Origin of the sequence: Nonomuraea sp. NPDC049624 (assembly GCF_040675255.1) — a bacterium.
In the GTDB taxonomy this organism is placed as follows: domain Bacteria; phylum Actinomycetota; class Actinomycetes; order Streptosporangiales; family Streptosporangiaceae; genus Nonomuraea.
Genome location: NZ_JBFAOR010000016.1, coordinates 1 through 112,857 on the forward strand (window position 1 = coordinate 1; position 112,857 = coordinate 112,857).

Annotated in this window: 107 protein-coding genes, 2 tRNA genes and 5 pseudogenes (1 of these 114 only partly in view); 58 read left to right on the forward strand and 56 right to left on the reverse strand. The window is 67.5% G+C overall.

Annotated elements, in window-relative coordinates; translation table 11 throughout:
- Both AB0J76_RS43410 and AB0J76_RS43415 read right to left on the reverse strand, forming a co-directional pair.
- A partial coding sequence (locus AB0J76_RS43410; protein WP_352320117.1) for a metalloregulator ArsR/SmtB family transcription factor occupies window positions 1–302 on the reverse strand: 302 nt, incomplete at its 3' end.
- Between the two features lie 175 nt (window positions 303–477).
- Window positions 478–1,047, reverse strand: coding sequence for a TetR/AcrR family transcriptional regulator (locus tag AB0J76_RS43415; protein ID WP_352320119.1), 570 nt, complete (start codon window positions 1,045–1,047; stop codon window positions 478–480).
- Between the two features lie 79 nt (window positions 1,048–1,126).
- On the opposite strand from AB0J76_RS43415, the gene AB0J76_RS43420 reads away from it, so the two are divergent.
- The 4 genes from AB0J76_RS43420 to AB0J76_RS43435 are packed head-to-tail and all read left to right on the forward strand — an operon-like array spanning window position 1,127 to window position 5,625.
- Window positions 1,127–2,326 carry an MFS transporter gene (locus AB0J76_RS43420; protein WP_352320121.1) on the forward strand — a complete coding sequence of 400 codons (1,200 nt, stop codon included), beginning with the start codon at window positions 1,127–1,129 and terminating at the stop codon, window positions 2,324–2,326.
- A gap of 58 nt (window positions 2,327–2,384) precedes the next feature.
- Window positions 2,385–2,759 (forward strand): nuclear transport factor 2 family protein, encoded by a 375-nt coding sequence (locus AB0J76_RS43425; protein ID WP_352320123.1) that lies wholly within the window; start codon window positions 2,385–2,387, stop codon window positions 2,757–2,759.
- Between the two features lie 44 nt (window positions 2,760–2,803).
- Window positions 2,804–3,700 carry an SDR family NAD(P)-dependent oxidoreductase gene (locus tag AB0J76_RS43430; RefSeq protein ID WP_352320125.1) on the forward strand — a complete coding sequence of 299 codons (897 nt, stop codon included), beginning with the start codon at window positions 2,804–2,806 and terminating at the stop codon, window positions 3,698–3,700.
- Window positions 3,701–3,723: 23 nt separating this feature from the next.
- A complete protein-coding gene (locus AB0J76_RS43435) occupies window positions 3,724–5,625 on the forward strand; it encodes a hypothetical protein (protein ID WP_352320126.1) in 1,902 nt (633 codons plus the stop codon).
- Between the two features lie 113 nt (window positions 5,626–5,738).
- On the opposite strand, the gene AB0J76_RS43440 is transcribed toward AB0J76_RS43435, so the two are convergent.
- Window positions 5,739–6,707, reverse strand: a complete 969-nt coding sequence (locus AB0J76_RS43440) for an NmrA/HSCARG family protein (RefSeq protein WP_352320128.1) — start codon at window positions 6,705–6,707, stop codon at window positions 5,739–5,741.
- A 94-nt stretch (window positions 6,708–6,801) separates the two neighbouring features.
- On the opposite strand from AB0J76_RS43440, the gene AB0J76_RS43445 reads away from it, so the two are divergent.
- Window positions 6,802–7,275, forward strand: a complete 474-nt coding sequence (locus AB0J76_RS43445; RefSeq protein WP_352320130.1) for a MarR family transcriptional regulator — start codon at window positions 6,802–6,804, stop codon at window positions 7,273–7,275.
- 23 nt (window positions 7,276–7,298) lie between these two features.
- Here the strand turns inward: AB0J76_RS43445 and AB0J76_RS43450 are convergent, their stop codons facing one another.
- From AB0J76_RS43450 to AB0J76_RS43460, 3 genes are all read right to left on the reverse strand, one after another.
- Window positions 7,299–11,129 (reverse strand): endonuclease/exonuclease/phosphatase family protein, encoded by a 3,831-nt coding sequence (locus AB0J76_RS43450; RefSeq protein ID WP_352320132.1) that lies wholly within the window; start codon window positions 11,127–11,129, stop codon window positions 7,299–7,301.
- An 80-nt stretch (window positions 11,130–11,209) separates the two neighbouring features.
- A complete protein-coding gene (locus tag AB0J76_RS43455; RefSeq protein ID WP_352320133.1) occupies window positions 11,210–12,307 on the reverse strand; it encodes a hypothetical protein in 1,098 nt (365 codons plus the stop codon).
- 160 nt (window positions 12,308–12,467) lie between these two features.
- The gene (locus tag AB0J76_RS43460) at window positions 12,468–15,239 is read right to left on the reverse strand and encodes an AAA family ATPase (protein WP_352320135.1); all 2,772 of its coding nucleotides are present in this window, start codon (window positions 15,237–15,239) and stop codon (window positions 12,468–12,470) included.
- A 243-nt stretch (window positions 15,240–15,482) separates the two neighbouring features.
- Here AB0J76_RS43460 and AB0J76_RS43465 point away from each other — a divergent pair, with 243 nt between their 5' ends.
- The 12 genes from AB0J76_RS43465 to AB0J76_RS43520 all read left to right on the forward strand — a co-directional run bounded on the left by AB0J76_RS43465 (window position 15,483) and on the right by AB0J76_RS43520 (window position 24,949).
- On the forward strand, window positions 15,483–16,142 hold the full coding sequence (locus AB0J76_RS43465) for a sigma-70 family RNA polymerase sigma factor (RefSeq protein ID WP_352320218.1): 660 nt from the start codon (window positions 15,483–15,485) through the stop codon (window positions 16,140–16,142).
- An 87-nt stretch (window positions 16,143–16,229) separates the two neighbouring features.
- Window positions 16,230–17,420, forward strand: coding sequence for a low temperature requirement protein A (locus AB0J76_RS43470; RefSeq protein ID WP_352320136.1), 1,191 nt, complete (start codon window positions 16,230–16,232; stop codon window positions 17,418–17,420).
- A gap of 9 nt (window positions 17,421–17,429) precedes the next feature.
- Window positions 17,430–19,160, forward strand: a complete 1,731-nt coding sequence (locus AB0J76_RS43475) for an FAD-dependent oxidoreductase (protein WP_352320138.1) — start codon at window positions 17,430–17,432, stop codon at window positions 19,158–19,160.
- Window positions 19,161–19,270: 110 nt separating this feature from the next.
- Window positions 19,271–19,501, forward strand: coding sequence for a hypothetical protein (locus AB0J76_RS43480; protein WP_352320140.1), 231 nt, complete (start codon window positions 19,271–19,273; stop codon window positions 19,499–19,501).
- On the forward strand, window positions 19,485–19,622 hold the full coding sequence (locus AB0J76_RS43485) for a hypothetical protein (RefSeq protein WP_364393280.1): 138 nt from the start codon (window positions 19,485–19,487) through the stop codon (window positions 19,620–19,622). The genes AB0J76_RS43480 and AB0J76_RS43485 overlap by 17 nt, the downstream gene beginning before the upstream one ends.
- A gap of 42 nt (window positions 19,623–19,664) precedes the next feature.
- On the forward strand, window positions 19,665–20,579 hold the full coding sequence (locus AB0J76_RS43490) for an RNA polymerase sigma-70 factor (protein ID WP_352320143.1): 915 nt from the start codon (window positions 19,665–19,667) through the stop codon (window positions 20,577–20,579).
- A 46-nt stretch (window positions 20,580–20,625) separates the two neighbouring features.
- Entirely contained in the window at window positions 20,626–21,303 is a 678-nt protein-coding gene (locus AB0J76_RS43495) for a hypothetical protein (protein ID WP_352320145.1), read from the forward strand.
- 118 nt (window positions 21,304–21,421) lie between these two features.
- Window positions 21,422–22,174: an SDR family oxidoreductase gene (locus AB0J76_RS43500; protein ID WP_352320147.1), complete on the forward strand. Its 753-nt coding sequence runs from the start codon at window positions 21,422–21,424 to the stop codon at window positions 22,172–22,174.
- Window positions 22,175–22,182: 8 nt separating this feature from the next.
- Window positions 22,183–22,593, forward strand: a complete 411-nt coding sequence (locus AB0J76_RS43505) for a cupin domain-containing protein (protein WP_352320148.1) — start codon at window positions 22,183–22,185, stop codon at window positions 22,591–22,593.
- 133 nt (window positions 22,594–22,726) lie between these two features.
- Window positions 22,727–23,773 (forward strand): ferritin-like protein, encoded by a 1,047-nt coding sequence (locus tag AB0J76_RS43510; protein ID WP_352320150.1) that lies wholly within the window; start codon window positions 22,727–22,729, stop codon window positions 23,771–23,773.
- Window positions 23,770–24,729 (forward strand): alpha/beta hydrolase, encoded by a 960-nt coding sequence (locus AB0J76_RS43515; protein WP_352320152.1) that lies wholly within the window; start codon window positions 23,770–23,772, stop codon window positions 24,727–24,729. The genes AB0J76_RS43510 and AB0J76_RS43515 overlap by 4 nt, the downstream gene beginning before the upstream one ends.
- A gap of 19 nt (window positions 24,730–24,748) precedes the next feature.
- Entirely contained in the window at window positions 24,749–24,949 is a 201-nt protein-coding gene (locus AB0J76_RS43520) for a hypothetical protein (protein ID WP_352320154.1), read from the forward strand.
- 62 nt (window positions 24,950–25,011) lie between these two features.
- Here AB0J76_RS43520 and AB0J76_RS43525 read toward each other — a convergent pair whose 3' ends face one another.
- From AB0J76_RS43525 to AB0J76_RS43580, 12 genes are all read right to left on the reverse strand, one after another.
- A complete protein-coding gene (locus AB0J76_RS43525) occupies window positions 25,012–25,458 on the reverse strand; it encodes an ACT domain-containing protein (RefSeq protein WP_352320156.1) in 447 nt (148 codons plus the stop codon).
- Between the two features lie 377 nt (window positions 25,459–25,835).
- Window positions 25,836–26,966, reverse strand: coding sequence for a GNAT family N-acetyltransferase (locus AB0J76_RS43530; RefSeq protein WP_352320158.1), 1,131 nt, complete (start codon window positions 26,964–26,966; stop codon window positions 25,836–25,838).
- 9 nt (window positions 26,967–26,975) lie between these two features.
- Window positions 26,976–27,311, reverse strand: a complete 336-nt coding sequence (locus tag AB0J76_RS43535; protein ID WP_352320160.1) for a metalloregulator ArsR/SmtB family transcription factor — start codon at window positions 27,309–27,311, stop codon at window positions 26,976–26,978.
- Between the two features lie 113 nt (window positions 27,312–27,424).
- The gene (locus AB0J76_RS43540) at window positions 27,425–27,679 is read right to left on the reverse strand and encodes a hypothetical protein (RefSeq protein WP_352320162.1); all 255 of its coding nucleotides are present in this window, start codon (window positions 27,677–27,679) and stop codon (window positions 27,425–27,427) included.
- Between the two features lie 569 nt (window positions 27,680–28,248).
- A complete protein-coding gene (locus tag AB0J76_RS43545; protein ID WP_352320164.1) occupies window positions 28,249–28,497 on the reverse strand; it encodes a hypothetical protein in 249 nt (82 codons plus the stop codon).
- 278 nt (window positions 28,498–28,775) lie between these two features.
- On the reverse strand, window positions 28,776–29,918 hold the full coding sequence (locus AB0J76_RS43550) for a hypothetical protein (protein WP_352320166.1): 1,143 nt from the start codon (window positions 29,916–29,918) through the stop codon (window positions 28,776–28,778).
- 121 nt (window positions 29,919–30,039) lie between these two features.
- Window positions 30,040–30,429: a hypothetical protein gene (locus AB0J76_RS43555; RefSeq protein ID WP_352320168.1), complete on the reverse strand. Its 390-nt coding sequence runs from the start codon at window positions 30,427–30,429 to the stop codon at window positions 30,040–30,042.
- Between the two features lie 1,085 nt (window positions 30,430–31,514).
- The gene (locus AB0J76_RS43560; RefSeq protein WP_352320170.1) at window positions 31,515–32,327 is read right to left on the reverse strand and encodes an urease accessory protein UreD; all 813 of its coding nucleotides are present in this window, start codon (window positions 32,325–32,327) and stop codon (window positions 31,515–31,517) included.
- Window positions 32,324–32,926, reverse strand: a complete 603-nt coding sequence (gene ureG, locus AB0J76_RS43565) for an urease accessory protein UreG (protein WP_352320220.1) — start codon at window positions 32,924–32,926, stop codon at window positions 32,324–32,326. Before ureG ends, AB0J76_RS43560 begins: the two co-directional genes overlap by 4 nt.
- A 117-nt stretch (window positions 32,927–33,043) precedes the next feature.
- Window positions 33,044–33,718: an urease accessory UreF family protein gene (locus AB0J76_RS43570; protein ID WP_352320172.1), complete on the reverse strand. Its 675-nt coding sequence runs from the start codon at window positions 33,716–33,718 to the stop codon at window positions 33,044–33,046.
- 39 nt (window positions 33,719–33,757) lie between these two features.
- Window positions 33,758–35,545: an urease subunit alpha gene (locus AB0J76_RS43575; RefSeq protein ID WP_352320222.1), complete on the reverse strand. Its 1,788-nt coding sequence runs from the start codon at window positions 35,543–35,545 to the stop codon at window positions 33,758–33,760.
- 118 nt (window positions 35,546–35,663) lie between these two features.
- A complete protein-coding gene (locus AB0J76_RS43580; protein ID WP_352320174.1) occupies window positions 35,664–36,386 on the reverse strand; it encodes an urease subunit gamma in 723 nt (240 codons plus the stop codon).
- A gap of 380 nt (window positions 36,387–36,766) precedes the next feature.
- Here AB0J76_RS43580 and AB0J76_RS43585 point away from each other — a divergent pair, with 380 nt between their 5' ends.
- On the forward strand, window positions 36,767–37,672 hold the full coding sequence (locus AB0J76_RS43585) for an IS5 family transposase (RefSeq protein ID WP_352320224.1): 906 nt from the start codon (window positions 36,767–36,769) through the stop codon (window positions 37,670–37,672).
- On the opposite strand, the gene AB0J76_RS43590 is transcribed toward AB0J76_RS43585, so the two are convergent.
- Complete coding sequence (locus AB0J76_RS43590; RefSeq protein ID WP_352320176.1) at window positions 37,616–37,954, reverse strand: PASTA domain-containing protein; 339 nt, start codon at window positions 37,952–37,954, stop codon at window positions 37,616–37,618. The genes AB0J76_RS43585 and AB0J76_RS43590 overlap by 57 nt on opposite strands.
- 552 nt (window positions 37,955–38,506) lie before the next feature.
- Window positions 38,507–38,980 carry a DUF2399 domain-containing protein gene (locus tag AB0J76_RS43595; protein WP_352320178.1) on the reverse strand — a complete coding sequence of 158 codons (474 nt, stop codon included), beginning with the start codon at window positions 38,978–38,980 and terminating at the stop codon, window positions 38,507–38,509.
- Here AB0J76_RS43595 and AB0J76_RS43600 point away from each other — a divergent pair.
- A complete protein-coding gene (locus tag AB0J76_RS43600) occupies window positions 38,944–39,180 on the forward strand; it encodes a hypothetical protein (protein ID WP_352320228.1) in 237 nt (78 codons plus the stop codon). The genes AB0J76_RS43595 and AB0J76_RS43600 overlap by 37 nt on opposite strands.
- A gap of 77 nt (window positions 39,181–39,257) precedes the next feature.
- On the opposite strand, the gene AB0J76_RS43605 is transcribed toward AB0J76_RS43600, so the two are convergent.
- The 7 genes and pseudogenes from AB0J76_RS43605 to AB0J76_RS43635 all read right to left on the reverse strand — a co-directional run.
- Window positions 39,258–39,776, reverse strand: coding sequence for a hypothetical protein (locus AB0J76_RS43605; protein ID WP_352320180.1), 519 nt, complete (start codon window positions 39,774–39,776; stop codon window positions 39,258–39,260).
- Window positions 39,777–41,351: 1,575 nt separating this feature from the next.
- Window positions 41,352–41,669, reverse strand: a complete 318-nt coding sequence (locus AB0J76_RS43610; RefSeq protein WP_352320182.1) for a hypothetical protein — start codon at window positions 41,667–41,669, stop codon at window positions 41,352–41,354.
- A gap of 109 nt (window positions 41,670–41,778) precedes the next feature.
- On the reverse strand, window positions 41,779–43,719 hold the full coding sequence (locus tag AB0J76_RS43615; RefSeq protein WP_352320184.1) for a hypothetical protein: 1,941 nt from the start codon (window positions 43,717–43,719) through the stop codon (window positions 41,779–41,781).
- Window positions 43,719–44,027: a hypothetical protein gene (locus AB0J76_RS43620; RefSeq protein WP_352320186.1), complete on the reverse strand. Its 309-nt coding sequence runs from the start codon at window positions 44,025–44,027 to the stop codon at window positions 43,719–43,721. The genes AB0J76_RS43615 and AB0J76_RS43620 overlap by 1 nt, the downstream gene beginning before the upstream one ends.
- Window positions 43,985–44,290: a hypothetical protein gene (locus tag AB0J76_RS43625; RefSeq protein WP_352320188.1), complete on the reverse strand. Its 306-nt coding sequence runs from the start codon at window positions 44,288–44,290 to the stop codon at window positions 43,985–43,987. The genes AB0J76_RS43620 and AB0J76_RS43625 overlap by 43 nt, the downstream gene beginning before the upstream one ends.
- Before the next feature lie 286 nt (window positions 44,291–44,576).
- Window positions 44,577–44,687, reverse strand: a complete 111-nt coding sequence (locus tag AB0J76_RS43630) for an HAD hydrolase-like protein (protein ID WP_352320226.1) — start codon at window positions 44,685–44,687, stop codon at window positions 44,577–44,579.
- 107 nt (window positions 44,688–44,794) lie between these two features.
- Window positions 44,795–45,130: pseudogene (locus tag AB0J76_RS43635) on the reverse strand (haloacid dehalogenase-like hydrolase); the annotation flags it as partial.
- 537 nt (window positions 45,131–45,667) lie between these two features.
- On the opposite strand from AB0J76_RS43635, the pseudogene AB0J76_RS43640 reads away from it, so the two are divergent.
- The 4 genes and pseudogenes from AB0J76_RS43640 to AB0J76_RS43655 form a co-directional block, all read left to right on the forward strand.
- Window positions 45,668–45,920 (forward strand): annotated as a pseudogene (locus AB0J76_RS43640) (transposase family protein); the annotation flags it as partial.
- Window positions 45,921–46,175: 255 nt separating this feature from the next.
- Window positions 46,176–47,327 (forward strand): DUF262 domain-containing protein, encoded by a 1,152-nt coding sequence (locus AB0J76_RS43645; protein WP_352320189.1) that lies wholly within the window; start codon window positions 46,176–46,178, stop codon window positions 47,325–47,327.
- Window positions 47,324–48,457, forward strand: a complete 1,134-nt coding sequence (locus AB0J76_RS43650; RefSeq protein ID WP_352320191.1) for a DUF3696 domain-containing protein — start codon at window positions 47,324–47,326, stop codon at window positions 48,455–48,457. Before AB0J76_RS43645 ends, AB0J76_RS43650 begins: the two co-directional genes overlap by 4 nt.
- Window positions 48,458–48,487: 30 nt before the next feature.
- On the forward strand, window positions 48,488–49,408 hold the full coding sequence (locus AB0J76_RS43655; RefSeq protein ID WP_352320193.1) for a hypothetical protein: 921 nt from the start codon (window positions 48,488–48,490) through the stop codon (window positions 49,406–49,408).
- A gap of 129 nt (window positions 49,409–49,537) precedes the next feature.
- On the opposite strand, the gene AB0J76_RS43660 is transcribed toward AB0J76_RS43655, so the two are convergent.
- From AB0J76_RS43660 to AB0J76_RS43670, 3 genes and pseudogenes are all read right to left on the reverse strand, one after another.
- Window positions 49,538–51,439 carry a hypothetical protein gene (locus AB0J76_RS43660; RefSeq protein ID WP_352320195.1) on the reverse strand — a complete coding sequence of 634 codons (1,902 nt, stop codon included), beginning with the start codon at window positions 51,437–51,439 and terminating at the stop codon, window positions 49,538–49,540.
- A 423-nt stretch (window positions 51,440–51,862) separates the two neighbouring features.
- Entirely contained in the window at window positions 51,863–52,198 is a 336-nt protein-coding gene (locus AB0J76_RS43665; RefSeq protein WP_352320197.1) for a transposase, read from the reverse strand.
- Between the two features lie 127 nt (window positions 52,199–52,325).
- A pseudogene (locus AB0J76_RS43670) lies at window positions 52,326–52,574 on the reverse strand (transposase); the annotation flags it as partial.
- A 391-nt stretch (window positions 52,575–52,965) separates the two neighbouring features.
- Here AB0J76_RS43670 and AB0J76_RS43675 point away from each other — a divergent pair.
- From AB0J76_RS43675 to AB0J76_RS43690, 4 genes are all read left to right on the forward strand, one after another.
- Window positions 52,966–54,711 (forward strand): class I SAM-dependent DNA methyltransferase, encoded by a 1,746-nt coding sequence (locus AB0J76_RS43675; protein ID WP_364393300.1) that lies wholly within the window; start codon window positions 52,966–52,968, stop codon window positions 54,709–54,711.
- The gene (locus tag AB0J76_RS43680; protein ID WP_352320201.1) at window positions 54,708–55,934 is read left to right on the forward strand and encodes a hypothetical protein; all 1,227 of its coding nucleotides are present in this window, start codon (window positions 54,708–54,710) and stop codon (window positions 55,932–55,934) included. The genes AB0J76_RS43675 and AB0J76_RS43680 overlap by 4 nt, the downstream gene beginning before the upstream one ends.
- The gene (locus AB0J76_RS43685) at window positions 55,934–59,086 is read left to right on the forward strand and encodes a DEAD/DEAH box helicase family protein (RefSeq protein ID WP_352320203.1); all 3,153 of its coding nucleotides are present in this window, start codon (window positions 55,934–55,936) and stop codon (window positions 59,084–59,086) included. The genes AB0J76_RS43680 and AB0J76_RS43685 overlap by 1 nt, the downstream gene beginning before the upstream one ends.
- A 1,559-nt stretch (window positions 59,087–60,645) precedes the next feature.
- Window positions 60,646–63,762 carry a type ISP restriction/modification enzyme gene (locus tag AB0J76_RS43690; RefSeq protein WP_352320205.1) on the forward strand — a complete coding sequence of 1,039 codons (3,117 nt, stop codon included), beginning with the start codon at window positions 60,646–60,648 and terminating at the stop codon, window positions 63,760–63,762.
- A gap of 455 nt (window positions 63,763–64,217) precedes the next feature.
- Here AB0J76_RS43690 and AB0J76_RS43695 read toward each other — a convergent pair whose 3' ends face one another.
- On the reverse strand, window positions 64,218–64,700 hold the full coding sequence (locus AB0J76_RS43695) for an NUDIX domain-containing protein (RefSeq protein ID WP_352320206.1): 483 nt from the start codon (window positions 64,698–64,700) through the stop codon (window positions 64,218–64,220).
- Between the two features lie 67 nt (window positions 64,701–64,767).
- Window positions 64,768–64,992 carry a winged helix-turn-helix domain-containing protein gene (locus AB0J76_RS43700; RefSeq protein ID WP_352320208.1) on the reverse strand — a complete coding sequence of 75 codons (225 nt, stop codon included), beginning with the start codon at window positions 64,990–64,992 and terminating at the stop codon, window positions 64,768–64,770.
- 717 nt (window positions 64,993–65,709) lie between these two features.
- On the opposite strand from AB0J76_RS43700, the gene AB0J76_RS43705 reads away from it, so the two are divergent.
- The gene (locus tag AB0J76_RS43705; protein WP_352320210.1) at window positions 65,710–66,924 is read left to right on the forward strand and encodes a helix-turn-helix transcriptional regulator; all 1,215 of its coding nucleotides are present in this window, start codon (window positions 65,710–65,712) and stop codon (window positions 66,922–66,924) included.
- 168 nt (window positions 66,925–67,092) lie between these two features.
- Here AB0J76_RS43705 and AB0J76_RS43710 read toward each other — a convergent pair whose 3' ends face one another.
- The gene (locus AB0J76_RS43710) at window positions 67,093–67,464 is read right to left on the reverse strand and encodes a winged helix-turn-helix domain-containing protein (RefSeq protein WP_352320212.1); all 372 of its coding nucleotides are present in this window, start codon (window positions 67,462–67,464) and stop codon (window positions 67,093–67,095) included.
- A 145-nt stretch (window positions 67,465–67,609) separates the two neighbouring features.
- Between AB0J76_RS43710 and AB0J76_RS43715 the strand changes: the two genes are divergently transcribed.
- From AB0J76_RS43715 to AB0J76_RS43760, 10 genes are all read left to right on the forward strand, one after another.
- Complete coding sequence (locus AB0J76_RS43715; protein ID WP_352320214.1) at window positions 67,610–67,942, forward strand: hypothetical protein; 333 nt, start codon at window positions 67,610–67,612, stop codon at window positions 67,940–67,942.
- Entirely contained in the window at window positions 67,935–69,281 is a 1,347-nt protein-coding gene (locus AB0J76_RS43720) for an FtsK/SpoIIIE domain-containing protein (protein ID WP_364393307.1), read from the forward strand. Before AB0J76_RS43715 ends, AB0J76_RS43720 begins: the two co-directional genes overlap by 8 nt.
- 6 nt (window positions 69,282–69,287) lie before the next feature.
- Entirely contained in the window at window positions 69,288–69,938 is a 651-nt protein-coding gene (locus AB0J76_RS43725; RefSeq protein ID WP_352330612.1) for a DUF2637 domain-containing protein, read from the forward strand.
- A gap of 10 nt (window positions 69,939–69,948) precedes the next feature.
- Complete coding sequence (locus AB0J76_RS43730) at window positions 69,949–70,272, forward strand: hypothetical protein (protein WP_352330613.1); 324 nt, start codon at window positions 69,949–69,951, stop codon at window positions 70,270–70,272.
- 11 nt (window positions 70,273–70,283) lie between these two features.
- On the forward strand, window positions 70,284–70,445 hold the full coding sequence (locus AB0J76_RS43735; protein ID WP_344578961.1) for a hypothetical protein: 162 nt from the start codon (window positions 70,284–70,286) through the stop codon (window positions 70,443–70,445).
- On the forward strand, window positions 70,442–70,567 hold the full coding sequence (locus AB0J76_RS43740; RefSeq protein ID WP_344578959.1) for a hypothetical protein: 126 nt from the start codon (window positions 70,442–70,444) through the stop codon (window positions 70,565–70,567). Before AB0J76_RS43735 ends, AB0J76_RS43740 begins: the two co-directional genes overlap by 4 nt.
- A gap of 97 nt (window positions 70,568–70,664) precedes the next feature.
- Window positions 70,665–72,023, forward strand: a complete 1,359-nt coding sequence (locus AB0J76_RS43745; RefSeq protein ID WP_352330614.1) for a replication initiator — start codon at window positions 70,665–70,667, stop codon at window positions 72,021–72,023.
- Window positions 72,020–72,211, forward strand: coding sequence for a helix-turn-helix domain-containing protein (locus tag AB0J76_RS43750; protein ID WP_352330615.1), 192 nt, complete (start codon window positions 72,020–72,022; stop codon window positions 72,209–72,211). The genes AB0J76_RS43745 and AB0J76_RS43750 overlap by 4 nt, the downstream gene beginning before the upstream one ends.
- Window positions 72,208–73,572 (forward strand): tyrosine-type recombinase/integrase, encoded by a 1,365-nt coding sequence (locus AB0J76_RS43755; protein WP_364393314.1) that lies wholly within the window; start codon window positions 72,208–72,210, stop codon window positions 73,570–73,572. The genes AB0J76_RS43750 and AB0J76_RS43755 overlap by 4 nt, the downstream gene beginning before the upstream one ends.
- Window positions 73,573–74,416: 844 nt before the next feature.
- Window positions 74,417–77,797: a hypothetical protein gene (locus AB0J76_RS43760; protein WP_352326233.1), complete on the forward strand. Its 3,381-nt coding sequence runs from the start codon at window positions 74,417–74,419 to the stop codon at window positions 77,795–77,797.
- 335 nt (window positions 77,798–78,132) lie between these two features.
- Here the strand turns inward: AB0J76_RS43760 and AB0J76_RS43765 are convergent, their stop codons facing one another.
- The 4 genes from AB0J76_RS43765 to AB0J76_RS43780 form a co-directional block, all read right to left on the reverse strand.
- Window positions 78,133–78,564: a hypothetical protein gene (locus AB0J76_RS43765; protein WP_352326232.1), complete on the reverse strand. Its 432-nt coding sequence runs from the start codon at window positions 78,562–78,564 to the stop codon at window positions 78,133–78,135.
- A 2-nt stretch (window positions 78,565–78,566) separates the two neighbouring features.
- On the reverse strand, window positions 78,567–79,712 hold the full coding sequence (locus tag AB0J76_RS43770) for a hypothetical protein (protein WP_352326230.1): 1,146 nt from the start codon (window positions 79,710–79,712) through the stop codon (window positions 78,567–78,569).
- A 3-nt stretch (window positions 79,713–79,715) separates the two neighbouring features.
- Window positions 79,716–79,955 carry a hypothetical protein gene (locus tag AB0J76_RS43775; RefSeq protein ID WP_352326229.1) on the reverse strand — a complete coding sequence of 80 codons (240 nt, stop codon included), beginning with the start codon at window positions 79,953–79,955 and terminating at the stop codon, window positions 79,716–79,718.
- Between the two features lie 348 nt (window positions 79,956–80,303).
- Window positions 80,304–80,376 (reverse strand) — tRNA-Arg (locus AB0J76_RS43780).
- 192 nt (window positions 80,377–80,568) lie between these two features.
- Between AB0J76_RS43780 and AB0J76_RS43785 the strand changes: the two genes are divergently transcribed.
- Window positions 80,569–80,994: a hypothetical protein gene (locus AB0J76_RS43785; RefSeq protein ID WP_352326228.1), complete on the forward strand. Its 426-nt coding sequence runs from the start codon at window positions 80,569–80,571 to the stop codon at window positions 80,992–80,994.
- A 1,086-nt stretch (window positions 80,995–82,080) separates the two neighbouring features.
- Entirely contained in the window at window positions 82,081–83,109 is a 1,029-nt protein-coding gene (locus tag AB0J76_RS43790) for a D-alanyl-D-alanine carboxypeptidase family protein (protein WP_352326226.1), read from the forward strand.
- On the opposite strand, the gene mscL is transcribed toward AB0J76_RS43790, so the two are convergent.
- From mscL to AB0J76_RS43805, 3 genes are read right to left on the reverse strand one after another with little or no spacing between them, the layout of a single operon-like run.
- Entirely contained in the window at window positions 83,106–83,504 is a 399-nt protein-coding gene (gene mscL / locus AB0J76_RS43795; RefSeq protein ID WP_352326225.1) for a large conductance mechanosensitive channel protein MscL, read from the reverse strand. The two genes, AB0J76_RS43790 and mscL, sit on opposite strands and share 4 nt — an antisense overlap.
- 33 nt (window positions 83,505–83,537) lie before the next feature.
- Window positions 83,538–84,119: an RcpC/CpaB family pilus assembly protein gene (locus AB0J76_RS43800; protein ID WP_352326224.1), complete on the reverse strand. Its 582-nt coding sequence runs from the start codon at window positions 84,117–84,119 to the stop codon at window positions 83,538–83,540.
- Window positions 84,116–84,925, reverse strand: coding sequence for an S-methyl-5'-thioadenosine phosphorylase (locus tag AB0J76_RS43805; protein ID WP_352326222.1), 810 nt, complete (start codon window positions 84,923–84,925; stop codon window positions 84,116–84,118). The genes AB0J76_RS43800 and AB0J76_RS43805 overlap by 4 nt, the downstream gene beginning before the upstream one ends.
- 133 nt (window positions 84,926–85,058) lie before the next feature.
- Here AB0J76_RS43805 and AB0J76_RS43810 point away from each other — a divergent pair, with 133 nt between their 5' ends.
- Complete coding sequence (locus AB0J76_RS43810; protein ID WP_352326221.1) at window positions 85,059–87,026, forward strand: MFS transporter; 1,968 nt, start codon at window positions 85,059–85,061, stop codon at window positions 87,024–87,026.
- Window positions 87,027–87,057: 31 nt separating this feature from the next.
- Here the strand turns inward: AB0J76_RS43810 and AB0J76_RS43815 are convergent, their stop codons facing one another.
- The 3 genes from AB0J76_RS43815 to AB0J76_RS43825 all read right to left on the reverse strand — a co-directional run bounded on the left by AB0J76_RS43815 (window position 87,058) and on the right by AB0J76_RS43825 (window position 89,522).
- A complete protein-coding gene (locus AB0J76_RS43815; RefSeq protein ID WP_352326220.1) occupies window positions 87,058–87,354 on the reverse strand; it encodes an FmdB family zinc ribbon protein in 297 nt (98 codons plus the stop codon).
- Between the two features lie 69 nt (window positions 87,355–87,423).
- Complete coding sequence (locus AB0J76_RS43820; protein ID WP_352326219.1) at window positions 87,424–88,929, reverse strand: potassium/proton antiporter; 1,506 nt, start codon at window positions 88,927–88,929, stop codon at window positions 87,424–87,426.
- Window positions 88,930–88,952: 23 nt separating this feature from the next.
- Window positions 88,953–89,522, reverse strand: coding sequence for a 5-formyltetrahydrofolate cyclo-ligase (locus tag AB0J76_RS43825; RefSeq protein ID WP_358301060.1), 570 nt, complete (start codon window positions 89,520–89,522; stop codon window positions 88,953–88,955).
- Between the two features lie 24 nt (window positions 89,523–89,546).
- On the opposite strand from AB0J76_RS43825, the gene galU reads away from it, so the two are divergent.
- From galU to AB0J76_RS43860, 7 genes are all read left to right on the forward strand, one after another.
- Complete coding sequence (galU, locus tag AB0J76_RS43830) at window positions 89,547–90,449, forward strand: UTP--glucose-1-phosphate uridylyltransferase GalU (protein WP_352325742.1); 903 nt, start codon at window positions 89,547–89,549, stop codon at window positions 90,447–90,449.
- Window positions 90,436–91,611 (forward strand): gephyrin-like molybdotransferase Glp, encoded by a 1,176-nt coding sequence (gene glp / locus AB0J76_RS43835; protein ID WP_352325743.1) that lies wholly within the window; start codon window positions 90,436–90,438, stop codon window positions 91,609–91,611. The genes galU and glp overlap by 14 nt, the downstream gene beginning before the upstream one ends.
- Window positions 91,608–92,084 carry a cyclic pyranopterin monophosphate synthase MoaC gene (gene moaC, locus AB0J76_RS43840; RefSeq protein WP_352325744.1) on the forward strand — a complete coding sequence of 159 codons (477 nt, stop codon included), beginning with the start codon at window positions 91,608–91,610 and terminating at the stop codon, window positions 92,082–92,084. The genes glp and moaC overlap by 4 nt, the downstream gene beginning before the upstream one ends.
- Entirely contained in the window at window positions 92,081–92,560 is a 480-nt protein-coding gene (locus AB0J76_RS43845; protein ID WP_352325746.1) for a MogA/MoaB family molybdenum cofactor biosynthesis protein, read from the forward strand. The genes moaC and AB0J76_RS43845 overlap by 4 nt, the downstream gene beginning before the upstream one ends.
- 58 nt (window positions 92,561–92,618) lie before the next feature.
- Window positions 92,619–93,272, forward strand: a complete 654-nt coding sequence (locus AB0J76_RS43850; protein WP_352325764.1) for a GNAT family protein — start codon at window positions 92,619–92,621, stop codon at window positions 93,270–93,272.
- Window positions 93,273–93,396: 124 nt separating this feature from the next.
- Window positions 93,397–93,969 (forward strand): hypothetical protein, encoded by a 573-nt coding sequence (locus AB0J76_RS43855; RefSeq protein WP_352325747.1) that lies wholly within the window; start codon window positions 93,397–93,399, stop codon window positions 93,967–93,969.
- A 49-nt stretch (window positions 93,970–94,018) separates the two neighbouring features.
- Window positions 94,019–94,092 (forward strand) — tRNA-Ala (locus tag AB0J76_RS43860).
- A 247-nt stretch (window positions 94,093–94,339) separates the two neighbouring features.
- Here AB0J76_RS43860 and AB0J76_RS43865 read toward each other — a convergent pair.
- Window positions 94,340–94,909 (reverse strand): hypothetical protein, encoded by a 570-nt coding sequence (locus AB0J76_RS43865; protein WP_352325748.1) that lies wholly within the window; start codon window positions 94,907–94,909, stop codon window positions 94,340–94,342.
- Here AB0J76_RS43865 and AB0J76_RS43870 point away from each other — a divergent pair.
- From AB0J76_RS43870 to AB0J76_RS43880, 3 genes are read left to right on the forward strand one after another with little or no spacing between them, the layout of a single operon-like run.
- On the forward strand, window positions 94,877–95,776 hold the full coding sequence (locus tag AB0J76_RS43870; RefSeq protein WP_352325749.1) for a Tn3 family transposase: 900 nt from the start codon (window positions 94,877–94,879) through the stop codon (window positions 95,774–95,776). The genes AB0J76_RS43865 and AB0J76_RS43870 overlap by 33 nt on opposite strands.
- Window positions 95,728–96,048, forward strand: a complete 321-nt coding sequence (locus tag AB0J76_RS43875) for a Tn3 family transposase (RefSeq protein WP_352325765.1) — start codon at window positions 95,728–95,730, stop codon at window positions 96,046–96,048. Before AB0J76_RS43870 ends, AB0J76_RS43875 begins: the two co-directional genes overlap by 49 nt.
- A 31-nt stretch (window positions 96,049–96,079) precedes the next feature.
- Entirely contained in the window at window positions 96,080–96,214 is a 135-nt protein-coding gene (locus tag AB0J76_RS43880; RefSeq protein ID WP_364393327.1) for a hypothetical protein, read from the forward strand.
- Window positions 96,215–96,443: 229 nt separating this feature from the next.
- Here AB0J76_RS43880 and AB0J76_RS43885 read toward each other — a convergent pair whose 3' ends face one another.
- A complete protein-coding gene (locus tag AB0J76_RS43885; protein WP_352325752.1) occupies window positions 96,444–97,631 on the reverse strand; it encodes an aminotransferase class V-fold PLP-dependent enzyme in 1,188 nt (395 codons plus the stop codon).
- 56 nt (window positions 97,632–97,687) lie between these two features.
- Here AB0J76_RS43885 and AB0J76_RS43890 point away from each other — a divergent pair, with 56 nt between their 5' ends.
- From AB0J76_RS43890 to AB0J76_RS43900, 3 genes and pseudogenes are all read left to right on the forward strand, one after another.
- A complete protein-coding gene (locus AB0J76_RS43890) occupies window positions 97,688–98,341 on the forward strand; it encodes a GntR family transcriptional regulator (protein WP_352325753.1) in 654 nt (217 codons plus the stop codon).
- A gap of 23 nt (window positions 98,342–98,364) precedes the next feature.
- Window positions 98,365–98,727 (forward strand): annotated as a pseudogene (locus AB0J76_RS43895) (SDR family NAD(P)-dependent oxidoreductase); the annotation flags it as partial.
- Between the two features lie 61 nt (window positions 98,728–98,788).
- Window positions 98,789–98,908 (forward strand): annotated as a pseudogene (locus AB0J76_RS43900) (helix-turn-helix domain-containing protein); the annotation flags it as partial.
- A gap of 463 nt (window positions 98,909–99,371) precedes the next feature.
- Here AB0J76_RS43900 and AB0J76_RS43905 read toward each other — a convergent pair.
- From AB0J76_RS43905 to AB0J76_RS43920, 4 genes are all read right to left on the reverse strand, one after another.
- A complete protein-coding gene (locus tag AB0J76_RS43905; RefSeq protein ID WP_352325766.1) occupies window positions 99,372–99,953 on the reverse strand; it encodes a recombinase family protein in 582 nt (193 codons plus the stop codon).
- A gap of 74 nt (window positions 99,954–100,027) precedes the next feature.
- Entirely contained in the window at window positions 100,028–100,465 is a 438-nt protein-coding gene (locus tag AB0J76_RS43910; RefSeq protein ID WP_352325754.1) for a DUF6640 family protein, read from the reverse strand.
- The gene (locus AB0J76_RS43915) at window positions 100,465–101,568 is read right to left on the reverse strand and encodes an FAD-dependent monooxygenase (RefSeq protein ID WP_352325755.1); all 1,104 of its coding nucleotides are present in this window, start codon (window positions 101,566–101,568) and stop codon (window positions 100,465–100,467) included. Before AB0J76_RS43915 ends, AB0J76_RS43910 begins: the two co-directional genes overlap by 1 nt.
- A gap of 19 nt (window positions 101,569–101,587) precedes the next feature.
- Window positions 101,588–102,331 carry a siderophore-interacting protein gene (locus AB0J76_RS43920; RefSeq protein ID WP_352325756.1) on the reverse strand — a complete coding sequence of 248 codons (744 nt, stop codon included), beginning with the start codon at window positions 102,329–102,331 and terminating at the stop codon, window positions 101,588–101,590.
- Between the two features lie 167 nt (window positions 102,332–102,498).
- Here AB0J76_RS43920 and AB0J76_RS43925 point away from each other — a divergent pair, with 167 nt between their 5' ends.
- Window positions 102,499–103,230 (forward strand): WHG domain-containing protein, encoded by a 732-nt coding sequence (locus AB0J76_RS43925; RefSeq protein ID WP_364393333.1) that lies wholly within the window; start codon window positions 102,499–102,501, stop codon window positions 103,228–103,230.
- A 35-nt stretch (window positions 103,231–103,265) separates the two neighbouring features.
- Here AB0J76_RS43925 and AB0J76_RS43930 read toward each other — a convergent pair whose 3' ends face one another.
- The 4 genes from AB0J76_RS43930 to AB0J76_RS43945 form a co-directional block, all read right to left on the reverse strand.
- Window positions 103,266–103,511: a hypothetical protein gene (locus AB0J76_RS43930; protein ID WP_352325758.1), complete on the reverse strand. Its 246-nt coding sequence runs from the start codon at window positions 103,509–103,511 to the stop codon at window positions 103,266–103,268.
- Between the two features lie 840 nt (window positions 103,512–104,351).
- Window positions 104,352–105,497 carry an aminotransferase class I/II-fold pyridoxal phosphate-dependent enzyme gene (locus AB0J76_RS43935; protein ID WP_352325759.1) on the reverse strand — a complete coding sequence of 382 codons (1,146 nt, stop codon included), beginning with the start codon at window positions 105,495–105,497 and terminating at the stop codon, window positions 104,352–104,354.
- A 165-nt stretch (window positions 105,498–105,662) separates the two neighbouring features.
- Window positions 105,663–106,640, reverse strand: a complete 978-nt coding sequence (locus AB0J76_RS43940; RefSeq protein WP_352325760.1) for an aldo/keto reductase — start codon at window positions 106,638–106,640, stop codon at window positions 105,663–105,665.
- A gap of 10 nt (window positions 106,641–106,650) precedes the next feature.
- Window positions 106,651–107,613 carry an alpha/beta hydrolase gene (locus tag AB0J76_RS43945; RefSeq protein WP_352325762.1) on the reverse strand — a complete coding sequence of 321 codons (963 nt, stop codon included), beginning with the start codon at window positions 107,611–107,613 and terminating at the stop codon, window positions 106,651–106,653.
- A gap of 132 nt (window positions 107,614–107,745) precedes the next feature.
- Between AB0J76_RS43945 and AB0J76_RS43950 the strand changes: the two genes are divergently transcribed.
- The gene (locus AB0J76_RS43950; RefSeq protein ID WP_364393338.1) at window positions 107,746–108,399 is read left to right on the forward strand and encodes a TetR/AcrR family transcriptional regulator; all 654 of its coding nucleotides are present in this window, start codon (window positions 107,746–107,748) and stop codon (window positions 108,397–108,399) included.
- A gap of 886 nt (window positions 108,400–109,285) precedes the next feature.
- Here AB0J76_RS43950 and AB0J76_RS43955 read toward each other — a convergent pair.
- The 3 genes from AB0J76_RS43955 to AB0J76_RS43965 form a co-directional block, all read right to left on the reverse strand.
- Entirely contained in the window at window positions 109,286–109,852 is a 567-nt protein-coding gene (locus AB0J76_RS43955; protein ID WP_352322079.1) for an SGNH/GDSL hydrolase family protein, read from the reverse strand.
- Window positions 109,853–109,930: 78 nt separating this feature from the next.
- Window positions 109,931–110,764, reverse strand: coding sequence for an NAD(P)H-binding protein (locus AB0J76_RS43960; protein WP_352322081.1), 834 nt, complete (start codon window positions 110,762–110,764; stop codon window positions 109,931–109,933).
- Window positions 110,765–110,938: 174 nt separating this feature from the next.
- Window positions 110,939–111,466: a CGNR zinc finger domain-containing protein gene (locus AB0J76_RS43965; RefSeq protein WP_352322083.1), complete on the reverse strand. Its 528-nt coding sequence runs from the start codon at window positions 111,464–111,466 to the stop codon at window positions 110,939–110,941.
- Window positions 111,467–111,492: 26 nt separating this feature from the next.
- Here AB0J76_RS43965 and AB0J76_RS43970 point away from each other — a divergent pair, with 26 nt between their 5' ends.
- Together AB0J76_RS43970 and AB0J76_RS43975 are read left to right on the forward strand one after the other, a co-directional pair.
- Window positions 111,493–111,957: a GNAT family N-acetyltransferase gene (locus AB0J76_RS43970; RefSeq protein WP_352322085.1), complete on the forward strand. Its 465-nt coding sequence runs from the start codon at window positions 111,493–111,495 to the stop codon at window positions 111,955–111,957.
- Window positions 111,954–112,857, forward strand: the 5' portion of a protein-coding gene (locus AB0J76_RS43975) for an MFS transporter (RefSeq protein WP_352322087.1). The gene runs 260 nt beyond the window's last position; only the first 904 of its 1,164 coding nucleotides appear in the window; its start codon is at window positions 111,954–111,956; its stop codon lies off the right edge, out of view. Before AB0J76_RS43970 ends, AB0J76_RS43975 begins: the two co-directional genes overlap by 4 nt.

Sequence of the window (112,857 nt, forward strand, 5' to 3'; positions counted from 1 at the left end):
TGCGGATCCTCCAGCCGGTAGTACGCCATCCGGCCCGAACGGCGGGCGGCCACGATGCGATGGGCACGCAGCAGGCGCAGCGCGTGGGAGACCGCCGACTCGCTCTGCCCGGTCACCGCCGCCAGGTCGCACACGCACAGCTCGCCGTCCAGCAGGGCGACCAGCAACTTCAGCCGGTTGGGGTCGGACAGCAGGCCGAAGATGTCCGCCGTGTCGGTCAGGTCCTCGGCAGCGGGCATCCGCTCGCACACCGCGGACACCCGGTCGGCGTCCACCACCTTGACGGCGCAGCCGTCCACCATCAACACATTCTCAGCTGAAGAACTGTTCATATGTGTATTCTGTCGCCTATGCGATGAATGTCAACAACGACAACCGCCTCGTACCGCAGCTGCGCCGGGGGCGCACTCCAAGATCCGATCGCGGGTGGCGTCGCTACGACATGACGTTCTGCGGCGGCCGAGGCCCTGGCGCGTGTCACCCGGCGTGGGCGCCCACGGCGATCACGGCGTCGGTGAGGGCGGCGGCGTAGGCGTCGGTGAGCTTGCCGGGGTCGAACAAGAGCGCGTACCACATCGGCCCGAAGACCAGATCGATGAGCAGATCGTCATCGGGGTGGGTGAGCTGCCCGCGTTCGCGCGCGCGGGTGAGGATCCGGCGGACCGCCTGGCGGCGCGCCGCGATCAGCTCGCTGCTCACGCGCTGGGCGAAGGCGGGATCCTGCAACGCCTCGGCGGCCAGGGCCTGGTTGAGTGCGCCGGCCACCCCGCGCTGTCCGGCGAAGGTGGCCTCCAGCAGGGCCAGCAGGTCCTCGCGCAGGTCGCCGGTGTCGGGGGTGGGCAGCCGGGTGCGGGCGTAGACCGTCAGCACGTCCAAGATCACCTCGCCCTTGCCCGGGTAACGGCGGTAGACCGCCTGTTTGGACACACCGCTGCGGGCGGCGATGGCCTCCATGCTCACCCCTCGGTAGCCCTGCTCGGTGATCAGGTCCAGGGCGGCCTGACGGATGGCGTCGTCGACGGCGGGGTCGCGGGGTCGTCCGGTCATGGGCCGCAGTCTATTTGACATACGCACCGGTCCGTATTTAAATGTCAATACGCAACGTACCGTATTGAAAGGAGGGGGCATGCGTCCCCGCTCCTCCACCCCCGCACTGCTGACGCTGGCGTTGGGCTACTTCGCGCTGGGGACGGCCTCCCTCGCGGTCGTCGGCCTCAGCGGCCCGATCGCCGTCGACCTGAAGGTGTCCGCCGCCACCGTCGGCACCCTGATCACCGTCTTCGCGCTGGTGTTCGCCCTGGCCGCCCCCGTCGCCGCGATCGTGCTGGGTCGCCTGGACCGCCGCACCGTGCTGCTGGTGGGCCTGGCGCTGATGGCGCTGGGCGGCGCCGCAGCCGCGATGGCGCCCAACTTCGCCGCCCTGGCCGCCGCGCGGGTGGCCGCCGGGCTGGGCGCGGCGATCTTCGGACCGGCCGCCTCGGCCACCGGCTCGATGATCGTTCCCGCCGAGCAGCGGCCCCGCGCGCTGGCGGTGGTGTTCGGCGGGATGACCGCCGCCACCGTGCTGGGCGTGCCGCTGGCCTCTGCCGCGGGCGCCGCGATCGGCTGGCGCGCCACCATGGCCGCCGTGGTCGCCCTGACCCTGGTGGCCGGCGGATTGCTGGCGGTGCTGCTGCCACCGGTGGCACCGGGCCCGCCCCCCACCGGTCGCGCCTTTGCCGCCGCGCTGCGAACCCGGGGCGCCACACTGATGATCGCCACCACGCTGCTGGTGCTGACCGCCCAATTCACCGTCTACGGCGTCGCCGGGGCCTACCTGGCCGCCCGGTTCGGCGCGGGCCCGGGGCTGGTGTCGCTGACGCTGCTGGTGTTCGGCGTGCTGGGCATGGCCGGCAACGCCGCAGGTTCCCGCGTCTATGCCCGCCTGGGCGGCGGCCGCACCATCGCCGTCGCGCTGGCCGGGCTGACCCTGGCCTTCCTGGCCCTGGCCGGTGCACCCGCCGTACCGGCGGCCGGGGTCGCGGTGTTCGCCTTCTGGGCCGTCTTCAACACCTTGTTCATGGCCCCGCAACAGGCCCGGCTGGTGGAACTGCTTCCCGAACAGCGTGGGGTCCTGCTGGCTCTCAACGCCTCGGCCCTGTACCTGGGCATGAGCCTGGGCAGCCTGCTGGGCGCCGGACTGCTGCCCGCCCTGGGCGGCCACTGGCTCCCGGCACTGGCGCTACTGCCGCTGGCCGCGGCCGTCACCGCCCACGCCGCCTCCACCCGTCCGCGCCCGACCCGCCCGGCCGCCCTGGTCTCCGCGGCCACTCCGGCCCACCGCTGACCTGATCTTCCTTTCCGACCTTCCTTTGTTCGTCACCTCAACCTCACAGGAGAACCCCATGTCCCAGCCGGCAGCCCAGCTCGTGCGCGACTACTTCGAGCAGATCTGGAACCAGGGCCGCACCCAGCTGGCCGACCGGTTCCTCGCCGCGGACCTGATCCAGCACAACCCCAACCTGCCCGATGGCCGCCGTCCGCTGACCGAGTTCATCGACGGGATGCGCGCCCAGCTCCCCGACGCCCGCTTTGAGATCCGCCGCATGGCCGTCGACGGCGACCTGGTGTTCACCCACAGCCTGTTCACCGCCCAACCCGGTCACCCCGGCATCGCGGTGGTGGACATCTTCCGCATCTCCGACGGCCTGATCACCGAACACTGGGACCTGCGCGAGGACGTCCCCGCCACCACCGTCAGCGGTCACCCGATCGTCTGACCCGACCAGCACCAGCACCGGACCGAACGTCGAGGTCGATACCCGTGACCACCTCCACCACCCGCCCACTGCACGACCAGACCATCCTGATCACCGGCGCCACCGACGGCCTGGGCCGCGCCCTGGCCCACCGCCTGGCCGCCGAGGGCGCCACCCTGATCCTGCACGGCCGCAACCCGGCCAAGGGCCGGCACCTGCTGACCGACCTACGCGACCGAACCGGCAACGACCGGCTCGCCTTCGAGCATGCCGACTTCGCTCACCTGGACCAGATCCACTCCCTGGCCGACCGCCTGGCCACCCGCGACCGGCTGGACGTGCTGGTCAACAACGCCGGCATCGGCGTGGAAACCGCCCCCCAACGCAGCGCCGACGGCCTGGAGCTGACCTTCCAGGTCGACTACCTGGCCACCTACATGCTCAGCAGCCTGCTCACCCCGCTCCTGGCCCGCACCGCCGGCACAGGCGGGGGCCCGGCGCGGATCGTCAACGTCAGCTCCGCCGGACAGGCCCCCCTGGACTTCGACAACGTGCTGCTGGAGCACCACTGGGACGGCGTGCAAGCCTACTGCCAGGCCAAACTCGCCCAGATCATGCTCACCCTCGACCACGCCGAACTCCTGCGCGACCACGGCGTCACTGTCAATGCCCTGCACCCTGCTTCCTACATGCCCACCAAGATCGTCACCCACCTGTTCACCGTGCAAAGCACCCTGGACGAAGGCGTCACCCACACCGCCCGCCTGATCACCGACCCCGCCCTGGACAACGTCACCGGCACCTATTTCAACCGCTCCCGCCCCGCCCGCGCTCACCACCAGGCATACGACACCGACGCCCGCACCCGCCTGCGGGAGATCAGCCGGCAACTCACCGGCGTACCCTTCCCCGCCGCACCTCTCCGGGCCGCCGAGAACTCCCGCCGCCAGCCGGGACGGTGACCCTGGAGGGATGGGAGGCTCGAATGGTGCGTACCTGGTTCGAGCCCGAAGAGGCCGAGGAGTTCGAGGCCGCCAAGAACCTGCTGATCCGGCGGTGTGTCACGTGGGCGGAGGAGCACGGGCATCCGGTCGATGACCTGCTGCTCTCCGCAGCCGTCGACGCGCGACACGAGAGCCGTGACGGCCGGCTGGCGTACTGGGACGGTGCGAGCATCAGGTTCTTCCTGCTGCGATACGTGCCGTGCAAGGTGACGGCCGGGCGGGAGGAGCTCGACCTCGCTCCGGAGGTGCTGTGCACGTACCTGCGCTATCTCGACGTCACCGGCCTTCGCGACCCGCGCGGCGTCACATTCGCGGATGCGCGGGAGATCATCGCCGACGCGCGGGCGGAGTACGCGGCCGCGCTTGACGATCCCACGCTGCGGGGGGTGGCGACGTTCTGGGCGCACACGGCTCTCGGCCAGGGCGTCGATCTCACCGTTCCGAGGGCGTTCGAGCGGTTCAAGCGCCCCTTCCCCCAGCTGCCTGTGTACCTGCCCCCCGCGTCCGAGCTGATGGAGGCCGCCGCGCGCAGTCGGACCGTCCAGCGTCTCATCACCCTGGCCGACTGGGTGGGCAAGGACGGCCGGGCCCTCACCGACGCGGGCAACCTCCACCTCGCCGACGCTCTTGAGGTGTCGGCTCTGCTGGGTACCGGCGAGGATCGGCTGGGCGTCCGCGGCGCCGCCGATCTGCCGCAACTCAATCTGCTGCTCGCCTGGGCCAAGAAGCTGCGCCTGATTCGCACCAGCAAGGGCCGGCTGCTCCGCGTGGCCAAGGCCGCATCCTTGCTGGGCGACCCGGAGGCGCTGTGGCGGCGCGCGTTCGAGGTGCTGCCGGAGCTGGGCCGGGTGGTCACCGTGCCCGTCGAGACATGGCGATCCCAGCCTGTCCTGGCCGAGATCTTCGACGAGATCCTGCCGGACGTGCTCGACTCCATGTACGGGCTGGACGAGATGCCGGTGGTCCGGCTCGAAGAGACGGTGTGGCTGGCCTGCCAGGAGTACTTCGATCTCGACCAGGAGGAAGAGCGCCTGCGCGATCTCTGGCGCCGCGAGTCCGCCCGGGACCTGGGGCGCATGCTGGAGGTCCTGTCCGACCTCGGGGCCGTGGAGCTCACCCGCGGCCCCGCCGACCCCCTCTACGTGAGCGACCTCGACCACGACGACCAGCCCTTGCCGCCGGACGCGGTCGAACGCCTGCGCGCCGCCCTCGCCGAGCCCGGCCTCCCGCTGGTCCGCCTCACCCCGCTCGGCGTGCGCGGCGTCCGCGACCGCCTCCTCGCCGAGGGCCGCGACGCGCCCCTCGTCGGCGAACTGGCCACCGCTCCACCTGCCGAGCTGCTCGGGGTGGTCGCCCAGCACTATCCGCCGGAGGACGCCGTCGCGGAGCTCCAGGGATGGCTGGCCCGCCCGGGGCAGGACCTCGAGATGTTGCTGCAGGCGGTGCGGGACTGCCCGTTCCGTACGCGGGTGGGGGCGATGTTGCGCGTTCTGGCCGACCTCCTTCCCGAAGGGCGGCTTTTCCATGACCTACGTCACGACCCGGTCCTCGGGCCCGCCGTGTGGACGCAGCTCATTGATGCCGGGAAGATGCAGCCCGAGGCGCTGAGTGAGCGGGAGAACCTGCTGCTGGGTGCGGAGAACTTCCTGTCAGTGCTGGAGCTCGCGGGGCCTGAGGGGCTGGTGGACCAGCTCAAGAGGATGGGAGGCGGGGACGCGTACGAGTTCGTGAAGGCGGTCCTGGCGTCGGGGCACCCCGATGTCGTGGGATTGCGGGAGCTGCGCGAGCTGGTGGCCGAGCCGCTCCGCAGGACCGCCCGCCGTCGCCTCCGCCTCGTCCCCACCCGGCCGCCGGGAGCTCGGGGCCGCCGGAGGAGGCGCTAGTCCAGCAGCCATGCCACCCCTCCGCCGGAGAGTCTGTCAGGACATGGCATGTGTTCTGACTGAACCACCGACCGAGGTTGTGGGAGTCGACGCTCACTCTGGGCGGGGGCCGGTCAGTGCGGGATGGTGTCGCGGTGGGCGGCCAGCCACGTGTCGAACGACTGCAGTCGCGGGTTGAGCTCGCGCAGCAGCTCGAAGTCGATGAGCTCGGCGATGTCGGGGGCGGCCGCGATCAGGTACTGGAGCATGTTGCCGACCTCGCCCGCGCCCGGGAACCCCGCGGCCCGGATCATGTCGGGGCTGACCGCCTGGTAGGTGACGGGCTCGCCGAGCGCCCGGCTCAGCGCGGCGGCGTACTGCGCGCCGGTGAGCACGGCCCCGGCGACGCTCACCCGCCTGCCGGCCATCCCGATCCCCTGGCGGAAGATCCCGAGCGCGGTCCTGCCGACGTCCTCCGCGGCCTGCGCGGCCACCCTCGCCTCGCCGAACCCGAGCGGCAGCACCAGCGCGCCCGTCTCGTCACGCCGGGGCGCGAACATGTCCCGGAACGCCTCGTAGTAGACGTTCGCCTGCAGGAAGGTGGTGGGCACGCCCGACTCCAGGAAGAACCGGTCGGCCTCGGCCTTGCCGTCGGCGTGCGGCACCTTGTACGTGCCCTCGAAGCTGGGCGTCCCGTCGTCCGGACGGAAGTAGGCGCGCGTGTCGGACAACGTGGACCAGACGAAATGCCGGACGCCGGCCTCCCGGCCCGCCCGCGCGGCGTTGCCGGCCTGCTCCCGCTCCTTGGCGGTCGCGGGCCGGGCCCGCTCCTCCTCGGGCGTGCGCGGCTCCCAGAAGTTGGTCACCACGAAGGCGCCGTGGGCGCCGTCGAACGCCCTGCGCAGGCTGCCCGCGTCGTCGAGGTCGGCCCCCACGACCTCGGCCCCCAGCGCGGCCAGCTCCCTGGCCCGCGCCGAACCCGGGTCCCGGGTCAGGGCCCGCGCGGCGAACCGCCCGCCGTGGTCGTCGAGGATCGCGCGGACCAGCCCGCCTCCTTGCGCTCCGGTCGCGCCCACCACGGCGATGATCTGCTGCTCGGTCACAGGAACGGTCCCCTCATGTGGTCAGGTTGATGTATCAACCCGCTCACCATACAGCGCCAGGTTGATACGTCAAGCAAGCGGTAGAGTGGGTGTCATGGGATGGGAGCAGGACCTCGGCGAGGCCGACCGGATGTGGCGCACGTACATCGAGATGGCCAAGCACCTCGGCTCACACCTGCAGCAGCACCTGCAGCGCGAGTGCGACCTGTCCGCGGCCGACTTCGAGGTCCTGGTCCGGCTCACGGAGTCGGAGCGGCGGGAGATGCCCGTCGCGGAGGTGGCCGCCGCGACCCAGTGGGAGAAGAGCCGCCTGTCCCACCAGCTCACCCGGATGGCGCAGCGCGGGCTGGTCGAGCGGGTCGACACCGACGACCGCCGCTATCCCGACGTGCGGCTCACCGACAAGGGCTCCGCGGCGATCGACAAGGCTGTCCCCGAGCACACCGAGCTGGTGCACGCCCTGTTCATCGACGTGCTGGGCCCCGAGCGGCTGGCCGGTTTCGCACAGGCATGCGCCGACGTGCTCCGCGCGCTCGACGAGCACCGGGAGCGTGACTGCTCGTTGTGATCACGCTCCCGCGCCGCCGCCGGTCAGCCTGCGACGGCCTTCCAGTTCCAGGTGAGCCCGTAGGACGCGCTCAGCGCCAGCAGACCCGGGCCGACGGTGCCGAGGCTGAGGAAGCGGCCCTGCGCGTCGTACTGGCCCACCGCCGTCGGTGGCGAGGCGTGCCTGTCGGCCGGCGGGGTGCAGAACATGTAGCCGCCGTCATTGGGACGGAATTCGTTCAGCGTGAGCAGGTTGCCGTCGCCGACCGCGGGGTTGGTGGCCGTTGAATTGACATACAGCCCCTTGTGGACCAGGTAGTAGCAGTAATAGTCCTCGGTCTTGTCGGCGTAGACGGGCATGAACTCTTCCTCGGAATCGTCGCTGTCGGGTTCGAGCGCCACCGGCGTGCCCGGCTCCGGATCGGAGTCCTGCACGGTCATGGCCGAGCCCGCGCCGGTGACGATCTCATCGACGTCCAGCGCCTCGTTCTCGGCGTCCTGGAGGAACCAGCGCTGGTCGGGATCGAATTCGTCGGTGAGGTCACGGCCCACCAGTTCTTCGCCGTCGGCGCGATCCAGGGCGGTCAACGCCTGGCCCGTGGCCTTGTTCAGCAATATCCAGGTGCCGTCTCCCATGTCGAGCAATCGCCACAGCTGGGAGTCGCCCTCGTCGGAGCCCTGGAGAATCGCCGGCGCGTCGCCGAGCCCGGATTCCTGGCCCAGATACGTACGCGTGAGGCTGTGCAGGACGCGATAGTGTCCCGGGTCGTCCCCGGCGGGCAGGAACCGGAAATCGTGCGCGCTCTGCTCGGACCGGGCGAACGTCCTGGTCTTGAGACGGCTGCTGCCGGGCCGCGTCCCCGCGCCCGAAGGGTAGGGGGAGCGGGTGCTGGAGGCGCTTCTGAGATTCTGCGTCGTCCGCGGAACGGCCTTCGCCTGCCGCGCCGGTTGGGACGTCGTGCACCGCGGGTCCTCGGTGAGATAGGAGAAGTCGTATTCGACGGGAAGGTGGTCCGACATCTCGAAGTCGGTCATCGGCGTCCCCAACCCGTACCCCCTGTAGAGCGCCGGGGTGACGCCGTTCCGGGTGACGGCGTAGTCGATCGTGCGTCCGCTGACCGGCCGGGTGGGCCCGCTGGAGGGCAGGACGTCGAACTGACGGGAGTCGTCGCCGAGTGCGGTCAACAATCCCGTCTGCCCGTAAGCCTCCATGTTGAAGTCGCCGAGGACCACCCAGGGCAGCGGTTGCCCGTTCGGGCCGGCGGTCTGCATGCGACTCCTGACGTTCCTCAGCATCGTGACGTTGTCCGTGCCGCCTGCCGCGGCCCCGTGCCAGGTGAAGTAGACGACCCCGCAATAGTTGACGCCGAGCGCGGGACGGGACTTGCCCTCGTGAACGCCGTTCCGGGTCGCTCCGGGGACGACGAATATCTCGTCCCTCCGGACACTTCTCCGCGTCCAGACCGCCAGATTGATCTTCTCGGGGTTGCCGGACCCGGTGTCGACGTTCGTGTTCAGCCAGTAGAGGTAACCTCCGCCGCGGCCTCCAGTGGTCCGGCTGAGCCAGATCTCCTCGACGGGAGGCGCGTTCGTGCTCCCGTCGCGCATCCTCTTGACGTAGTCGCTCTGCGCGATCGTGTCTTTGCCCCAAGAGTGCCGCTCGGCGGGATAGCCGGTTTCCTGCAGGGCGAGGATGTCGTTCTCCCTGGGAGGGCTCTCCCGGGTGTGCAAGGCGGGCAGCGCGGTCGCGTACCTGTCGCCCTGCTGTGGCGAGGACGCGCCGGCCATGTTCCAGGTGGCCGCCTTGATCTCGACCAGCTTCGGGTCGCGTGGAGGAAGCTCGCCGCCGGTGTCGCGGAGGAACAGCGAGTGCCGGTGTCCCACGTCGAGGGCGGCCACTCCGTTGCCCTGGTAGTTCAGGGTCTCCCGTCCGGTCCAGTCCGTGATCGCCTGCCCGTTCTGGCTCAGGGGCAGGAACGCCCGTGGGTCGGAGTCGTCCGATCCGAACTGGAAGGCGGTGCCGGCCTGGCCGCCGTACGGCCGGTACGGCTCGAACGGCCCGCCGGCGGTGGTCTGCTTGCTCAGCGTGTTGTCGTAGAAGACGTTCTGCGGCCCGGAGGAGCCGGCCCACTTGCCCGCCTTGGGCCCGGCCGCCCACCAGATCGGGTACCAGGTGCCCGCGTCGATCTCGCCGCCCTCGCCACCGCAGTTGGCGGAGCAACTGGCCGAGCGGTGCTCGTAGGGCACTCGCACCGTGTTCTGCTCGAACAGGTTGTCGTGCTCCCAGCCGCCGTGCAGGTTCAGGTCGGAGTCGAGGTCGTTGCGGAAGGCGACGTTGCCGCCCGCCGACCACTGGAAGGTGAAGTGGCGCAGGTTGCGGCTGAGGTTGTGCGCCCACAACGAGTCCCACACGCGGCTGCCACGTAGGTAGCCGTTGCCGCCCTTGCCCTTGTTCCAGGCGCCGTCGAAGCTGTTGCGCTCGATCTGCAGGTTGCGCGCCACCTCGGTGACGATCGGGTGCGAGCCGGTCATCGTGGCCCTGAGCCCGCGCGCCCAGCTGTTCGCCGCCCATTTGAACACGATGCCGTGCATGGCGTACTCGGGCGCCAGGTTGCCGTAGTTGTGCACGGCCTGTTCGGGAGTGAGCGAGTACGTCTCCTGGCCGCCGATCTTCGGCAGGCCGTTCATGTCCTGGGTGAAGGAGAAGTTCTCGAACCCGACGCCCTCGACCACCTTCAGCGGCGTGACCTTGCTGGCGTACGGGGTGCCGTTGCCGTTCAGCGGTTCGGAGCCGTCCGATTCGGAATTCACCGGCAGGTCCCACCTCAGCGGCCGGTCCAGCGTGATCGTCTTGGCCGTGGCGTCCATGCGGCTGAGCCGGAACATCTCCTGCCGCATGTGGAGCGCCTCGATCATGCTCTGCTCGGTGATGCCCTGCTGCGCGTAGAACTTCCTGCTGTTGGCCGCGCCCACCCAGACATAGCCGCCCGGCCGGAACTTGGACATGTCGGCCTTCGCGTCCAGCCGCACGACCGTGCCTCCCGCTCGTGCCGAGAAGCCCGGGTCGTCGGCCGCGGCGGCCACCTTGAAGCCGGAGACCCAGTGCTGGTTGACGCTGCCCTCGTAGAGGTCCTTGCGCATGGGCAGGTTGGAAGCCAGCTCCCAGTCGTCCTGGTACCGGGCCGCCACCTCCCGGGTCTGGACGCGGAACATGCCACGTCCGGGCCAGATCCAGCCGCCGTTGCCGATGTCGGGGGCGGTGCCGGCGATCATGCTCTCCTGGTCCCAGCGGCCGTTGATCACCTGGTCGTAGCGGGTCTGGAGGCCGGGCCTGAACACCAGCCGGGTGCCGCCGTCGCCGGAGCCCTTGCCTCGTACGATCAGAAATCCGGCATCCACGTAGATCTGCCGGGTGATGTCGATCCGGCCTGCCGGTAGCTCGATGAGCGAGAGCCGGTCGAAGTTGGCGTTCGGCGAGCAGTCGTTCTTGACGTGGTCGATCGCCTTCTGCAGCCCGGCGGTGTCGTCGGTCCCGTCGTCCGCCGTCACCTTGTAGGAGGAGGCGAGCTCTTCCGGCGAGATGCGGCAGGAGGCGTCGTCGGTCAGCTCCGTTTCGCCCTCGGGCAGCTCCTGGCCGCCTCGGTACCCGGCGCGCGACCAGTCCGGCAGTCCGGCCGGCGGGGCCGTGCGGTTGTCGTGGCTCAGGTCAGGGCCGGCCGCTGCGGGCCCGGCCCCCGGCGGGTCCTCCGCCGTGGCGGGTGCGGTCGCGGAAGCCGGGGAGGCGGACGCCCCCCACGCCGCCGAGGTGCTGCCCGGCGACGACAACGAGAGCAGCAGGACGCCCACCATGGCCGCCGCTGGTCGGACCGTTCTCACGTGATCTCTCCGAGAAGGACGCGGACGCCGGGATCCGGCGTCGGTGACGATGACGTCGTCCGGCTGAGCGTTCGCCGGCTTCACCACTGCGGGGCCGACGGCGTGGGCATCGCCGCGAAGTCGTAGACCTTCTTCCACAGCACGCCGCTCCTGCCGCCGGCCGAACCGTTGATGACGTAGAAGAGATCGGTGCCGGCCACCACGGCCAGCGGGGTTCTGCCGGGTGAGAGCGCGAAGCTGTTCTCCTCGTAGTAGCCGCTCCACCCGCCGTCGCGCGAGATCATGTAACTGCCGATGGTGTTGTCACGGTCCTCGGTGATGGTGATGACGCCGTAGCCGCTCCGGGAGAGCGCGACGGACGGGCCGTTCCTCGTGTAGCCCGGCGTGCCTGTCGCATAGACCCGGAACGGAGTCGTCCAGTTGCCGGTCCCGTAGCGCTGCCGCGACATGTACACGTAGTTGTCGGTGCCCGTGAAGGCGAGCACGACCTGGTTCCAGGGAGCGGGGTCGGCGCCGGTGCCCACCTGGGCGGCCAGCCCCGGCGCGTCCTTGCTCCGCGCGCCCGGCACGAGGCTGGGCGAGCTGTAGGCACCGGTGTCGCCGTTGTAGTACATCGTCCAGATGTCGTCGGTGGACTGGCTGTTCCAGGCGAGCATGAAGGAGTTGCCGGGGAGCGCGGCAGCCGCCACGGGCTCGGTGTCGGTGGTGCGCGTGTCGTTGGGGATCCTGGTCCAGCTGGGCAGGGTGGCGGGGAGCTGGTAGCTCGAGGTGAGCTGGACGCGGTGCTGGTAGACGTGGCCCTCGGTGCCGGTGTGGAAGATCCGGAAGTTGCCGCGGCCTCCGTCGTCGGTCCAGATCACCCGCGGCGGCGTCCAGGTCTGCGCGTCGGGCAGCGAGTACGCGGGCCCGTTGTTCAACGAGATCCAGATGGAGTCGTTGTCCGCGCCGCGCCAGGCGTGCAGGATGTTGCCGCGGTCGTCGCGCGCCTCTCCCGGAGTGGACCTGCTGGTGATCTGCCCGCCGGCGTAGGTGACCGGCTGCCAGACGGACCCCTCGCCGGGGAAGCCCCAGGAGCTGATCGAGGCGCCGCCGTCGTCGGCAGAGGCCGGCGCCGTCATTCCACCGGCAGCGGCGATCAGCGCCACGGCCGCGATGAACATCCTCTTCTTGACGAACATCTCTTCTCCCGCATCGTCTCTCGAATCGACGGCCATCGCGCCGTTGGCCCGGCGGTGACTCATGGACCGTCGTCACAGAGACAAAGTGCGGGCGGCCGCTCGTGACATGACGCTCGTCACATCACCGTCCCGCTCGCGGACGACGGCGGGCCGCGGGTCCTCAGGCCGTGAGCGCCGCGCCTTCGAGCAGCGTGGTGCGGATCTGCTTGCGTGAGGTGATGCCGAGCTTCGCGAACACCTTGCGCAGGTGCCACTCGACGGTGTGCGGGCTGATGAAGAGCTGAGCGCCGATCTCGGGGTTCGTCAGCCCGTCGCCGGCCAGGCGCGCTATCTGCGCCTCCTGGGCGGTGAGGGTCGCGCGTGCCTCGACGGTGCGCCTGCGTACCGTCTCACCGGTGGCCTGGAGCTCGCGCCGGGCGCGTTCCGCGAACGCCTCGGCTCCCATGTCGCCGAGCAGCTCGTATGCGAGGCCCAGCTGCTCGCGTGCGTCGAGGCGGCGGTTCTCCCGGCGCAGCCACTCGCCGTAGAGCAGCCGGGTGCGGGCGAGCGTCGTCCGGACCTCGGTGCGGCCGAGCCGCTCGATCGCCTCGCGGTAGAGGACGTCGGCGTCCGCTCCGTCGCTCACCTGGGCCCGTACGCACGCCGAGGTCCCGAGGGCCCAGTCGGTGCCGCTGGCTCGGGCCATCTCGTCGAGGCGCCAGGCGACCTCGGCCGCCCGGGCGGACCTCCCGCTCCGGACGGCGGCCTCGACGAGTTCGACCGTGGACCTGATGGCCGTCCCGCCGAGCTCCCGCGGGTGCTCGAAGGCTCGCTCGGCGGCGACGTACGCCTCCTCGTACCGGCCGAGGCCGTTGCAGAGCACCGCGCTCGCCCACTGGGTGGCGGTCACCACCTTGCCTTCCCCCTGGATGGCCGGGTCCCGCATGATCGCTGCGCTCACCTGACGTGTGGCGGCCTCCCGTCCTCTCCACGGCTCGAGTATCAGGGCCGCGTACTGGGCCAGGTAGCGGCTGCCCGTCACCTCGCCGATCGTCACCGCCTCGGCGACCAGCGCGTCGGCCAGGGCGAACTCACCGGCGAGGACCCTGTTCGACACGAGCATGTGGAGCGCTGAGGGCAGCACCGACAGCGCGCCCGCCTCGCGTGCCAGATCGACCAGTCTCGCGGAGAGCACCGACCAACTGTCGAAGTCCCAGACGTTGTGGGCCATCCGGGACGCGAACGGCAGCCAGCCAAGGCCCTGTTCCCTGGACACCCCTTCGGCGCGGAAGGACTCCAGGGCCCGCAGCACCATCGGCACGCCCGCGGCGGAACCCTCCGTGAGCGCCACGCCCACGCCGTTCAGGAGCAGGTCGTTGCGCTCCGGCGGCGGCCCCGGCGGTGCGGCGAGCAGCGCCTCGGCGATGTCTGCCACCTGGGCGCCGCTCGGCAGCCGGCCCGCGTTCATGGCCGCGTTCAACGTGTCGCGGTAGGTCTCGCGGGCCAGCCCGGCGTCCAGCGGCGCCAGGCGCTCACCGGCTCTGAGCAGCAGCGGGAAGGCGGAACCGGCGCTCCTGGAGGCGAACGCGATCTGGCCGCGCAGCAGGTCCGCCTGGGCGAGTTCGCGTTCGTCCAGAGTGCTGAGTTCGGCCGCGTCCAGCAGTTCGAGCGCGGCGTCGTACCCGCCGGCCTGGTACTTGGCCCGTGCGGCCGCCAGGGCCCTGGCGCCGCGGCGCGCGGGATCGGGGGTCAGCTCGGCTGCCCGCTCGTGGAACGCCGCCGCCGCGGCGACTCCGCCGCGCGCCTGCGCCCGATCGGCCGAGCGCTCCAGCTCGGCGGCCACCGTCTCGTCGGGGCCGGCCGTCGCGTTGGCGAGGTGCCACGCCCGGCGGTCGGGGTCCGCCCGGGGGTCGGTCGCGTCGGCCAGCGCGCGGTGGACGTCCTGCCGGTCCTGCGGGGACGCGACGCGGTAGGCCGCCGATCGCATGAGGGGATGGCGGAAACGCACCCGCGTACCGATGGCGATCAGCCCCGCCGCCTCGGCCGGCGACGCGGCGGACACCTCGATGCCGAGCGACTCCGCCGCGCGGGTCAGCAGGGTGACATCCCCGACCGGCTCGGCCGCCGCGATGAGCAGCAGCCGCTGTGTCTCGGCCGGCAACGACCGGACCCGCCGCAGGAAGCCCTGCTCGATCTGACTGGCCAGCGGTCGCGCGTCGGGCCGCCCGAATCCACCCGCCAGCTCCGCCGGCGCCAGCCCCCGGGGCAGTTCGAGCAGGGCCAGCGGGTTTCCCTGCGTCTCGACGACGATCCGGTCCCGGACCTGCTCGTCGAGCCGTCCCGGAGTCACGGAGTCCAGCAGGGCGCGGGCGTCGCCGTCGCTCAACCGTCCCACGTCGAGCTGGGGCAGGCCCTTCAGCTCCGGTCCGAGGTGGTGCTCGCGCACCGCGAACACCAGCCCGATCGGCTCCGCGAGCAGGCGCCGCGCGACGAAGGCGAGGGTCTGCGCGGAGACCTGGTCGAGCCACTGCGCGTCATCGACGAGGCAGACCAGCGGCCCCTTCTCGGCCACGTCGGCGAGCAGGCTGAGCACCGCGAGCCCGACCAGGAAGCGGTCCGGCGGAGTTCCCGCGCTCAGGCCGAACGCCGTCCCGAGCGCGTCGCGTTGCGGGCCCGGCAGGCGGCCCAGATGCTCCAGGAACGGGGAGCACAGCTGGTGCAGCCCGCCGAAGGCCAGCTCCATCTCGGATTCCACGCCGGTCGCCCTGATGATCCGGCAGCCGGACGCGCTGTCCCGCGCGTACTCCAGCAGCGCCGTCTTGCCGATGCCGGCCTCGCCGCGCAGCACCAGGACCGAGCTGTGGCCGTCCTGCACCGTCGCCACGAGCTGATCCAGCGTCTCGCACTCCAGTTGCCGCCCGCGAAGTTGCGACCCGGGACCTCTGCTTGTCATGGCACTGCCCCCGACGATCATCTGTTCGTTGCCCCATGGCTGCCGAACATGGGGAGAAACCGGCGCACGTCCTAGATGGACACGTAACCTACCGTTCCGCCATTGAGCCCAGCAATCCACCAGGGTGCGGGCCAGGGTGCCGACCACGGTGTTCCCAGGGCGCGATGGCGCAGCACGAGCAGCGACCGTGATCGCAGTGGCATCACCGGATGCCAGCTGTCGAACGGAGCCGCCATCGTGACCATGACCCTCCTGGAGTCGTACGAAGACCGCGCAGAGCAGACCCGTGACCGGTCGATCACCCCTGGGGACGGAGACGATCCGGCGTTCGTCAGCGCCGCGCCCCGGCTTCTCACGATCGGCCTGCGCGTCCTGCAGGACATGGGCGAAGCCGAGGACGTGGTGCAGGAGACGTGGCTGCGTTGGGCCCGTGCCGATCGGTCGGTCGTCATCAGCCCGCCGGCGTTCCTCGCGCTGACCACCACGAGGCTCGCCGTCAATGTCGCCCGGTCCGCCCGCAGGCGCCGGGAGACCTCCGCCGGCTCCTGGCTGCCCGAGACGGCGGACCTCTCCGCCGGGCCCGAGACGGCAGCCGAACGACGAGAGGCGGTCGACACCGCGATCCGGCTGCTGCTGGAGAGGCTGACACCCGCCGAACGAGCCGTCTACCTCCTGCGCACGGCCTTCGACTACCCCTACCGCGAGATCTCCGAGCTGCTCCACCTCGGCGAAGACCATGCGCGGCAACTCCTGCGACGCGCCCGCCACCGCCTCGCCGCCGAGCGACGCCACCAGGTGAGCACCGCCGCGCACCGGCGCCTCGTGCGGACGTTCGTCGCCGCCGCCCGGTCCGGCGACCTCGCCGAGCTGGAACAAGTGCTCGCCGCCGACATCGCCCGCTGAGTTCGATCGCCGTTGCGGCGATCTGTCACAGATCACGACGCCGTCCGGTCTTCCAGGTGAACCGGACGCCGAACGAGCGACAGGAGCGTGAGCGTGCCCTCAACCAGGACCACCATCCGGATCCGGGTCAGGATGAGCTCCCGCCCCGTCGACGAGCCGCATCGGGCGTCGAGCCAGCTCGAGCTGCTCTTCGATCTCACCTTCGTGGTCGCGGTCGCGGCCGTCACGGCGCAGTTCGCGCACGCCGTCGCCGAAGGTCATGGACTGACCGGGCTGGTCCCGTTCCTCCAGGTGTTCTTCGCCATCTGGTGGGCGTGGATGAACTTCACCTGGTTCGCCTCGTCCTACGACACCGACGACGTCCCCTACCGGCTGCTGACCATGGTGCAGATGGCGGGGGTGCTGGTCCTCGCCGTCGGCGTGCCCGCCGCGGCCGGCCACTCCGACTACGGGATCATCACCCTGGGCTACCTCGTCATGAGGATCGGGCTCGTCGCCCAATGGCTGAGGGCCGCGTTCGAGGACCCGGCGAGCCGCCGTACGGGGCTCCGCTACGCCGCGGGCATCGGTCTGGTCGAGCTGGGCTGGTTGCTCCGGCTCGCTCTCCTGGACGCCGGCCTCCTGCCGGCCTCGGTCCAGCTGCCGTTCTTCGCCGGCCTGGTCGTCGTGGAGCTGGCGGTGCCGTGGTGGGCGGAGCGGGGCAGGGCGACCACCTGGCACCCGCGGCACATCGCCGAGCGTTACGGCCTGTTCACGATCATTCTGCTGGGCGAGAGCGTCCTGGCCGCGAGCAGAGGGGTCGAAGGGGCGCTCGAAGCGGCTCCCCTCGTCGTCATCGCCGGATCCGGGCTCGTCCTGCTGTTCGCCCTGTGGTGGCTGTACTTCCTGGTCGAGGCAGGGGAGGGGCTCAGCGAGCGGCGTCACCGGTCGTACTGGTGGGGGTACGGCCACTTCGGCATCTTCGCCGCGCTGGCGGCTCTCGGCGCCGGGCTCGAGGTGGCGGTGGAGCAGAGCGGGCGCCAGCCGGCGGCATCGCCGATGGAGATCGGCTACGCGGTCGCCGTCCCGGTCGCGGTGTATCTCATCCTGCTCCGGGCGGTGCACGCGCTGGTCGACGCGGACTCCGTCATCCCCCGCACTGCCGTGGCGGGGTGCGTCGGCGCCGTCGTGTTGTCGCCGCTCGCGACGCCGTGGATCGGGGTGGCCGCCGTGGTCGCGCTGATCGCGGCCGCCTGCGTCGCGCTGGTCGCCGTCGCCGTCTGGGCGGCACGTAACTGAAGGAGCATCATGTACGCGTCAGAGAACAGAATCGCCACGTCCGTCCTGGTCATCGGGACGGGAGGGGCCGGACTGCGGGCGGCCGTCGAACTCGCCGAGCGCGGGGTGGACGTCCTCGCGGTCGGCAAACGGCCGAAGGCGGACGCACACACCTCGCTCGCGGCAGGCGGCATCAACGCGGCCCTCGCCACGATGGACCCCGAGGACACCTGGCAGCAGCACGCGGCCGACACTCTCAAGGAGAGTTACCTGCTGGCCGATCCCGAGACGGTGCGCATCGTCACCGAGGGGGCCGCACGTGGCATCGAGGACCTCGTGCGGTACGGCATGCCGTTCGCACGCGAGCGGGACGGGCGGATCTCCCAGCGCTTCTTCGGCGCCCACACCTTCCGGCGCACCTCCTACGCGGGGGACTACACCGGACTCGAGATCCAGCGCACGCTGATCAACCGGGCGGCCCAGCTCGACGTCCGCGTCCTCGACACGGTGTACATCACGCGGATCCTCGTGCGCGACAACGCGGTCTTCGGCGCGTACGGGTTCGACCTGACCGACGGCAGCCGCTACGTCATCCACGCCGATGCGGTGATCCTTGCCGCGGGCGGCCACACCAGGATCTGGCGGCGCACCTCCTCCCGGCGTGACGAGAACACCGGCGACTCCTTCCGCCTGGCCGTCCTGGCCGGCTGCCGCATCCGCGATCCCGAGCTGGTGCAGTTCCACCCCTCCGGGCTCATCGCGCCGGAGAACGCGGCGGGCACGCTCGTCTCCGAGGCGGCACGGGGGGAGGGCGGGGTCCTGCGCAACGGGCTCGGCGAGCGGTTCATGTCCCGGTATGACCCGGAGCGGATGGAGTTGTCCACGCGCGATCGGGTCGCCCTGGCCGCGTACACAGAGATCAAGGAAGGTCGCGGCACCCCGGACGGCGGCGTGTGGCTGGACGTGTCGCATCTGCCGCGCGAGACGATCATGACCCGGCTGCCTCGCGTCTACCGGACGCTCCTGGAACTGCAGATGCTCGACATCACCAAGGAGCCGATCGAGGTCGCGCCCACTGCGCACTACTCGATGGGCGGCGTCCGGGTACGTCCCGAGGACCACGGCACGGACGTCGACGGCCTGTACGCGATCGGGGAGGCGGCCAGCGGCCTGCACGGCGCCAACCGTCTGGGCGGCAACTCCCTCATCGAGCTCCTCGTCTTCGGCCGCATCGCCGGCCGGGCGGCGGCGGAGTATTCCGCGGGTCTCGACGCGCAGCGCCGCTCCGCCGAGGCGCTCGCCGCGGCGCGGGAGGAAGTGGACGAGCTCCTGTCCGCCGACGGCCCGGAGAACGTGCGGTCGCTGCAGCGAGCGCTCCGCGACATCATGACGGAGCACGCCGGAGTGGTACGCGACGAGGGCGGCCTGCGAAAGGGCCTCGCCGAACTGGCCGCGGTCGAGGCGCGCATCAGCGGCATGGGCGTGCACCCGGACATCGCCGGCTTCCAGGACCTGGCCCACGCCTTCGACCTGAAGTCCGCGGCGCTCGCCGCGCGCGCGACCATCGAAACCGCCATCGAGCGCCGCGAGACCCGCGGCTGCCACAACCGCTCCGACTACCCGGAACTCGACCCCGAGCTGCAGGTCAACCTCGTGTGGTCCGGCCCCGGATCGGTGGAGCGGGAGAGCATCCCGCCGATTCCCGCCGAGATCGCGGCGCTCATGCGCGAGGTCTCGACCACGGGAAAGCTCGGCGAATAGCCGGATCTTGTCACAAATGCCGAGGCTGCCCTGTCTTAGCTGGCGATCGGACCACATGGGCGCGGGAGCCGGCCGGATCGTCGGCCGACTGTACACCCCTTGGAGGAGACATGAGCACCCCGAACGGTGAGAACGAGTTCCTGTACGAGCTCCACGTCGAGATCGAGGAGGAGCTGATCATCGCCGAGGCCAGCCGCCCGGAGGAGGAGGTGGGGCAGCCGGTCACCGAGTGGCTGTACGACCCGACGGACGTCGAGCGCGAGAAGATCGCCCTGCGGGGGCTGCGCGACGCGGTCGAGGTGCTGGAGGACGGCTCGCGACCGGGTGACGACGTTGCCTGAGCCGCGGATCGGCACGCTCGGCACGCGCGAGGTCGCCGGCGTCTCCGACGCGCTCGCGGCCTCCCCGCCCGACGCCGTGACGGCGACTATCCTCGACGCCGCGGACCACGCGCGAGGCTGACGAACCCCTGCCCAGTCCGACGGGTGAATCGATGTGGGGCACATGAACACGGAATCCCTGGAACAGGCGGACGCTCTCGACCGGGCGGCGTCCGCCTTCAGCGAGCTGCGCCCGCGGCTGTTCGGCATCGCCTACCGGATGCTGGGCAGCGCGGCCGAGGCCGAGGACATCGTCCAGGAGGTGTGGCTGCGCTGGCAGGACACCGACCGGGAGACCATCGAGAACCCGCCGGCCTTCCTGGCGCTGGTCACCACCCGGCTGGCCATCAACGTGGCGAAGTCGGCGCGCGTGCGGCGGGAGTCCTACATCGGCCCCTGGCTGCCGGAACCCGTGGACACCAGTCTTGACCCCACCGTCGGCGCCGAACGCGGCGAAGCGCTGGAGCTGGCCTTTCTGCTCCTGCTGGAGAGGCTCAATCCCACCGAGCGCGCCGCCTACGTCCTGCGCGAGGCCTTCGACTACCCCTATCCGCAGATAGCGGAGATCCTGGGACTCACCCCGGTCAATGTCAGGCAGATCGTGAGCCGTGCCCGCAGGCGCGTGACCGCCGTCCGCCACGAGCCCATCGACAGGCTCCAGCATCGGCGCCTCCTGGAGACCTTCCTCGACGCCGCCCGGACCGGAAACGTCGGCGCCCTCGAGAAGCTCTTCGCCGCCGACGTCGTCAGCTCCTCCGACGGCGACGGCATCAGGGGATCGGCCAAGTTCCCCGTGCTGGGCAACGAGCGGGTGGCCAGGTTCGTGGCCGCGTTCTCGCCGCGGTTCTGGCCGGGCACCGCCGTCACGTGGGTCGAGATGAACGGGCTGCCGGGCGTGCTCGTCACCCGGGACGGCAGCGGCGTCGCCCTGCTCGCCATCGAGGCCTCCAGGGAGGGGATCCACCACCTGTTGTGGATCCTCAACCCGGCCAAGATCGAGGCCTTCGAGCGGTCTCGCAGCCGCTCTGTCACAACCTAACGGGCTGTCCGGTCTTATCTGCCGACGATGAAGGAGGCGGCGGATCATGACCGAGGCGGGCGCCGAGTCGCTGGCGGAGTTGCTCGACGAACGGCAGCACCTGCTCGAGATCGCTCTGTGCATGTTCGGCTCGGACACCACGGCCGACCACGTCGTCCAGGAGACCTATCGCCGCTGGTACGCCCTCGACGAGGAGGAGCGCGCCGCCATCGCGGTGCCGCGCGCCTGGCTGACGCGGACCGCGGGAAGCATCTGCCTGGAACTCGTCGCCGACCCCGACCCCGACCACGTGCCCCGCGGCCCGGTGACGCGGGCCCAGCCCGTGCCTTACCCCGCCTCGCACCAGGCCGGGTACGGCCCGGAGACGCTCGCCGGGCACGAGCGGGTCGCCCGCCTGTTCGCCGCGGCCTGCCAGGCGGGCGACACCGAGGCGCTGCGGGACGTCCTGGCCGCCGACGCGATCGTGGTCAGCGATGGCGGCGGCAAGGTGCGCGTCGCCGTACGGCCGACCTACGGTGCGGACGCGGTCGCGCGGGTCGTCACGGCGTTGCTGATCGACCAGCCAGGCACCGAGCCGGCCATCGGCTCGGTGAACGGCAGGACGGGGCTCGTGCTGCGGCGTGCGGGCAAGGCCGTGGCGGTGGTCAGCGTGAGCGTGGCCCGAGCCGAGGTCACGGCGGTGTGGATCATCCTGAACCCCGACAAACTCCAGCGTTGGCACTGAAGGGCATGCCGGTGCCACGTGAACCCGAGGCCGCCTGTCACAACCGAGGGGGGCTGCCTTGTCCTAGCTGACGACAGGGGCGCACCACAGCGCCCAGGAAGCCAGAAGGGTGCCAACAATGAGAATCGTGGTGATCGGCGGGACCGGGCTCATCGGGTCGAAGCTGGTGAAGAAGCTGGGCGAGCACGGCCACGAGGCCGTGGCCGCGTCGCCGAACACCGGCGTCGACACGCTGACCGGGGAGGGCCTGGCCGAGGTGCTGAAGGGCGCCGAGGTCGTGATCGACGTGTCGAACTCGCCCTCGTTCGAGCGCGAGGCCGTCATGAAGTTCTTCCAGACCTCCACCGGCAACCTGCTGGCGGCCGAGGCGGCCGCGGGCGTGGGCCATCACGTGGCGGTGTCGATCGTGGGGACCGAGCGGATGCCGGAGAACGGCTACTTCGCGGCGAAGATCGCCCAGGAGAAGCTGATCGAGAAGTCGGGCATCCCGTTCTCGCTGGTGCACTCCACCCAGTTCTTCGAGTTCGCCCGCGGCATCGCCGACGAGGGCACGGTCGACGGCAAGGTGCACATCGCGCCGGTGTTGTTCCAGCCGATCGCCGGTGACGACGTGGCCCAGGCGGTCGGCAGGACCGCGGTGGGGACGCCGCTGAACGGCCGGATCGAGATCGCCGGACCGACCCGGTACAAGATGGACGAGTTCTTCCGCAAGGCGCTGGCCGCCTGGGGCGACACCCGCGAGGTCGTCGTCGACCCGCAGGCGCGCTACTTCGGCAGCGTGCTCGGCGAGCGGTCGCTGGTGCCCGCCGACGGCGCGCAGCTCGGCACCATCACCTACCAGGACTGGCTCGACCAGTCCGACGCGAAGTAGGGCGGGCGATGGACAAGCCGCGATCGACCGCGTGGCAGACGGCGTTGACCGTGCTGCAGGAGGCGCAGCCTCCGTTCATCCCCGAGGGCGCGCACGTGATGACCGTGGTCATCGAGTACCCGCCCGGAGACCCTGGCGCGCCGCCGCATCGCCACCCGGGTCCCGCCTTCGGCGTCGTCCTCGACGGCGAGATGCTGATGGAACTGGAAGGAGAGCCGGAACGGGTGATCCGCGCCGGCGAGGCGTTCTGGGAGCCGGGTGGCGACGTCATCCACTACCAGGACGGCAACAATCGCGACGATGTCCCGCTACGGTTCACGGTCACCATGCTGTGCGAGCCGGGCAAGCCGATGTTCACGCTGGTGGAAGAGGCCGAGCTGGCCCAGCGCAAGGACCGCCGCGCGCCACGCCCGTCCTGAACCCCGGCGAAGTATCCGCAGCGTGACGGCACCGGCTGTCGTCGTCGCTGCCTGATCCCAGGATCGAGCCAGGCCGCCGGCCCACCGGCCGGCGGTCCGATCCGCCATGCCAACAACCCGAGGTATGACACGAATGAACCACGAACGACCAGTTCGGATCGGCACGCTCGGCAGCCTCCGTGAGCACCTGCAGTGGGCGATCGAGCTGGAGCACGCGACGCTGCCGCCGTACCTGACGGCGCTGTACTCGTTGGATCCGGAGCGTAATCCGGCGGCTGTGGAGGTGGTGAGCGGCGTCTTCGTGGAGGAGATGCTGCATCTGGCGCTGGCGGCGAACCTGCTCAACGCCGTCGGCGGCGCGCCGCGTCTGGACCTGCCGGGGATGCTGCCGCCGTATCCGCGCAGGTTGCCGCACGGTGATCTGGAAGTGTCGCTGGTGCCGTTCGGCGCGCAGGCGCTGGAGATGTTCCTGCGTCTGGAACGGCCCGCGCCGCCCGGCGCGCCGCCGGAGGACGACGGCTACGAGACGATCGGGCAGTTCTACGCCGCGATCGAGCAGGGGTTGCGCCACCTGTGCGAGACGCTCGGCGAGAAGGAGGTGTTCTGCGGCGACCCGGCCCGGCAGGTGAGCGGCGCACACTTCCGCCACACCGCCGGATCGCTGTTCGCCGTCGAGGATCTGGAGTCCGCGCTCGGCGCGCTGAAGGAGATCGTCGAGCAGGGAGAAGGGAACGCCCACGGCGAGGTCTGGGACGGCGACCAGGACGTCCTCCACCCCGAGCGGAAAGAGGTCGCCCACTACTACCGCTTTCAGGAGCTCAAGCTCGGCCGCCGTTACCAGCAGGGCGACACCCCGAAGACCGGCCCCACCGGGGAGCAGGTCGGCGTCGACCCGGACGGCGTGCTGCCGATGACACCCAACCCGCGGCCCGCCGAGCCGGGCAGTGCCGTACGGGCGGCGCAGGATCTGTTCGACACCACCTACAGCACCCTGCTGAACCTGCTGGAACAGGCGTTCAACGGCGACCCGAAGCGGCTCACGGACGCCACCCGCATCATGTTCACGCTCAAAGCCCAGGCGCAGGCCCTGATGGCGCTGCCCGGCGGCGCCGGTCCCACCTTCGCCTACGTGCCCCGCGAAGCACGTGACGGCTCCGCGGCGAAAGAAGGCGCGGCATGACCAGGCACATCCTCGAGCCCGCCGCCTGGGAGCTGGCGCAGGCCACCTCGAACCCGCCGTTCCTGTACGAGCTCGGCCCCGAGGGCGCCCGCAAGGTCCTCGACGACCTCCAGGCCGCCCCGATCGCCAAGCCGGACGTGGACGACAAGTGGATCGTCGTCCCCGCCGGGGTCGGCAACGTGCGGGTGCGGATCGTCAAGCCCGTCGGCTCGGCGGGCATGCTCCCCGTCATCCTGTACGTGCACGGCGGCGGCTGGGTCATCGGCGACGCGGGCACCCATGACCGGCTCGTGCGCGAGCTCGCAGTCGGCGCCGGCGCGGCCGTCGTCTTCGTCGAGTACGACCGCTCACCCGAGGCCCGCTACCCGGTGGCCATCGAGCAGGCTTATGCCACCGCCCAGTGGATCGTGAAGTGCGGCGCCGAGGAGGGGCTGGACCCCTCCCGGATGGCCGTCGCGGGCGACTCGGTCGGAGGCAACATGACAGCGGCCCTGACCATCCTGGCCAAACAGCGCGGTGACGTGCGTTTCGTGCACCAGTCCCTGTACTACCCGGTCACCGACGCCGGCCAGGACACCGACAGCTACCGGGAGTTCGCCGACGGACCGTACCTGACGGCCAAGGCGATGGCCTGGTTCTGGGACGCCTACACCACAGATCCCGCTCAGCGCGCCGAGATCACCGCGTCGCCGCTGCGCGCCTCCCTGGACGACCTCGAGGGCCTGCCGCCCGCGTTCGTCATCGTCGACGAGAACGACGTGCTGCGTGACGAGGGCGAGGCCTACGCCCGCAAGCTGATCGCGGCCGGGGTGCCCACCTCCAGCGTCCGCTACAACGGCACGCTGCACGACTTCATGATGCTCAACCCCGTCCGCGCCACCGAGGCCACCAGCGCCGCCATGGCCCAGGCCATCGACGTCCTCAGGACCGCCTTGAAGGCCGGAGAGTCTCGGTGAGAACGGCGTTGTCGATCACGTGCTGAACGTGGTCCACCTCACGATGGTCCTGCTGGCCGGGGTGGCCGCGGCCTGCCACCTGCTCGGCTGGCCGCTGTGGGGGGCGCTCCTGCTCGCGGCGGCCATCCACGACGAGGTCCTGCAGCTCTCGTCATCGTCGCCGCGCTGCTCCCGATCACCCCCATCGGGCTGCACCGCGTCGGTGGTGTCAACGCACTGACCGACAGGGTGCGGACGGCCGCCGCCGGCGTGCGCCGAGCAGGTCGGCTCCTGGCGGGGCTGTCAGGCGTCGGCATCATGGCCGGCCTGGGCTTCGTAACCCTGCTGGTCGTGGCCGGGACGTTCACCTGCTTCGCCGTCCTGGCTCTCCATCCGGTGCCCTGCTTTCTCAAGGACGGCGATGGCCTGCTGCTTCCTCGGCGCGGGAACCAGAACCAGGTCGGCATGGAAAGTCGAGGCTACGAAAACCGGGATCGCCGCCTCCGCCAGCGGCTTGACGAGCGCGGACAGCATTCCGGGAATGTCCAGGCCATGTGCTGTGGCACCTCCGTAGAAGCCGATCCACTGCTCCGCCGGGTCCACACCTCTGGCCTCACGAACCACGGTCAGCCCTTCCGGAGCGCGGACGAGCACCAGCCAATCGTCCTCGGGCAACCCTTCATGCGGCAGATGCTCGACGGCGAATGCGGGAGACATGATGCGCAGACGCTGGGCGGTGGATGCGTTCATGGGCACGTGTCTACCAGGGGTGGATGCCAAGGTGATCGCCGGACCGGCCCCGCGCCGTCCCGATCATCGCCCTGCGCACCGACGGGTACGCCCGCCTGGCCGACGCGCCGGCCGTCGGCCCGGTGCAGGTGACCGGGGCGATGCCGCTCCGGGCGGTGGTAGACCCTGGGACAGCGAAGGCCCCCGCCGACTCGGCGAGGGCCTTCAGCCATCACGTGTGCGTACCGGTGTGCGTGTCGCCTCTCGGCGAAAGGCACAACGCGGCTCCAGCCGAACGGTAGTCCGCGAAGGCGATAGGTGAGGCCCGGGGACACTGGGCACACCGGCCACGACGGATGTAACCATCGGACGGCCGCCCCTGTTCCCCGAGCGGCGATTCAGGTCCCGGACAAGGCGCTGCGGCGTTCGATCAACAGCACGTCCCGCCAGAGGCCGTGGTGACAGCCGATGCGCTCGCGGGTGCCCACGACGCGGAAGCCGAGCGCCTGGTGCAGGCTCAGGCTTGCGGCGTTCTCCGGGAAGACACCCGACTGGATCGTCCAGACGCCGGCGTCCTCGGCGGCGGCGATGAACGCCGCCAGCAGCGCCCGGCCGATGCCGTGAGCCTGGCAGCCGGGGTGGACGTAGACGCTGTGCTCGACCACCCCCGCATACACCGGACGGGACGACACCGCCGAAGCCGCCACCCAGCCGAGCACCTCGCCGGAGTCGCTGTCGGTCGCCACGTACCGCAGGTGCGGCAACCGGCTCGCGCTGAATCCCTCCCAGCTGGGCGCGGTGGTCTCGAAACTGGCCTGGCCGGTGTCCAGCCCGGCCTGGTAGATGCCCAGCACCTCGGAGGCGTCGCCCTCGTGCATCGGCCGGATCTCCAGGCCGGGCCCGATGGCGGGCTTGACGGCCTGGACGATGGCTGAGTGCACCCCGTCGCCGTGATCGGCGGTCAGCGTGATCGTGACGGCGACGAAGCCGGCCGCGGCGAGTAAATCCCGGTACTCCTGCACGGTGAGCGATCCGGCGGCGCAGCCGATGCGCTGCTCGGCCCGCTGCCGCGCCTGCTCATCCAGCGCGTGCGCGGTGAGGACGTCACTGACGCCGAACCGGCCGCCGGGCCGCAGCACCCGGAACGCCTCGCCCAGCACCGCCGCCTTGTCGGCGGACAGGTTGATCACACAGTTGGAGATGACCACGTCGACCGTGTGGCCAGGCAGCGGGATCGCTTCGATCGTGCCATGCAGGAATCGCACGTTGGCGACACCCGCCTGTTCGGCGTTGCGTTGGGCCAGTTCCACCATGGCGGGGCTGGCGTCCAGGCCGAAGACGGTGCCGTGCGGGCCGACGCGGCGGGCTGACAGCAGCACGTCGATGCCGCCGCCGGACCCGAGGTCGAGCACCGTCTCACCGGCACGCAGCTCGGCGACGGCGACGGGATCACAGCCGGCGATGCGCTGCCCGCTCAGCGCGCTGCGAGCCAGGGCGGAGCAGTGGTCGACGATCTCGTCGTGCGCCATGAGATCTCCTCAGTCACAGGCCGGCGCGGCCGGCGCCGGGTTGCCCATCACCACGTCGGCGGCGGTGGGGAAGCAGCTCACGCAGTTCTCGTTGATGCGGTACAGGCTCGACGTCCCCTGCCGCTCCACCAGCACGAACCGCACCTCGGACAGGATCTTCAGGTGGTGCGACACCGTGGACTGCCCCACTCCCGAAGCGGCCACGATCTCGCCCACGCTCATCGGCCCACGCCGCCGCGCCAGCAACGACACGATCTGGATGCGGGTCGCGTCGGCCAGCGCCTTGAACCAGCTCGCATACTCCTCGGCCTCGGCCCGGGGGATGGGTTCTTTGTTGCTGTTCATCGTTAATCGACGATAGACGATGAACTACGGAGTCGTAAACGCTCAACGCCAACTGCTGGTCGGCGCCAGAGTCTCTGCGGGCGGCGGCACGAGGCACTCCGCTGGCCTTGTGTCTACGCGCTCCTGGTTCCAGGCAACTCGATCCTCAAGCCCTCCGCATTCTTCTCCTGACTCTGCTCCGCGCCGGGCAGGATGCACTTCACCAGTTCCAAGCCCTTGTCCAAGACCTTGAGGGCGAACTGGCGCCCCTTCTCGCTGAAGGGGAGGAGTACGAAAGAGGGGGACATCAGGAGGATCACGAGCACCAGGGGAAGCGCGAATATCGCGGCCAGCGCGACGCGCTGCCAAGTGGCGTGGATGACGATCATGAGAGCTGCCTTTGCAGACTTGCTGCCGACAAGCACGAGCCCACCGCTTCACCAGCGGGGTGCAGGTTCGACAGCCTCGTAGATCAGCTGTCCGTGCCAAGGACGAGCATCCCTACGAGCTGGTCGAGAGGCGCCTCTCGCCTGGGACGGCACAATCAGATGCCGCATTTTCCCTTGTCAGAGGCCGACCGTAGCAGCAAGCCGTAAGAACCTGCTGCATCGATCACCGCTGAAGGGCGCTCCCTTGTAAGGAGTTCGTGGTCGAAGTCCTCCCGCCATGCCAACCACCATACCCCCATAAAAGGGAACCATGGCATATGGCGTGATTTATGGGCATCTACCTGGGCGTTTATTTTCGGGCGTACATAAAGCATAAATCAGATTGACAATAAGGAGGTGACCGGTAGCTACTTGCGGCTTGTCAGCGGCGGTCGCCTGGGGTCTGTTGCGCCTGGACATGCAACGAGCCCTTCGATCCGCGTCCCCGCTGGTCAAGGGCTCATTGGGTGCGCTCGGACCCGGCGCCCCCGGCACGATTCGAGCCTGCGGCACCCGCTTCAGGCGGTGTTTTATGAGGCCTTGAGCCACTGGTCGATCGCGGCGATGGCGAGTGTGGCTTCGAAGTGGACGGCGAGCTTGTCGTGGCGGGTGGCCATGCCGCGGTTCTGCTTGAGCTGGTTGATGTCGCATTCCACCGCGTGACACCAGCGGTGAAGGCCAGGGTCGAAGGCCGGCGGCCGGCCGCCCCGGATCCTGCCCAGCACAGCGACGAACTGCGAGCTGTCTCCCCGATGGCAGGCCGTCACCAGCAGAGCCAAGGGCTTACGGCCCCTGCTCACAGACCAGATGCGTCTTGTTGGTCAGCCCGCCTCGCGGGCGGCCCAGCGCGCGATCGTCCGGTTCGCTCCCCGCCCCGCCGGGCGGTCCCTCTTTGCGGATGGCCGTCCCGGCGCGTCCCCACGGCGTGCTGCTGGGCACGGCCGATCGCGGGCCACGGCGCACCCGTCCGCACCCTCCACCGGATGGCGCCGACCAACTGGCGTCTGCTCCATTTCGGCGGACGACCACGTCCCGGAGCGGGGGGTGACACCGCGGCTCAGTGGATGGCAGTGAGGTCGACGACCACGAATTTGTCGCCGCGGGCGAAGAGAGCGATATTGCTACCGGCTCGGGCGCGGTAGCGGGTTCGGGGGTCAATGCCTCGGATTTCGGCGGACGCACCTGTCTGCACGTCATGCACCAGCGCGCGATCCGGTAGTTGGGCGGACAGGAATCTGTCCAGCTGGAGAGGCTGCGGAGCGACTCCCGTCACATCCATCTCGTACCGTGCTCGCCCGTCCCGGCCCTGCACCTGCGCCACCATGGATCGGTCGGGGTGCGTGACACAGAGCGTGATCCCGCAGGCTACAGGGCTGCCTGACTGCAAGGCGGTCTGGGCGCGCTTCTCGCCGGTCTCGACGTTCATGACGGACTGGAAGGGGGCTTCGTTGCCGCCGACCGTTCCGGGTGATCCGACCCAGGGCCAGCTCAGGATGTGCTGTCCCTGCGTGCCTTCTACGCGCTGCGGTTGCCCGCCGTTGATGTCGACGGTGAAGACGCCTTCGTTGCCGGCCGACCAGGCAAGACGATCGGGGGTGATGGCGATACCGGTGACGAACCCGGCGGATGAGGCGGGCGGCAGGGGAGCAGAGGCGACGAGCTGCGGTCTGCCGCCGGTCGTCGGGACGGTCCAGATGTCGGCGGTTCGCTTGTCGTCCGTGCCGCGCGCGGTCCACCAGGCGACCCGGCCCTGGCCTGTGGTGAAGCCGTCAGGGAAGAGGATGGTGCCGGCAGGGAGGCTGATGTCGGCGAGCTTGGTCACCTCGCCGTTGTTCACGTCGTAGGTGTAGAGGCCGTTCGCCTTCTCGAAGCTGGCTTCGGCGGTCAGGAGCACCTTGGTGGTGTCCACCATCAGGCGCGGTCGGACCTGCCTGCCGTCGGGTAATTTGGCCGGCACTTCGTGCACTGCTGCGGGCCACAGCTTCTCGATGGCTTCAGGCGCCGAGGCACGCGCCGAGCTGACGGAAGCGGTTCCGCTGCCGGAAGACGAGGTTTCCGGCTTGGACAAAACGTTCGTGGTGACTGTGACGATTGCCGCGACGGCGACTCCGCTCGCGATTGCTGCGCTGAGCGCGACGCGGCGGGAACGCTTGGAACGACGGCTGGGCTGAACCTGTGCGTAGTCCGGTGTATCGGCCATTTTGCGTCCTTGAGGAGCGGCTGGGTTACGAGGGTCGGCACAGAGGGGATCTCTGCATGATGATTCGTACAAGAATGCACGACCACTGGCGCGGACGAGAGGTCGCCTGCTTCTTCCGGGGTCAAATACCGGTCGAGACCCAGCTGCTGCAGTTGAGCACTCTGATGGTGCCATTGGACAGCTTGTCGCGGTTGCACGCCTGAATTCTCTCGACGCTGGAGCTGCTCCAGTAGATGTCTTCCGAGCCGGCACCGCTGACATTGTCGTGATAGTCGACGTAGGTGCCGTAATCTTGGCGCATGCGGACACCCTGGCCGTCTGCCCTGTCATCGTAGATGGAGATGTACCAGCCGGGGGAGCTTGAGTAGGGATAGGTGTCCCAGAAATACCCGGCGCCGGTGCTGGTGGTGGTCCATGCGTACGCGAGAACCTGGGCGGACGCCGGGGCTGAGAATGGCAGGACGATGAGACTGCTCGCGAGGAGGGGAGCTAACCAGCGGCGCCTTCTCATTGCGATCCTTTCGCTGATCAGGAACGTGTCTGTGCGATGCCGGATATTCTTGACCTGCGAGAGCGCGCGGCAATAGCCAGTCGATGACTGGAAGTGCGCTGTCGTATTTGATGGCGGCCCGCGCTGGGGGACGCTACCAGCGCTTCCTATATTTTCGCTATTGAACTGAGTGGCGTGACGCGAATACGCAACGTCGCGACTGTACTCGTGGATCTTTCCCGTAGCGCGCGAGCCGGCCGATGAATTCTTGTACGTATCGCCGTGTGCGAGCCGACCTCAGGTCGGCCACAGTCGGCATGACCTCGCGCGCCACGGCGAGCCCATGGTCGAGGTCGCCGTCGGCCACGTGGCTCGTCGCCAGGATGGTGCGCACGAAGAAAAGGCTGCGGACGTAGAGGCTCTTGAACAGCTCCGCGCTCTCCAGCACCCGGTCGCGGGCTCGATGGTGCTGGCTCACTGATCAGGCAATCGGGCTCCCACGGATTTGCTCCCACGAACCGATGACCCAAGGTCCCAACTCAACAACTACCCGCACTGCCTGTGGCCGGGGCGGTGCCTCATCAGCGTCGCTCGGAAACAGTATCGATCGCGCCCTGAGCTCTCGGTTCGCCACATCCGGGGATCGGTAGTCTCATGAGTGCCTCACCCCGGTCCTTCGACGCCTCAGCCGTCGCCCGTTGGAGGGCGTCGCGATGACTGGACAGGCGACGCTGCCGCACGCGGTCGTCGCCATGGAAGCCGGCCATCGCGCAGAGGCGGCGCCGATCCTGCAGGTCGAATGGCGGCAGTGCCTGCACCGCCCCTACCCCCGGCTGAGCGGCCAGCGCCCGCAACCCCGCGGTCACGGCGTTGACGCAGACGGGATCCGCGGCCGCCAGGGTGGGCGACCGGAATGTCACGACGTACTGCCCCTCGCCCCACGACGGGAACCCGCACGTCATCGCCTCGGCCGCCCGCGCCGACGGGGACGGGCGGCATCCTGGCGAAATGGCCAGGCCGTCCCGTCGAGATCATCAAAACCGGCAGCGGAGCGGCGTCGGCTGCCCCGCGATCAGTGACAGGTAATCAAAAGAGCGCACGGGCGTTCAGGGGATGGGGTGCGCGGCATTGAGCAGGCGATGCAGGCGCAGGGTGTCCGGGGCCAGGGCGGTGACCAGAATGGCGGGTCCGGCCAGCGGCGTCAGCACGGCTTGGCCGGCTTCGGCGTTGTCGCTGATCAGCCGAGCGTCAGGTGATTGCCGGTCCAGAGCCGGGTCCACGATGAGGATCTGGCCGATGGCGCGGTGGCCGGCGGCGATGGCTGGGCCGTCCCAGGCGGGCGCACCCGGGCCGTACGTCGTGTGCTGGTCCAGCAGGGGGCGCCCGTCGCGGTGGACGGTGAGGCGGGTGGCCAGCCGGCCCGGAGACTCGCCGGCGCGGCCGAGGACGATCTGTTCGCGCAGCACGAGCCGGGCGGTCGGTGCGAGGTCGATGGTGCAGCTCTGGCGCAGGTTGCTGCGGGCGGCGGAGATGAGCGGCTGGGGCAGCCAGTGCAGGCCGGCGTCGTCGGCGACGGTCAGGTGGACGTCGTAGGTGGCGTGGCTGGTGGTGGGACCGCGCAGGGCGATGGTGGCGGCGGCGGTGGTGAGGTGCAGGTGAGCGCCGCGTTCGACGGTGGCCTCGATGCGCAGCCGGTCGCCCCCGAGCGGGGCGCTCATGGCGCCGACGATGCACACTCGTGCCTGGTCGCCGTGCGGGCGGGCGCGGCGTAGGTCGAAGGGGCCGTCGCCGGTGAGTGTGGGCAGGGCCGTGGCGTCGCCGGCACGGATGGCACGGATACGGGCGGTGGCGTGCACACCGGGCGCGTGGCGGGGCAGGCGGAGCTGGGCGGGTTCGGGTGGGGACGGGGCAGGGATCACTGGCGGCCTGCGGTCCAGTCGGCGAGCCGGCCAGTGATCCACTCGGCGACGGGAGTGATGCCGCCTGCGCTCTTGACCGTGGTCAGGACGGTGGGCAGGTCGCCGCGCTGGGCCTTGGCGTCCCGGGCCATGGCCTCCAGGTCCACGCCGACGTGGGGGGCGAGGTCGGTCTTGTTGATGAGGAGCAGGTCGGAGGTGGTGATTCCGGGGCCGCCCTTGCGGGGGATGTCGTCGCCGCCTGCGACGTCGATGACGAAGATCTGTGCGTCGACGAGGCCCTTGGAGAAGGTGGCGGTGAGGTTGTCGCCACCTGATTCCACCAGGATCAGGTCGAGGGCGCCGAGGTGGCCCTCCAGGTCCTCGACGGCTTCGAGGTTGGCGGAGATGTCGTCGCGGATGGCGGTGTGCGGGCAGGCGCCCGTCTCGACGGCCGCGATGCGGCCGGCGGGCAGGACGGCTTCGCGCAGCAGGAACTCGGCGTCCTCACGGGTGTAGATGTCGTTGGTGACGACGGCGATGGACAGCTGTTCACGCAGCGCGCGGCACAGGGCGGCGACGGTGGCGGTCTTGCCGGAGCCGACCGGCCCGCCCAGGCCGATACGGAGGGCGCGACGGCCGCCGCCGGGACGCTCGGTGGAGGAGCCGCCGGAGCCGTGCGGGAAGGCATCGTCGTGGTGCAGGTGCAAGGTTGCTCCCGAAAGGAGTTGAGGAAGTGGTCAGGAGGCGAACAGACGGGCCGGGCGGCCGGCGTGCCGTTCGGCGATGATGTCGAGCAGCGGCGCGGAGGCGGCCGGCAGCGCGGCAGGGCCGTCAGTGTGGACGCGCTGCGCGGCCTCCGCTGCGGCGCCCGCGACATGGTCGATGTCGGCGCCCAGGCGGGCCAGGACCGCTGTGGCGTCGAAGGGGTCCAGCCGGAGCAGGCGGACGGTCGCGGTGGCCGGCCCGCTGACGCTCTCGTACGCGGCCACGTAGGCGGCGTCCAGCGGGGTCAGTCCGGCGCAGCGGGCGGCCAGGCCGAGCACGACGGGCTGGTGGGCACCGCGCGGCCGGGCCGCGGCCAGGGCGTCGAGCTCGGCATGGGGCCAGGCGGTCCGTACGGCCCGCAGCAGTTGCCGGCCGAGGCGGCGCGAGGTGCGCCGGAGGGTGGGGGCGGCGGTGCGGGCGTCGGCCGCCTCCTCCAGCAGGAGCGGGTCGTAACCGGTGGCGGCAGCGGCGGCCAGCCCGGCCGCGACCAGACCGCTGGTGTGCAGCCGGCCGCGGCAGAACTCCTCCAGGCTCGCCACGTCCCGCACGCCTCCGGCCTTGACGGCCTCCTCGGCCCCGCCGGAATGGGCATGCCCGCCGGCGGGGAATCGGCCGTCGGCCAGGATCAGCAGGGCGGCACGGTTCATGGAACGTGGCTCACCTTCCGCTCGAACGGTTCACGGTGGTCAGAACAGGAAGTAGCGCTGTGCCATGGGCAGTGTGTCGGCGAACTGCTGTCCGTCGACCACCTCGTCGTCGATCTCGGCCGTGACGTCCTTGGCCGTCGCGCCGCCGATCACCACCTCGAAGGTGTCGGGGTCGATCTCGATGTCGGGGCAGGCGTTGTTCTCCCGCATGTCGGCCTTGAACACCTTGCGGGTGTCACGGATGGCCCTGAACGGCTTGCGCGCATTGACTCTGCCGGCCAGTCCGGACCGGATGGCGTGGTCGGTGACGAAGTTGACCGCGTTGGCGGCCGGCGCCCGGCCCGTCGCGCCCCACATGGGCCGGGGCAGGATCGGCTGCGGGGTGGTGATGGAGGCGTTGGCGTCGCCCACTTGGGCGTAGGCGATCTGGCCGCCCTTGATGACCCGGTGTGGCTTGACGCCGAAGAACTTCGGCTCCCACAACACCAGGTCGGCCAGCTTGCCCACCTCGACCGAGCCGACCTCGTGATCGATGCCGTGCGCAATGGCCGGGTTGATGGTGTATTTGGCGACGTAGCGGCGGGCGCGGTGGTTGTCGGCGTCACCGTCGCCCTCCAGCGGGCCGCGTCGGCCCTTCATGACGTGCGCGGTCTGCCACGTCCGGATGATCATCTCGCCGATGCGGCCCATGGCCTGGGCGTCGGACGACATGATCGAGATGGCGCCGAGGTCGTGCAGGATGTCCTCGGCGGCCATCGTGGACGGCCGGATCCGCGATTCGGCGAAGGCCAGGTCCTCCGGCACCAGCGGATTGAGGTGATGGCAGACCATCACCATGTCGATGTGCTCCTTGACCGTGTTGACGGTGAAGGGCCGGGTGGGGTTGGTGGAGGCAGGCAGCACGTTGGGCAGGCCGGCCATGGTGATCATGTCGGGGGCATGGCCACCGCCGGCGCCCTCGACGTGGAAGATGTGGATCGGATGGTCGCCGATGGCCTCGATGGTGTCGGCGACGGCGCCGGCCTCGTTCAGCGAGTCGGCGTGCAGTGCCAGCTGGACGCCGGTGGCCCGGCACACCTCCAGGCAATGGCGCAGCACGGCAGGGGTGGCCCCCCAGTCCTCATGGATCTTGAACCCGAGCACGCCCGCCTCCACCTGGTTGTACAGGGATTCGGTGGACATGGTGCTGCCCTTGCCGAGCAGCCCGACATTGACCGGAAAGGCGTCTAGAGCCTCGAACAGCCGGGCGACGTGCCAGGCGCCGGGCGTGACGGTGGTGGCGGTGCTGCCCTCGGCGGGACCGGTGCCGCCGCCGATGAGCGTCGTGACGCCGGCGGCGAGCGCCTCGTGCACCTGCTCGGGACAGATGAAGTGCACGTGCGTGTCGATGCCGCCGGCAGTGAGGATCTTGCCGTTGCCGGAGATGATCTCGGTCTCGGCGCCGATCAGGAAGTCGGTCGCGAGGGGATGCCTGTCGTGCAGGCGGCCCATGGTCTCGTCGTTGTACGCCTTGCCGAGCGCGACGATCCGGCCGTCGCGGATGCCCACGTCCGCCTTGACGACGCCCCAATGGTCGAGGATCACCACGCCGGTGATGACCGTGTCAGGTGGCTGCGGGGCGCCGAACCTCGTGCTGTCGCGTGGCGCACAGGACTGGCCCATCGATTCGCGGATCACCTTGCCGCCGCCGAAGATGACCTCGTTGCCGCTGCGCCCAGGGCCGCCGGCCCAGTCTTCGGTGATCTCGATCCGCAGGTTGGTGTCGGCCAGTCTGATGCGGTCGCCGAGCGTCGGGCCGTACCGGTCGGCGTACTGGACGCGGGTCAGCGGCTGGTCGACGGGCAGGATCTCCGGCCCTTGCGCGCAGGAGGTCGGCGACGATGTCTCTGCCACGGGCTTGACGTGAGCGTCCGCCGCCTGCTCAGCCGATGCTTCCGTCAGGGGGTCATCCATCGAGCTCTCCCCCGATCCGGCCGCGCAGGCCGGCGACGATGCGCTTGCCTTCGATGGGCACGAGCGCCACCGTCCGGGTGCATTGCGGCTCGAAGCGGATGGAACTGCCGGCAGGGATGTGCAGGCGCTTGCCGTAGGCGGCGGCGCGGTCGAAGTCGAGGCGGGGATTGGCCTCGTAGAAGTGGTAATGAGAGCCCACCTGGATGGGACGGTCATCGGTGTTGGTGACCGTCACCATGCTGACCTCTCGGCCCTCGTTGAAGGGCACCTGGCCTGCGTCCTCGGGATGATCGACCTTGCCTGGATGGACCAGCGTCGCCGCTGCGAGCTCCGGCTCGGTGGCCTGTCCCGCCTCGGTGGCCTGTCCCGCCTCGGGATCCGCTCCTGCGGCGGACTTCGGTTGAGCCTGCGGTTCTGCGAAGGGGTGGCGAATGGTGACCAGCTTGGTGCCGTCGGGGAAAGTGGCCTCGATCTGAAGGTCGGAGATCATCTCCGGGACGCCTTCCATGACGTCGTCCCTGGACAGGATCTTGGCTTCCGCTGACATGAGTTCGTGGACCGACTTGCCGTCCCGGGCTGCCTCCAGCACGTACGACGAGATCAGCGCGACCGCCTCCGGATAGTTGAGCAGGACCCCCCGCTCCTTGCGCTTGCGGGCCACGTCCGCGGCTACGTGGATCAAGAGACGTTCCTGTTCGTGCGGAGTCAGATGCATCCAACCACCTCGCCTTCGCTCTGCCCCGGAGGTGTCGTCCCTCAGGGGGGCTTGGCAACGGCGCCGAACCTCCAGCGATCGCGCCGCCGGCGGCTGGTCACCCAGCAGGTGCTCACCGTTGCCGATGATTGCCCACACCAGGGCATCACGGGACTCTGATGCTCACCATTCCGTTGCATACTGAGAGTAACTATTCAGAGACGTTACGCAATATGGCTTCGCAGTGAATCCTGGGTCACTCCCGGCACATGAATCCCCTTACCATCACTGTCGCGCTGGAGAGCGTCTGAATTGATCTACGTGCACGGTTGAATGGTTGCCGTGATGCGACGCGGCGAGTTGACCGACAGGTCGTGGCGCGGATCGAGCCGTTCCTGCCGGTGACCGGTGGGCGGGGACGCCCTTGGCGTGGTCATCGGCAGGTGATCGACGGGTTACGGACCGGGGCTCCGTGGCGGGACGTCCCTGAGCGGTACGGGCCCGGCAGACCTGTTACGAGCGGTTCACCCGCTGGCAGCAGGACGGTATGTGGCCGCGGCTGCTGGAGGAGACGCAGGTCAAGGACGACTCCCTCGGCCAGGTCGAGTTCACCGTCGGCATCGACTCCACCATCGCCCGCGCCCACCAGCACGCCGCCGGCACCCGTAGAAAGGCATGACGGCGAGACGATCGACACCAGGCAATCCCCAATCCGGCAGGCGCTCGGACGGTCCCGCGGCGGCCTGACCACCAAGCTGCACCTACTCGTCAAGGCCCGTGGCCTGCCACTGGTCTTCCACCTGACCGGCGGCAATGTCGTCGACCGCACCGCCTTCCCCGACGTCATGGCCAGGCTTCGCATCCGCCGCTCCCGCGCAGGCCGCCCCCATACCCGCCCCGACATCCTGATCGGCGACAAGGGCTACTCCAGCCGCGCAATTCGCCTCGGCATGCGCCGGCGCGGCATCAAGACGGTCATTCCAGAGCGGCGTGACCAGATCGCCAACCGCAAGCGCAAGGGCAGCCGTGGAGCCCGCCCGCACGCCTTCGACGAGCTCGCCTACAAGCACCGCAATCTGGTCGAACACTGCATCGGCAAGCTCAGGCAATGGCGCGCCATCGCCACCCGCTTCGACAAGCCGGCCAGCAGCTACCTGGCTGGCGTCACCATCTCCTCGCTCATGCTCTGGCTCCGGCAAGCTGAATCGTCAGACACCCTCCAGTGCGGTAAGCGCACAGCTTCACCGGGTTCAGTCGGTACCTGCTTCAGGACTTCGTTCGACAGTGAGCTCGCCCAGCGGGGGTAGCGGGCGACGCGGCTCCCGGTCTCCGACGTCGCCGCCGGGCAATTCCCTGCACTCGATCACCAGCGAGCCCTGACGGCGCATGCGAGAGCCGGGAGCAGGGTGCTGACCCGTGACGACCCAGACTCCTGGCCAGGTCAGCGCCCCGACCGGCGGACCGTCTGGATCGGAGGTGGCGATGACCAAGCCCGCCTGCCATGCGACCGCCCGTGCGTCTGCCACAAGCAGCCCGACCACGTCGGGCACCGTCACCTCATCCGCGCTGCTAGGACCTATCCACGCCATGTCACGCCTCCGGGATCGAGTATCTCGCCCGATCCCCGGCAGTACGACGCCTCGCCCGCTTCCTTCCTCGCGGGATCGGACTCCCGCGTGTTGGGTTTGATGTCGATCCTTCGCATGGCATGCCGACACCCTTCGGAGGCGAGACGATCACGCTGCACCTTGGAAGGCGTTGGAAAGGATCAGCCGTATACAATCGGCGACGGCCGTACGGCGCCGGACACATCAAGAAGCCCTTGACTAGGTTTGCTGCTGGTCCAGGGTATTTCCTGCTGACAGAGCCTGGCGTCCCCGGCAGGATTCGAACCTGCGGCACCCACCTTAGGAGGACTCCAGCAACTACGGGTTGGGTTTGTCTATGGATGTGGTGATATGTGGGTGCTGCTCGACACGTATTGAGCTCTTCGGCGTGGGCCTCCTGCGGCTTGCCGCACGACAGGTGTTCGAGCTGGTCAGGGCTATATGTGTAGCTGGCAGACTGTAAGACGCTCCCGCTCTCCAGATGCGGGTCTTCTTGAGGGTGCGTATCCCCTGGCGCGCCACTGCTTCTCCAATTCATGGAAGGCTCCACGCTGTCTCGTTGGCGCTCAGATCGGTGAGCAGGATCGGCATGAGCGTCTCCTCGTGGATGGCGAGGTTTTGTCGGCGCATGGCTTCCGTGAGGTTCGGTTCCCATGGGGTCGGGACTGGAGTGCCAGTGAGGGTAAGAACCGAGTCCGGTGGCAGGGTCGCTACGGCCGCCAGGTAGTCGCCGATTCGCATACGCCACGGCTCCGCGCCGACCGCGAACAGGCGTGTCGCGATTGCCACTCCCGGCCAGTCGAAATCGCCGTGATAAAGAACCCGGGCGCCGTCATCCACGAGCCGCCGCAAGGTCTGCCATCCCGCAAGGGACGGGTTGCCTGCGAGGCACAGCATGGGGACGGATACTCCCGCTCTCGCCGCCGCTTGCAGGACTTGCGGATTCTCGCAGGCGAACACCTGAGTTCCGGGTGTGGCCAGTCGTACGCCGGTCGCCCGGCGCTGCACTGTTCAAGCCACTGCGCCAGACCATCGAGTCGATCAAGCAGACCCGCAAGAGCCAGCTGGACCTGGAACGTCACGGCGGCCGCATCCACGCCGGCGTCATCATCCGCGCACTGACCCGCATCCTCGCACTCACCAGTGTGGTCCGGCACAACGACAAGACCGGCCAGCCGCTCAAGCGGTCTCTAGCCCTCGACACATAACTAACTGTCGCTTCTGACCAAGCCGTCGCCTCCAACCTGGATCGCCTGGAACTCATCCGCGCCGGCCAGACCCGCGCTTATGACCCGCCGTCCCGATGAGGCGGGTCGTAGTAGCCCGGACCTGCGATCAGAACACTGTCAAAACCTGCCTGGTCAAGGTCTGCCGGGTAGGACATCCCGACCGAAAGCTCCGGCACGACCAGGCCGCCCGCGTCATCCTCCACGTCGTAGCGGGCTGCCAGTTCCGCGATCACCTGCTCGGCAGGCGCCGAGAAGAGGTCCATTCCCATCAGAAGCACCCGCGCCGGCGATTCATCATCGAACGGGGAGATTTCGATCGTCTGCACCACGCCCGCGGATCCGCAGAACACATGGGCAATCACCCCCGAGTCCATCAGCCGCCAATCCAGCGGTTCAGCCCCCGGATATGGTGCAAACGGCTGCGGCGTTCCCCACGCCGCCAGCGCCCGCCCCGCCTCCTCGAACGACGCCCCCAGCAACACCGGGCCGGCAGCCCGCAGCGGATCCAACTCGATGACCAACGGCGACAAACCTGCCTCCAAACCCCAAAGCCCCAGGAACCACTCCAGGCGCACTGAACATCATCACCACATCAGATGAAAGCCACCACCTCCCCCCGCCAGGTCGGCTGAGAACCCGTCAGGTTCGCTGAGAACCCACACCAAGCCCGGCCCCGGATCTGCCGGGGCCATTCCGCTTCCATGCTTGCTCGCCATGCCGCGTCGTTCCCGCTGAAATCCGTCACGCTGCGCCAGCCTGCCATGCACGCGCAGCGAGAGGAGGACCATGCACACCGATCCCGACCAGCCCGCCCTGCTCCTCGGAGAGCGGCATCCGCTGCGGCGACAGCCGTCCGGCCTGCCGCTTCAGGATCGACCGGGCCCCTCAACGCGTCCGACTCCCTTGACTGGCGAACGTATTCGACCCCAGCTCCACCCGGGCGATTCCCTCTGCGATGCCCGGATCGCTTGCCCCGGTTGATGCTCATCGCCGGCCTCCTGGCCTGTGTCAGTTTCAGCATCTGGGCGAGTGCATGGGGCACTGACAACCCGTCGCCTCGGACGACGGCAACCCCGATGCCGACGCCCCGCCTGAGCTCTGCTGAACGCCCAGCCGCGCTCACCCCGCCAGCGACGCACACACCCACTCCCGATACGCCGCCGCCCTCGACGGTGCTGCGGACAGATCGTAAGCAGCTGAAGAACAAGACGAGACGGCCGCGGGAGCACCACCAATCACGGGGCTGGGCTGTGCCACGTCAGCGGTATGGAGACGTCCCCCGGACGCCGCACACGACTGCTACGCCCCTTCGTCGTCTAAGAAGGTCCAGGCCCGTAGTTCCTGAGGTCCGCGACAGCAGGAGCTCGGGTTCCTGGATCGCCGCGAAATGTGACGAGCTCTTTCCGCCATCCCGATCAGAGTTCCTCATCCGCAATCGGGCATGTCACCTTCTCTACGGATAGCGCTGTCATCCCTGAGTGGAGCTGACGAGGAGAGGCCGGAGTTCCCGGACGAACTCGATGGCGTCGGCGCGTGCCGCGGTGCACCCGTGCTCTCGGGGCGTCCGAGCGCTGGTTCGGGAGGCGCAGTCCCAAGGATGATCCGGTCAGGTTGAAGTACTTCGACGAGGCCGAGTTGGCGGCCGAGTTCGCCCACTGCTTCCTTGATCCCGGCCACCACCACCGCGCGACCGGGTGTTAGAAAATGTGGCCCTACCGAAGTCCCTGTACGTATGCGGCCTGTCCTTCGTCCGAACCATCCTCGCCACAAGCCACGTCGCCGGCGGCGACGCGGAGCAAGGCATCGCCATTCCGTGGGAGGTCGTCGCCACAGCGGCCGACCTACGATCAGCACGCACCCGCCGCCGCTACGTCCGAGAGTTCGTCAACCAACTCGCCCACTACGGCAACGACCCGCTCATACGCGACTTCCAGACCTTGGCCAAGACCAGCCTCGCCCAAGCCCACTCGAAAGCTGGCTCGGCGCCGTAATCACCGTTCGAAAGGAGATCGAGATTTGCAGAAGTGGTGGCCGCTGCGCCGAGCGCAGGTCAGGATAAAAGCACGGTCTGGCCGCGCCAACGGAGGTACGGCATGCGTGCAGTATGTTGTCTCTTAGCGATCTTCATTCTGGCTTTGGTCTCATGCTCTTCAGGGCCATCTCTTGGCGAGGCGGCGGCTGAGCTGCAGAAAGACACTCATACGCTGGAGACAGATGACGTCTTCAAGAACCCACTCAAGAAGCTGCGCATTGTCGAACGGCCGGACACCGATATTCCTTGCGGTGACGAGCGGTTCAAAAGAGTCCTCGTGGCCACGGCGGAGAACACGCGAGGCAACGAGCCGGTTGACGATTTCCTTGATCGAGCCGAGCGCCTGATGGCTGACACTCTCAGGCTGCCTCGCTTTGGCTATGACGTGACGTTCGATCCCCAGCAGGTGGACCAAACGACAGGCCGGGTCATCCACGGGTCGAAAGTAGCGCTTGGCATCACAGTAACGGTGGAGGTCCATGAACAGCCGCCGACCTGGCATTTGCGGGCGGAATCCCGCTGCCTCGCGCGATGAGTCGCAGGGGTCAGCTCCATTTATCGATCAGCTCTTTGGTCAGGGTGCTGGTTGTGGATCTTGCGGCGTCCTCCATCTTCTCGTCGAGCCTCTGATTGCCGTCCGACCAGCGTTCATAGAGCGTGAGTTTCTCTCTCAGGACCTTCTTCTCGTCGCCCCCTGCCGCTTCCCGCTTGACCTCCTTGAGAATCTCGTCGTACGTCTTGAGCTGGCCGGTCTCCTTGCTGATCAGCTCGTCAGGGGGACGGGTGGCGGGGAATCCGCCTTCGCGCAGGAGGCGCGCCATTTCGTACCTCTGCCGTTCGACGTAGTCGACATGTTTGGCGTCGAGCTTCTCCACGCGGGTCTCGAAACTCTCCGCCCATCTGTCGAGCAGTCGGCTGACGGCGTAGGTCTTGGCCACGGTCCATGTGAGGTCGATCGCCGCGCCGGCTACCGGAACGCTGTCGATCCCCAGAGCAAGGGTGTTCTTGCCCATGTCAATGACGAGTTCGTCGATGGCATCGGCCTGACCTCGCACATCGGACGCCGCCTTGAATTCGATCCCGGCGAAGTCACCGAACATCGTGGCGGCATGGTCGAAATGCTGGGTCGCCTGCTTGCCGTCGAGACCCGCTGTGGTGACCATCGTGTCGTGGTAGAACTGGGCCACGGCTGAGTCGAACTTGTCGGTGGCGCGCTCGTTGCCCATGAAGGTGCGCAGGAAGTGGAAGGTGTCGCCCGGGCTCAGGTAGAAGGCAGGGGTTACACCGGGGATGTCGGTCCACCCGGGCGGGCGGCCCATTCCCGATGATCTGTCGATGGCTTTGTCAAAACGTCCGCCTGTGATCAGTTCGCGGACGTAGGACTGTGCTATCAGCCCCATGGAGTTCTGGGCGGTGACGGGTAGTTTTTCGCCGAATGATCCCGTCATCCTGATGGCGTCGAAAGCGAAGGTGGCGGCTTCCGGGGAGTGCTTTCCCGGTGTACCGGCAGTGGCCTCGGATCCGGAGACCAGGGCGCGGCCCAAGGCGTCGGCAACTTTCTCTCCGCCGCCGAATCGTTTGGCGTAGTCGACGAAAAGCTTCATTTTCTCGGTGCGGGTGAGCTTGACCTGCGGTCCGCCCATGGCAGTGAAAGCGTCGCGTACGGCGGCGCCATCATCGGCGATGACCTCCAGCGCCATACCGACCGTGTCCGAAGGGTAGCCGTAAGCTTCGGCTTCGGAGGGCCCTGTGGGACGAAAGGTCCGCTGCGAGTTGGTCGCGAAATCATCCAGCGCCAGTGCGCGGACGGCGGCGATTCGATAGGAAGTCGGGGCGCCGGCGCCTTTCAACAGGGCTAATCGGTTCCACGCAGCGTCCTGGGTGGAAGCGTTGAGGAAGTCGTTCTTGAACCGTTCGAACGCGGGCACGCTCGCCGGTGCGCGTAACGCTGCGCCGAGAGCTTTGCTGAACGCGGCGAGGTCCTGTTTGGCGGTCTTGCTGCCAGTGGCGACCAGCAGGCTGGGCAGAGCGTTGCGTACGGTCGGCGAAAGCATGGCGAAGAAGGCCGCCGCAGCCTGCGGGTTGTCCGCCAGCTCGGCGATCTCGTCGGCGTGTTCATGGACAAGGCGTGCCTGCAGGTCGCCAGGGCCGTGCACCATGATGTCCTGGCTGTACATGGTGGCTAGCCCGCGAGCGTCGTCGAAGGCGGTGAGTTGGTCGGGGAGCATGAGGAAGGCCGCGCCGGCTCCCTTGCCCAGCTCGCGGATCGTCTGGCTGCGGTAGGCGAGCATGGAGATCTGGCTCCCACTCCACTCCGAGACGGCGAGAATCTCTTGCAGCGGTCCGGCGTTGATGCCGTTTGCGCGGAAGAGGCGATCGAATTGCTGATAGAAGTCGCTTAGGCGGTTTGTCGCTTCCTGTAAAGAGCGCGACATGCCATCCATTGCGTCTGGATCGATACCGCAAAATTCGTTGTCCGACGCCATTACGTGCGCCCTGCCATCTCGTGGCGGATCGAGTTCGCCATCGTCTCGGTGACCATGGGCTGGTGCCGGCGCAACTCCTCTTCGACGGCGCTGATCACCCGCTGGGCTATGGCGAGCAGCTGACGTTGACGTTCCTGCAAGTCGGCGAACCACTTGCGGGCAGTGGGGCCAGTCCAGACCGTTCCGGAGGTCATGGAATGGATGGCCGGAAGATACGCCTGCCGCAGCTCGCGAGCCTCATCCTCGGTCTGGTCAAGCAACTGCTTCAGCCGTACGTGGCGCGGATTGGGAACCATGGGCTCAGCCACGACGCCCTCCGATGTTGAGGCCAATCCGGTTTGCGGGCGGACTCATAAGCCGACCTCCCTAGCAGATACAGTGGCGGCCTCCCCAGCCCTAATAAGGGATCTGTCGGCTTGGCAGGATCGGGATGCGCGGACTCGACCAGTGCCAAGGCCCGGTTGAAGATGCCTCGATAGGCTGCCTCCCATGCCTGGCAGTCGTTGAGCAGTTTTTCGGCCGCCTTGCCCTTCAACGCGCGGTCTTCGAGCAGGTTGATGAGCTTGCGCACATCGTTGGCGCGCTGTTCGCGTGACTGCTCGATCGTCCGCCACGGCGGCGATCTGTTCCTGGGACGCCATCACCCTGGATCCTTTGGACCTTGAGGACGACTATCTATGGGATCAATGTGACGATAAAGGGCGGTCGTCGCGCCGTCGAGCTGAACTGCTCATATGGCATCAGCTCAACATTTATCCCGGCTGGTGCGTATCACGCATGATGGCAATCGCCTCGACTACACCCGCCACCACGTGATCGGCCCGATGCCCGTGCCCCGGCGAAATACCTCGATCGACCTAGATGCCGCGCAGACCCGCAGCATGAGCACCTGCGATGTCCGCGACGAGGTTGTCACCCACCATCCAACTGCCCTCGACGAGGCTGGCTCCGCATCGCTGGGCGGCGATGTGGAAGAGGCGAGCATCCGGCTTCCGGACACCCTCAACCCCGACACCGCGTAGCCGTCAACCACGTCAGCCAGGCCGGTTCGCCGGAGCTTGCCGAGTTGGTTGTCCGCCATGCCGTTGGTGACGATCCCCACGCGCGCCACCCGGCGGCGCTGATCAGCCAACTCGGACAGGACGCCGGGGTAACACTGCACGAGCTGCGGCATCCGCTGGCGGTAGCCGGCCCATGGCTCCTCGACCGATGCCGCCAGTGCGAAGTGCTCCCGCACCTCGTTGAAGAACACCTCTCGATGGGGGTGGAGGCCTTGATCCAGGGAGACGAGCCAGGCGACGTCTTCAGGCTTCAAGTGATGTTGCTCAGCGAACTCCTCGGCCCACCGCGTGATCGCGTCATCGAGATCAATGAGTGTCCTACCGAGGTCGAAGAGGGCAAGGCGCTGCACGATGCCGATCGTAGATACGAGGAGTTCAGCCTCGACAGGCTGGCCAGCGAATCCGTAGCTGACCTCGGGAAACGCCTTCGAGATCGTCTCCCGTATGCCTCCCGATCAAAGTCCTACGGCTGCATACGGGTACCTTCGGTGACCTATCAAGGGTCTGGAAAGCAAAAGACCTGCGGCCAAGAAACCGTAGGTCAGAAGATGAAACGCCTGGTGGAGATGAGTGCCCCCGGCAGGATTCGAACCTGCGGCACCCGCTTTAGGAGAGCGGTGGCTATCGAACTGCTACATGGTGTCTGAGCTGCGCAGACATGTCCAGCAACCTCCACACACTGAGAGATCATCCCGCATGTGTCCCGCGTCTCCACACTTCCGAGTTCTGATTCGTCTGCCATGACCCGGAAGCTGGTATGCCATCGCTGGGCGCAGACGGGAACGGGCACGGTCCCGGCGGCGACCCCCGCCTTGTCTTGAGGCCTCTTCGACCGGGGATACCAAAGGAGCCCACCGTCTGAACCGAGCCCGTTCGGGACCCATTAGGGCTACCAAGGTGCGGGCGGCACCACCCGCACGCCATTCAAGCGGCATCGCCACCATCCTTGGCTGTCATGCGGGCAGCGAGAGGCCAACCGTCCACATGGCCCGCATCCGCGCCATCGTCGAGCGCGCCGTCGCGACCTGGAAGTCCTGGAAGGTACTGACCAAGCTGCGCTGTTGCCCACCTTGCGCGGCCACGCTCGTGGAGGCGACCCTCGTGCTGCACCTCGTCGAAGAGGACCGCTACCTAGGATGAAAAGGCTCACTGTAGGTCATGAATCAGCCCACTCCGCCGTCCCGTAAGGATCTTATGGCGCTGGCCAGAGATCTCATGGTTGGCCGCACGCGGTACCTGGATACGGATGAGCAGCCGGCGGCTACTGGACGGGACAGCAAGAGGCGTCAGCCTCGTGGGTCGAAGCGCCAGTCCGGTCGGATGCCAGTAGAGAGCAACGCTTTGCAAGTAGGGTGTCCACATAACTGATTCGGTTGGTGTGCTTAGGAGCGCCACGTGAGTGAAGCCGAACTGGATCCTCCAGTCGAACTGGATTCGGAGGGCCGCAGCACCGGTGTAGAGCGGGAAGACCCGGGGGACAGGATCGAAGCGCCCTTCGACCCGGATCGGATCGACGTCCAGACTAGGACGCCGACCATTGATCTTTTGCTGTCGAGGCTACGTAGGAGGGCTCTCGACCTTGAGCCCGACTTCCAAAGAAAAGCTGGAATCTGGAGCGATCGCAACCAGAGCCGACTAATCGAGTCACTACTACTTCGAATTCCACTTCCCACGCTCTACGCCTCGGATACGGACGAGGATGTGTGGGTCGTGGTGGACGGCATCCAACGTCTGACTACAGTTGCACGATTTGTCGATCCCATAACCGTCGGCATGCCACCATTAATCTTGCGTGATTTGGAATACCTGAGACAGTACGAGGGCTGCTCCTATGCCGACCTACCGGGTCGTCTTCAAACTCGGATCAGCGAAACGGAACTAGTGGTCCACCTCATTCGGCCGGGAACTCCAGACGAGGTGAAGTTCAACATCTTCGCTCGAATCAATACTGGTGGTCGGCCTCTGACTCGCCAAGAGCTCCGGCATGCTCTTATTCCTGGTACGGCGCGAGTTCTGTTGAAGGAGCTAGCTGAAGCCCCTTCGTATCTAGCCGCCACAAATAAATCTGTCTCTCCTGACCGGATGGATGACCGTGAGATGGTTCTGCGTTTCTTGGCGTTCCGTCTCACGGAGCCCAATTCCTATACCCGCGGTGATCTAGATGAGTTCCTGCGGGAGACAATGGTCAAGCTGAACGGGATGGACACCTCAAAGCTGACCAAACTGAAGCGGGATTTCAATCGGGCAATGGATATGTCAAAAGCGATCTTCGGTGAGTACGCTTTCCGTAAGCGTATCCCTGGTAGCTCTCGTCGGCTCCCGATTAACAAGGCTATCTTCGAAGCAGTATCAGTGAACCTGGCAAGGCGCTCTGACGATGACTTCTCGCTTCTTCTTGAGAGGGCGGCACAGGTTGAGGCAAACTTCATAAAACTCATGGATGACGCGGAGTTCGAGCGGGCAATCTCCCAGGGGACCGGCGATGTGGCAAAGGTGCGGCATAGATTTAGTACCATCGACAAGATGCTGAGGTGGGTGGCCCGGTGATCGAGCAACTGATCCTTCGGAACTTTAAGGCGTTCCGGAGGCAGGATTTGGCTCTTGCCCCGTACACTTTGCTGACTGGTTTAAACTCGTCAGGGAAGAGCAGTGTCCTGCAGGCTCTGGCATTGCTGCGGCAAAGTTATGAGAGTAGAACACTTGTTCCAAGTAAGGCTCCAAGGCTGGAGTCGGGATTTCTTCTCAATGGCGACCTAGTAGAACTCGGTGCAGGAAAGGATGTCCTCCACGAAGATTATGATCGCAATCCAACCGGGAGTCCCCTGATAGAGCTAGGTATCGAGACTGGCCCGCCCCGAAGCCTTGCTTCCTGGACCGTCGAGTATCAGCCGGAAAATGATCTCCTCCCGCTACGAGGCACCTCCGGTAAAATCGAAAGGACCCTCCTCTTCGGACCTGTATTCCAGTATCTGAAGGCTGACAGGGTCGTACCTGCTGTCAGTTATCCACGGTCATATGACGCTGCAGTTAGACGACGCTTTCTCGGCGCGCGCGGCGAGCACACAGTGAATTACCTCCGGCACTACGGTGACGAACCAATCCAGGAAGAGACGCTTCAGCATCCGCTAGCTAGATCTCCCAGGCTAGCCGATCAAACCGAGGCATGGATGCAGGAGGTTTGCCCTGGAGTAAACTTGGAAGCGGTTGGGATCGAGGGGACTGACCAGGTCCGATTGAGCTTTAAATTTGGTACGGCGGGGCTATCCGCGTCTAACCGGTACCGACCAACCAATGTCGGTTTCGGACTCACGTACGTGCTGCCCATTGTTGTTGCATGTCTGACCGCGCAACCGGGGGCCCTCATCCTACTGGAGAACCCTGAAGCTCACATTCATCCCCGGGGTCAGACCGCTATGGCACGTCTCACGTGTGCAGCAGCCCGTGCTGGCGCGCAGGTAGTGGTGGAAACGCATAGCGATCACATTCTTAACGGTGTGCGGATCGTGGTAAAGGAACAGAGGCTGCGGCCGAGTCAGGTAGCCCTCCATTTCTTTAGCAGGTCGACAGGTGGAATAGAGATCCAATCGCCCGTGCTGAACTCGGATGGTATGCTTTCAGTCTGGCCAGATGGCTTTTTTGACGAATGGGATCGATCCTTGGACCAACTACTGGACTGAATATCGTACTCTTTGAGGGGAAGGGCAGCTGTGCCTATTCTGCTGTTCTTTAATGAATTATCCTGTCGTACTGAAGCTTCTCGCCCTCAAGTTGCGGCGGCAATGGAAGACTTTGTTGCCCTACTGCGTCAGGTGCGTGAGTGGCGTCGCGATCTTGCCTTGGTAAGTATCGCGAAGCTGCCCTCGTTGGAACTATCACGGGGTTACTACTTGTCCGAATGGATCGGCGATCCAGCTAATCGCGACCGATGGCGATTCATTCGTACGCTGCAGAACCGCGCACCCTTCAGTGATGTGCTCCCGCCCGGTGCAGGTGATGGCGTCGAATACCTCCATAATGGTCGCCCCGCGCAAGGCCTAGGTGCGGCTCACCTAATGGACGGAGTTGCGGTTAGTCTTTGTTTGGAATCGACCTGGAACACCTACCAAGCACAACTCGTCCGCGAAGTTCTGGGGGAGCGTCCCGATGGTAGCGTTGAGCTAATTGAAGAATTTGTGCAAATCCGCCATGCAGCATTGATCCATCATCTCGTCTTCCATGAGGAGCGCATTAAAGAAACCGGCCTTCGCGATGTGTTATCGGGTATCGACTTGTGGTCCGGTCGTCTTGAGTATTTCTCTTCTCTTCGTTTCTTGCCACGAGTGGAAGAAGATCTTGTATCCCTTCCCCCTGACTGGGTTGCCCCGGTGGCGAGCGAGCTGCTCAAATTGAATGCCGCCGTAGCCGCCTGGAATCCTGCGGTATCCCGTTTTCCTGACTGGAAATCAAAGGTCACGCCGGAGGGAGAGACTAGGAAGCGCCTCTGTGAGTTCGTCGATCTCGACGGCACGCCCCGGATCTTTGACCTCCATGCCCGTTTCACCCCGCGTGCAGGCCGGCTTCATTTCCGCCTCGACCCACACAACGCCGTTGTTGTGGTCGCGTATATTGGGCCGAAAATCGGCACCTAACAGACTGGTGTCGATAGGGTGCTCTATAATCTATGTAGTTACTTATAGTTTGGCAGACGGTGACCTTGCGTCCGCGGAACGGAGAATAATGAAATATGACGCCTCCGCAGCACTCCCGGCCGTCAATTTCTAGCTAGCTTTGCGGCGCCCATATTTCCCGCCGAGGCGTGTTGATATAATCGCGTCTTCAGCCATGAGGCCGAGAAGGCCCATCGTGAGGGCCGTTGACGACCGCATCTCATCGATGGTGGATGGATCGTATATGCTGCGGTAGTGCTCGGAGTGCGCCACCTTGGATACGGCGACCTGCCCATACACGTCAGCAATCTCCTGTGCAATGCTATCGGCAAGGTGGTCCGCGTAGGCGTTCTGCCAGGTGGCAATGACTTCGGCCAGCGCCGGGTGCTGTATATTCACTCGAACTAGTCCGGTTGGTAGCTCGCTGGATACTGGCATGTACTCCGCCAGCATTTCTGGCTCATCCATCTCATCGGCGCGAACAACCTTGTATTCAGGTAGACCTGCCCCGGCGCGCGCTGACCGTGCCGGAACCGGGCCCCCAGGCTTACCAGTTGCTGGCTCGCCGGTCCGGCCTCCGGTGCCACCCCCTCCGCTGCTAGGCTTCCTCTTCTTCTTGACAGCTGCCCGCTTGCCGGGGCGTCCGCTGCTCTGTGTGGGGGCGATCCCATGGCTCCCGTTCGTGGAGCTGATCCACTGAGGCATCCTCCATCTAGAGCCGAAGCGCTCGAGTAGTCGGTCACGCCACGCAGCATCGAGGCTTCCCGTGCCACCGGCGTTCGCGGCCGCCAGTGCATTTGCGATTTCCTCGGGGAGGTGGTCCGCAAATTCTGCTCCCCATTCAGCCATGGGCAGACTTGCGCCTGCTAGTGCACCGCCCTGCACGAGCAGCCTGGACCGCGACGAGTCTGGGTAGACGCCGGCTTTGATCACTGAATCAAATGGCTCCGGTTCTACAATGATCCAAAGCTTTGCCCTAACCTCCTTATTGCTGATGCCAAATGAACGGAAGGTCGCAACATGATCACTGCGGTCGTACAGTTCGTTGTCGTAAAGGGCGGCAATGTATCCGTTGTTAGGAAAATGTCCACTGAATAAGTTGGGGCGGTCTTCCCGCCATAGCCACCAGTGGATCTTGGCGCCGAGGCCGGCGGCGCCGGCGGAGACAGGTGAGGTGCCGTAACAGACGTCGTTAGTCTGACTTGGAACCGGTTGAACGATGGAGGCCTTCGCGCCAACCATGGTGCGCCGGTGTGCTGGCGCACCGGACCCAGAGAACGCCCCCGTTCGCTCCTGTGGCCACTCTTCCCGGTTCTGTGTGCGGAACTCAAGGATTTTCACCTCAACTCCTTGGGGGACCTCCCACAGTCGGGTGTTGAGGTAGCGGCGAAGGGAATGCGGCCTGGCTTCCTCGCGATCCAAATCTCCTAGCACAGTGTCTTGGCTTGGCTCATTGCCGAGCAAAATTAGTACGGTACCGTGCCCGGCTTCGCGAATGAAATCCGGAACAACTTCTGACCAGTCGAAGTCGTCGATGAAGGACGGTTCGACGACATGTTCGATCGTTTCGCGGCCGTTTTCGTCCTCAGCCGGTATGCGGCGCAGGCCGTACTCCCCTGTCACGGGGTCGTGCTGTAGCCAAACGAGGCTCGAATCGCCGTCCTTAAGCGAGATTACAACGAGCCCGTACTTGTTCCATGGGAGCAAGGACGTCTTGACACCGACACCGAAGTTCTGATGTACGTCCCCGATCGGCTTACCGCCGCCTCCGAAGGTGTTGAGGAACACGTCAATCTCATCTTCCGCCATCCCTCTGCCATTGTCCGCGATGGTCCGACGGTAGACGCCGAGTTGCTCGACTGCGTGCCACTCCACGCCGAACTCGATCTGAGTTGCGCCCGCCTCGAGAGCGTTGATGAGAGCTTCCCGCGCCCACTGGAAGGAATGTGACTCCCGATGGACGCGCTCGATCAGCGGGCCCGTATTCGAAGTACGCATGGGGGTGATCGACATGCACCTCTCCGATCATCTAGGAGTCGACACGCCTAGGAATACGCGCATGTCGGTAGATTCGGCAAACTGTAACGGAGCCTACATGGCGGGCGGGCTATTTGTGCTCAACTTTAGTTCTCTCGACCGAGACCACCCCGTTCCGGGTGACCACGTACGGCTGCAGGCCACGAGGATCAGGTTTTCGCAGCTCAAGCACCTGACGTGCCTGAAGCTCTCGACCGCGGTGAAGGAGGGTGGCTGGCATTCGTTTCCTTGACGGCGGCTGATGGGCACTGAAGCCTGCGATCGGCGGCCTCAGCTCTGCGGGGGGGGTCTCGAACTTGCCGCGCCGCGTCGGCCCCACATGAACCCAACCTTCTGGTCCTTAGGCCGTGTGCTATGTGGTGAGCCGGATGAACCGCTTGTAGCAGCACAGGGCAGCTGCTAGCCGGTCAGCCATGACATAGTCCGCTCGATCACCCAGCGATGCCGGCCTAATCGCTGGCTGGACTCGACTCCCTTGCGGGCGATACGAACCGCGATGCGCTTGCCGCGTGACCATCGACGCAGGTCGGTACGGTCATACGCCTTGTCCGCGTGAAGCTTGCCGGGCTTGATGTGACCGCCGTGGTGAGGGTCGCGTCTCATTTGGAGCTCGGTCACGATGGGCTTGAGACTCTCGCTGTCGTGGGTGTTGCCGGATGAGACACCGACCACGACGGGCAGTTCGGACCGGTCGGACAGGATGTGCATCTTGGAACCCGGCTTGCCCCGGTCCACGGGGCTCGGACCTGCAAGTTCGCCCCCCCTTTTTGGCCCGCACGTGGGCGGAGTCGAGCACGACGCGGGAGAGGTCGAGCAGGTCGGCCGCAGCGAGTTTGTCGAGCAAGGCCTGGTGCAGCTTGGCCCACACGCCAGCCCGCGACCAGATCAGAAAGCGGCGGTGCGCGGTGGACTTCGATATCCCGAAACATGGCGGCAGGGACCGCCACGCACACCCGCTCACCAGCACGTAGACGATGGCCGCGAACACCGCTTCATCAGGCGTGTTCTGCGTGCCACCGCCCTGTGGACGCACCCGCGCCAGCGGTAACAACGGGCGGACGATCTCCCGGAATCCGTCCGGGACGATCCACCCCCACTCGTGCCTTCCCATGCCCTCTTAATGTCCGACTCACCACATAGGGCATGGTCTTAGCATGGACGGCCATCCCGTGCAGGGATGCCCATCGACCTACAACCCGATCGTCCGCGCCGGATCTGGGCATCGGCCGAGGTGGTTCGGAGTGGCCCGAACCCTGTGATCTGTGCGAGGCGGAGTTCGCCGGGGCTGCCTGACTTCTCGTTGCTCCCGCTGTGTCGGCCCTCTCCGCTACTGTGCGGGCGGACCTGAAAGTCCGCCTGACTTCCCGCCTACGCAGGAGGCCGAGGTGCGCGAAGATGGCATCATGACGCCCCGTCAGCGGACGTGCGTCGCCTTGCGGGGCGCGACTACCCAAGTGAGCCGGCGCAGCCATGCACGTTGAGTGATTCTCGTGAGGAGCTTTGTGAGCACGCTCGGTAGTTTCATATGGTCGATCGCCGACCAGCTTCGGGGTCCCTACCGCCCCAACCAGTACGGGAACGTGATCCTCCCGTTCACGATCCTTCGGCGCCTCGACTGCATCCTGGAGCCGGACCGCCAGACCGTCCGATACCTGGCCGCGGCATACGAGAACCCGAACCGGCTCCGGATTGAGGTCAAGAAGGCCACCGGCCGGCCGTTCTACAACACCTCGAAGTACAGCTTCGCCAACCTTCTGCAGGACGCGGACGGGCTCGCAGATAACCTCGTCGACTACATCGATCGGTTCTCCGCCGATGTCGATGTGTTCGAGTACTTCGACTTCAAGAAGGAGATCATCGCCCTAGAGAAGGCCGGTCTCCTGCGCGAGGTCGTGAAGTCCTTCGGCGCCGTTGACCTGCACCCCGATGTCGTGTCCAACGCCGACATGGGGGATGCGTTCGAGTACATCATCCGCAAGTTCAACGAGGCCGCGAACGAGACCTCCGGTGACCACTACACGCCCCGCGACGCGATCCGGCTGCTGGTCGACCTGCTCTTCGCCGAGAAAGACGCCGCCCTGACCGAGGCGGGCATCGTCCGTACGCTCTACGATCCCACCGCCGGCACCGGTGGCATGCTCGCCCTGGCCGAGGAGCACCTGCTCGCGCAGAACCCGGACGCCCGATTGAGCCTGTACGGCCAGGAGTACAACCCGCAGTCGTACGCGATTTGCAAGTCTGACCTGCTCGCCAAGGGCCACGACGCGTCCAACATCGCCTTCGGTAACACGCTCACCGACGACGCCTTCAAGGGCCGCCAGTTCGACTTCTGCATGTCCAACCCGCCGTACGGCGTCGACTGGAAGCAGTACGCCAAGGCCGTCACCAAGGAGCGCGCCGAGGCAGGCCCGTACGGTCGATTCGCGCCGGGCCTGCCCGCCACCTCGGACGGGCAGATGCTGTTCCTGCTGCATCTGGCGCACAAGATGCGCGCCCCCGAAGACGGCGGCGGCCGGGCCGGGATCGTCATGAACGGCTCGCCGCTCTTCAACGGGGCTGCGGAGTCCGGTCCGTCCAACATCCGCAAGTGCCTGCTGGAGAACGACCTGGTCGAGGCGATCGTCGCGCTGCCGACCAACATGTTCTTCAACACCAGCATCGCCACCTACATCTGGATCCTCGACAACACCAAGCACCCCGACCGCAAGGGCCTGGTCCAGCTCATCGACGGCACCGCGTTCTGGACCAAGATGCGCAAGAACCTCGGCTCCAAGGGCCGCGAGATCAGCGACGCAGACCGAGCCAAGATCGTCCAGCTGTACGCCGACTTCACCGACGCCGACCCCGACTACTCCAAGGTGCTCCGCAACGACGAGTTCGGCTACTGGACCATCACTGTCGAACGGCCGCTGCTCGACGAGAACGGCAAGCCCGTCGTCGACCGCAAGGGCAACCGGAAGCCCGACCCCAAGAAGCGCGACACCGAGAATGTGCCCTTCACCTACGGCGGCTCGACCGCCGGTGCCGCGGCCAAGACCGAGGTCATCCAGGCGTACTTCGACACCGAGGTGAAGCCGCACGTACCCGACGCCTGGATCGACTGGGCCAAGATCAAGATCGGCTATGAAATCCCCTTCACCCGCCACTTCTACAAGTACGTCCCGCCCCGCCCCCTCGCCGAAATCGACGCCGACCTGGAGAAGCAGGTCGCCAAGATCCTCGATCTGCTGCGGGAGGTCGAGGGATGACCGATGCGGTCCGCCTTAAGTGGTTGCTTTCGGAATCCGACGTTCGCGCTGGAGCGGCGGCGAAGCGACTTCCGCTTCTGTCGGTCTCGATCAATTGGGGAGTACGACGTCGGGAGGCGTCCGACACCACGACAAGAGCCGCGTCCGAGGACCTGTCCAACTACAAGGTCTGTCGAGCGGGCAACCTGGTCATTAACCGGATGCGCGCATTCCAGGGTGCTCTTGGCGTCGCTGGCGAGGAGGGGATCGTCAGCCCGGACTACGCGGTGCTGGAGGTGGCTCCGCAGGTGGACGCTCGCTGGCTGAACTACTTCCTGACGAGCGAGGCAACCGTGGCGACCATGTCCAGTCTGGTTCGTGGAATCGGTGGAACCGAGGCCGGGAACGTCAGGACACCTCGACTCAACATTAGTGATCTGCTGTCAATGACCGCGCCTCTCGGGTCAGTCACACAGCAGCACGCCATCGCCGACTACCTCGACTGCGAGACCGCCCGCATCGACACGCTCATCGAGGAGCAGCAGCGTCTGATCGAGATGCTCTGCGAGCGCCGTCTGGCGGCGGTCGAGGAGGCGGTGTCCATCGTCGCTACCCGCGGGGCGCGACTGAAGCACATCATTCGATCGGTTCGGCAAGGGTGGAGCCCGCAATGTTACTCGTGGCCAGCCGATGGTGTCGAGACGTGGGCCGTTCTCAAGGCTGGAGCGGCAAACGGCGGTCGTTTCCGCCCGACCGAGAATAAGGAATTGCCGGAGGACGAGGTCCCGCGCCCGGATATTGTCGTAACTCGAGGCGACCTCATCGTATCGCGCGCCAACACCCGCGAACTGGTCGGCAGTGCGGCGGTGGTCGAGGGCGACTTCCCGCGGCTCATGCTGTGTGACAAGCTTTACGCTTTCTCGCTCGATGAGAGCCGAGCCGATTCGCGGTTTGTAGCGGCGGTGCTCGGAAGCCGCAGGTGGCGTGATCTGATCGAGTTGGAGGCAACCGGCGCGAGCCACTCGATGCTCAATATCAGCCAGTCCGACATCGTGAACCTCCCGATGCTGCTGCCTCCTGTGGATGAGCAGCGCCGCATCGTCGCGCACTTGGACGGTGAGACCGCCAAGATTGATCAGCTCATCGCGGAGACGGAACGGTTCATCGACCTCGCCCGTGAACGCCGGGCTGCGCTGATCACGGCGGCGGTGACCGGCCAGATCGACGTACAAGGAGCCGAGTGATGGCCGATCACAACGAGGTCGTCTTTGAGACCGAGATCTGCGAGCACCTCGCGGCCCACGGGTGGCTGTACTCAGCCAACGACACCGGCTATGACCGTGAGCGGGCGCTGTTTCCCGAGGATCTGTTCGCGTGGCTGGAGGCGACACAAAAGTCGGCGTACCAGAAGGCGTTGGAAGCGGCTGGGTCGCAGGGGAAGTTCCTCGACGTACTGACTACGGCGCTCGACAAGCCGCTGGGGCATGGCGGTGGGATGCTGAACATCCTGCGGAGCGGGGTCCAGTACATCGGCGGTGGCCGGTTGAAGATGGCGCAGTTCCGGCCCGAGACGACGCTGAACGAGACGACGAACGCCGAGTATGCGGCGATGCGGGTCCGGGTGATGCGGCAGGTGCACTTCTCGACGGCCGATCAGCGCAGCATCGACCTGGTGTTCTTCGTCAACGGGCTCCCGGTCGCGACAGTGGAGCTAAAGACCGACTTCACTCAATCGCTGAACGAGGCGATTCAGCAGTACCAGAAGCACCGCAACCCCCTGACCAACGGTCGGCGCGAGCCGCTGCTGTCGTTCGGGCACCGTGCGCTGGTCCACTTCGCGGTCTCCAACGACCGAGCTGCAATGACCACCCGGCTGGAGGGCGAGAAGACGCACTTCCTGCCGTTCGACACCGGCTTCGATGATGGTGCCGGGAACCCGCCTGGTGCGGACGGGCGCTCGGCGACGGCGTACCTGTGGGAGCAGGTCTGGGAGAAGCACGCCTGGCTCAACATCATCGGCCGGCTGATGATCGTGGAGACCAAGGAGGAGTGGGACGTCGCGACCGGCACATCGGTGCGCCGCACGAACATGCTGTTCCCACGGTTCCACCAGTGGGAGGCGGTCACGAACATCGTGGCCGCCGTGGCCGAGGAGGGTGTCGGCCGGCGTTACCTGATCGAGCACTCCGCCGGGTCGGGGAAGACGAACACGATCGCCTGGACGGCGCACCGCCTCGCGCGGCTCCACGTCAACGACGAGAAGGTCTTCGACTCGGTCATCGTGGTCGTCGACCGTACGGTGCTCGACGGGCAGCTTCAGGACGCGATCCGGCAGCTCGACGGCAGCGGGAAGATCGTCGCGACGATCAGTCCGGAGGATGTGCGCAAGGCCGGTGCGAAGTCGAAGTCCGGCCTGCTGGCCCAGGCGCTGAAGAACGGCGAGTTAATCATCGCGGTAACGGTGCAGACCTTCCCGTTCGCACTCGATGAGATCCGGGCCGACTCCGGCCTGAAGGGCAAGCGGTTCGCCGTCATCGCGGACGAGGCGCACTCCTCGCAATCGGGGCAGATCTCCTCGAAGCTGAAGCAGGTCCTGACCGCCGAGGAGATCAAGGAGATAGAGGACGGCGGCTCGATCGACGTCGAAGCGGTCCTGGCTGCGGAGATGGCCGAGCGGGCCGAGTCGGACAACATCTCCTACTTCGCCTTCACCGCGACGCCGAAGAACAAGACCCTGGAGCTGTTCGGCCGTAAGGGGTCGGACGGCAAGCCGCGCGAGTTCCACCTGTACTCGATGAAGCAGGCGATCGAGGAGGGCTACATCCTCGACGTGCTCAAGGGCTACCAGTCCTACGAGACCGCCTTGAAGATCGCCGGTAAGGCCGCGAGCGGCGACGACGGCGGCGAGGTCGAGGAGTCGGCTGCGCGCAAGGGACTGATGCGGTGGGTGCAGCTGCACCCGACCAACATCAGCCAGAAGGTGCAGATCATCGTCGAGCACTTCCACGCCAACGTCGCCCACCTCCTGGAGGGCAAGGCGAAGGCGATGGTCGTCACCGACTCGCGCAAGGCCGCGGTGAAGTACAAGAAGGCGATCGACGCCTACATCGCCAAGCGGGCCGCCGAGGACGCGTCGTACAACTACCGGACCCTGGTCGCGTTCTCCGGGTCGGTGTCGATGGCCGAGAACGAGAAGTGGAGCCAGGACTGGGGGCCGGCGCCGTCTAATGACGACGAGTTCACCGAGGCCAAGATGAACCCCGGCGCGGGCGCCGACCTGGCCGCGGCGTTCAAGGGCGAGACGTACAAGATCATGCTGGTCGCCAACAAGTTCCAAACCGGCTTCGACCAGCCGCTGCTCTCGGCGATGTACGTCGACAAGAAGCTCTCCGGGGTCACCGCCGTGCAGACGCTCTCCCGGCTCAACCGCACCCACCGCACCGCCGGCGGGGAGCAGAAGACCAAGACGTTCATCATCGACTTCGCCAACAAGCCCGACGACATCAAGGCCGCCTTCGAGCCGTACTTCACCAACGCCACCCTGGAGACCGAGACCGACCCGTACGTCGTCGTACACCTTGCGAACAAGCTCGCCCAGGCAGGGATCTACACCGAGGAGCAGGTCCGCCAGGTCGCCGAGCTGTGGGTCACCCGCAAGGGCAACAACGCGCTCTCGGCCGCGATCAGCCCGGCCCAGCACGACTTCCGGCGTCGCTACGCGGCAGCGATCGAGGCCGAGGACAAGGTCACGCTCAACACCCTCGATCTCTTCCGCAAGGACGTCTCCACCTACGTCCGGCTCTATGACTTCATGAGCCAGATCGTCGACTACGGCGACCCGTACATGGAGATGCTCTCGATCTTCCTCCGGCTCCTGGAGAAGGTCATCGCCGAGTCCTCCTGGAGCGCCGACGTCGACCTTTCGGACGTGGTCCTGGTAGGCGTGAAGCACAACAAGGCAATCGCGGTTGACATCTCACTGACTGGAGACGGCGAGCTGAAGGGGATCAGCGCAGCAGGCACCGGCACCAAGAAGGAGCCGAAGTACGTCGCGCTCCAGGTCGTCATCGACAAGATGAACGACCTCTTCGGTGCCGAATCGTTCGCCGAGTCCCAGATCCGGGAGTTCGTGCAGGGGCTCGTGCAGCGACTGCTCGCCGACCCGGACCTGGTCCAACAGACCCGGGTGAACTCGAAGAAGCAGTTCATGGAGTCGCAGGACTTCCAATCCGCCGTCACCGAGGCCGTCGCCGAAAACCAGGAGGCGCACAACACCATGGCTGACTACTTCTTCACCGACGGGCCTGCGATCAAAGGGATCATCGTGGCGCTTGCCGACGCGTTCTACGAGCACGCGATTGACAAGGGGGCAGGTCGGCCTGGCTCAGGATCTTGAGGTGTCCCCTCACAGTTCTTTCCGGTTGTTCGGGGTCTTGCAGATCAGACCGTTCGGGGAGCCATAGTTCCAGGTAATCACTCATGGTCCCACACCTCGGCAGTGACTGTGGGGCTGAGTGTCCGAACACTTCATTACGAGTTAGATCACGACCGTCCAGGACCGTCCACGGCTGTCATCCGGGCCTGGTCGAGCGGGGCATATGGATCCCTCGGTCCGCCGTCGTCCAGGTCCGTCCAGACCTCTTGTTAGCACTGGCGTTAGCAAGATCATCAATTGTCGGAGTTGTAGGTCTCGGGGTCGTGGACACTGTTCCAGATCGCCTCGGTCTCGGCGACCTCGCGCTGGCGCTGGCTGTTGAGGTACTCGGGGGTGCCTGGGCCGGCGGACCTGAAGCTCCTCGGCGCTCGGTTTCGCAGGATCAGGCGTGGCGGGCTGGTGCCGCTTCTGACACTTCCCCATGCCGGGCATCGTGAAGAGACCACAGCCCGATGACGAGGCGTTGTCAGACGCTTGTGGCGCATCAGTGAGCGGGTTTGAACTGCTCGGCCACCCGATCTACCTCAAGATCTCCATCGCATGGATCACGTCCGTGACGACAGAGCTAGGCTCGTGCTCCTAGCCGAGCCAGGTACCTCGATCGATCCAGATCGTACGGAGGGAGGCGGCTCGCCTTCGCCAATGTCTTTGACAGGATGATCACCGACCATCCACCCCCAGGGGCAAGAGTCACACCGCACCGATCGGCGGCGATCTCGAGCAGGCCAATATCGGGCTCACGCATTTGAGGCCAACTGAGGCAAACCGTTACACAACACCTAGCTCTATGAAACGGCTAGTACCGCGGCGTGCCGTCGGGATAATAGCCCTCAAAGAATTGGTCAATATGCTCAGGGCAGTAACCAAAGGAAGCCCCATGCTTGCTGAGCTGCCCGCAATGTCTGGTGCGCCCGGTACTGTTTCCAACGTCCCAGCAGCACCGGCCCTCATCGAAGAGCGCTTTCTCGTCTTCAGTCCATCGCTGGGGATGTGTGTAGGGAGTGATGCATTGGTACAGATAGCTCATAAGGTCCACCTCTCTTCGACGGACCTCCGATGGCCCGTCGAACATCCGAACATACTACCGAATCGTTCTGCGCGATCGGCGACACATCGGTGATAGCTCAGTCCTGCGACGCCCTGGGCGTGCAAACCGCCAGATACGGCACGCGTCGCCCTTGCAGGGCGCACATGGTGCTAAGGATGTAACCGCCCGGATATCTACAGGGGCGGGCGGTTCAGGTTAGGTGGATGCAACGACCGAGACGGTCAAACCGATAGCACAGAGACAACCGTTAACGGCTAGGACGGGTTAGTCCTGATTGGTGCTTATGTCCGCAAAGTACCCCCCTCCGTCGTTGCAGGGCAGGGCCGCGCAGGCGGTCGCACGTTTCGGCGAATCCGCTGCTGTCAAACTAAAAGGTGGTGGCCAGCAAGAGGATCAGCTTCGCGCCCCGTTAGAGAGGCTGTTCGAGGATATGGCGGCGGCTCTTGGCGTCTCCGTCACTATGATCGGAGAGATGTCGCTTGCCACCCTTGGCGTGCGGCCTGATTACGCCGTCGATGTGGCCGGCGCCCGGGTAGGCTATGTCGAGCTTAAGGCTCCCGGCCGCGGTGTGCCGACAACTTGGACTCCTAACAAGCACGAGAAGAACCAATGGGAGAAACTCCGGCTGCTGCCGAACGTTCTCTACACCGACGGTGCTTTGTGGGCACTGTACCGCGACGGGGAGTTGATCGGGCAGGTTGCGCGGCTGAACGGTGACGTTCGCAAGGCAGCCGGCAAGCTCACTCCTTTGGATGGCGAGTTCGCCCGCGTCATCTCCGACTTCCTGTTGTGGAAGCCGAACCCGCCCCGGAACCTCCGCCAGCTCGTACGTGCGGTGGCTGGCCTGTGCAAGCTGTTGCGGACAGAGATCATCGAGACGATCGGCCGTGAACAACGGGGTGAGGAGAAACAGAAGGTCTTCACTGAACTCAGCCAGGACTGGCGCAAGCTGCTGTTCCCCGGCCTGACCCACGAAGAGTTCGCCGACGCCTACGCCCAGACCGTCACCTTTGCCTTGCTGCTCGCGCGCGTGGACGGCATCACCTTCGAGGGCCGCACCCTGGGTCAGATCGCTGCCCAGCTCGGCAAGAACCACTCACTCATGGGCAAGGCCTTGGCCGTACTCACCCATGACGCGGTGGAAGGCCGCAGCGTCGTCGTAGAGACCTTGAAGCGGGTCATTGGCGCGGTGGACTGGGACAAGATCAGTGATGGCTCGGCGGACTCCTATCTTCACCTTTACGAACACTTCTTGGACATGTACGACTCCAGTCTTCGGAGAGAGAGCGGGTCGTACTACACCCCCAACGAGGTGGTCTCGTTCATGGTCCGCTTCGTTGACGATATCTTGCGGAGCAAGTTCGGCCGGGAAGGCGGCTTCGCCTCCGACGACGTGGTGGTCGTCGATCCGGCGATGGGGACGGGCACCTACCTGCTCAACATCGTCAACAACGTCGCCCGGACCGTCGAGGAAGAGGAAGGCAAGGGAGCCGTCCCCGGCCAGCTCAAGAAGCTGTTCGGCCGCCTCATCGGGATGGAACGGCAGACCGGACCGTACGCGGTGGCCGAACTCCGGTTGAATCAGGCGCTCAAGTCCGAGCATGGCGCGGAGATCGCCGAGAAGGATCAGAAGCTCTACGTCGCCGACACGCTGGACAGCCCGTTTGAGAACACGCGGCTTGACCTGGGCTCGATGTATGAGCCGATCGTACGGTCCCGCCGTGAGGCCAACCGGGTCAAGCGGGACACACCGGTTCAGGTGGTCATCGGTAACCCGCCCTACCGCGAGCGCGCCAAGGGCTTCGGTGGCTGGATCGAGCAGGGGGCGGAGAACTCGGGCCACGGCGTTCCGCTGAAGGCCTTCAAGGCCGAAGGGCTAGGGAAGTACGAATACGTCCTGTCGAACCTGTATGTGTACTTCTGGCGGTGGGCAACATGGAAGGTCTTCGACGCTCACCCCGAACAGCCCGCGGGCATCGTCGCCTTTATCACCACCTCGGGATATACACGCGGCCCAGGTTTCGCGGGGATGCGGGAATACCTGCGCCGGACGGCTGATGAGGGTTGGATCATCGACCTGTCGCCAGAAGGTCATCAGCCCGATGTACCCACTCGGGTCTTCCCCGGCGTTCAGCAGCCGCTTTGCATCGGGGTCTTCGCACGGTACGGCGAGGGCAATCGGGGAATCCCCGCGCTGATCCACCACGTCAGCCTGGCGGGCAACCGATCCAAGAAGTTCGCGGCTTTAGAGCACCTGCGCCTCGACAGCTCGGAGTGGGTCAATTGTGCGACCGGCTGGACGGATCGGCTTCAACCGCCCGGAGGGGACGACTGGCTCAGTTACCCGGCTCTCGGCGACTTGATGCCCTGGCAGACTCCGGGCGTCAAGCCCAATCGAACATGGGTCTATGCTCCCTCCTCTGATGTGCTTCGTTCCCGGTGGGAACGGCTGATCAAATCCTCCACCGACAGCAGGGCTATCCTTTTCAAGGAAACGCGAGATCGAAGCATCTCCATGCCTCCTTCGCGCCTCCCAGATGACACAGCATCCGATCTTTCTGTATCGCAAGAGAATTCCGTAGATCCGCTTATCAGACAGGTGGCCTATCGAAGCTTTGATAGGCAAAAGATCCTCTACGATCCTCGAGTAATTGACTATGCGCGCCCGCCCTTATGGCAGACAGTCAGCGAATTCCAAGTCTTCATATCTGAATTTCATGCCGAACCTATAGACCACGGGCCGGGGCTGGTCTTCTCTGCCGATGTTCCGGATATGCATTACTTCAAAGGAAGCGGCGGCGGCCGAGTGCTTCCGCTGTACCGTGACCGTGCCGCCGGGGCAGCCAACTTCGCGCCCGGCCTGGTTCGCACTCTCTCTCAACGTCTCGGCTTGGCGGTCTCCGCTTCCGACATGCTGGCCTACATCGCCGCAGTAACCGCGCATGGCTGCTACACCGCCCGCTTCACCGAGGAACTCCGCACTCCCGGCGTGCGCGTCCCGCTTACCGCCGACCTGGAACTGTGGGAGCAGGCCGTACGGCTCGGCCGACGGGTCTTGTGGCTACACACCTATGGTGAGCGCTTCGCCGACCCCTCCGAGGGGCGCCCCGCCGGACCTCCGCGCCCCTCGACTGACCGCGCCAAGGTCCAACGGGCGATCCCGGGCGATGCCGGCTCCATGCCGAACGAGATCACCTATAACCCGGACACTCTGACCCTGCACATCGGCGCGGGGCAGATATCCCCGGTGCGCCCAGAGGTGTGGGCATACGACGTCTCCGGCATGAAGATCGTCAAGAAGTGGTTCGGTTACCGGAAGCAGAAGCCGGCGGGCCGCAAGTCGTCACCGCTCGACGACATCCATACCGAGGAATGGCCTGCGGGGTTCACCACCGAACTTCTCCAACTCCTCCACGTGCTCACCCTCTGCGTGGAGCTGGAGCCCGAACAGGCCGACCTGCTGGACCGGATCTGTGACGGCCCGCTCGTCACCGTGGCGGACCTGGAACAGGAGAACGTGTTCCCCGTCCCCGTCACTGCCCGTAAGCCCCCCGCTGCCGAATCTCCCGACGCACCGACCCTGCTGTGAATGACGCTTTGGAGCGGGCTCGGGAACCTCGGTAATCTTCGGGTCACGTAGCTGAGGCGTTCACGCGTACCTTCCGTCTCCCCGACTTCTGTCGGAGGCTCGCCCTGTTATTCGATGGCAAGTGGACCCGTACCGCAGGGCCGCCAGGCCCGAGGAACGGAAGCCGCGCGGCAGCCTTACGGACAGATCATAAAGGCTGTCGGAAGCGCTCTTACTCAGGGGCTGCTGCTTGGCGACCTCCAGTGCGTGGGCGGCGGCGGTCGCGACCGGCCGAAGAGCCGCAGCGCGGCCGACGACCGCCCAACGTGCGGCGGGCCGCGAAACGGACCGCCTTTAAAAGCGTGGAGAAAGTACTCATCCAAGCGGTGATCATGCGCGTGACCTGCGGTCTTCTCTGCCGCTGATGATCAGGACTTCGTTAGTGCTTGACGCCAGGTCGGAGCCGCGGACTGTAGTCAGCCGATGTGTGGACTCTGCTTCCCGTCTGCCTGCAGGTAGTGGCCGATGCGCAGGCTCATGGAGCGATCCATCCGGTAGCTCGTGAGCTCTTCCCTCGGCACCCAGCGAACTTCGCGGGACTCCGCGCTTGGCGTCGGCTCGCCGCCAACGGCTCGGGCAGTGAGGACGATGGAGAACTCCTGTCGGACCTCGCCGTTGCTGGTGTAGAGGATGATGTGCTTTGGGTCGCTGTAGGTCCCGACGAGCCCTGTGATCTCACAGGCAATCCCGGTCTCCTCAAGCGTCTCCCGGATGCCGGCCTCGGGGATGGATTCGCCGAGATCGATCGCTCCACCAGGGAGGGCCCAGTTGTCGTTGTCGGAGCGACGGATGAGGAGCACGTCTCCGACCTCGTTCGTGACTACGACGTTGACGGACGGAACGAGACTGTTCGCGGCCGGCGCATTGGGGTCGTCGTAGTAGTCGATCCGCCGAGACATGGCTGGGAGCCTATCCGGCTCCTCGCCTCGGCGTCGGACCGTCGGGTTCTCGATCTCAGGCCTCGGACTAAGGGCTGACGATTGAACCCTTGCCAGGCTTGGTGGTGATCAGGTCCTGCGCTCTGAGAGCCTCCATGGCCTTGCGCACGGTGACCCTGGCGACGTCGAACTCCTCCTGAAGCTTCACTTCGGAGATGAGCGTAAGGGGCGGGTAGGTGCCGTCCTTGATGCGCTCCGCCACGACGTTCGCGATCTGCTCCCACTTGTAGAGCCTGGGGTCCCAATCAGTCACAAGACGACTCTAGGTATGGCTCTACGGGCGAGCATAGAACAGCAATTCCTAGGAATGGTGTAGACAGGATAGGACAGGTTGGCCTACGGTGGTCGTATGGCGTCGATGAGCGAAGAGCGTGAGCCTCTCCGGGTGGGGCTCGACACTCAGCGCCGCGACCACCGGTTGGCTGGTGGTGCTCCCGGCGGTTCGCCGTCGCACTTCGCTCATCGGCGCCGCATAGGGGTGCGTCTATGACCAAGCCCTCTTCCTTCCATGGCGTGCATCCTTCAGTCGTGGTCGCTCCAAAGTGCGCGCGGGTGACGTGGTCTGCTTCGGTCCCGCGCGCCGAGCGAGTGCGCGTCCGCTCTCACACTTGTGAGTGCCTCTCGACGGGCTACGAGCTGTGCGCGGCCGGTGGCCTGTACTTCGTGCGTCGCACAGAACGCGGACGCGTCACGCCTCGGGTGATGGAGAGCGCATGGATGGCCATGCGCGAGGCCGAAGCGCTATGGCGTCAGATCTTGAACGGTCTCGCGAGATAGGAGGGTTGGCAGTAGACACGGCGTGTCGCGCAACCCGTGCGCGCTGAGTGAAAACTTCATCACGCTCTGTTTTCGCAGGTCGACGCCGGACCTGCGTTTCCGCACGTCCGCCCACTGGCAGTTTTTCTGCCAGTGATCTGCGCCGCCCGCCTTATCGTCGAGGCAAGCGACGACGAGAAGGAGGGCGGAACACGTGGCAACCGAGCACCTCACCCAGGGCCAGCGCATCGCGCGAGCACGTCACCGCAAGGGCTGGGATCAGGCCACCCTCGCTGAGAAGATCGGCCGTTCCGTCTCCTGGTTGTCGAAGGTGGAGAACGGGCGGCTACCGCTCGACCGGATGAGCGTGGTCGGTCAGCTCGCCGAGGTACTGGGTGTGGAGGTCGCCGAACTTACCGGCCAGCCGTACCGGCACGAGACTGCGGACCTCGACTCTGGGCACGCGGCTACTCCCGCCCTACGGCTCGCACTCCAGCAAGCCACCATGCCCGGCGGGGCAGCGCTCCTCCGCGGAAGAGAACCGCGGACGCTGGACGAGCTGGAGGCGAATGTGAAGCTCGCCGAGCAGCTCCGCCAGGACGCCAAGTTCGCCGCCCTCGGTGATGTGCTGCCGGGCATCATCAACGATCTCACCCTGATCACCGCTGGTTCTGCGACGGATCGTGATCGGGCTGAGGCGCTGATGTTGCGCGCGTGCCACATGGCGCGCGTGTCGTCCAACCTCTTGGGTCATCACGACCTGGGATGGACGGCGGTCCAGCGGGAGCTCGTCGCCGCGCAACGAGTTGGTTCGCCGGATCTGGTGGCCGCGGCGAGCTGGGATCTGTGCGGCGTCTGGCTGCATGAGGCGCAGCTGGATCCGGCAAAGAGTGCGGCGCTGTCGGCGCTCGATCAGATCGAGCCGCATGTAGGGGCGGACGACAGGATCAAGGCGATGTGGGGTGCGCTGCACCTGCGGGCCGCCGTCGCCTACTCCCGGCTGTGGGATCCGAGGGAGGCCGAGAATCACCTTGAGGAGGCTCGGCGGGTCGCCGATGTCCTGCCGAGGGACGGGAACGTCTTCCAGACTCAGTTCAACCGGGTCAACACCACCATTCACGCCGTTGAAGTCAGCATGGAGCTGGGGCGGCCCCGTGAAGTGATCACGCGGGCGGAACACGTAGAGATCGCCGAGATCGCCTCGTCTGAGAGGCAGGCACATTACTGGACCTGCACAGCAGCGGGATACCACATGAATCGCAAGGACAACGAGGCGGTGGACGCGCTGCTCCGCGCGGATCGCATAGCACCTCAGCACGTCCGCAACCGTCCCATGGTCCGCAACATCGTGCGTGACCTCAGAGACAGCAGCCGGCTTCATCGCCAACGCGAGCTGCTCAACCTCGCCAAGGCGATGAGGCTGCCCTGACCAACCTACGGTGAGCCATCCCGCGCAACGGTTCCCCCATCAATCAGACACCCGGACCGAATGGGGAAGTATTCGTGGGTCTCAATGAGATCGAACGGCAGATCTTGATACGTGAGCTCGCGGAGATCGCAGCTGAGCTGGCCGACCTCCAGCGGCGCGCTGTCGAGATCACTGCTCGGGTCGAGTCCGAGCGTCTAGCTCATCCAGCCTGACCGTCAGCTTCTCCATGTGCTGGCGGATCTCCCGCAGCTGATCGGACAGGATGCGGAACTCCTCGCTGTGCTCGTCAGCGGGGGTCGGCATCTCGCCTTCGGGGGTCCGGATGACGAAGCTTCCGGCCCCCTGCCGGGTCTCGATCAATCCTTCCTCGCGTAGGACGGCGAGGGCGTTTCCGATGGTCATCATGGCGACGCCGTACCGCTCGGACAGCTCGCGAGCTACGGGGAGCTGCTCTCCCATGGCATACCGGCCGGAGGCTATGTCACGCCGGATGTCCTCGGCGATGCGCAGGTACGGCCGGCGCCGGTCGGTAGGTGCCATACCCACACAGTATCGGTTCTAGATGCCTAGGTCTCCAGGCAACTTGTTAACAAACTCGCGAGGCAACTTAGCAATGTCGGTTTACAGAGCTAGATACCTAGGTATCTTTGTAGGTAGCACAGTCACTACTCAAGGAGATCACTCCATGCGCACCGTCCCCATCCCTGTGGACACCAGCAAGCTCACCATCACCTGCGTGAAGGCCCCGCGTCCGCGGGTGCTGAACAAGGACACCGGCGAGATCAAGACCGACAAGCACGGCAACACCGTCTTCGAGGTCACCGTCTCGGTCGAGGACGAGTTCGGCCGGATCGAACTCGTCAAGATCGGCACCTCGGGGGAGCCGCCCATCACCGCCGGGCAGCAGCTCAACCCGGTCGGCCTTCTCGGCTACGTCTGGGAGATCGCAGGCCGGTGGGGCATCGCCTACCGCGCCTCGGCACTCCTGCCCGCTGCCGGGGAGGACCTTCGTGTCTGACTCGCTTCGCCTGGTGCTCGGAGTCCTGGCCGCTGCGGCGGCCGGGCTCTGGGCCTGGCGCCGCTGGCACTACCCGTCGTTCTGGCTGGTGCTCGGCTATCCGCTGATGGCACTGAGCGTCCGTGCCTCCTGGCGTAAGGTCGCCCTCGGCTGCGGGCTGACCAAGAAGCGGCAGCGCTGGTGGTTCACCACCGTCCCCGGCCTCATCTCCTCGACCGGCATCGTCCGCGTCAAGCGCCGCTTCCAGCGCGTCGCCGTCGACACCAAGCCGTTCATGTGGCTGCCCAAGCCCACCCGCTACGGCTGGTGCGTCACCATCCACACCCTTGAAGGGCAGATCCCGGGGGACTACGCCGACGCCGCCGAACGGCTCGCCCACTCCTGGGGCGTCCACGCGGTCAGGGTCTCCTCGCCACGTCCGGGCCGTGTGGTGCTGGCGGCAACGATGCGTGACCCACTGGTCAAGGTCGATCCCTTCCCGGCCTCGACCGAACTGCTCAAGGTGACCGTCGGCCGGCTGGAGACCGGCGGCCCGTGGGTCATCGACTTTCGCACCGTCCCGCACTGGATGAACGCCGGAGCCACCCAGTCCGGTAAGTCCAACCTCGCCAACGCTCTGGTGCAGGGCCTCGCCCCACAGCCGGTCGCACTCGTCGGGTTCGACCTCAAAGGGGGAGTCGAGTTCACGCCCTACTCGCCGCGGCTCTCCGCGCTCGCCACCACCCGCAGGGAGTGCGTCGTCCTGCTGGAAGACCTGGAAGAGCTGATGGCCGACCGGATGACGCTCTGCCGTACGACCGGCGCCCGCAACATCTGGCAGCTACCGGACGACCTGCGGCCCGTGCCCATCGTGGTCTTGGTCGACGAGCTGGCCGAGCTGTACCTGATGGCCGACAAGTCCGAGAAGGACGAAGTCGCCAAGACCTCCACCGCGCTCCTGCGGGTCGCCCAGCTCGGGCGGGCCTTCGGCATCTACCTCTTCTGCTGCGGCCAGCGCATCGGCTCCGACCTCGGCCCCGGCGTTACCGCGCTCCGTGCCCAGTGCTCCGGGCGCATCTGCCACCGGGTCAACGACCCGGAGACCGCGACCATGACCCTCGGCGACCTCGACCCAGCGGCGCTGGACTCCGCCCGCGCCATCCCAGCCGAGACTCCTGGTGTCGCGATCGTCGCCTCCCAGGACGGCCAGTGGTACCGCGCTCGCTCCTTTTACGTCAGCGAGCAAGCCGCCGAACACGCCGCCCACACCTACGCAGACCGCACCCCGTCATGGGCGGAGCTCACCGGCGCGGACTACTCCGAACTGCTCGGCACCATCCCTGAGCCCCGAAAGGGCTGAACCGCGATGCGACACCTCGCCGCCTGGCTCCTCGACACCGGCCCTGTCCTCGTCCTGGCACTCATCGCGGGCGCGGGTTCGTTCACCCACATTCGCGACACCGCCGCCCAGCACGGCCAGACCGGCTGGATGTCCTGGGCAGTCGCCGTCTGCATCGACCTGACCTGCGTCATGGCCGCCCGCGAACGCCAGCGCGACAAGAAGACCGGACGCCGGCGGCGCGGTCTGGTGTCTTGGCCCGTCCTCGTCCTGGCCGGCGGGATCGTCCTGTCGCTGGCCGCCAACCTGGCCCAAGCCGAACCGTCCCTGTGGGGCCGGATCACCGCCGCGACTCCCGCGGCTGCCTTCCTGATGGCCGTCTCGATGCTGGAGCGGCGGGCCTCGGAAGCCTCTCCGCAGGACGTCCCGCAGACGTCCCAGGTCACGGTGTCGGCGTCCGTTCCCGTCCCTGGCCGTCCCGAACTCGTCCCCGCCGACGAGAGCAGTAGCGAGGACGCGCCTGCGCCTGCGCCTGCCCTCCTCGACTACGCCCGGCGCGTGGCCGACGAACACCAGACCAAGCACGGCAAGCCCATCACCCTCGACGCCCTACGCGCCCGCCTGGGCGTGTCCAACCAACTCGCCTCCGACCTGCTCCGCATCCTGCAGACCGCCTGAAGGGATCACCATGCACGACCGCATCAGCCTCATCACCGGACTCCGCGCCCTGGCCGCCTTCCTGGAGAGCAACCTCGAGATTCCCGTGACCCATCCGCGGATGGTCCTACACGAGTTCCCCAAGCACGGCCCCGACACCGCGATGTGTGCCGACGTCGACAAGGTCGCCGCGCTGCTCGGCACGAAGATCGACCCCCACCACAGGCCGTATGGCCACTACTCGACCGGCCTGGACTTCGGCCCCGTCCGCTACGAGTACACCGCCATCCTGGCCACCGCCCGCGCCCGCCACGACGCCGACGACAGCTACCGCGGCTGCATCGACCCCGCCTAGGAGGAACCACCATGCGCATCCGACTCGAAGGCAACCGCGCCGAGATCGCCCTCGGCATGATCCACCTCCGCGAGACCTTCACCGTCACCGCGATGTCGCGCGCTTACCCCGACCGCGCCCGGCCGCGCAACTACCGCGTCTACGTCACGATCATCCCGCGCAAGATCCGATGACCACCGTGAACGAGCTGGCCATCCACTACCAGTGCTGCACCTGCAACGGCACCGGCCTCGACGGTGACCGTGACACCTGCCGCGACTGCCACGGCACCGGAATCGACAACCACGGCGCATAACCGCCGGACCCCCTCACCTGGCCACACAACCGCCAAGTTCCGCGCCAGGTGAGGGGCCATCCCAGCCAGACCACATCCGGATAGGACGGAACCCATCTTGCCCCACCCACATGCCATAGCCGGGATCATCACCCGGCTACACGATCCGAACTACGACCGCTGGGCCCACCAGATCAAGCGCACCGGCGGCTGCCGCCAGCCCATCCACCTGCGCGGCAAGGTCGAACACTATGACCGCGCTACCGGCCAACTCCTACACCGCTACAGCACCTGCCGCGAGCCTGACGGCGTTCTGCGGGTTTCGTGCAAGACCCGCCGGGCCTCCCGCTGCCCGGCTTGCGCTGAGACGTACCGTGCCGACACCTACCAGCTCGTCCGGGCCGGCCTCGTCGGCGGTAAGGGCGTCCCAGAAACGGTCGCCGCACACCCGGCACTCTTCGTCACGCTCACCGCTCCCTCCTTCGGAGCTGTGCACGTCCGCCGGGAGAAGAACGGCAAGGTCCTGCCCTGCCACGCCCGCCGGGACGCCGAGACCTGCCCACACGGACAGGTCATGTCCTGCACAGCCCGTCACGCATCCGATGATCAGCGCCTCGGCGAACCGCTCTGCCCTGAGTGCTACGACTACGAGAGCTCGGTGCTCTTCAACGCCGTGTCACCGGAACTGTGGCGCCGCTTCACCGAAGCCCTCCGCCGACGCTTCGCGAGGATCTGCGGGCTCACGATGCAGGAACTGCGTGAACAGCTCACCGTCTCTTTCGCCAAGGTCGCCGAATACCAGCGCCGCGGCGTCGTCCACTTCCACGCCGTGATCCGCCTCGACGGTCCCACCGGTCCGGCCTCACCGCCGCCAGCGTGGGCCACTGCTGACGTCCTGGAACAGGCCGTCCATCACGCGGCCGGCGCGGTAACGGTCGAGGTCGAGCCGCTGACCCGCGTCTTCCGCTGGGGCACCCAGCTCGACATCCGCCACATCACCATGAACGGCGATCTCACCGAGCAGGCTGTCGCCGCCTATATCGCCAAGTACGCCACCAAGGCCGCGGAGTGCGTGGGCACCCTCGACCGGCGTGTCCACACTCTCGACGAACTGGCCCTGTTCCCGCTGCGTGAGCACGCCCGCCGCCTTATCGCCGAGTGCCTGACCTTGGGCGCCCGCGACGACCTGGCCGACCTACGGCTCACCCAGTGGGCCCACATGCTCGGCTTCCGCGGCCACTTCTCCACCAAGAGTCGCCGCTACTCCACCACCCTGGGCGCCCTCCGTGCCGCCCGCGAGGAACACATGCGCGCAGAGGACATCACCACCGGGCGCCTGCCGCTCTTCGAGGAGGACACCGTCCTCGTCATCGCCCACTGGCAATACGCCGGCAAGGGCCTGTCCGCTGGAGATCAGATCATCGCCGCGGCTCTCACCGGCACGCCCCTCTCGTACGCGGGAGGTGATCCTCGATGAGCCGGCAGGACAAACTGCTGACCATTCCCGAGGTCCTTGAGGAACTGGGCGGTGTCTCCCGTCGAACCTTCTACCGCTGGCGCGAACTCGGCCGCGCGCCGGTCTGTATCCAACTCCCCAACCTCGAACTCCGCGTCTGGCGGAGCGACCTGATGGCCTGGCTCGACTCGCGACGGGAGGCAGCGTGAAGACCACATACGACGTAAAGCTCGGCGGGGTCCAGCATCGCGCGGACCGTGCGACACCGGCCTACATCGCCCGCTGGAAGGTGGCGGGCAAGGCGAAGTCCAAGAGCTTCCGGACCAAGGGCCTGGCCAACGCCTTCCTATCCGATCTACGTCAGGCCGCCAAGGCAGGGGAGGAGTTCGATGTCGCCACCGGCCTGCCGGTGTCGATGCTCGCCGACGGCTCCTCTGGGCCGTCGTTCCTGGAGTTCGCTCAGTCCTACGTCCTTCGCCGCTGGCGCACCAGGGCGGCCCGAACCCGTGAGACGGACGCGTACGCGCTCCTGTCGCTGGTTCCCGCTCTGACGGCTGAGGTGCCGGGCCGTCCCAAGCCCGAGGAACTGCGGGAAGTCCTCAAGGTTCATGTGCTCCTTCCAGATGAGCGACGGGCTAACCTGACCGCGGCTCAAGCCGTGGCCTTGAGGTGGTTGGAGAAGGCTTCGCTTCCGTTGACGGCATTGGGCGATGCGGCGGTTCTCCGCGTGGCGCTCGATGCGATCTCGGTTACCTTCGCCGGCGGGCCGGCGGGAGCGAACACGGTACGGCGTAAGCGGGCCATCCTCCATCACCTGCTGGAGCACGCGGTAGAGCAGAAAGTGTTCGGCACCAACCCGCTCAACGAGATCAAATGGACTGCGCCTAAGGCCGTCACGGTCGTGGATCCCCGTACCGTGGTCAACCCGACGCAGGCGAGGCAACTCCTCGACGCCGTGTCGATGGTGGGTCGCAAGCGAGGGCCCCGACTCAAGGCGCTGTTCGGCTGCATCTACTACGCCGCGCTTCGGCCGGAGGAGGCGGCGGATCTCCGAGCGAACAACTGCACCCTGCCCGAGTCGGGATGGGGCCTGATCGTTCTGGAGCGAGCGAGGCCCCAGGGCACCAAGCGATGGACGGACTCAGGCGAGACCCACGAGTCCCGGAACCTGAAGCACCGGGCGGACAAGGAAACGCGAGAGATCCCGATCCCGCCGGTGCTTGTCGCGATGCTTCGCGAGCACATCGCCGAGTACGGCACGGCCAAAGACGGCAGGATCTTCTGCACGGGTACGGGCGGTGCCTACTCCAGTTCGGCGTACTCCTACGTCTGGCAAGAAGCCCGAAAGCTCGCTTTGACCCCTACGCAGGTGGCGACATCGCTCGCTGCTCGGCCGTACGACCTCCGCCATGCGGCGGTGTCGCTCTGGCTTAATGCTGGTGTGTCAGCCCCCGAGGTTGCCAAGCGCGCTGGGCACGGCGTTGACGTCCTGCTTCGGGTCTACGCCAAGTGCATGGACGGCCAGCAAGAACAGATCAACGGAAAGATCAACATCGCTCTCGACGTGTAGATACGCTGCTCTGGGCCCTGGCTGTGGCCGGGGCCCACAGTTCCGCACCTTTGCAGCCGAGATTGAAAGGCGGGAGGCCGCCGAGGTCGTCGATGGCGAACGAGGTAACGGTCTTGCCCGCGTCGACTGCGGCTTGGCCGAGGGCCTCGGTGAAGTGACTCCTTCCGGTGCCGGGGGCCCCTGGATCCTCCACAAAGGTCACTTGTGCCTCGGTGCCGCAGTCCGAGCTGGTTGATGCGTTCCCGCCCATCCACCCGGCACTTGTCGTAACGCAAAGGCCGAGTCCATTGAGCCAGCGATAGATATTCAGTGCGGCTGCGGCGGCATCCAAATCTTCTGCGGATGATCAACTACGCCGGTCCGCTGGCTGTCACCGGGGGATCGTCACCGACGTTACCTGTGGCATTAACGAACGGAACCTATCGTGCCATGACTAGGCCCATTTCGAAGATCCTGCCTAAGCGCGATAATGCTCGGTATGACTGCACAACGGTGGATGGTGGCGGGAACGGCTGCGCTGGTCGCGATTTTGTCTGTGGTGTTCGCAATCTCGGGATGGGACCAAGCCGATAAGATCGCCTCAGTGGTCTCGGCCTTAGTTGGAGTGGCTGCCCTAGGGTTCGCCGTGTGGACGACCTGGCCTGCGATCTCGGGGGGGAGTGTTCACGTTTCGCACACCGGTCGAGCCACGGCTGGCGGTGGCGGCAGGGCCAACACCGGTCTGTCGGGCCGGGCAGATGCGATACCGGGCAGCGTGCGAGTGCAGCGAACAGGAGAGGCGAATGCGGACGGCGGGGACGCCAACACAGGTGTCGAACTCACCTGAGCCGCAGGAGACTCTTGAGTGAAAGCCACCGTACGAAACAGCGGTGACGCGTCCGGCGGCCCCGGCAGCTACGTCAATACCGGCGTCCACCACGGGGACGTGTACTTGTCGGGCGCGCCGATTGCGCGCTCGGCGTACCGCGAACAGGTCGAGCAGATCTTCCCCTGGCCGCTGGTAGGACGTGAGGCTGAACTGGCGGAACTCGCGGCGTTCTGCACCGGTGACCACCACGACGGCGGTTACATGTGGTGGCAGGGGGAAGCGTGGGCCGGTAAGACCGCTCTAATGGCCACGTTCGTGCTCCATCCGCCACCCAATGTCAGGGTGGTGTCATTCTTCATCACCGGACGCTACATCGCACACAGCGGCTGTCGGGTGTTCCTTGATCTGGTGATCGAGCAGTTGGCCGAACTGCTGGGACAGCCGATGCCGGCGCCGCTCAACGAGGCTACGCGACAGGGCTGGTTCGCCCGGCTGCTGAAAGAGGCAGCCGCAGCCTGCCTGCACCGTGGTGAGCGGTTGGTGCTTGTGGTGGACGGACTGGACGAGGATCGCGGCGTGATGGTCGGACCGGACGTGCAGAGCATCGCGGCGCTCCTACCCGCCATGCCCGCGGACGGCCTGCGGGTGGTGGTGACCGGTCGCCCCTATCCGCCAGTGCCGTCCGATGTCCCTGCGCGGCATCCGCTACGCGATCCGTCCATCGTTCGGATGCTGAAGCCGTCGCCCGAGGCTGAGGGGATCAGGGAGGTCGCCGAACGCGAACTCGATCGCTTGCTGTTCGGCACGGACAGTGCACGCGACCTGCTCGGATTGGTGGTTGCCGCCGGTGGCGGCCTTAGCGTCAATGACCTGGCCGAAATCGCGGGATTGGCTCCCTTCGTGGTAGACCGGCAACTCAGGGCAGTCTCCGGCCGGACGTTCACCAGCCGGGACAGCACCTGGCGGTCCCAAGGGAGCGGCAAGGTTCTCATGCTGGCGCACGAGGAACTCCATTCCACCGCGATCGACGCGCTGGGCGAGGTAGCTCTCGGCGGCTACCGCGAGCTCATCCACGCCTGGGCTGACGGTTACCGTGCCCGGGGTTGGTCAGCCGGGACGCCGGAATACCTGCTGCGCGGCTACCACCGAATGCTGCTCGCGACCGGCGATCTGCCACGCCTCGTCGCCTGCGCCACCGACCGCGACCGGCTGGACCGCATGCTCGACATGAGCGGAGGGGACGCGGCAGCGTTGGCGGAGATCGTCAACTGCCAGGACGTTGTCTGCTCGCAGGAGAACGCTGACCTACGGACGATGCTGGTCCTCGCCAGGACACGCGAGTTTCTGGCCGATCGCAATGCTCATATCCCGACCGGCCTGCCGGCGGTCTGGAGCGCGCTCGGCAATCACACCCGCGCTGAAGCGCTCGCACACTCGATCACGGACCCCTATCGGCGCGCTTTGGCGCTGTGCGAACTGGTCGACGCCCTGGTTAGGGCTGGCTTATCCGACAAGGCCGCCGAAGTAGCCAGCCAAGCCCATATATACGCCGCCACCATCGACGACCCGGATTACCGTGTCAAGGCGTTGAGCACCGTGGTGCAGGCCTTCGCCCAAACCGGACAGGTTGACCAAGCCCTGCACGCCGCGTACGAGGGCGAGGCGACGGCCGACGACATCACCATGCCGTATTACCGCAGTGTCGCACTGACCAGCTTGGCCGAGGCTCTCATTGAGATCGACCAGCGAGACTACGCCCTGAAGGTGGCTAGTCTGGCTGGCGCGTCCGCCGCTGCCATCGACCATCCAGATCCCAGAGCCGCCGCTTTAAGCGGTCTCGCGGGCGTCTTCGCTCAGGCCGTACAGCTTGATCAGGCGCTGCGCATCGCTCACCAGGCAGAGACGAACGCTCGCCAGATCGGCGACCCGCAACCTGAAGGTGCCGCGCTGAGTACGCTGGTGGGCGCTCTTGCCCAGGCAGGGCAGTTCGAACGCGCCGAGGCGCTGGCCCGCACCATCACGGAGCCCCGCTTCCTCGTCGAGGCTCTGAGCCGCCTAGCCTACGCTCATGCCAGAGCAAGCCGGTTCGAATACGCGCTGTTGCTTGCCATCGAAGCAGAGACGGCCATGCACGCCGTCGCTGACCCGTACCTGGCTTCGGCACTGAACGACCTGGTCGTTGTCTCGATCCAGGCAGGGCGGCTGGAGCATGCCGAAGTGCTCGCTCGCGCTATCTCCGACGCGGGTTCCCGGGCCGATGCCCTGAGCAGCCTGGCCGGCGCCCACGCCCACGCCGGACATCTGGAGCACGCCCTAGACTTGGCTCACCAGGCTGAGACCACTGCCCGAGACATCGTTGACCCCTATAGCCAGGCCGAGGCGCTGAGCGTACTGGGAAGCGCACTAGTCGACGCCGCGCAACTCGATCGCGCTCTTCGAATTGTGGAGCAGGCAGAAACGGCCGTTCGCGACATCGCCGAACCCGCCTCTCGAACCTGGATGCTGATCAGGTTGCTCGGGCTGCTGGCCCGCGCCGGGCAGCTTGCGCGCGCCGAGGGCCTGCTTCTGCTCATTGAAGAACCCGATATGCGAGCTAGGGCATTGGGCCAATTGGCTAGCATCCTGGCTGACGCCGGTCAGCGTGATCATGCTCGACGCATCGCACAAGAGGCCGAAACGGCCGCCTGTAAAACCTCTGACCTGAGCATTCGTGGTCAGGTGCTCCGGAATCTGATTCACGTCCATTGGTCAGTGGGAGACCCGGCCCAGGCCATCGCACTCGCTCACCGAGCCGAGACGACCGCCTGCGATATTGCAGAGCCAGATCCTCGAACTGTAGACCTGAGTGCCTTGGCAGGGGTCCTGGCCGACATTGGGCAATTTGACCTCGCTGCACGCGCCATCCAGCAAGCCGAGTCGGCCGCCCGTGAGATTGCTGACTCGGACACACGGGACGTGACGCTGGTCAACCTGGTGCGGCCGCTGGTGCGGTTGGGATATCCGAACCGAGCCGAGTCTTTGGCTAGTACCCTCGCTGAGCTGGATGTTCGCCTGAGGGCGCTGACTGATTTGGCCTGTGAGTCGGCCGACCTGGGGCTGCTTGATCTCTCTGCTGCGACAATTCACCAAGCCGAAGCGATCGCCACATCATTCACCGACATGTACCTCCGTGACATGGCGCTGAGCTTCTTGGTCGACCCGCTTGCCAGGGCCGGGCAACTTGACCGCGCCGAGTCCTTGGCTCGAGACCTCGTCGACCCTCAACTACGAGCCGATGCCATCAGCACGGTCATAGTCCATGCGGACGCCCAGAGGGCGCATAGCCTGACAGTGTGGGCGTTGACTTGTGTGAGATCCGACGCGCTCTTGGAGGTCATCGCCAAGATAGACCCCTCGGCGATAGCAGGCATCACCTAGCTGCTGTGCTCGAGCTGTCGAGGTTGAAGGCAGGAGTCACGGAGGATCGCGAGTAAGCGGTGGCGGCGGTCAAGCCGTCCAACCGGCCCTGTTGGCATTGCATCCGCTTCAGCTTTGGTCTTGGTCACCACGGCGAGTTGGTTGATGTTGTGGGGGGCCAGGTTGGCCAGGCTGCGTTTGAGCACTGACCAGATCTGCTCCACCCGGTTGAGTTCCGGGGGTAGGCGGACAGTGAAACACCGTCAGCGAGGCACTGCAGGCCTGGATGTAGGCCGCCATCGCCTTGGACGGTGCCGGCGGTCGTTGTCCCCTCCATGGCCCGATGTCTTGGGTAGCTAGTCGTCATCATCTTCGTCTTCGCCGAAGCCTGCGATCCATTCGTCGATGTACTTTGCTCCTTCCTCGGCGAGGACCACGGTCTCCCGCGGGGCAGGATCGAGGGAATCAAACACGTTGTCGGGGTCAACCGGCTTGCCGGGACTGACCAGATAGCACGACAGTCCGGTGCTCATCTGGCGCAGCATCGAGGAAACGAAAGCGTTCCGGCGGAATCTGTTGCACAGCAGGAGCAGACCTTGTCGCTCTAGCTCCCGTCTCAGCTCCATCAGTGTTTCTTCGAAGTCCACCGACGATCGGAACACCAGGGGCGGAACGTTCTCTCGGTCGAAGCGGAGCTCGCATATGTCGTCATCCTCGATGTCTCGCAAGGTCACCACGCATGGCAGGCGTGACTCGTCTGCGAGGTTGACCGCTTCGAGTCGATACATGCTCACCTCGGTACATAGTTCGGATTAGGAATCCAAGTGTCGGGCTCGTCAAACTTGCCCAGTCTCCAAGCGCCTCTGATCTGCGAAGGCTCGATTCTGGTGAACAGGATCTCGCGTTCAGGTTTCAGATGCCTGAAGCGAGGGCTGTACTTCACAGGGGTGCCGTTGCCCCAATCATCTATCTCGTAGATGAAACCCTTGTGCTTGACCGCGAAGCCGCGCGCTACGCTCTTGCTCTTCGAAGCCGCGATCCAGCCGTTTCCGCCGGCAAGGTGTTCGTCGAGGCTCATCTCGGGGTTGCGGGCGGTCATGCCGTTCTCGAATATCTTCTCCGTTCTCCGTCCATCGCCCCGGAAGAGCGGGGGTACGTCACCCTCTACGCGTCCAAGGGCCCCTTTGTCGAGTGGTGATGACTTCGCTAAGGGGTGAGCCTTTGTGCTCTTCGCGGCTTTGGCCAGGGCCCCTGTCACTCGCTTGCCGCCGGAGACTGCGCTGCTGGCCCCGCCTGACGTGAGGGCCGCAACGATGTCCGGGATGAGACGGCCGAACGCCCGCTCAGGATTAGATGCCCAGGTGTCCCAGTCCACCGCCGACTTGGCGAACCCGACCGGATCCTGAGTCCCTGCAACCACTGCCTGGGCAAGGTCGTTGATATCCCGTTCCCACCCCATGTGGTCGAAGAGCACACGGTTGGGGGTGAACTTGAGCACTGTCTCGCCCGTGCCGGCTACGCCCTCGACGGCACCCTTGATGAGTTCGGTCGTCGGGTCACCGGAGTTCAGGTTGGAGTCGAAGGTGGCTTGGAGCTGCTGCCCTATGCGGTCCCAGAAGTCCCCAGTCAGAGGAAGTGCCGCACCTGGAGCGAACAACGACTCGTTGACCACGATCGGCTTGCCGCCGCCGAACAGCTCCGGCTTGTCGAGTTCCATCCGTTCCAAGAGCAATAATCGCCGGTTGATCTCCGGGCCTTGCTGCCCCGCCCATCCGCCTACCTGGCGGATCTTGTTGGCCGAGACCGGAGACAGCCAGGCCCCACGTAGCAGCTCCCACAGCTCATCCCCGATAGAGCCCAGAGACGATTCAGCTGCGTGCAGTGCTGCCTTCAGCGCCCGGACCCCCTCAGGGACCATGCCCTCCAGTTCGCCCATGGCTCAGCCGGGACTGTCCGCGGGCGTACGGGCGAGCAGCGCTCGGAATTCGTCCACCGCCTCGGCGCATGCTCTGAGGAGGAGCTGACGCTGACCGGTCAGCTCCTGGCCAAAGCGCTGCGCGGCCGGCCCCGTCCAAACGTTCTGTGCCATCAGCGTCGTCGCCCGATCGAGACTCGTCTTCGCCTCGTCGGTCAGTTGCTCTGCTCGCCGTAACGCCTGTTCCACTTGCTCCCGGGTCATACGCGACTCCCTCAGGCGCGGTGATCCAGCACGAGATCAAATGTGTAGTCATTGAACTGTGGTGCACGGGTCGCGGCAACCCGAATCGTCGGGATTGGTCTGATATCTCACATGAGAGCGCCGCTGACTGCGGGCGGCCTCTTCTGGCGCTCGCAACTGGTGGATGCGCCCACGTTTCCGCAGGTGGAGAGGGTCGAGATGCCCCCAAGATCATCCCCTGCATGTCCCCTGATCAAGGTCCTACGGCTGCATACGAGTGCCTGCAGTGACCTATCCGGGACCTGAAAAGCAGAAGACCTGCGGTCGAAAAACCGCAGGTCAGAAGGCGAAATGCCTGGTGGAGAAGAGTGCCCCCGGCAGGATTCGAACCTGCGGCACCCGCTTTAGGAGAGCGGTGCTCTATCCCCTGAGCTACGGAGGCGGACTCTCGTAAGCCTAGCGAAAGTTGGGCAGTGCGTGGGCCGCCGGGCAGGGGTCAGTTTGGTGAGGTTGGTTATGGGTGCTCTGAGCTGCGGTAAAGGCATGGCAAGCGGTCGGATTCCTGCGCTTCGTGCGTGGCTAGCTTCTGCCTGTGACCAGGAGGCGATCCACGCAAGCTCGTAGGCGGCCCGTTGTGTTGTTCGGGGCGTTGCTGGCGCCGGCGATTCTTGCCGGCGGGCTGTTGGCGGGGGAGATGCGTGGGTTCGAGGGAGTTGGTGCGCCGGTGGGGATGGAGGAGCGGAGGGCGGTGCGGTTGGCGTTCGAGCCCGTGTGGGTGCCCGCGCCTGCGCATCCTGATCGGCGGTACGAGGGGGTGATTCCGGCGCCTGTGCGGAAGGTCTCCGAGGTGTCCGAGGCGGTGGAGGTGCGCTCTTCGGTGCCCACGCTCGCGCCGGAGCCGGATCCTGTGGTTGAGGAGGAGCCGTACGCGCCTGAGGCTTCGCGGTCCTCGCCCGGGTGTGCGGGGGAGTGGGAGGACACCTGGCTGTGGGACATGTGCCGGGAGCGGGAGCAGGAGGTGGCACAGAATGCACGCTATGGCTGGTTGTCGGGCTTGTGAAGTGGACGAGGGGGCGTTGGCTGCGGAGGGTGTGGTCATGGGGTGTGGCGGCGCCCAGACCGCTGGCGGGATAGACCAGTGTCTCTTCTCCCTGTGATGGGGTTGTCTCGGGGCACTCAGGCGGTGGAGTGGCTCGGGTGTTGGTTGCGGCCGAGATTTCCCGGTCAGAGGTCAGAGGTCAGAGGTCAGGGGGCACTGCGCTGCTGAGGCAGGGGCGCCAACTCCGGTGGCTCTTGATGGCGGACCTGCATGTGACTGCGTGGCTGGGGTGAAGGCTCTGGAGCGAAGGGCTGGGAGGAGGTCATGAGGGGCCCGGCGACGTTGCGCATCATGTAGAGACTGCAAGTCGGGTGGCGCAGCCAGATGGATGACCTCCCGTCGTGCCCGCCAGGCCGCGACAGACTCGGAGGTCTGAGGACGCTGTCGGCGTTGATCTCGGGAGGGCCTTGCCCCGAGGGAGCGGTGAACCCTGTTCCTGAGGGAGGCCGAGTCGCCGAAGCCCGGACGAAGAGGGTTCCGCAAAGGGGGCGTCGCGGGTCCTCGTAAGCGGCCGCGGGGCCTCGTGACAAGAAGACGCCGAAGGCCTCGGAGAGGTGAGAAGGGGTGCTGTAGCGGACGGGGCATCGGAGGAGAGCCGCCGCAAGGAAGCTCAGGGCGGAGTCGTGCATGGGGCCATGCAAGGCCAGGGCGGTTGCACGCCTGGGGGCATGCAGGGCGACGGGTGCATGGGGGTGCAGGGTGCATGACGGGCAGGGGACGTTGACCCGTATGGCCAGTGTGCGCACTCTCGCGGCCGTCTCCCGGCTGTGCAGCGACAGTGCCTCGCGGGCCGCCAGAACCCCGACACAGAGGTCCACGAAGGCGCACGTTCGCGGGCGAGAGGGACATAGGGCTGCGATGCCGCTGGTGGGGAGGGGGAGCCATACATAGCGCGCTTTTTGTCTCATAGCAGCTCTTCGGAGTTCGGTCCGGACACTCGGGGGGCTGTAGTAACGTGCGTGCCTGACCCGGGTAACGAGTGTGCAAACGGAGGAGTCGAACGTGCCATCCCCTCGATCAGCGGGTCTGATCGCGGTCGTCATGGCGATGGCTTCTCTCTCCGTGCCGTCAGCGGTTCAGGCGCAGGCGCGGACCCAGGTGGAGCGGCGGGATCCGAGCAATCTGGCGGAGCTGCGCAAGGAGGCCGAGAAGTCGGCCAAGGAGCTTGAGGACGCCACCAAGGCGCTGGAGAAGCGGCGTGCCACGATCGCGGCGTCCGAGAAGGAGCTCAAGACCAAGCTGAACGGGCTGCAGGACTTGGAGCGCAGGCTCGCGGTGATCCGGCAGCCGGTCTCGCAGCTTGCGGAGCTGCTCTACGAGCAGCCCGTCGGGGCGGACGGCGTGGTGCCGTTCCTGTCGGGGGACGCCGGCGTCGGCACCCTGCGGGCGCTCTCGGACTCGACCGAGATGGTCCGGGTACGGCAGCAGGCCGTGGAGCAGACCAGCACCCTGTACAAGGAGGCCGAGCGGCTGGCCGCCGAGGCTCAGGAGCTGAGGGCGGGCAACCTGCTGGCCGAGGCCCAGATGGCGGCCGAGATCGACACGCTCAGGCAGCGTTCGGACAAGATCGTCAAGTCGCTCACCGCGGCGCTGGTGAAGCTGGGCATCAAGATCGACAAGGTCGGGCGGGCGGCGCTGGGGTGCAATCCCCTCCAGGCCGCCACGGCCAACAACTACCCCAACGGCCTCATCCCGAAGAGCATGCTCTGTCCGCTGCAGCAGAAGGGGTTCAGTCTGCGGGCGGACGCCACCATCGCCTTCGTCAGCCTGAACGAGGCCTACCGGAGGCGGTTCGGCAAGGCGATCTGCGTGACGGACGCCTACCGGAGCCTGGCCGAGCAGCAGTCCGTCTACTACCGGCGGCCGGGGTTCGCGGCCGTGCCGGGGCGGAGCAACCACGGTCTCGGGCTGGCTGTGGACCTGTGCGGCGGCGTGGAGCGGTTCCGGTCCACGGAGTTCGTGTGGATGGAGAAGAACTCCAAGAGGTATGGGTGGTTCCATCCCGCCTGGGCCTACAGCAGCCCGTTCGAGCCGTGGCACTGGGAGTACGACCCGAAGATCGACTCGCAGCTCTAGGCGGGCACGACCTCGGCGCTGCAGAAGGCGCAGCGGGAGGCGGCCTTCGGGATCTCCGACAGGCATTCGGGGCAGTCGCGGGTCTTGGCCTCCACCTGGGCCGCCGCGCGCTCCTTGAAATGCGTGTACGGCTTGACGACCAGGAAGTAGATCACCGCTGCGATCATCAGGAACGAGATCACCGCGTTGACGAACTTGCCGTACATGAAGTGGGACGCGCCGACGGTGACCTTCAGCGAGGAGAAGTCGGGCAGGCCGCCGAAGGCCGAGATCAGTGGGGTCAGCAGGTCGGCGACGAACGACTGCACGATCGAGTTGAAGGCCGCCCCGATGACCACCGCGACGGCCAGGTCCAGGACGTTGCCCTGCATGAGGAACTTCTTGAATCCGTTCATGGGCCAGAATCGTAGTCGGGCAATTACTTTCAGTTAACTCTTGAAGGTGATGGAGAGGCGGCCCGATGTCTGGGCGCCCGCCAGCTGGGCCGCCTGGTACGGGGTGGCCGCCAGCACCACCAGCGCGCCGCCGGTACGCGAATCGTCGGCCGGACGCGGGATGGTGATCACGCGGACGTCGTCGGCGATGAGCCGGGCCGGCTGGCCGCCCTCCCAGGCCGCCAGGACGCCGACGGTCGAGCCGGGGGAGATGAGGGCGACGGCGTCGGGGTCGGCGATGCGCACGGGGGCGGCGACCGTGCCGGGCGGCAGCGGCACCGGATGGAGCAGGCGGGCGTCGGTCAGTGGTTCGCCCCGGCGCATGGGTCCGGCGAGGTAGCGGCCCGCCGCGTACGACCGGACGGCCCCGTCGGGCGGGTGGGCGAGCGGCGCCGGACGGAGGTCACCGGGACGCAGCGGGCCGGGGGCGAGGTCGCGGGCGGCGACGAGGACCTCGGGGCCCGCGGCGGGACGGAGAGCGACATAGGCCGCCAGGACGCCCACCGCGGCCAGCGCCGCCGCGATCGGACGACGCCGCCGGGCCCACGGCCGCAGCCAGGCCGGCTGCCTGCTCACGGCAGCTCGAAGGGCAGCTTGATGCCGTCGAGGGCCGAGCCGCAGGAGCACGTGCGGTCGGTGGGCAGCGCCTGGACGGTCTCGGCGATCAGCGTGCGCATGCGGGTGACGTTGCGGGCGAAGAACTCCAGCACCTCGTCGTGGGTCACACCCTGGCCGGCCTCGACCCCGGCGTCGTGGTCGGTCACCAGGGAGAGCGAGGTGTAACACAGGGCCAGCTCGCGGGCCAGCACGGACTCGGGGTAGCCGGTCATGCCCACGATCGACCACCCGTTGGCGGCGAACCACTGGGACTCGGCCCGGCTGGAGAAGCGGGGGCCCTCGATGACCACCAGCGTGCCGCCGTCGACGACGTCGCCCCAGCCGGTGGAGCGGGCGGTGGCCACGGCCGCGGCCCTGCCGGACGGGCAGTAGGGGTCGGCGAAGGAGACGTGGACGGCCCCCGAGACGTCGTAGTACGTCTGCGGCCGGCCCGAGGTGCGGTCGACGATCTGGTCGGGCACGACGATGGCGCCGGGGCCGTACTCGGCCTTGAGTGAACCGACGGCGCTGGGGGCGAGCACCTGGGTCACGCCGAGCGAGCGCAGCGCCCACAGATTGGCGCGGTAGGGGATGCGGTGGGGAGGGAAGCGGTGATCCCGGCCGTGCCGGGGGATGAACGCGACCGAACGCGAGCCGATGCGGCCGACGGTGACGACGTCGCTGGGCGGCCCGTAGGGGGTGGAGAGCTCGATCTCCTCCGCGTCGTCGAGGAGGGAGTAGAAGCCCGAGCCGCCGAGGACGCCGATGTCTGCGCGAGTGACCATGGCGCCGAGAGTAGCCGGACGGCCGAGGGCCGCGAGAACGCCGAACGCCGTTCTGTGGATAACCGTGCCGGCGTGCGCACGCCCGCCCGAACGCGGAGCGTACGCACACCAGTACGAAGAGTAGGATCGCCGCATGCGGCAAAAAGGGCTGGGCCTCATCATCCTCGCGCTGATGCTCGGCATGCTGCTGGCCTCGCTCGACCAGACCATAGTCTCCACGGCCCTGCCGACGATCGTGAGCGACCTGGGCGGGCTGGAGCAGCTCTCCTGGGTGGTGACGGGCTACATGCTCGCCTCGACCGTCTCCACGCCGTTGTGGGGCAAACTGGGCGACCAGTACGGCCGCAAAAAGCTCTTCATCGCCGCGATCGTCATCTTCCTCCTCGGATCGGCCCTGTGCGGGCTGAGCCGGAACATGGGGGAGCTGATCGGGTTCCGGTCGATCCAGGGGCTGGGCGGCGGTGGGCTCATGGTGCTCGCGCAGGCGATCGTGGGTGACGTGGTCTCGGCCCGCGAACGAGGGCGCTACCAGGGCTTCTTCGGCGCCGTCTTCGCCGTCAGCAGCATCGTGGGGCCGCTGCTCGGCGGGCTGTTCGTCGACCATCTGTCCTGGCACTGGGTGTTCTACGTCAACCTGCCCCTGGGCGCGATCGCCCTGGGCGTGATCGCGGCGGCGCTGCCCGGCGACGACACGCGCACCAGCCATCGCATCGACTACGCCGGGGTGGTGCTGCTCGGCGGCGCGACGTCGTGCCTGGTGCTCATCACGACCTGGGGCGGCACGACCTATCCCTGGGCGAGCCCGGTCATCGCCTGCCTGGCGCTGGGGGCGGCGGCGCTGGTCGCGGCGTGGGTGGCGGTCGAGCGACGGGCCGCCGAGCCGGTGCTGCCGCTGGGGCTGTTCCGGGTGCGGGCGTTCGCGATGTCGTCCGCGGTGGGGTTCGTGGTGGGGTTCGCGATGTTCGGGGCGCTCACGTACCTGCCGCTGTTCCTGCAGGTCGTGCATGGGGTGAGTCCCACCTTGTCCGGGGTGTACCTGCTGCCGATGATGGCCGGGATGCTCACGATGTCGATCGTCAGCGGGCTGGTGATCTCGAAGACCGGCCGATACCGCTTCCTGCCCATCGCGGGCACGGCCGTGGCGACGGCGGGGTTGTTCCTGCTGTCCGGGCTGAGCGAGCGCAGCAGCCTGCTGACGATGGGCGGCTACCTGCTGGTGCTCGGCGTCGGGCTCGGGATGACCATGCAGGTGCTGGTGATCGTCGTCCAGAACGCCGTCGACTTCAAGGACCTCGGCGTGGCCACGTCGGGGGCGACGTTCTTCCGGTCGATCGGCGGGTCCTTCGGGGTCGCCACGCTGGGGGCGGTCTTCACCGGCACGCTCGACGGCGAGCTGCGGGAGGTGCTGGCCAGGGCCCGGTTGCCGGCGGGGTTCGACCCGTCCGGAATCCAGCGCGACCCGACCGTCATCCAGCGGCTGCCTCCCGCGCTGGCCGGTCAGTTCCTCCATGTGTACGCCGACGCCATCGCCACCGTCTTCCGCGTGGCCGCGCCGGTGATGCTCGGCGCGTTCGCGCTGAGCTGGTTCATCCCGCAGACGCGGCTCAGGGAGACCACCAAGGCGGCCGACCTGGGCGAGGGGCTGGGCGCCACGTCGGCCGAGCGGTCGTCACTGGAGGAGGTCGAACGGGGGCTCATGCGGCTCGCCGACGCCGACCTGCGCAGGGGGTACTACGAAAGGCTCGGGGCGCTGGCGGGGCTGAGCGGGCTCGCGCCGCAAGGGGTGTGGGTGCTCGCCAGGCTCAACGGCAAGGGCTGGGTCGGGGCGGGCGAGCTGGCCGAGTGCGCCAAGGTGAGCAGGGCACGCGGACGGCCCCACGTCGACCGGCTGGTGGACGAGGGGCTGGTGGAGCGTTCGGCGGACGGCGAGCGGTTGCGGCTCACGCCGGAGGGGGACCGGGCGGCCCTGGGGCTCGTGCGCTGCTCACGCGAAGGGCTGAGCAGGCTCGTGGCCGACTGGGGGCCCGATCCACAACTGACGCGGCTCGTCGATCGCATCGCGCCCGAACTGCTCGGCGCGTACGCCGACCGGCCTCGATGAGGCCCCCGCCCGTGCGGGCGGGGTGACGCGCCTAGCTGGAAGCCGCGGCGGACGCCGGCGCCGGGGTGGACGACGACGAGGACGACGACTCGCTCGACTTGCTCTCGGCCGGCTTCGACGGGGTGGTCGAGGCGGTGGAGGACGTCGAGGACGAGCGGTTGTCGGTGCGGTAGAAGCCCGAACCCTTGAACACGATGCCGACGGCGGAGAACACCTTCCGCAGGTTGCCCTGACAGTTGGGGCACACCGTCAGCGCATCGTCGGTGAACTTCTGCACGACTTCGAGCTGCTCGCCGCAGTCGTTGCAGGCGTACTGGTAGGTCGGCACGCGCTCCTCCTTATACGTTCTGGCACTCGAGCGATGCGACTGCTAATGCTAACCGATTGGGCCAAACACCTATTCCAACCCCCGCTCCCCGTACCAACCGGCCAGCTTGCCGCTGCGGCTGACCGCGCGCAGGCGGCGTTCGACCTGGTCACGGCAGGCGGCCGTGGTGACCACCAGGAGCTGGTCGTCGGCCCGGACGCGGGTGCTGTTGTCCGGTACGAACGATTTGCCGTCGCGGACCACGAGCGTAACGGCGGCTCCGGCGGGCAGGCGCAGCTCGAAGACCTCCACGCCGTGCAGGCGCGACCCGACGGGCACCTTGACCTGCAGCAGGTCCGCCTTGAGCTCCTCCAGCGGCGCGGACTCCACCTCCAGGTCGTGCGCCTCGCCCGGCGCGCTCACCCCGAGCAGCCGGGCCGCGTACGGCAAAGTGGGCCCCTGCAGCAGCGTGAACACGATCACGATCACGAAGACCTGGTTGAAGATCTCCTTCGAGCCCTGCACGCCGGACGCCCACGGGATGGTCGCCAGCACGATGGGGATCGCGCCGCGCAGCCCCGCCCACGACAGGAACGCCTGGTCGCGCCAGCTCACCCGATCCAGCCGCAACACCCGGGCCACGGTCGAGCTGACCAGCACCGACAGCGGACGGGCCACCATCACCAGCACGGACCCGGCGATCACGCCCGGCACGATGGCCGACGGCAGCTCCTTGGGGGTGGCCAGCAGCCCGAGCATGACGAACAGCCCGATCTGCGCCAGCCACGCCGCGCCCTCGGCGAACCCTCTGGTCGCGGCGCGGTGCGGCAGGCGTGAATCGCCCAGGATGAGGGCCGTGAGGTAGACGGCCAGGAAGCCGGAGCCGTGCAGCAGCACCGCGCCGCCGTACGAGACGAAGGTGAGGGCGAGCACGGCGATCGGGTAGAGGCCGGAGGCGGGGAGGGCGACGCGGCGCAGCGCGTACGCGCCCGCCGGTCCGACGGCGAGGCCCACGGCCGCGCCGATGACCAGCTCGATGGCCGTCTCCAGCAGGAACGTTCCCACGGACGCCGGCCGCCGCGAGGCTCCGCTGAGCAGTACGACGGCGATGACCGTGGGGGCGTCGTTGAATCCGGACTCCGCCTCCAGGACCCCCGCCAGCCGGGTCGGGAGCGGCAGTCTGCGCAGCACCGAGAAGACGGCGGCGGCGTCCGTGGAGGCCAGCACGGCGCCGAGGGCCAGCGCCGCGGTCGGATCCATGCCGAGCAGCCCCTGGACGGCCAGCGCCACGACCACGATGCTCACCGTCACGCCGACGGTGGCCAGGATCAGGGCGAGGGGCACCGACTTGCGGACGTGCGACCAGGTCGTGGTCAGACCGCCCTCGGCCAGGATCACCGCCAGCGCGATCAGGCCGATCTGCTGGACGGCCTGCGGGCTCTCCAGCTTGGCGCCGAAGCCCGAGGCCCCCAGAACCAGGCCGAGGGCCAGGAAGAGGAGAAGACTGGGCAGACCGCTGCGATGTGCGATGCGTACGGACGCGATGGCCGCGATGACAATTCCGGCGCCGATCAGGAGCCAGACATCAAGCGTCATCCAGCCCCCTCTCGTCCCTTCGGTCACATAAGCCTAGTGAGTCCGCGCGGGGTCATCGCAAAACGGACCCGGTGGTCGTGCGGCTCGGCGGGCACGTCGTCGATCAGCTCGCCGTCGTGCAGCAGGGCCACCGTGGGGACGTTGGGCCCCACCCTGGCCAGCGCGCGGTCGTAGGAACCGCCGCCGCGTCCGAGGCGCACCCCCGTGCGGCGGTCGACCGCGAGGGCGGGCACGATCACCAGCGCGGCCGTGCGGACGGCGTCGACGCCCCGGCGCGTGTCGACCGGTTCCATGATGCCGAAGCGGCCAGGGGCGAGCGTGTCCGGGCCGTCGTAGACCGCCCAATCCAGGTCATTGTCCTCTTTCAGCACCGGAAGGATCACCGTCGCGCCGTGTTTCCACAGAGCGAACACGAGACCGTGCGTCTCGGGCTCCGACCCCGCTGACCAGTAGCAAGCCACCAGACCGGCCATCTGGACCCAGGGCTGTTCGAGCAGCGTCTCGCGGACCTTGGTGGCGTTTGCCCGCAGTTGTTCGGGGGGCAGAGCGGTACGCGCCGCGAGCAGTCGGCGACGCAGGTTCAGCTTGTCCACAGGTACCTCCACTAGGGTCTACTCATGGCTGACTTCGACCCTGTGACGAAAGCCGTCGTGCCCGCCGCGGGTCTGGGCACCCGGTTCCTCCCGGCGACCAAGGCGACACCCAAAGAGATGTTGCCCATCGTCGACAAGCCCGCGATCCAGTATGTCGTCGAGGAGGCGGCCTCCGCCGGGCTCCTCGACGTCCTCATGGTCACCGGCAAGAACAAGCGGTCCATCGAAGACCACTTCGACCGCGCGTTCGAGCTGGAAGAGGCCCTGGAGGCCAAGGGCGACGAGCAACGGTTGTCCCAGGTCCGCGAGCCCGCCTCGCTCGCCACGCTGCACTACGTGCGGCAGGGCGAGCCGAAGGGGCTGGGGCACGCGGTGTTGTGCGCCAAGCAGCACGTCGGCGACCACCCGTTCGCCTGCCTGCTCGGTGACGACCTGATCGACTACCGCGACCACCTGCTCAAGCGCATGATCGAGGTGCGCGACACGTTCGGCGGCAGCGTGGTGGCGCTGATGGAGGTGCCGAGGGAGCAGGTCTCGCTCTACGGCGTGGCCACCATCGCCGGCACCGTCGAGGACGACGTCGTGCGCGTGACCGACCTGGTGGAGAAGCCGCCGGTGGACGAGGCGCCCTCCACGTGGGCGGTCATCGGGCGATACGTGCTCGATCCCGCCGTTTTCGAGGTCCTGGAGAACACCCCGCCCGGCCGCGGCAACGAGATCCAGCTCACCGACGCGCTGCGCACGCTGGCCGGCCGCGGCTCCGAGCAGGGCGGGCCGGTGCACGGCGTGCTGTTCCGCGGGCGGCGGTACGACACCGGCGACAAGCTCGACTATCTGCGCACGGTGGTGAAGTTCGCCGCCGATCGCGAGGATCTGGCGCCGGAGTTCGTGCCGTGGCTGCGGGAGTTCCTCGATGAGATCGGTTGACGCGCATCTGGCCGAGATCCTGGCCACTGTGCGTCCGCTGGCGCCGCTGGAGCTGGAGCTGGAGCGGGCGCTAGGCACGACGCTGGCCGAGGACGTCTCCTCGCCGGTGCCGCTGCCGCCGTTCGACAACTCCGCGATGGACGGCTACGCGGTCAGGGCCGAGGACGTCCCCGGCACGCTGCCGGTGATCGACGACGTCGCCGCCGGGTCCGACGAGCTGCGGGCGGTGGGCCCCGGGCATGCCGTCCGCATCATGACCGGGGCGCCCATGCCGGCCGGGGCGGACTCCGTCGTGCCGGTGGAGTGGACGGACGGCGGCACGGTCTCCGTCCGGATAAATCGTGATGTCCCGGTTGGTAACGCGATTCGCCGGGCGGGCGAGGACGTCCAGGCGGGCGAGGTGGTGCTCAAGGCCGGCACGGTGATCGGGCCGGCCCAGCTCGGGATCATCGCCGGTGTGGGACGGCGGCGCGTGTGGGTGCGTCCGCAGCCCCGCGTCGTCGTCATCTCGACCGGCGCCGAGCTGGTCGAGCCGGGGGCGCCGCTGGGCCGCGGGCAGATCTGGGAGTCCAACAGCTTCACCCTGACGGCCGCGGTGCGCGCGGCGGGCGCCGAGGGGTTCCGCGCGGGGTCCGTCGGCGACGATCCCGCCGTGCTGCTCGACCAGCTCGACACCCATCTGGTGCGCGCCGATGCGATCATCACCAGCGGCGGGGTCTCCATGGGGGCCTACGAGCCCGTCAAGGAGGCCCTGGCGCCGCTCGGCACGGTCCGGTTCGAGAAGGTCGCGATGCAGCCCGGCATGCCGCAGGGGTTCGGCGTCCTGGGCGACGACCGGGTGCCGATCTTCGCCCTGCCGGGCAACCCGGTGTCCTCCTTCGTGTCGTTCATGCTGTTCGTCCGCCCCGCGCTCGACAAGATGCGCGGCCTGCCCACCGACACGGCCCCGGTGACCGCCTACGTCACCGCGGCGCTGCGCTCGCCGTCGGGCCGGCGCTCGTACCTGCGCGGCGTGCTGGCCTCCGACGGCACGGTCGCGCCGGTCCACGGGCAGGGCTCCCACCAGCTCGCGGCCCTGGCCTCGGCGAACGCGCTGATCGTGGTGCCGGAGGACGTGACCGAGGTGCCCGGCGGGTCCGAGGTGGAGGTGATCCGGCTGTGAGCGAGTTCACCCATCTGGACGAGACGGGCGCGGCCCGCATGGTCGACGTCTCGGCCAAGGACGTCTCCGCCCGTACCGCGACGGCGACCGGGCGGGTGTTGTTGTCGCCGGAGGTCGTGGCGCTGCTGCGGTCGGGCGAGGTGCCCAAGGGCGACGCGCTGGGGGTGGCCAGGATCGCCGGGATCATGGGGGCGAAGCGCACGCCCGACCTCGTCCCGCTCTGCCATCCGATCGCGTTGCACGGCGTCAAGGTCCTGCTCGACGTCGAGGACTGGGGGGTGGCGATCACCGCCCGGGTGCGGACGGCCGACCGCACCGGGGTGGAGATGGAGGCGCTGACCGCCGTCACCGTGGCCGCGCTGGCGCTGATCGACATGGTCAAGGCGGTCGATCCGGCCGCCGTGATCACCGACGTCCGGGTGGAGGAGAAGGTGGGCGGCAAGACCGGCCTGTGGACCAGGGAAGCCACGTGATCAGGGCGCTCGTGGTGACGGTGTCGAACCGCGCGTCCGCCGGGATTTATGCCGACAAATCAGGGCCGTTGCTGGCCGAGCTGCTGGCCTCCGACGCCGGCTGCGAGGTCTCGGGGCCGGTGGTCGTCCCCGACGGCGACGCGGTCGAGGCGGCCTTGCGGGACGGCGTCGCGCAGGGTTACGACGTGATCGTCACCACCGGTGGCACCGGGCTCACGCCCCTCGACCTGACGCCGGAGATGACCGCCCGCGTGATCACCAGGGAAATTCCCGGTATTGCGGAGGCCATTCGCCTGGCGAATCGCGACAAGGTGCCCACGTCGGTCCTGTCCCGGGGGCTGGCCGGTCAGGCGGGTGACACGTTGATCGTGAATCTGCCCGGCTCGTCCGGCGGCGTCCGGGATGGGGTGGCGGTGCTCGCGCCCGTCCTGCGGCACGCCGTCGAGCAGATGAAGGGCGGCGATCACCCCCGCTGACCAGGTTTCGGTCTGCCGATCGATGATCCGTGGCGACATCGAGCCCGATGGGGGGATGATGAGAGGCGTGGATCGACTTCGTGGCTGGCCGGCGATTCTGAACGAAGGCCCGGTAGGCCTGCGGCCGCTGCGGCTGAGCGACGTACGCGTCTGGCGCGAGACCAGGTTGCGCAACGCCGACTGGCTGCGCCCCTGGGAACCGAGCAACCCCGAGACCCCGCTGTTCAGGACGGGGCTCGGCCCGTACATCTCCATGGTCGGCACCCTGCGCCGTGAGGCCAGGCAGGGGCTGGCGCTGCCCTGGGTGGTCACCTACGGCGGCCGCTTCGCGGGGCAGCTCACCGTGGGGGCCATCGTGTGGGGATCTGCCCGTTCCGCCCAGGTCGGTTACTGGGTGGACGGCGCGTTGGCCGGGCGGGGCATCATCCCCACCGCCCTGGCCCTGGCCGTCGATCATTGCTTTTTCACCACCGGATTGCATCGGCTAGAGGCGAACATCCGTCCTGAGAACCAGGCCAGCCGTAGGGTGGTGGAGAAGCTCGGGTTCAGGGAAGAAGGCATTCGGCGTCGCCAACTCCACATCGACGGGGCCTGGCGCGACCACATCTGCTACGCGCTGACCGTCGAGGACGTCCCCGGCGGCCTGCTCGTACAGTGGCGGCGCGCCCGTGAGGCGGCCGCTCACGGCGGTTCTCCGATCGAAGAGGTTTGACGATCTCGCGACACACCGCACCGAATGCTCGTCAATCAGTGACACACGGTCTTACGGTGCGTGACGTGAGCACAATGAAGGCGCGACGAGCACAGACGCGCTTTCGTGCTGCCCGGAGGTGGTCGTGAGCAGCGCCTTCCTCTATGTCGCCATTGTGGTGATGTGGCTGTGCGTCCTGATCCCGATGTGGTTGCGCCGGGACAAGACGAACCTCCAGGAGCTGGCCGAACTCGAAGAGCACTACACCGGCGAGCACGCCCTGCCCGACCTGGACAACCTCGACGCCACCCTCGGCGACGAGGACGCGCCGGAGGTCGAGAAGGTCGATGTCCGGCAGTTCCGGCTTCGGCGTAGGGCGATCATCGTAGCGCGCCGCCGGAGGTTGTTGTTCTTCACCGCGCTGCTCGTCCTCGCCTCGGTGGTCACGGCCGGGGTCGAGATGATCCCGTGGTGGGGCGTGGCGCCGTCCGTGGTCGTCATGCTGTCGTACATGGCCTTTCTGCGGATCGCCGTACAGGTGGATCGCGAACGCCGCGAGCGGGCCCTCCAGGCGCGCTCTGAGCGGCTGCGACGGGCCCGCGAGCGGCGCCGGGCGGCGGCCGAGGTGGAGGCCGAGGTGATCGACCTGACCGCGCTGCACGCCGACGTCCTGTTCGACCAGTACGCCGAACCACCCAAACGGGCGGTGGGGGACTGAGAGGATGGCGCGAGGACCCTTGGGAGTTTGCTAATCTGGTCGAGTCCTTGGGGATGTAGCGCAGTCCGGTAGCGCACTTCGTTCGCATCGAAGGGGTCAGGGGTTCGAATCCCCTCATCTCCACCCAAGGCCGTTCTCGAAACGGCTGGACTGAAGTTGACGGGATCCCGTCTGATCATCGCGATCAGGCGGGATCTTGTCGTTTCAGGGGTTTCCGAATCGGGCTCGTCCTGGTTTGGGGACCGCGGAGCAGGTGTCCGGGAAGGCCTGGATGGTGTCAGCCCGCTGGTGGAGGACAGAGATCCGGCCGTTGGGCATGGCGAAGCCGACGGTGGGCTGGGCGCTGCGGTGGGGTGGCGGGTTTTGCGGCTTATGGGGCGGGTGGTGGTCTGCTCTGGCCTGTGGGTGGCGTGCCGTCGAAGGGCTCGACTGGAGTCTGCGGGGTGTCGGCGGGTGTGATCGGCTCGTTTTGGAGCTGGTGGGTATAGCGCCACTGGTCGAGAAAGTCGTCGTTGGCGACCGTGACGAGCAGGGCGATCAGGATGGTCTGGGCGACGCGGCCGTGGGCGAGCCGGTTCTTTGGATTGCCGAGGTCGGGGCCATGTCCCTTGAGCCGGCCGTTGATGCCTTCGGTGTTGGCGTGGACGGATTTGTAGGTCCCGATCCAGGCGGGACTCAGGTAGGCCAGGTCCTGGCGGAATTTGTCGAGGTGGCCGAGGTCGTCCTTGCGGACGGTGATGGTGTGCTGGTGGCAGATCTTCGGCAGTTCGCCGGTCTTGTGGTCGGGTGCCGGGGGCAGGACGCGGGGTTTGGCCGCAGGGTGGGCGGCTCGTTGTCGGGCATCGGTCAGGTCTACCGCGGTGGGCCGCTGGGCCCGTGCTGGTGGAGGCGGTCGTAGCGGGGGCAGGTGACCGCCGGGGAGGTGCCTGCTGCCGGGCATTGGAAGCGGATGGCGCCGTCTGCGTTCGCGCTCTGTTTGAGGCGCAGCAAGTACGGCTCTCGCGCGGCGATCAACGCGGCGAGCTCTTCCGACGGCGCGCGGATGGCGGCGTCGTCCAGGCCGGTGGTGGCGTGGGCGAGCCGGTCGGGCATCAGTGGACAGGCTGGGGGGCCGTCGATGAACAGGGTGCCGTGGACGCTGCCCTGCACTTCCCGCTGCCGGACCATGGTCATTCACGGCGGCCAGGTGCTGTCCACCTACACCCACGTCTCGGATCAGTGGTCGACGTACGGCACAACGATCATCGTGCCGACGGCGCGGAAGGCACACCATGTCCTGGACGACTTTCTGGGCAACGCGACCGACCTACCGACACACGGAGCCATGCTCATCAACTTTGTCTTGTTCGACCTGGTCGGCAAGGCGCTCACTCCGCGGTTGCGGGATCTGACCCGGGTCACCCTGGTCCGTGACGCCACCCCGACCGAGATCGCCAAGCGTTACCCGCCTGCCGGGCCGCTGCTGGGGGCGCGCTGGAATGAGGACCTCATTGCCGGCTGCTGGCCCGACCTTCTGCGGATGGCCGGGTCGCTGAAGTACGGGCAGGCCACCGCCTCGCTGATCGTCGGCACGTGGTCGGCCGCGTCCCGGCAGAACGCCTTGGCCGCCGCGCTGAAGGAGTGGGGCATGCTCAGAAGGACCGTCCACCTGGCCGAATATCTGTCGGACCCGGCCTTCAGGCGGAAGATCGCGGCAGCTGAACAAGGGAGAGCCTGCACGCGCTGTGCCGCGACCTGCTCTACGCCCAGCAGGGCACGATCACCCGGCCGCACCTGGAACAGCAGACCGAGCAGGCGTGGTGCTTGACCCTGCTGACCAACGCGGTGGCCGCCTGGACGACCGAATATTACTCCAGGGCGGTGCTGGAGTTGCGTTCCCAGGGCCGGGATGTGCCGGACGAGATCCTGTCGCACATCTCGCCCGGCCACAGCGACGACATCAACTTCTTCGGCGTCATCAACGTCGACGTTGAGGCGGACCTGGCCGAGCTCGACACCAGCGGATGGCGACCGCTGCGGCCCGCGCAACTGCGTGAGCTGGGACTGGCTCCCGGAGCAGCCATCGCGTCGTGCCGTTAAGGGAGGCACGGATGGGGTGAGAAGGGGTGAGTTGGCCCGTGCCCGACGACGGGCCACGTGCTGCCGACCGGCCGAGTCGGAGTATGCCATCGTCCGGCTGCTGGAGGCCAAGTCCGTCGATGAAACGCTGGAGCTGCTCGACCTGCTGATGGAGACCAGTTGCTGAACAAGGCGCAGGCTGTGGCGAACAAGGAGAAGGTCCGCAAGCATCCGAAGCCGGCGAAGGCCTCGCCCCGCCCTCTACCGTCAGCGTCACGCTGTGGAAATGCGGCATCAACCAGCTCAGACGCAACCGCGCCACGGCCACCCGGTATGACAAGCTTGCTGTCCACTTTGTCATCGGCGCGAAACCCTGGGCGGGTGCCGGCCCAGGGCGCCGCCATGCGTGAGTGAGATCACTGGTGCCCTAGGCGTCGAAGTCCGTCGACGGTTTCGACAAGCCGGCGCAGCTCTTCGTCGGTGTTGTAGTAGTGCACCGAGGCGCGGACCAGGTCGGGCAGCCCCCGCGCGCCCATGTCGTACGGAGCGTACTCTCGCAGCGAGACCGACGTGTTGACGTCCAACTCGGCGAGCCTGCGGTGAACATCGGCCGAGGGCATCCCCGCGACGGTGAAGGTGACGATGCCGCACTGCCGTACGCCTTGGTCGTGGACCCGTACGCCGGGCACCTGCCGCAGGTCCTGCCGGAGCCGCCGCGCCAGGTCGCGCACCCGCTCCTCGATGTTGCCCAGCCCCAGGGACAGGGCGTAATCGACAGCGGCGCCCAGGCCGAGCGTGGCGGCGACGTTGCGCTCCCACGTCTCGAACATCCGCGCGGTTTTGTCGATCTCGTAGCTGTCTGGGCCGGTCCAGGCGGCGGAGTGTAGATCCAGTACGGCCGGCCGGATCTGCTCGCGCAGCCGGGGCCGTACGTACAGGAAGCCCGTGCCACGGGGGCCCCGCAGGTATTTGCGGCCCGGGGCGCTGAGGGCGTCGCAGTGCAGCCGCTCGACGTCCAGGTCGAGCTGGCCGGCCGACTGGCAGGCGTCCAGCAGGAACGGCACGCCGGCCGCCTCGGCCAGCCGCCCCACCTCCTCGGCGGGGTTGACGAGACCGCCTTGAGTGGGGACGTGGGTGATCGCGATGAGGCGTACCCGCCCGTCCATTCGGCGCCGCAAGTCCTCCACGTCCATCTGGCCGCTTTCATCGTCGTCGACCACCTCGACGCGTGCCCCGGTGCGCTCGGCCACCTGGAGGAAGGCGATGACATTGCTGGCGTATTCGGCGCGGCAGGTCAGGATGCGGTCGCCGGGGCCGAACGGCAAGGCGTAGAACACCGCCTGCCACGCTCGAGTCGCGTTGTCGGTCAGTGCGATGTCTTCGGCGGCTGCGTTGAGCAGGGCAGCGACGGAGGATCGGACCGCGGCGAGCCGGGGCGCCGCATCAGCGGCCGCCCGGTAGCCGCCGCGCAGTGCCTCGGCGCGCAGGTGGGCGATCACCGTGTCGGTCACGATCGCGGGAGGCAGCGAGGTGCCCGCGTTGTCCAGGTGGGTCACGTAGGTACAGCCGGGCGTGTCGGCCCGAGCCTGTTCAACAGCTTGCATGCAAAACATGTAAACTGAATACAGTAGTGAGGCATTGTATGCAAACGAGGGGGCGAATGAACCACAGCGACACGGCTCCGCTGCGGCGCGACATATCGGAGCAGGTCACCGCACGCATTCTGGACGGTCGCCTGCCCGCCGAGGGGCGCGTCAACGAGGTCCACCTGGCGGCCGAGCTGGGGGTCAGCCGCACGCCGCTGCGGGAGGCGCTCGTGGAGCTCACCGACCGCGGCCTGCTGGTCGCCCAGCCGCGGCGTGGCTTCCGCGTGCCGCCTCTGGACATCGACGAGGCCCGCAAGCTGTATCCGCTGGTAGGCGAGTTGGAGGCCCTCGCCCTGCGGTGGACCGCGCCGCAGGACCTGCTCGGACTCGTTGACCGGCTGGAGGAGCAGCTCGAGGAGATGCAGGCCGTTCTGGAGCAGGGGGAGGAGTTGGCTGCGCTCGACGACCGCTGGCACGACCTGTTGCTCTCGGCCTGCGCCAACGCCCCCCTCATCCGGATCATCGCCCAGACGAAGCCCCTGCTCAAGCGCTACGACGTACTCTATTTCGGCGGCCCCGACCGGGCTCGGCGCAGCATCGACGAACACCGCCGTATCCTCGCCGCGATCCGGGAGGGAGACCTCACCGAGGGAGCGCGATGGCTCGTCCAGAACTGGGTCAACGGAGCCGCCTATCTCGGCCAGGACCCGCACCGGCCCACCCGGTAGATCGCGGCTCGGAAAGGGAGATCATGACCGGGAAGACACCGGCCTGCCGCACCGACCTGGACGGACATGTGGCCATCGTCACCGGCGGCTCCTCAGGCCTGGGGCACGCCATCGCGCTCGCCCTCGCGGAGGCCGGCTCGACGGTCGCGCTCGTCAGCCGCCGGCGGGAGGCCGGCGAGCGGGCCGGGGCACGCATCACATCCCGCACAGGCCGGGCCGCCTCGGCGTTGGCCTGCGACGTCAGCGACGAAGCCGGCGTCCACCGGGCGGCGGGTGAGGTCGCCGAGCGATTCGGCCGCCTAGACATTCTGGTGACCAGTGCGGGGATCCAGGCCAGGGGCGACGTCGGCGAGCTCGGCGCGGCCCAGCTCCGGCGCTGCCTTGAGATCAACGTCGTCGGGACCTTCCTGGCCTGCCAGGCGGCCGTCCCGTTCATGCGAGCCGCCGCTCGGCGTCTCGACCAGGACCATCCGCAACGACGTCGAGCGCCTGCGCTCGCCCGGCTACCCGGTGCACGCCACGCCCAGGGGGGCCGGCGGCTACCGCCTGGGCGCGGGCGCCGAGCTGCGCCGGCTGGCCCGCCAGAGCGCAGGCGACCCGGCGGCGTGGACGCCCGACCTGGCTTCCCTCGTCGCCGGCCTGTTCGAGCAGTTGGCGTCCGCCTGGGACACCGAGCACGCCACCGGCCGGCTGGACTTCCTCACCGACACCCTGGCCCGCGCGGCGGTCCGCTGCCGTCCGGGACCTGCTGGAGCTCGGCTCGGGCACCGTGGCCCTGGTCGACGCGCTGCTGTTCCGGCCGAGATCACCCGGGTGCTGACCGCCGACGGCCTGCTGATCTGGGCCAGCCAGTTGGGCGCCGACAGGCCGCTGTTCCTGGACACGCCCACCGCTATCACCGCATCGGGTAGCGCCTGGAGCGCGGTCCAGGCCGAAGCCGGCTGGGCAACTGGGCCGTGCTGCGCCGAGCCGGGACGCCTCGGCCGAAGACAGCGGCCTCTCCAGGCAGCTGAGGCCCGAGGCCGCGCAGTCAGGCGCCGGGCCCGTCGTTGGCCAGCACCCGGTAGACACTGGACAACGACGGGTGACGTCCCTTGTTCTTGCCCGTGGAGATGACCAGCCTGGACGCGATCTCCGGCACCGGGACCCCGCGCTCACGCAGGCTGCGCGCATAAGCGACCATGTCGTCGTCGAACACCCTCGGTCGGCCGCCATGGCGGCCGCGCTCGGGGGCTGAAGCCTGGCCCTCGAGAGACTTCTCCCGGATGTACCCGCGTTCGGATTCGGCCATGCCGGCGAAGAACGCGAACAACGCCGCGCCGTGCCCGGACGGGTCGTACACCCCCTGCAACGGGCCCGTCAGCAACTCCAGCTGGATATCAGCCCGGCGCAGCTCTTCGGCGATGGTCAGCAACTCGGCCGCGCCGCGCCCCAGGCGCTTCATCTCATGCACCGTGAAGATCACCCGCTGGTGCGGGACGGCAGACTTGATCGTGCGGACGTACTCCATGGCCTTGGCGAACTCCGGCCGCACCTTCACACGCGTGCTGATCTTCTCGGAGGAGATCGGCTCACATCCTGCCGCCGCCAGGGCGGCTCTCCAGCGGGTGATCTAGCCATTGCTTGCTGATCGTCGGGACGCCGGATCTGTTGGGAGCCCCTAACCAGGCAGGGCTGTGCCGGCCCTCATGGCCGGGCGGCGGAGACCACGGGCATGCGCAGTGTCGCCGCTGTCGCGACCAGCAAGGCCACGAGCAGGACGATCGCCATGAAGACCTGCCCGTGCAGACCGAGGACGAAGACAGTGCGGTCGGCGAACTCCGGGTCGTAGGTGGCGGTGCCGGGGAACAGGAGCGCACCGATCATGCCGAGCCACGGGATGGACAGGACGGCGGCGGCGTGCAGCAGCGTGTTCCGGGCCGGCCGTAGTGCGAGGGCCAGCCCGGTGAGGCCGAGGAGCACGGTCATCACCATGTATTGGGCGTCGTGGAATTTGGCGTGGGGCGGCCAGGCCGGGTTGAAGGCGTGCTGTGCCGCGAGGCCGGGGATGGCCAGGTCGGCGAGTACGGCGCCGACCGTCGTGATCGCTGCGACGGCGATGATCAGGATTCGTGGGAGGGGCATCAGATCGTCCAGGTGTAGGCGGGGGTGAGCGAGCGGGCGAAGAGCACGTTCGGGAGGAGCGGGAGGACCGCGTCCCGCAGGGTGGTCATCGGGGTGGAGGTCCAGTGCGCGGCGGCGCCGGCCTGGCGGGAACGGCGGACGATCAGCTGGGTACGCGGCCTCCGGATGCGGTCGTAGGCCGCCAGCCCTGCGCGTACGCCGAGGGTGTCCACCGCGTGCGCGAGCGTGACTGCGTCCTCGAGCGCCTGGCAGGCGCCCTGCCCCAGGTTGGGGGTCATGGCGTGGGCCGCGTCGCCGAGGACGGCGACGTTCCCGGAGACGTACGTCGGCAGCGCCGGCAGTTCGTGGGTGTCGTGTTGCAGCACCGCCTCCTCGTGCGTGGAGTCGAGGAGCTCGGGGATGGGCCGGTGCCAGCGGGCGAAGCGTTCGCGCAGCTCGTTCAGGCCGACGTGGGAGCCGGCCGGGGCGTTGGCCATCACGTAGCAGTAGATGCGCCCGTCGGGCATCGGCACCTGCCCGAACCGTTCGCCCCTGCCCCACGTTTCCACGCTTCCCTCGACGGGCTGAGGCGGAGCGATGAGACGCCAGGTGGTGTAGCCGACGTAGCGCGGCCCGGGGAGCTCGGGCCAGAGGGAGCGCCGGGTCACGCTGTGCACGCCGTCGGCGCCCACCACGAGATCGGCGGTGCGGGCGCCGCCGTCGTGGCGGACCGTGCCGTCGGGCCGCACGTGCTGGACGTCGATGCCGGGCCGCAGAGCCTCCGGCGGCACGGCTGCTCTCAGCAGGTCGACCAGGGCGGCTCGGTGCACGGTCACCCACGGGCCGAAGCGGCGCTTGAGGCTGCCGACGTCGTTGCGGATCAGCCAGTCACCGCGCCTGCTGCGGATCCCCGCGAGGGGGTCGGCCGAGCCACCCGCGCGCAGGCGGTCGCCCAGGCCGATGGCGTCCAGCGCGCGCAGGCCGTTGGGCTGGATGGTCAGTCCCGCGCCCACCTCGGTGAACTCGGCGGCGCGTTCGAGGACCTCCACCTGCCAGCCGCGCCGTTGGAAGGCGACGGCCGTGGCGAGCCCGCCGATGCCGCCTCCTACGATGGTCACTTTCATGTTCAGGTCTCCTTGAGGGTCAGTGCAGGCCGCGCTTGCCCGGGGCCCAGAACGGCTTGGTCTTGATCGAGGCTCGGGGCCAGTTGCGTTCGCGTATCAGGAAGTCGCGCACCAGCTGGCAGGTTCTGGCCTCGCCGGCCACGTAGGCGGCTCCGGCGTTGCCCGGCAGGTCGAGCTCGGCCACGGCGGCGAGCAGCACCGGGGAGGCGACGGCGGGGGCGCCGTGGCGGTGGACGCGGCGCAGCGGCGGCGTCCCGGACATGGCCAGGTCGTGCTCGGGGATCTCGCTCTCCAGGACGCCGTACACCTGGGCCGGGGCTCCCAGTGCTCTGATCATCGGCCAGAAGGCGGCGCCGGCGGTCTCCTCGCCGATGAACACGTGGTAGCCGGCGTCGCGGATGAAGAAGTCGGCTTGCGGCCACCAGAAGGTCACGCGGTTCCCGGGCCGCGCGGCCTGTGCCCACTGCAGTCCGATGCCGTCGCCCGCGTACAGGTGGACGCGCAGTTCGATCGCCTTCCTGTCGGGGGCGAGGTCCCAGATCGTGTATGTACGCAGCGTCTCGGCCGGACGCAGGATGCCCGACACCGACAGCGGGTCCCGCAGCTGGATTCTGACGTGCTGGCCAGGCGTGTAGGGGAAGGCGACAGGCTGGTCGGTTTCCAGCCGGATCCGGCGCATGGCCGGGTTGACCTGCTCGGCGACGGTGACGGTCGCCTCCATGGCGTACTTGCCGGACAAGCGGTCGCGTATCGGGCGGGCCATGTCAGGAGTCCTTGCGTCGCCGGACGTGAGCGGATCTGGACATCCGCCACCACACGGCCGCGATCAGCACCATCACCGCGAGAAGGATCCACCACATATCGCTCCTTACAGGCTCTAGATTATTTAGAGCCATTAAGGAAACATAGATGCCCTAAGATGTCAACGGAATGACAAGAGAGGTGATGATGTCCGCAGACACCAGCAGGCGGGAACGGCTGCGCCAGGCCACCCTGGAGGAGATTCACGCGGCCGCGCGCAGGCTGCTGGTCGAGCAGGGATCAGCCGCGGTGACCATCAACGCGGTCGCCCGGCAGGTCGGCATGAGCGGTCCGGCTCTCTACCACTATTACGCCGGCCACGACGAGCTGGTCGGCGCGGTGACCGCGGACTTCTTCCGCGAGCTGGCCGCCGTCATGGAGCAGGCCCGCGACGCCCGCGCCGGCGCGCCGTCCGGCGACCGCCTGCTGGCCGTCTGCCGGGCCATGCGCGCCTGGGCCGTCGCCCATCCCGCCGAGTTCGGCTGGATCTTCGCCAGCCCCATCGCCGCGCCGAACCGCGGTGCCGGCTCGGTGCGTCACCAGGCCGCCCTGCGTTTCGAGCAGGTCCTGCTCGACCTGACGGTCGAGCTGTGGCGAACACGGCCGTTCCCGGTGCCCGACCTGGCCGACCTGCCCGCCTCCCTGCGCGAGCAGTTGACCGCCTACTCCACCGCCATCGACGGGCTACTGCCGCCCGAGGCCGCACACGTCTTCCTGTCGTGCTGGATCAGGCTGTACGGCCTGCTGTGCATGGAAGTCCTGCACCAACTGGACTTCGCCTACACCGACATGGAGCCCGTCTTCGAAGAGTGCCTGCACGACCTGGCGGTCACCCTCGGCATCGACGACGCGGCGGCATAACTCCGACCGGTCGTCGGGAACGCGCCAGGAGCCCGTCACCTGGACGTGGTGCGCAGGGTGCTCTCGTCGGCGGGTGCTGGTGGCTTGGGGCGGGCGTTGCGCAGTGCGGTCTCGACGCCGCGGTTGGTGGTCATGGACGCGGTGACGACGGTCATGGGGAGCAGGAGGCCGGCGACGGCGTAGAGCGGAGTGTGCAGGTCATACGAGGTGGCCAGCCAGCTGCCGAGGAAGGCGCCGCACGGGGCGGCGCACATGGCGAGCATGCGGGAAGTGAAGGCCACGCGGCCCATCAGATGGGCCGGGACGATGGCCTGCATTTCCTACGGCGACGGCCCCTACGCCAACACCAGATGGAAGGGCGTCGTGATCTCCCGGGGCGACGGCAGCAGGAAGTCCAGCGACGCCGGAGACTACAAGTACTACGCCGGGTCGGTGTGCATCTCAGCACCCGGCCAGTGCCTCGATGTCGAGGGTAACTCGCCGTCATGGACGAGCGTCAAGCTCAACAACGTGCACTGCGGCTGGACCACACCCACACCTGACTCCGCACACGACAACGCCCGGTCCGCCTCAGGCGGGCTGGGGCGCTGTGTGTTGGCCGGCGGTTCCGCCAACCGCTACAAGGGGGAAAAGGGCGGGGGCGTTTCGGCAGGAGTCACCGGACCGGGCGCGGCGCCGGACCGCGGCGTCCCCCGTGAAGCGCGCCGTCTCGGGCCTGTTCGACAGCTTCCGGGTACGCCTCCCGCTTGGCGTGCTCGGCCAGCGCCCGGTAGATCCTGGCGATGGATGGGTTCTGGCCCTTGCGTTTGCCGGTGGGGATGATCGCGCACATACCGGTCGGCGGCGTCGGGGGCAATGTCATGGCCGGTGGCCCACGAGGTGAGCGCGGCGAGGTAGGCGGTGAGCGTCCCGGTCAGTGCGGAGAAGACGTTGAAGACGCCCTCGTCCGTGACAGGGAGCGCTCCGCCCAGCTGTTCGAAGAGAGAGTCCACCATCGGGTGCGAGGGGCAGGTCACGGTGACGGAGCGGTGCTCGCGCACGGCGGGCAGCGGATCGCCCCGCCCGCGAGACCGATGACGACTCGCGTGGGGGTCCGCGGTCGGCTCGCCCGGAGGGCGCGGTCAGCCCACGGCCTCGCGCATACGGCCCAGGATGTCCCGCAGGAGGTCCAGTGACGTACCGAAGTTGAGCCTGACGAAGCCCTCGCCGCCGGGACCGAAGGTCCGGCCGTCATTCAGCAGGACACGGGCCTTGTCCAGAAAGAATGTGTGCGGGTCGGTGGGGAGATCGAGGGCGCGGCAGTCCAGCCAGGCGAGAAAGCCGGCCTCCGGGACGCGGTATCCGATGCCGCGCGGCAGCCCCTCATGCACCAGCGCGGCGTTCCGGTCCAGGACCGGCCGCAGCTGTGACAGCCAGGAGTCACCGTCCTGCCAGGCTGCCAAGGTGGCGGCTACGCCGAAGGTGTTGGGCTCGCCGTACAGGTGGGTCGGGCCCGAAAGGGCCGCTCGCACGTCGGCCGCGCCGATGTGCGCGACGGCGCAGCGCACCCCCGGCACGTTGAACGCCTTGGTCGCGGAGGTCAGAGTCACTGTCCGGGCGGCCGCCTCGGACGACAGGGAGGCAAAGGGGATGTGCCGGTACGGGCTGTGCACGAGGTCGGCATGGATCTCGTCGGAGATGACCAGCAGGTCGTGGCGCCGGGCCAGTTCGGCGACCGTCTCCAGCTCCTGGCGGCGCAGCACACGCCCGGTCGGGTTGTGCGGGTTCACCAGCAGCAGCACCCGGCAGCCGCCATCGGCCAGCTCCCGGTCGAGCCGCTCGGCGTCGAAGACCCAGCCTTCGTCCTGAAGGACGTACGGGACGGGGTGCACGCGCCGCTCCATGCCCGTCACCGTTTCCAGGAAGGGCGGATACGCCGGAGTGTGCAGGGCGACGCCGTCGCCGGGGCGCGTGGCGACGCGCAGGACGGCCTGGAGCCCCTGGTTGATGTCGGTGAACTCCCGGACGTGGCCGGGGTCGAGCACCCAGCCGTGGCGTTCGCGCATACGCTCGGCGAAGGCGGCCCGCAGAGGGATCTGCTCGGGGCGCCCGTCCCACGAGGGGTATCCCAGGTCCTCCTGCACACACCGCAGGAGGGCCTCCTGCACGGCGGGGGCCGGCGGGAAGTCCATCTCCGCGATCCAGGCCGGCAGCACACCCGGCTCGGCACGGCTCCACTTCACTCCGGGGCGACGGGCCAACGATGAAAGGTCAAGGTCGTCAAACATGGCTTCTCCTGTCCCTCAGGGCCGATAGAAGATGTGATCGGCCAGCGGGTGGGTGGCGTTGCGGTCGACGTACGTGGCGATCGTCGCGAGGACAGTGAGCGCAAGGCCTGCGACATCGTTCTGAGCGGTGATCGTGCATGGCTGGGTTCGTCGGTGCTTCTCTCTTCACTGGTCGATCAGGGCGATGCCGTGGTCGCTGTATCGGGCCCCTTGGGCCCCGGTGTCGGGGACGGCGGCGTCGATGGCGGCGAGGTCGGTGGCGGTCAGGTGCACGTCGAGGGCGGCCAGGTTGTCGCGCAGGTGGGGGCGGCGGGAGCTGCCGGGGATGGGGATGACGTCGTTGCCGCGGGTGAGGAGCCAGGCGAGGGCGATCTGGGCGGGGGTGGCGCTCTTGGTGGCGGCGAGGTGGGCGATGGCGTCGACGACGGTCAGGTTGGCCTTGAGGTCGTCGCCGTTGTAGCGGGGGGCGGTGGCGCGGAAGTCGCCGGGTTCGTAGCGCGTGGTGGCGCGGACGGCCCCGGTGAGCAGGCCGCGACCGAGAGGGCTGTAGGCGACCAGGGTGGCGCCCAGACTGCGGATCGTGGGCAGGATGTCGTGTTCGACATGGCGTTCCCACAGCGAGTACTCGGTCTGGACGGCGCTGATCGGATGGATCGCGTGGGCGCGGCGGAGGGTGTCGGCCGAGACTTCGGACAGGCCGATGTGGCCCACCTTGCCCTGGGCGACCAGGTCGGCCAGGGCACCGACGGACTCCTCGACGGGGACGGCGGGGTCGATGCGGGCGAGGTAGTACAGGTCGATGTGATCGGTGCGCAGCCGGCGCAATGACGCTTCGCAGGCCCGCCGCAGATCGCCTGGTGAGCCGGCTGGGACCAGGCCCTCGGCGGTGCGGCGGACTCCGGTCTTGGTGGCCAGCACGACGCGGTCGCGGTGCGGTGCGAGGGTCTGGCCGAGGAGCTCCTCGTTCGCTCCGTCGCCGTAGAAGTCGCCGGTGTCGAACATGGTGACGCCCGAATCGAGGGCCTCCAGCAGGGTGGCTGAGGCCTCGTGCGGGTCAGCGGGGCCGTAGGTGCCGGTCATGCTCATGCAGCCGAGGCCGAGTCGGGAGAGCGCCGGGCCGTCAGGTCCAAGAGTGGAGAGCATTGTTCCTCCGTCACTTTGCCAGGGCCGCGCGGAGGAACGCGAGGATCTCCGCCCGGGCGGCTTCGGCCTGTGGTTCCACGCCGGGCAGGGTGAGGAACGCGTGCTTTGCTCCCGGGTACTCGGTGAGCCGCACGGGGGTCCCTGCCTCGCGCAGTTGCTCGGCGTAGCGGCGGCCGTGGTCGGCGAGCGCGTCCCGGGTGGGCACGACCACGAGCGCCGGGGCGAGCCCGCTCAGGTCGCCCGCGTACAGCGGCGAGACCGGGCCGGTGTCGGCTCCTGGCGGGACGGCGAGCCGCTGGATGAGCTGCAGTTGCGGTAGGGCCCGGGCCGGGCTGTATGCGTACTCGGTGATCGAGGGATGGTCGAACATCGTTCCGGTCATGTCGACCACGGGGTTGACCAGCACCTGCGCCTTGAGCTCCAGGCCGGCCTCTCCGGCCCGGATGGCCGTCAGGGCGCTGATCAGCGCGCCGCAGCTCTCGCCGAAGACGGCTGCGCGCGCCGGGTCCACACCCCACTGCGCGGCGTGCCGCAGCACGTGCTGGAGCACGTCCCAGCCGTCGTCGGCGGCGTTTGCGAGCGGGCTGCCGGGGGCGAGCAGGCGGTGCTCGACCGAGACGACGAGGGCGGGCAGTCCCGCGGCGAGGTGGCTGTTGGTCCAGTCGCACTGCGCCGCCGTGCCCACGAAGCCGCCTCCGTGCACATGGACCACGAGTGGCAGGTCGGTTCGGGCTGCGGCTTCGTCGTCTCCCGTCGGGGCCGGCCGGTAGACGCGGACCGGTAGGTCGCGGCCGGGCAGTGCCACCTGCCGCCAGACGATCGCGGCGCCGGGATTCGGTTCCCCGAGGATTACCCGAGCCGTGCCGGAGGCCCGCCAGCGGTTCTCAGCGTCGCGGTAGGCGCGCAGTTCCTCGGTCGTGATTGCCGAGAAGTCCGGCTCCGGCGGCCGTGTCGCAATGGTGGTCTCACTCATGTGTCCTTCTCCCCCTCCCGGCCGGATGCCGGGTGTGCCGTTGTGGCTGGGCCGTGTGTTGCCCCCATTATGCACGCGGTGCGTGCACCGCCAAGTGCATAAGTTAGGCTGAGCCCGGACGAGAGGGGCGAGATGACTGGCCGACGGCGATGGTCGACCGAGGAGATCCTGGACACGGCGGCGGAACTGCTGCGCACGGGTGACGCCGAGTCGTTCAGCGTGCGCAGGCTCGCAGCGGTGCTCGGGACCGACTCCTCCAGCCTCTACCGGCATTTCCGCAACAAGACCGAACTGCTGCGCGCGGTCGCCGACCGGGTCCTGCTGGCCGCCATGGACAGCTACCGTCCCGACGGCGACTGGAAGCAGCGCATCACCGCCCTGGCCCTGCGCCTTCGCGAGGCCTTCGGCGAGCAACTCCAACTCGCCACGGTGTGGGGACGCTATGGGTCCGGCGGCGCCGGATCCCGATTGGTCATGGAGGAACTGCTGCAGGCCCTGCGCACGTCCGGCCTGCCCGACGAGGACATCCCGGTGCGATACCACCGCATCGTGATCCTCCTCTCCGCGCTGATCGCCTCCGAGGCCGGTATCAGCACCATCACCCCCAAGGAGTACGAACAGGCCATGGAGCAGTTCCGCGTCGCGGTGCTCGGCGCCGACCCCGAACGCTTCCCCGCCCTGGCCCACTTCGCCCGCGACATCCGCCCCCTCGGCGCAGACCGCCGTGCCGCATTCGAAGAGACCCTCGCCGCCCAACTCGCCCACATCGAGGCCCAGATCCCCTGACGTGCTGGACTAGGCGTGCCATGCGATCGGCTCGCGCCACCGTCGCAGGCCCGGTGCTGGAGGGCGAGGAGAGCCGGGCAGTCGTTCAGACCGAACCGGCCCGGCCGCCCGCTGACCGGGCAGTGGACACCCCGGGGGCGGAGCGGGGGCCGGGCACCCTGGCCGCCGCCGCGGCGGCGGCCAATTCGAGGTGGGAGTTCATGTCAAGCTCGAACCGGCCGTAGGCGGTTTACGTGGGTCCAAACCAGCGGGGACAGGGCCTGCCGGTCCGCGTCGGTGAGCCGCTTGTGCCACTTCTCCGCGCTCAGGATGTCTGGAGGAGCACGGTGTTACTGATATGCCTGAGCGCAGCGCTAGATCGATGAGCATGGAGGGCGGCCTCGGCGAAAAGCTCGGTCACCATGTGATCGGCCAGGACGGCAGCCGCCGGACAGGGCAACAGTCGAGCCACCATCACTCGAACTGCGATGAGATTTGCTCAATCTTCGGTGCGACAGAACATTCAGGGGTTCCTGGATCGGGTTCGTCTTGGTTTGGGGGCCGTGGAGTGGATGTGGTGTCAGGCCGCTGGTGGGGAGCGGTATTCGGCCGTTGGGCATGGCGAAGCCGATGGTGAGTGAGGCGCTGCGGCAGGGTGGCGGATGCGTGCAGCTTCTGAGGGCGGGTGGCGGCCTGCTCTGGCCTGCGGGTGTTGGCCTGGCTGGCGATGGGCCGGGGTGAACCCTCGGTGCCGCAGGGGGTCGGTGCAGCGGTGAGCAGCGCCCAACAGCACACTTGCGGCTGAGGGGCAGCCGTCTGTCACCATCGGGTGCCATCCGAGTGCGGCAGAAACGGGACGGCAGCTCGGCGCTCGTCCGATCCGTGCGGTTGGCTTCTGCCGTGATGACTAGGGTGTCAAGCCCCGCTGGGTCAACATGCCGTCGATGAACTGAGCGATCAGGAGGTGACCGGCATCGTTGGCGTGGAGGCCGTCGGGATCCAAGAACTCCGGACGGCCGGCGAAGTAGTTCGAGACCCCGTCCACATAGTCAAGGCCGATATCGGCTGCGGCCTTTGCCAGCCAGGCGCGGATCGCGACCACCTTGTAAGGCAACTCTGTGTACGCCCAGAACGGCTCCATGACCAAGATGCGGGCTTCGGGCAGGCCGTCGCGAAGATCGGCCAAATCGACCACCATGTTGTGCGCGATGGCTTCGGCGTGCTCGTTGAACATGACGGTGTCGTTGGTTCCGAGCGAAACCAGGACCACATCTGCGCCGGCCGCGATGATCCGCTCGACACCCGCCGAATGGCCGTCGCGATCCTCTCGCTTCCGGACCAAGCCGAGTCCATTGATGCCCTCGTTGAACTCTTGCCAGCCGCGCCGGCTGCACACCAGCGAAGACCATCGACGAGTCGGATCAGACGTTCCCCTGCCGACGGTGTAGGAGTCTCCATAGATGGCCAGGCTCACTGGCTTCCCGAATGCGTGCATCGCGACTTCCAACCAAAGATCGACACTTGTGGCCATCGTCCGGACAGGTTCATGCCGTCAGCGGAAGGCTGCGGCGTTGCGCTTGGCCCAGTCGGCGAAGGTGGCGGGGGCGCGGCCGAGGATCTTCTGGACATCCGGGCTGACGGTCTGCTCGCGCAGGGTTGGGGTGCTGAGAATGTCGAGGGTGGTGTCGGCCACCGGGGCGGGCATGAAGGTGAGCATCTGGGCGAGCGCCTCTTCCCGGGTCTGGTCGATGAAGGTGACGGGCTCGCCGATGGCGTCCCCGATGGCGGCCGCGCGCTGGCGTGGGGTGGTCGGCGTGGGGCCGGTCAGCTCGTAGATCGCCTTCGTGTGGCCCGGCTGGGTCAGGGCGGCGGCGGCCACGGCGGCGATGTCGTCGGGGTCGATGACCGGCAGGCCGACCTCGCCGAAGGGCGCGGCGATCGTGCGGGTCGCCTGGACGGACGAGGCCCAGGCGTAGGCGTTGGAGGCGAAGCCGCCGGGGCGCAGGATGGTCCAGTCGGTGCCGGACTCCATGACGACCTGTTCGAAAGCGGCGAAGGCCTGCCCGTGTGACAAGGAGTCCGGGCGGGTGGCCACTCCCTGGGAAGAGAGCAGGACGATCTTTCCGGCGCCCGCGAACTGGGCGACGACCCGAGCGGGGTCGCCGGCCATCATCAGGTCTCCGCCGACGAGGAGGAAGACCGCATCCGCCGCGGAAGGCATGTCGGCGGACGACTGGGAGAGGTCGGCGGCGACCGTGCGGACGCCGGGTGGCACGTCGCCATCGGTGATGCGGCGGGAGACGGCGGTCACCTCATGGCCCTGTTCCGCGAGGATGCGGACCAGCGTGCGGCCGACATTGCCGGTGGCTCCCGTGACAACGATCATGATGAACACCTCGATCAGATAGTTAGCTGGCTGACTGACTAAATGAACCGTAGCACGACGGGCACTCCTGTAGTTAGTCAGGTGGCTGACTTTTTGGGTATGCCTGTGAGGCCGACGTCAAAGACGGCGGGGCACCAGCAGGGGCCGGATGTGAGCGCGAAGGCGGACGCTCGGTCAGGTGAGGGGCGTGGAGTGGCGGGCGCGGTGGCGGCGTACTGCGTCTCTGTTGGCGCACGAGGGGGAGCAGTAGCGCTGACGTGCGGTGCGTGAGGTGTCCGCGAAGATCCTGTCGCACCCGGCGGCGGCGCACCGTCCGAGCCGGTCCATGCCCCGGCTGACGAGGTGCAGCGCCGTGCCGACGGAGATCAGCGCGAACAGCACCGCGCCGAGCGGCTGCAGGTCGTCGCGATAGTGCAGGTGCCAGCCATGGGCGTGGTCGGTCAGCCGGGGGTAGGCGGCCGAGCGGGCCAGCATCTCGTTGACCAGCTTGGCCTTCTCGCGCTCGCCCGTGGCGTCGACGACGTTCGTCCAGGCGGCGATGACGGCGAGGGTCTGGTCGAGATCCGACGGTTCGACCGGGCGTTCCAGCACCAAACCGGCCGTGCGGCAGCGGTGGGCGAGCTCGTCGGCGCTCGCCGGTGGGCGGTTCGCCAGGTCCGCGGCGAAGTTCACCACGTCCGCGCCGTAAGGGTTGAGGTGCACAAGCTCATTACATCAGCCTGTACGTCATGACGCGAACAGCAACGGAACGGGATGTTCCGGAACTCGTCCGCCTCCGGGCACTGCTCTTCGACGACCTCGGCGGCGACTTCTTCAACCCCGCGGACGCCGACGACGACTGGCGCGCCGCGCTCGCCCGGGTCCTCAAGCAGAAGCTGGCCGAACCCGACTGCCGGATCCTGGTCGTGGACGGCGACACCGGCCTGGCCGCCTGCGGCATCGGCACGATCGAACAGTGGTTCCCCGGCCCCCACTCCCGCAACGGGCGGATCGGCCACGTCATCGGCATGGTCACCGACCCGTCGTACCGGCGGCGCGGGCACAGCCGGGCGATCATGCTCGGTCTGCTCGACTGGTTCCGCGAGCGGGACGCCGTACGCGTCGATCTCACCGCCTCCCGCGAGGCGGAACCGCTCTACCGGCGACTCGGCTTCGCCGACCACCCCGACCCGCTGTTGTGCTGGAAGCCGTGAGGACGTCGCGATACCGCTGGATCATTCTGGGGATCGCGACCTTCACACAGGCCACGGCCGCGTTCTTCGTGCAGGGCCTCGGCGCGATGAGCGTCCACCTGCAACGGGACCTGAGGCTGAACACGACCCAGCTGGGCCTGCTGCAGTCGGCGGCTCAGTTGCTTCCGCTGGCCGGACTGCTCGTGGCGGGACGGCTGCTGGACCGCCACGACGAACGCCGGGTCGTCGGGATCGGTGCTCTCGTGGTCGCCGTGGCGCTGGCCGCCGGCAGCGTGGCTCCGGGATACGGCTCCTTGCTCGTGGTCCTGCTGGTCGTCGGTGCCGGGTACAGCGCCATTCAGCCGGGCGGCAGCAAGTCGGTGGCGTCCTGGTTCGACGGTTCGAAGCGCGGGCTGGCCATGGGCATCCGTCAGGCGGGGCTTCCGCTCGGCGGCGTCCTCGCCGCGTTCGCGATTCCCGCGCTGGCGACGCGCTTCGGTCTGCGGTCGACGCTCGTGGCCGGCGCGCTCGTCGCGTTGTCAGGAGCCGTCGCCTTCATGGCCTTCTACCGCCGCCCACCGGATCGGCGTCCGGTGCCGGCCGCGTCCCGCGTGCGGCTGGAACTGCTGCGCGAACCGTACCTGAAGAAGATCGTCCTGTCCGGCACGAGCATGGTGTCGGTGCACAGCGGCGTGGGCGTTCTCACCGTGCTGTACCTGCACGAGGTGACGTCCATGGACGCCGCCTCGGCGGCCCTGGTCTACGTCGCGGTCCAGTGCGCGGGCGCGCTGGGCCGCGTCTGCCTGGCGGCCTGGAGCGACCGGCACAGGTCCGGCCGCTACGCCTGCGTCCTGACCTGCCTGGCCGCCGTGATCATCGGGATGACGGTGCTGGCCACCCCGGTCGGCCGATCTCCGGTCG

What these genes read in the sequence shown, in the direction of transcription:
- AB0J76_RS43415 (WP_352320119.1), bottom strand. Translation starts at nt 1,047, where the DNA reads ATGACCGGACGACCCCGCGACCCCGCCGTCGACGACGCCATCCGTCAG.
- AB0J76_RS43420 (WP_352320121.1), top strand. Translation starts at nt 1,127, where the DNA reads ATGCGTCCCCGCTCCTCCACCCCCGCACTGCTGACGCTGGCGTTGGGC.
- AB0J76_RS43425 (WP_352320123.1), top strand. Translation starts at nt 2,385, where the DNA reads ATGTCCCAGCCGGCAGCCCAGCTCGTGCGCGACTACTTCGAGCAGATC.
- AB0J76_RS43435 (WP_352320126.1), top strand. Translation starts at nt 3,724, where the DNA reads ATGGTGCGTACCTGGTTCGAGCCCGAAGAGGCCGAGGAGTTCGAGGCC.
- AB0J76_RS43445 (WP_352320130.1), top strand. Translation starts at nt 6,802, where the DNA reads ATGGGATGGGAGCAGGACCTCGGCGAGGCCGACCGGATGTGGCGCACG.
- AB0J76_RS43455 (WP_352320133.1), bottom strand. Translation starts at nt 12,307, where the DNA reads ATGTTCGTCAAGAAGAGGATGTTCATCGCGGCCGTGGCGCTGATCGCC.
- AB0J76_RS43460 (WP_352320135.1), bottom strand. Translation starts at nt 15,239, where the DNA reads ATGACAAGCAGAGGTCCCGGGTCGCAACTTCGCGGGCGGCAACTGGAG.
- AB0J76_RS43465 (WP_352320218.1), top strand. Translation starts at nt 15,483, where the DNA reads ATGACCCTCCTGGAGTCGTACGAAGACCGCGCAGAGCAGACCCGTGAC.
- AB0J76_RS43475 (WP_352320138.1), top strand. Translation starts at nt 17,430, where the DNA reads ATGTACGCGTCAGAGAACAGAATCGCCACGTCCGTCCTGGTCATCGGG.
- AB0J76_RS43480 (WP_352320140.1), top strand. Translation starts at nt 19,271, where the DNA reads ATGAGCACCCCGAACGGTGAGAACGAGTTCCTGTACGAGCTCCACGTC.
- AB0J76_RS43490 (WP_352320143.1), top strand. Translation starts at nt 19,665, where the DNA reads ATGAACACGGAATCCCTGGAACAGGCGGACGCTCTCGACCGGGCGGCG.
- AB0J76_RS43495 (WP_352320145.1), top strand. Translation starts at nt 20,626, where the DNA reads ATGACCGAGGCGGGCGCCGAGTCGCTGGCGGAGTTGCTCGACGAACGG.
- AB0J76_RS43500 (WP_352320147.1), top strand. Translation starts at nt 21,422, where the DNA reads ATGAGAATCGTGGTGATCGGCGGGACCGGGCTCATCGGGTCGAAGCTG.
- AB0J76_RS43505 (WP_352320148.1), top strand. Translation starts at nt 22,183, where the DNA reads ATGGACAAGCCGCGATCGACCGCGTGGCAGACGGCGTTGACCGTGCTG.
- AB0J76_RS43510 (WP_352320150.1), top strand. Translation starts at nt 22,727, where the DNA reads ATGAACCACGAACGACCAGTTCGGATCGGCACGCTCGGCAGCCTCCGT.
- AB0J76_RS43515 (WP_352320152.1), top strand. Translation starts at nt 23,770, where the DNA reads ATGACCAGGCACATCCTCGAGCCCGCCGCCTGGGAGCTGGCGCAGGCC.
- AB0J76_RS43525 (WP_352320156.1), bottom strand. Translation starts at nt 25,458, where the DNA reads ATGAACGCATCCACCGCCCAGCGTCTGCGCATCATGTCTCCCGCATTC.
- AB0J76_RS43530 (WP_352320158.1), bottom strand. Translation starts at nt 26,966, where the DNA reads ATGGCGCACGACGAGATCGTCGACCACTGCTCCGCCCTGGCTCGCAGC.
- AB0J76_RS43535 (WP_352320160.1), bottom strand. Translation starts at nt 27,311, where the DNA reads ATGAACAGCAACAAAGAACCCATCCCCCGGGCCGAGGCCGAGGAGTAT.
- AB0J76_RS43540 (WP_352320162.1), bottom strand. Translation starts at nt 27,679, where the DNA reads ATGATCGTCATCCACGCCACTTGGCAGCGCGTCGCGCTGGCCGCGATA.
- AB0J76_RS43550 (WP_352320166.1), bottom strand. Translation starts at nt 29,918, where the DNA reads ATGGCCGATACACCGGACTACGCACAGGTTCAGCCCAGCCGTCGTTCC.
- AB0J76_RS43555 (WP_352320168.1), bottom strand. Translation starts at nt 30,429, where the DNA reads ATGAGAAGGCGCCGCTGGTTAGCTCCCCTCCTCGCGAGCAGTCTCATC.
- AB0J76_RS43570 (WP_352320172.1), bottom strand. Translation starts at nt 33,718, where the DNA reads ATGAACCGTGCCGCCCTGCTGATCCTGGCCGACGGCCGATTCCCCGCC.
- AB0J76_RS43580 (WP_352320174.1), bottom strand. Translation starts at nt 36,386, where the DNA reads ATGCATCTGACTCCGCACGAACAGGAACGTCTCTTGATCCACGTAGCC.
- AB0J76_RS43590 (WP_352320176.1), bottom strand. Translation starts at nt 37,954, where the DNA reads ATGGCGTGGATAGGTCCTAGCAGCGCGGATGAGGTGACGGTGCCCGAC.
- AB0J76_RS43615 (WP_352320184.1), bottom strand. Translation starts at nt 43,719, where the DNA reads ATGGCGTCGGACAACGAATTTTGCGGTATCGATCCAGACGCAATGGAT.
- AB0J76_RS43660 (WP_352320195.1), bottom strand. Translation starts at nt 51,439, where the DNA reads ATGTCGATCACCCCCATGCGTACTTCGAATACGGGCCCGCTGATCGAG.
- AB0J76_RS43680 (WP_352320201.1), top strand. Translation starts at nt 54,708, where the DNA reads ATGACCGATGCGGTCCGCCTTAAGTGGTTGCTTTCGGAATCCGACGTT.
- AB0J76_RS43685 (WP_352320203.1), top strand. Translation starts at nt 55,934, where the DNA reads ATGGCCGATCACAACGAGGTCGTCTTTGAGACCGAGATCTGCGAGCAC.
- AB0J76_RS43690 (WP_352320205.1), top strand. Translation starts at nt 60,646, where the DNA reads ATGTCGCTTGCCACCCTTGGCGTGCGGCCTGATTACGCCGTCGATGTG.
- AB0J76_RS43695 (WP_352320206.1), bottom strand. Translation starts at nt 64,700, where the DNA reads ATGTCTCGGCGGATCGACTACTACGACGACCCCAATGCGCCGGCCGCG.
- AB0J76_RS43710 (WP_352320212.1), bottom strand. Translation starts at nt 67,464, where the DNA reads ATGGCACCTACCGACCGGCGCCGGCCGTACCTGCGCATCGCCGAGGAC.
- AB0J76_RS43715 (WP_352320214.1), top strand. Translation starts at nt 67,610, where the DNA reads ATGCGCACCGTCCCCATCCCTGTGGACACCAGCAAGCTCACCATCACC.
- AB0J76_RS43725 (WP_352330612.1), top strand. Translation starts at nt 69,288, where the DNA reads ATGCGACACCTCGCCGCCTGGCTCCTCGACACCGGCCCTGTCCTCGTC.
- AB0J76_RS43730 (WP_352330613.1), top strand. Translation starts at nt 69,949, where the DNA reads ATGCACGACCGCATCAGCCTCATCACCGGACTCCGCGCCCTGGCCGCC.
- AB0J76_RS43735 (WP_344578961.1), top strand. Translation starts at nt 70,284, where the DNA reads ATGCGCATCCGACTCGAAGGCAACCGCGCCGAGATCGCCCTCGGCATG.
- AB0J76_RS43740 (WP_344578959.1), top strand. Translation starts at nt 70,442, where the DNA reads ATGACCACCGTGAACGAGCTGGCCATCCACTACCAGTGCTGCACCTGC.
- AB0J76_RS43750 (WP_352330615.1), top strand. Translation starts at nt 72,020, where the DNA reads ATGAGCCGGCAGGACAAACTGCTGACCATTCCCGAGGTCCTTGAGGAA.
- AB0J76_RS43765 (WP_352326232.1), bottom strand. Translation starts at nt 78,564, where the DNA reads ATGTATCGACTCGAAGCGGTCAACCTCGCAGACGAGTCACGCCTGCCA.
- AB0J76_RS43770 (WP_352326230.1), bottom strand. Translation starts at nt 79,712, where the DNA reads ATGGGCGAACTGGAGGGCATGGTCCCTGAGGGGGTCCGGGCGCTGAAG.
- AB0J76_RS43775 (WP_352326229.1), bottom strand. Translation starts at nt 79,955, where the DNA reads ATGACCCGGGAGCAAGTGGAACAGGCGTTACGGCGAGCAGAGCAACTG.
- AB0J76_RS43790 (WP_352326226.1), top strand. Translation starts at nt 82,081, where the DNA reads ATGGCTTCTCTCTCCGTGCCGTCAGCGGTTCAGGCGCAGGCGCGGACC.
- mscL (WP_352326225.1), bottom strand. Translation starts at nt 83,504, where the DNA reads ATGAACGGATTCAAGAAGTTCCTCATGCAGGGCAACGTCCTGGACCTG.
- AB0J76_RS43805 (WP_352326222.1), bottom strand. Translation starts at nt 84,925, where the DNA reads ATGGTCACTCGCGCAGACATCGGCGTCCTCGGCGGCTCGGGCTTCTAC.
- AB0J76_RS43810 (WP_352326221.1), top strand. Translation starts at nt 85,059, where the DNA reads ATGCGGCAAAAAGGGCTGGGCCTCATCATCCTCGCGCTGATGCTCGGC.
- AB0J76_RS43820 (WP_352326219.1), bottom strand. Translation starts at nt 88,929, where the DNA reads ATGACGCTTGATGTCTGGCTCCTGATCGGCGCCGGAATTGTCATCGCG.
- galU (WP_352325742.1), top strand. Translation starts at nt 89,547, where the DNA reads ATGGCTGACTTCGACCCTGTGACGAAAGCCGTCGTGCCCGCCGCGGGT.
- glp (WP_352325743.1), top strand. Translation starts at nt 90,436, where the DNA reads ATGAGATCGGTTGACGCGCATCTGGCCGAGATCCTGGCCACTGTGCGT.
- AB0J76_RS43850 (WP_352325764.1), top strand. Translation starts at nt 92,619, where the DNA reads ATGAGAGGCGTGGATCGACTTCGTGGCTGGCCGGCGATTCTGAACGAA.
- AB0J76_RS43865 (WP_352325748.1), bottom strand. Translation starts at nt 94,909, where the DNA reads ATGCCCGGCAGCAGGCACCTCCCCGGCGGTCACCTGCCCCCGCTACGA.
- AB0J76_RS43885 (WP_352325752.1), bottom strand. Translation starts at nt 97,631, where the DNA reads ATGCAAGCTGTTGAACAGGCTCGGGCCGACACGCCCGGCTGTACCTAC.
- AB0J76_RS43890 (WP_352325753.1), top strand. Translation starts at nt 97,688, where the DNA reads ATGAACCACAGCGACACGGCTCCGCTGCGGCGCGACATATCGGAGCAG.
- AB0J76_RS43910 (WP_352325754.1), bottom strand. Translation starts at nt 100,465, where the DNA reads ATGCCCCTCCCACGAATCCTGATCATCGCCGTCGCAGCGATCACGACG.
- AB0J76_RS43915 (WP_352325755.1), bottom strand. Translation starts at nt 101,568, where the DNA reads ATGAAAGTGACCATCGTAGGAGGCGGCATCGGCGGGCTCGCCACGGCC.
- AB0J76_RS43920 (WP_352325756.1), bottom strand. Translation starts at nt 102,331, where the DNA reads ATGGCCCGCCCGATACGCGACCGCTTGTCCGGCAAGTACGCCATGGAG.
- AB0J76_RS43925 (WP_364393333.1), top strand. Translation starts at nt 102,499, where the DNA reads ATGACAAGAGAGGTGATGATGTCCGCAGACACCAGCAGGCGGGAACGG.
- AB0J76_RS43935 (WP_352325759.1), bottom strand. Translation starts at nt 105,497, where the DNA reads ATGTTTGACGACCTTGACCTTTCATCGTTGGCCCGTCGCCCCGGAGTG.
- AB0J76_RS43940 (WP_352325760.1), bottom strand. Translation starts at nt 106,640, where the DNA reads ATGCTCTCCACTCTTGGACCTGACGGCCCGGCGCTCTCCCGACTCGGC.
- AB0J76_RS43945 (WP_352325762.1), bottom strand. Translation starts at nt 107,613, where the DNA reads ATGAGTGAGACCACCATTGCGACACGGCCGCCGGAGCCGGACTTCTCG.
- AB0J76_RS43950 (WP_364393338.1), top strand. Translation starts at nt 107,746, where the DNA reads ATGACTGGCCGACGGCGATGGTCGACCGAGGAGATCCTGGACACGGCG.
- AB0J76_RS43960 (WP_352322081.1), bottom strand. Translation starts at nt 110,764, where the DNA reads ATGATCGTTGTCACGGGAGCCACCGGCAATGTCGGCCGCACGCTGGTC.
- AB0J76_RS43970 (WP_352322085.1), top strand. Translation starts at nt 111,493, where the DNA reads ATGACGCGAACAGCAACGGAACGGGATGTTCCGGAACTCGTCCGCCTC.